111 protein-coding genes (2 of these 111 running past the window's edge) are annotated in these 113193 nt (G+C 66.3%); 55 read left to right on the top strand and 56 right to left on the bottom strand.

Features of this window, described 5'->3' with window-relative positions:
- Window positions 1–210, bottom strand: the 5' portion of a protein-coding gene (locus K6L26_RS29230) for a TetR/AcrR family transcriptional regulator (protein WP_019347316.1). The gene continues 453 nt to the left of window position 1, outside the view; 210 of the gene's 663 nt are visible here — the first part of the coding sequence; its start codon is at window positions 208–210; its stop codon lies off the left edge, out of view.
- Window positions 211–275: 65 nt separating this feature from the next.
- Here K6L26_RS29230 and K6L26_RS29225 point away from each other — a divergent pair, with 65 nt between their 5' ends.
- From K6L26_RS29225 to K6L26_RS29215, 3 genes are read left to right on the top strand one after another with little or no spacing between them, the layout of a single operon-like run.
- Complete coding sequence (locus tag K6L26_RS29225) at window positions 276–1376, top strand: DUF1214 domain-containing protein (protein WP_245008658.1); 1101 nt, start codon at window positions 276–278, stop codon at window positions 1374–1376.
- Window positions 1373–2614: a sulfotransferase family protein gene (locus K6L26_RS29220; RefSeq protein ID WP_019346141.1), complete on the top strand. Its 1242-nt coding sequence runs from the start codon at window positions 1373–1375 to the stop codon at window positions 2612–2614. The genes K6L26_RS29225 and K6L26_RS29220 overlap by 4 nt, the downstream gene beginning before the upstream one ends.
- A 40-nt stretch (window positions 2615–2654) precedes the next feature.
- On the top strand, window positions 2655–3632 hold the full coding sequence (locus K6L26_RS29215; RefSeq protein WP_036389665.1) for a glycoside hydrolase family 6 protein: 978 nt from the start codon (window positions 2655–2657) through the stop codon (window positions 3630–3632).
- Here K6L26_RS29215 and K6L26_RS29210 read toward each other — a convergent pair whose 3' ends face one another.
- Window positions 3633–4265 (bottom strand): hypothetical protein, encoded by a 633-nt coding sequence (locus tag K6L26_RS29210; protein WP_064895491.1) that lies wholly within the window; start codon window positions 4263–4265, stop codon window positions 3633–3635. It lies immediately after the preceding gene.
- An 83-nt stretch (window positions 4266–4348) separates the two neighbouring features.
- Window positions 4349–5128, bottom strand: a complete 780-nt coding sequence (locus K6L26_RS29205) for an SDR family NAD(P)-dependent oxidoreductase (RefSeq protein ID WP_043369049.1) — start codon at window positions 5126–5128, stop codon at window positions 4349–4351.
- A gap of 119 nt (window positions 5129–5247) precedes the next feature.
- Here K6L26_RS29205 and K6L26_RS29200 point away from each other — a divergent pair, with 119 nt between their 5' ends.
- The 3 genes from K6L26_RS29200 (at window position 5248) to K6L26_RS29190 (ending at window position 8620) form a co-directional block, all read left to right on the top strand.
- Window positions 5248–5619, top strand: a complete 372-nt coding sequence (locus K6L26_RS29200) for a hypothetical protein (protein WP_019346137.1) — start codon at window positions 5248–5250, stop codon at window positions 5617–5619.
- A gap of 116 nt (window positions 5620–5735) precedes the next feature.
- A complete protein-coding gene (locus tag K6L26_RS29195) occupies window positions 5736–7655 on the top strand; it encodes a DNA/RNA non-specific endonuclease (RefSeq protein WP_019346136.1) in 1920 nt (639 codons plus the stop codon).
- A 56-nt stretch (window positions 7656–7711) separates the two neighbouring features.
- A complete protein-coding gene (locus tag K6L26_RS29190; protein WP_324607865.1) occupies window positions 7712–8620 on the top strand; it encodes an LLM class F420-dependent oxidoreductase in 909 nt (302 codons plus the stop codon).
- 6 nt (window positions 8621–8626) lie between these two features.
- Here K6L26_RS29190 and thiD read toward each other — a convergent pair whose 3' ends face one another.
- Window positions 8627–9424, bottom strand: a complete 798-nt coding sequence (gene thiD / locus K6L26_RS29185) for a bifunctional hydroxymethylpyrimidine kinase/phosphomethylpyrimidine kinase (RefSeq protein WP_047038544.1) — start codon at window positions 9422–9424, stop codon at window positions 8627–8629.
- Window positions 9425–9496: 72 nt separating this feature from the next.
- Between thiD and K6L26_RS29180 the strand changes: the two genes are divergently transcribed.
- Window positions 9497–10339, top strand: a complete 843-nt coding sequence (locus tag K6L26_RS29180; protein ID WP_221852295.1) for a PhzF family phenazine biosynthesis protein — start codon at window positions 9497–9499, stop codon at window positions 10337–10339.
- Here K6L26_RS29180 and K6L26_RS29175 read toward each other — a convergent pair.
- Window positions 10336–10935 carry a TetR/AcrR family transcriptional regulator gene (locus tag K6L26_RS29175; RefSeq protein WP_019346750.1) on the bottom strand — a complete coding sequence of 200 codons (600 nt, stop codon included), beginning with the start codon at window positions 10933–10935 and terminating at the stop codon, window positions 10336–10338. The two genes, K6L26_RS29180 and K6L26_RS29175, sit on opposite strands and share 4 nt — an antisense overlap.
- Before the next feature lie 69 nt (window positions 10936–11004).
- Here K6L26_RS29175 and K6L26_RS29170 point away from each other — a divergent pair, with 69 nt between their 5' ends.
- The 3 genes from K6L26_RS29170 to K6L26_RS29160 all read left to right on the top strand — a co-directional run bounded on the left by K6L26_RS29170 (window position 11005) and on the right by K6L26_RS29160 (window position 13730).
- Window positions 11005–12168: an aromatic ring-hydroxylating oxygenase subunit alpha gene (locus K6L26_RS29170; protein ID WP_043369536.1), complete on the top strand. Its 1164-nt coding sequence runs from the start codon at window positions 11005–11007 to the stop codon at window positions 12166–12168.
- A gap of 213 nt (window positions 12169–12381) precedes the next feature.
- Window positions 12382–12549, top strand: coding sequence for a hypothetical protein (locus K6L26_RS29165; RefSeq protein WP_019346748.1), 168 nt, complete (start codon window positions 12382–12384; stop codon window positions 12547–12549).
- 83 nt (window positions 12550–12632) lie between these two features.
- Window positions 12633–13730 (top strand): tartrate dehydrogenase, encoded by a 1098-nt coding sequence (locus K6L26_RS29160; protein WP_019346747.1) that lies wholly within the window; start codon window positions 12633–12635, stop codon window positions 13728–13730.
- 12 nt (window positions 13731–13742) lie between these two features.
- Here the strand turns inward: K6L26_RS29160 and K6L26_RS29155 are convergent, their stop codons facing one another.
- Window positions 13743–14411: an SDR family oxidoreductase gene (locus K6L26_RS29155; protein WP_019346746.1), complete on the bottom strand. Its 669-nt coding sequence runs from the start codon at window positions 14409–14411 to the stop codon at window positions 13743–13745.
- A gap of 152 nt (window positions 14412–14563) precedes the next feature.
- Here K6L26_RS29155 and K6L26_RS29150 point away from each other — a divergent pair, with 152 nt between their 5' ends.
- Entirely contained in the window at window positions 14564–14830 is a 267-nt protein-coding gene (locus K6L26_RS29150; RefSeq protein WP_019346745.1) for a YdeI/OmpD-associated family protein, read from the top strand.
- Window positions 14831–14840: 10 nt separating this feature from the next.
- On the opposite strand, the gene K6L26_RS29145 is transcribed toward K6L26_RS29150, so the two are convergent.
- Both K6L26_RS29145 and K6L26_RS29140 read right to left on the bottom strand, forming a co-directional pair.
- On the bottom strand, window positions 14841–16052 hold the full coding sequence (locus tag K6L26_RS29145; protein WP_036389654.1) for an acyl-CoA dehydrogenase family protein: 1212 nt from the start codon (window positions 16050–16052) through the stop codon (window positions 14841–14843).
- 26 nt (window positions 16053–16078) lie between these two features.
- Window positions 16079–16684, bottom strand: a complete 606-nt coding sequence (locus K6L26_RS29140) for a TetR/AcrR family transcriptional regulator (RefSeq protein ID WP_019346687.1) — start codon at window positions 16682–16684, stop codon at window positions 16079–16081.
- A 107-nt stretch (window positions 16685–16791) separates the two neighbouring features.
- On the opposite strand from K6L26_RS29140, the gene K6L26_RS29135 reads away from it, so the two are divergent.
- A complete protein-coding gene (locus tag K6L26_RS29135) occupies window positions 16792–17184 on the top strand; it encodes a DUF2834 domain-containing protein (RefSeq protein ID WP_174682978.1) in 393 nt (130 codons plus the stop codon).
- Here the strand turns inward: K6L26_RS29135 and K6L26_RS29130 are convergent.
- On the bottom strand, window positions 17162–18190 hold the full coding sequence (locus K6L26_RS29130) for a coiled-coil domain-containing protein (RefSeq protein ID WP_036389653.1): 1029 nt from the start codon (window positions 18188–18190) through the stop codon (window positions 17162–17164). The genes K6L26_RS29135 and K6L26_RS29130 overlap by 23 nt on opposite strands.
- Window positions 18191–18291: 101 nt before the next feature.
- On the bottom strand, window positions 18292–19782 hold the full coding sequence (locus K6L26_RS29125) for a serine hydrolase domain-containing protein (RefSeq protein WP_221852293.1): 1491 nt from the start codon (window positions 19780–19782) through the stop codon (window positions 18292–18294).
- 85 nt (window positions 19783–19867) lie between these two features.
- On the opposite strand from K6L26_RS29125, the gene K6L26_RS29120 reads away from it, so the two are divergent.
- Complete coding sequence (locus K6L26_RS29120; protein WP_221852291.1) at window positions 19868–20656, top strand: emopamil-binding protein; 789 nt, start codon at window positions 19868–19870, stop codon at window positions 20654–20656.
- Here the strand turns inward: K6L26_RS29120 and K6L26_RS29115 are convergent.
- The 9 genes from K6L26_RS29115 to K6L26_RS29075 all read right to left on the bottom strand — a co-directional run bounded on the left by K6L26_RS29115 (window position 20599) and on the right by K6L26_RS29075 (window position 28205).
- A complete protein-coding gene (locus K6L26_RS29115; protein WP_245008657.1) occupies window positions 20599–21909 on the bottom strand; it encodes an MFS transporter in 1311 nt (436 codons plus the stop codon). The genes K6L26_RS29120 and K6L26_RS29115 overlap by 58 nt on opposite strands.
- A complete protein-coding gene (locus tag K6L26_RS29110) occupies window positions 21906–22553 on the bottom strand; it encodes a GntR family transcriptional regulator (protein WP_043369452.1) in 648 nt (215 codons plus the stop codon). The genes K6L26_RS29115 and K6L26_RS29110 overlap by 4 nt, the downstream gene beginning before the upstream one ends.
- A gap of 62 nt (window positions 22554–22615) precedes the next feature.
- Complete coding sequence (locus K6L26_RS29105) at window positions 22616–23044, bottom strand: DUF5313 domain-containing protein (RefSeq protein ID WP_019346629.1); 429 nt, start codon at window positions 23042–23044, stop codon at window positions 22616–22618.
- A gap of 15 nt (window positions 23045–23059) precedes the next feature.
- On the bottom strand, window positions 23060–23560 hold the full coding sequence (locus tag K6L26_RS29100; protein WP_019346628.1) for a MarR family winged helix-turn-helix transcriptional regulator: 501 nt from the start codon (window positions 23558–23560) through the stop codon (window positions 23060–23062).
- A gap of 54 nt (window positions 23561–23614) precedes the next feature.
- Window positions 23615–24289 carry a cAMP-activated global transcriptional regulator CRP gene (locus K6L26_RS29095; protein ID WP_019346627.1) on the bottom strand — a complete coding sequence of 225 codons (675 nt, stop codon included), beginning with the start codon at window positions 24287–24289 and terminating at the stop codon, window positions 23615–23617.
- 170 nt (window positions 24290–24459) lie between these two features.
- Window positions 24460–25959 carry a bifunctional aminoglycoside phosphotransferase/ATP-binding protein gene (locus K6L26_RS29090; protein ID WP_221852289.1) on the bottom strand — a complete coding sequence of 500 codons (1500 nt, stop codon included), beginning with the start codon at window positions 25957–25959 and terminating at the stop codon, window positions 24460–24462.
- A gap of 60 nt (window positions 25960–26019) precedes the next feature.
- On the bottom strand, window positions 26020–26682 hold the full coding sequence (locus K6L26_RS29085; protein ID WP_019346625.1) for a response regulator transcription factor: 663 nt from the start codon (window positions 26680–26682) through the stop codon (window positions 26020–26022).
- A complete protein-coding gene (locus K6L26_RS29080; protein WP_019346624.1) occupies window positions 26679–27896 on the bottom strand; it encodes a sensor histidine kinase in 1218 nt (405 codons plus the stop codon). The genes K6L26_RS29085 and K6L26_RS29080 overlap by 4 nt, the downstream gene beginning before the upstream one ends.
- A gap of 75 nt (window positions 27897–27971) precedes the next feature.
- A complete protein-coding gene (locus K6L26_RS29075; protein WP_019346623.1) occupies window positions 27972–28205 on the bottom strand; it encodes a hypothetical protein in 234 nt (77 codons plus the stop codon).
- Between the two features lie 171 nt (window positions 28206–28376).
- On the opposite strand from K6L26_RS29075, the gene K6L26_RS29070 reads away from it, so the two are divergent.
- On the top strand, window positions 28377–29042 hold the full coding sequence (locus K6L26_RS29070; protein ID WP_131721885.1) for a TetR/AcrR family transcriptional regulator: 666 nt from the start codon (window positions 28377–28379) through the stop codon (window positions 29040–29042).
- Between the two features lie 9 nt (window positions 29043–29051).
- Window positions 29052–29921: a LysR family transcriptional regulator ArgP gene (locus tag K6L26_RS29065; protein ID WP_085140008.1), complete on the top strand. Its 870-nt coding sequence runs from the start codon at window positions 29052–29054 to the stop codon at window positions 29919–29921.
- A 3-nt stretch (window positions 29922–29924) separates the two neighbouring features.
- On the opposite strand, the gene K6L26_RS29060 is transcribed toward K6L26_RS29065, so the two are convergent.
- Both K6L26_RS29060 and K6L26_RS29055 read right to left on the bottom strand, forming a co-directional pair.
- Window positions 29925–30506, bottom strand: a complete 582-nt coding sequence (locus K6L26_RS29060; RefSeq protein WP_019344914.1) for a TetR/AcrR family transcriptional regulator — start codon at window positions 30504–30506, stop codon at window positions 29925–29927.
- Between the two features lie 13 nt (window positions 30507–30519).
- On the bottom strand, window positions 30520–31464 hold the full coding sequence (locus K6L26_RS29055) for an oxygenase MpaB family protein (protein WP_043368284.1): 945 nt from the start codon (window positions 31462–31464) through the stop codon (window positions 30520–30522).
- An 80-nt stretch (window positions 31465–31544) separates the two neighbouring features.
- Between K6L26_RS29055 and K6L26_RS29050 the strand changes: the two genes are divergently transcribed.
- Window positions 31545–32030 (top strand): OsmC family protein, encoded by a 486-nt coding sequence (locus K6L26_RS29050; RefSeq protein WP_019344916.1) that lies wholly within the window; start codon window positions 31545–31547, stop codon window positions 32028–32030.
- On the opposite strand, the gene K6L26_RS29045 is transcribed toward K6L26_RS29050, so the two are convergent.
- The 4 genes from K6L26_RS29045 to K6L26_RS29030 all read right to left on the bottom strand — a co-directional run bounded on the left by K6L26_RS29045 (window position 32002) and on the right by K6L26_RS29030 (window position 38952).
- Window positions 32002–33615 carry a hypothetical protein gene (locus tag K6L26_RS29045; RefSeq protein ID WP_221852287.1) on the bottom strand — a complete coding sequence of 538 codons (1614 nt, stop codon included), beginning with the start codon at window positions 33613–33615 and terminating at the stop codon, window positions 32002–32004. The two genes, K6L26_RS29050 and K6L26_RS29045, sit on opposite strands and share 29 nt — an antisense overlap.
- 86 nt (window positions 33616–33701) lie before the next feature.
- Complete coding sequence (locus K6L26_RS29040) at window positions 33702–36977, bottom strand: NAD-glutamate dehydrogenase domain-containing protein (RefSeq protein WP_435405376.1); 3276 nt, start codon at window positions 36975–36977, stop codon at window positions 33702–33704.
- Between the two features lie 201 nt (window positions 36978–37178).
- Window positions 37179–37877, bottom strand: a complete 699-nt coding sequence (locus K6L26_RS29035; RefSeq protein WP_221852285.1) for an alpha/beta hydrolase family protein — start codon at window positions 37875–37877, stop codon at window positions 37179–37181.
- 10 nt (window positions 37878–37887) lie between these two features.
- Entirely contained in the window at window positions 37888–38952 is a 1065-nt protein-coding gene (locus K6L26_RS29030; protein WP_221852283.1) for an NAD(P)H-dependent amine dehydrogenase family protein, read from the bottom strand.
- A 99-nt stretch (window positions 38953–39051) separates the two neighbouring features.
- Here K6L26_RS29030 and K6L26_RS29025 point away from each other — a divergent pair, with 99 nt between their 5' ends.
- The 6 genes from K6L26_RS29025 (at window position 39052) to K6L26_RS29000 (ending at window position 45515) form a co-directional block, all read left to right on the top strand.
- On the top strand, window positions 39052–39717 hold the full coding sequence (locus K6L26_RS29025; protein ID WP_221852281.1) for a TetR/AcrR family transcriptional regulator C-terminal domain-containing protein: 666 nt from the start codon (window positions 39052–39054) through the stop codon (window positions 39715–39717).
- Window positions 39718–39840: 123 nt separating this feature from the next.
- Window positions 39841–40260: an MmpS family transport accessory protein gene (locus K6L26_RS29020; RefSeq protein WP_275083250.1), complete on the top strand. Its 420-nt coding sequence runs from the start codon at window positions 39841–39843 to the stop codon at window positions 40258–40260.
- Window positions 40257–43145 carry an MMPL/RND family transporter gene (locus K6L26_RS29015; RefSeq protein ID WP_221852280.1) on the top strand — a complete coding sequence of 963 codons (2889 nt, stop codon included), beginning with the start codon at window positions 40257–40259 and terminating at the stop codon, window positions 43143–43145. Before K6L26_RS29020 ends, K6L26_RS29015 begins: the two co-directional genes overlap by 4 nt.
- A gap of 2 nt (window positions 43146–43147) precedes the next feature.
- Window positions 43148–43783, top strand: coding sequence for a TetR/AcrR family transcriptional regulator (locus K6L26_RS29010; RefSeq protein WP_043368290.1), 636 nt, complete (start codon window positions 43148–43150; stop codon window positions 43781–43783).
- Between the two features lie 99 nt (window positions 43784–43882).
- Window positions 43883–44737 (top strand): oxygenase MpaB family protein, encoded by an 855-nt coding sequence (locus K6L26_RS29005; protein ID WP_221852278.1) that lies wholly within the window; start codon window positions 43883–43885, stop codon window positions 44735–44737.
- 277 nt (window positions 44738–45014) lie between these two features.
- Entirely contained in the window at window positions 45015–45515 is a 501-nt protein-coding gene (locus K6L26_RS29000) for a DUF5994 family protein (RefSeq protein WP_019344927.1), read from the top strand.
- 58 nt (window positions 45516–45573) lie between these two features.
- Here K6L26_RS29000 and K6L26_RS28995 read toward each other — a convergent pair whose 3' ends face one another.
- The 3 genes from K6L26_RS28995 to K6L26_RS28985 all read right to left on the bottom strand — a co-directional run bounded on the left by K6L26_RS28995 (window position 45574) and on the right by K6L26_RS28985 (window position 48330).
- Complete coding sequence (locus K6L26_RS28995) at window positions 45574–45777, bottom strand: cold-shock protein (RefSeq protein ID WP_019344928.1); 204 nt, start codon at window positions 45775–45777, stop codon at window positions 45574–45576.
- Between the two features lie 137 nt (window positions 45778–45914).
- On the bottom strand, window positions 45915–46883 hold the full coding sequence (locus K6L26_RS28990; protein WP_019344929.1) for a DUF808 domain-containing protein: 969 nt from the start codon (window positions 46881–46883) through the stop codon (window positions 45915–45917).
- Between the two features lie 34 nt (window positions 46884–46917).
- Window positions 46918–48330: an NCS2 family permease gene (locus tag K6L26_RS28985; RefSeq protein ID WP_064895438.1), complete on the bottom strand. Its 1413-nt coding sequence runs from the start codon at window positions 48328–48330 to the stop codon at window positions 46918–46920.
- 293 nt (window positions 48331–48623) lie between these two features.
- On the opposite strand from K6L26_RS28985, the gene K6L26_RS28980 reads away from it, so the two are divergent.
- The gene (locus tag K6L26_RS28980; RefSeq protein WP_036389617.1) at window positions 48624–49238 is read left to right on the top strand and encodes a sigma-70 family RNA polymerase sigma factor; all 615 of its coding nucleotides are present in this window, start codon (window positions 48624–48626) and stop codon (window positions 49236–49238) included.
- On the opposite strand, the gene K6L26_RS28975 is transcribed toward K6L26_RS28980, so the two are convergent.
- A complete protein-coding gene (locus tag K6L26_RS28975; protein ID WP_019344932.1) occupies window positions 49239–49865 on the bottom strand; it encodes a sigma-70 family RNA polymerase sigma factor in 627 nt (208 codons plus the stop codon).
- 321 nt (window positions 49866–50186) lie between these two features.
- On the opposite strand from K6L26_RS28975, the gene K6L26_RS28970 reads away from it, so the two are divergent.
- Together K6L26_RS28970 and K6L26_RS28965 are read left to right on the top strand one after the other, a co-directional pair.
- Window positions 50187–50615, top strand: a complete 429-nt coding sequence (locus K6L26_RS28970; protein ID WP_036389614.1) for an MmpS family transport accessory protein — start codon at window positions 50187–50189, stop codon at window positions 50613–50615.
- Window positions 50612–53521: an MMPL/RND family transporter gene (locus K6L26_RS28965; RefSeq protein WP_019344933.1), complete on the top strand. Its 2910-nt coding sequence runs from the start codon at window positions 50612–50614 to the stop codon at window positions 53519–53521. The genes K6L26_RS28970 and K6L26_RS28965 overlap by 4 nt, the downstream gene beginning before the upstream one ends.
- A 130-nt stretch (window positions 53522–53651) precedes the next feature.
- On the opposite strand, the gene K6L26_RS28960 is transcribed toward K6L26_RS28965, so the two are convergent.
- From K6L26_RS28960 to K6L26_RS28945, 4 genes are read right to left on the bottom strand one after another with little or no spacing between them, the layout of a single operon-like run.
- Complete coding sequence (locus tag K6L26_RS28960; protein ID WP_085140225.1) at window positions 53652–53906, bottom strand: Ada metal-binding domain-containing protein; 255 nt, start codon at window positions 53904–53906, stop codon at window positions 53652–53654.
- The gene (locus tag K6L26_RS28955; RefSeq protein ID WP_019348387.1) at window positions 53903–54622 is read right to left on the bottom strand and encodes a 2OG-Fe(II) oxygenase; all 720 of its coding nucleotides are present in this window, start codon (window positions 54620–54622) and stop codon (window positions 53903–53905) included. The genes K6L26_RS28960 and K6L26_RS28955 overlap by 4 nt, the downstream gene beginning before the upstream one ends.
- The gene (locus K6L26_RS28950) at window positions 54619–55230 is read right to left on the bottom strand and encodes a methylated-DNA--[protein]-cysteine S-methyltransferase (protein ID WP_019348386.1); all 612 of its coding nucleotides are present in this window, start codon (window positions 55228–55230) and stop codon (window positions 54619–54621) included. The genes K6L26_RS28955 and K6L26_RS28950 overlap by 4 nt, the downstream gene beginning before the upstream one ends.
- Window positions 55223–55771, bottom strand: coding sequence for an RNA polymerase sigma factor (locus tag K6L26_RS28945; protein WP_221852276.1), 549 nt, complete (start codon window positions 55769–55771; stop codon window positions 55223–55225). The genes K6L26_RS28950 and K6L26_RS28945 overlap by 8 nt, the downstream gene beginning before the upstream one ends.
- A gap of 101 nt (window positions 55772–55872) precedes the next feature.
- Here K6L26_RS28945 and K6L26_RS28940 point away from each other — a divergent pair, with 101 nt between their 5' ends.
- Both K6L26_RS28940 and K6L26_RS28935 read left to right on the top strand, forming a co-directional pair.
- Window positions 55873–57024: an acyl-CoA dehydrogenase family protein gene (locus tag K6L26_RS28940; RefSeq protein WP_221852275.1), complete on the top strand. Its 1152-nt coding sequence runs from the start codon at window positions 55873–55875 to the stop codon at window positions 57022–57024.
- A 27-nt stretch (window positions 57025–57051) separates the two neighbouring features.
- Window positions 57052–57849 (top strand): acyl-CoA thioesterase, encoded by a 798-nt coding sequence (locus K6L26_RS28935; RefSeq protein WP_019348383.1) that lies wholly within the window; start codon window positions 57052–57054, stop codon window positions 57847–57849.
- Here the strand turns inward: K6L26_RS28935 and K6L26_RS28930 are convergent.
- Window positions 57834–59318: a PucR family transcriptional regulator gene (locus K6L26_RS28930; RefSeq protein ID WP_019348382.1), complete on the bottom strand. Its 1485-nt coding sequence runs from the start codon at window positions 59316–59318 to the stop codon at window positions 57834–57836. The genes K6L26_RS28935 and K6L26_RS28930 overlap by 16 nt on opposite strands.
- 112 nt (window positions 59319–59430) lie before the next feature.
- Between K6L26_RS28930 and gabT the strand changes: the two genes are divergently transcribed.
- Window positions 59431–60777: a 4-aminobutyrate--2-oxoglutarate transaminase gene (gene gabT, locus K6L26_RS28925; protein WP_047038519.1), complete on the top strand. Its 1347-nt coding sequence runs from the start codon at window positions 59431–59433 to the stop codon at window positions 60775–60777.
- 24 nt (window positions 60778–60801) lie between these two features.
- Window positions 60802–62256, top strand: coding sequence for an NAD-dependent succinate-semialdehyde dehydrogenase (locus K6L26_RS28920; protein WP_064897900.1), 1455 nt, complete (start codon window positions 60802–60804; stop codon window positions 62254–62256).
- Window positions 62257–62265: 9 nt separating this feature from the next.
- Here K6L26_RS28920 and K6L26_RS28915 read toward each other — a convergent pair whose 3' ends face one another.
- The 3 genes from K6L26_RS28915 to K6L26_RS28905 all read right to left on the bottom strand — a co-directional run bounded on the left by K6L26_RS28915 (window position 62266) and on the right by K6L26_RS28905 (window position 65183).
- Window positions 62266–62643: a hypothetical protein gene (locus tag K6L26_RS28915; RefSeq protein WP_043368039.1), complete on the bottom strand. Its 378-nt coding sequence runs from the start codon at window positions 62641–62643 to the stop codon at window positions 62266–62268.
- Between the two features lie 68 nt (window positions 62644–62711).
- Window positions 62712–64619: an acyl-CoA dehydrogenase family protein gene (locus tag K6L26_RS28910; RefSeq protein WP_221852273.1), complete on the bottom strand. Its 1908-nt coding sequence runs from the start codon at window positions 64617–64619 to the stop codon at window positions 62712–62714.
- Window positions 64620–64703: 84 nt separating this feature from the next.
- The gene (locus K6L26_RS28905; RefSeq protein WP_019344123.1) at window positions 64704–65183 is read right to left on the bottom strand and encodes a nitroreductase family deazaflavin-dependent oxidoreductase; all 480 of its coding nucleotides are present in this window, start codon (window positions 65181–65183) and stop codon (window positions 64704–64706) included.
- An 87-nt stretch (window positions 65184–65270) separates the two neighbouring features.
- On the opposite strand from K6L26_RS28905, the gene K6L26_RS28900 reads away from it, so the two are divergent.
- The 4 genes from K6L26_RS28900 (at window position 65271) to K6L26_RS28885 (ending at window position 68256) form a co-directional block, all read left to right on the top strand.
- Window positions 65271–65780: a MarR family winged helix-turn-helix transcriptional regulator gene (locus K6L26_RS28900; RefSeq protein ID WP_372514829.1), complete on the top strand. Its 510-nt coding sequence runs from the start codon at window positions 65271–65273 to the stop codon at window positions 65778–65780.
- 38 nt (window positions 65781–65818) lie between these two features.
- Window positions 65819–66181 (top strand): nuclear transport factor 2 family protein, encoded by a 363-nt coding sequence (locus K6L26_RS28895; protein ID WP_019344125.1) that lies wholly within the window; start codon window positions 65819–65821, stop codon window positions 66179–66181.
- A gap of 63 nt (window positions 66182–66244) precedes the next feature.
- Window positions 66245–66985, top strand: a complete 741-nt coding sequence (locus K6L26_RS28890) for an SDR family NAD(P)-dependent oxidoreductase (RefSeq protein ID WP_019344126.1) — start codon at window positions 66245–66247, stop codon at window positions 66983–66985.
- Window positions 66986–67044: 59 nt separating this feature from the next.
- A complete protein-coding gene (locus K6L26_RS28885; RefSeq protein WP_019344127.1) occupies window positions 67045–68256 on the top strand; it encodes a CaiB/BaiF CoA transferase family protein in 1212 nt (403 codons plus the stop codon).
- 89 nt (window positions 68257–68345) lie between these two features.
- Here K6L26_RS28885 and K6L26_RS28880 read toward each other — a convergent pair whose 3' ends face one another.
- From K6L26_RS28880 to K6L26_RS28870, 3 genes are all read right to left on the bottom strand, one after another.
- The gene (locus K6L26_RS28880; RefSeq protein WP_047038514.1) at window positions 68346–68660 is read right to left on the bottom strand and encodes a hypothetical protein; all 315 of its coding nucleotides are present in this window, start codon (window positions 68658–68660) and stop codon (window positions 68346–68348) included.
- Window positions 68657–69049, bottom strand: coding sequence for a heme-binding protein (locus K6L26_RS28875; protein ID WP_036389598.1), 393 nt, complete (start codon window positions 69047–69049; stop codon window positions 68657–68659). The genes K6L26_RS28880 and K6L26_RS28875 overlap by 4 nt, the downstream gene beginning before the upstream one ends.
- Before the next feature lie 133 nt (window positions 69050–69182).
- Window positions 69183–70199, bottom strand: coding sequence for an AraC family transcriptional regulator (locus K6L26_RS28870; protein WP_019343495.1), 1017 nt, complete (start codon window positions 70197–70199; stop codon window positions 69183–69185).
- A gap of 177 nt (window positions 70200–70376) precedes the next feature.
- Between K6L26_RS28870 and K6L26_RS28865 the strand changes: the two genes are divergently transcribed.
- Complete coding sequence (locus K6L26_RS28865; protein WP_064898013.1) at window positions 70377–72692, top strand: arylsulfatase; 2316 nt, start codon at window positions 70377–70379, stop codon at window positions 72690–72692.
- A gap of 37 nt (window positions 72693–72729) precedes the next feature.
- Window positions 72730–74166, top strand: coding sequence for a DUF1254 domain-containing protein (locus K6L26_RS28860; protein ID WP_435405353.1), 1437 nt, complete (start codon window positions 72730–72732; stop codon window positions 74164–74166).
- A gap of 172 nt (window positions 74167–74338) precedes the next feature.
- Here K6L26_RS28860 and K6L26_RS28855 read toward each other — a convergent pair whose 3' ends face one another.
- The 5 genes from K6L26_RS28855 to ligD form a co-directional block, all read right to left on the bottom strand.
- Window positions 74339–74788: an STAS domain-containing protein gene (locus K6L26_RS28855; protein WP_019343492.1), complete on the bottom strand. Its 450-nt coding sequence runs from the start codon at window positions 74786–74788 to the stop codon at window positions 74339–74341.
- Window positions 74789–74935: 147 nt separating this feature from the next.
- Window positions 74936–75556: a LutC/YkgG family protein gene (locus tag K6L26_RS28850; RefSeq protein WP_221852271.1), complete on the bottom strand. Its 621-nt coding sequence runs from the start codon at window positions 75554–75556 to the stop codon at window positions 74936–74938.
- Complete coding sequence (locus K6L26_RS28845; protein WP_064897910.1) at window positions 75553–77016, bottom strand: LutB/LldF family L-lactate oxidation iron-sulfur protein; 1464 nt, start codon at window positions 77014–77016, stop codon at window positions 75553–75555. The genes K6L26_RS28850 and K6L26_RS28845 overlap by 4 nt, the downstream gene beginning before the upstream one ends.
- Window positions 77013–77747, bottom strand: a complete 735-nt coding sequence (locus tag K6L26_RS28840) for a (Fe-S)-binding protein (protein ID WP_221852270.1) — start codon at window positions 77745–77747, stop codon at window positions 77013–77015. The genes K6L26_RS28845 and K6L26_RS28840 overlap by 4 nt, the downstream gene beginning before the upstream one ends.
- An 8-nt stretch (window positions 77748–77755) precedes the next feature.
- Window positions 77756–78991, bottom strand: coding sequence for a non-homologous end-joining DNA ligase (ligD, locus tag K6L26_RS28835; RefSeq protein ID WP_221852268.1), 1236 nt, complete (start codon window positions 78989–78991; stop codon window positions 77756–77758).
- A gap of 54 nt (window positions 78992–79045) precedes the next feature.
- Between ligD and fadD2 the strand changes: the two genes are divergently transcribed.
- Window positions 79046–80719 carry a long-chain-fatty-acid--CoA ligase FadD2 gene (gene fadD2 / locus K6L26_RS28830; protein WP_019343487.1) on the top strand — a complete coding sequence of 558 codons (1674 nt, stop codon included), beginning with the start codon at window positions 79046–79048 and terminating at the stop codon, window positions 80717–80719.
- A gap of 29 nt (window positions 80720–80748) precedes the next feature.
- A complete protein-coding gene (locus K6L26_RS28825) occupies window positions 80749–81531 on the top strand; it encodes an SDR family NAD(P)-dependent oxidoreductase (protein ID WP_019343486.1) in 783 nt (260 codons plus the stop codon).
- Window positions 81532–81550: 19 nt separating this feature from the next.
- On the opposite strand, the gene K6L26_RS28820 is transcribed toward K6L26_RS28825, so the two are convergent.
- The 5 genes from K6L26_RS28820 to K6L26_RS28800 form a co-directional block, all read right to left on the bottom strand.
- Window positions 81551–81862 (bottom strand): hypothetical protein, encoded by a 312-nt coding sequence (locus tag K6L26_RS28820; protein ID WP_065063213.1) that lies wholly within the window; start codon window positions 81860–81862, stop codon window positions 81551–81553.
- Between the two features lie 378 nt (window positions 81863–82240).
- Window positions 82241–84436 (bottom strand): acyl-CoA dehydrogenase family protein, encoded by a 2196-nt coding sequence (locus K6L26_RS28815; protein WP_064897921.1) that lies wholly within the window; start codon window positions 84434–84436, stop codon window positions 82241–82243.
- Between the two features lie 85 nt (window positions 84437–84521).
- The gene (locus K6L26_RS28810; protein ID WP_221852267.1) at window positions 84522–85511 is read right to left on the bottom strand and encodes a 2-hydroxyacid dehydrogenase; all 990 of its coding nucleotides are present in this window, start codon (window positions 85509–85511) and stop codon (window positions 84522–84524) included.
- Entirely contained in the window at window positions 85487–86608 is a 1122-nt protein-coding gene (locus K6L26_RS28805; RefSeq protein ID WP_221852265.1) for an alpha/beta hydrolase, read from the bottom strand. The genes K6L26_RS28810 and K6L26_RS28805 overlap by 25 nt, the downstream gene beginning before the upstream one ends.
- Entirely contained in the window at window positions 86605–87234 is a 630-nt protein-coding gene (locus K6L26_RS28800; protein ID WP_221852263.1) for a TetR/AcrR family transcriptional regulator, read from the bottom strand. The genes K6L26_RS28805 and K6L26_RS28800 overlap by 4 nt, the downstream gene beginning before the upstream one ends.
- Before the next feature lie 118 nt (window positions 87235–87352).
- On the opposite strand from K6L26_RS28800, the gene K6L26_RS28795 reads away from it, so the two are divergent.
- Entirely contained in the window at window positions 87353–87931 is a 579-nt protein-coding gene (locus tag K6L26_RS28795; RefSeq protein WP_221852261.1) for a VOC family protein, read from the top strand.
- A 118-nt stretch (window positions 87932–88049) separates the two neighbouring features.
- On the opposite strand, the gene K6L26_RS28790 is transcribed toward K6L26_RS28795, so the two are convergent.
- A complete protein-coding gene (locus K6L26_RS28790) occupies window positions 88050–88880 on the bottom strand; it encodes an SAM-dependent methyltransferase (RefSeq protein WP_221852259.1) in 831 nt (276 codons plus the stop codon).
- Window positions 88881–88887: 7 nt separating this feature from the next.
- The gene (locus tag K6L26_RS28785) at window positions 88888–89769 is read right to left on the bottom strand and encodes a helix-turn-helix domain-containing protein (RefSeq protein WP_221852257.1); all 882 of its coding nucleotides are present in this window, start codon (window positions 89767–89769) and stop codon (window positions 88888–88890) included.
- A 101-nt stretch (window positions 89770–89870) separates the two neighbouring features.
- Between K6L26_RS28785 and K6L26_RS28780 the strand changes: the two genes are divergently transcribed.
- Window positions 89871–90779: an MBL fold metallo-hydrolase gene (locus K6L26_RS28780; RefSeq protein ID WP_221852255.1), complete on the top strand. Its 909-nt coding sequence runs from the start codon at window positions 89871–89873 to the stop codon at window positions 90777–90779.
- A 2-nt stretch (window positions 90780–90781) separates the two neighbouring features.
- A complete protein-coding gene (locus K6L26_RS28775) occupies window positions 90782–92248 on the top strand; it encodes a carboxylesterase/lipase family protein (RefSeq protein ID WP_221852253.1) in 1467 nt (488 codons plus the stop codon).
- Here the strand turns inward: K6L26_RS28775 and K6L26_RS28770 are convergent.
- A complete protein-coding gene (locus K6L26_RS28770; RefSeq protein ID WP_019344492.1) occupies window positions 92190–92804 on the bottom strand; it encodes a TetR/AcrR family transcriptional regulator in 615 nt (204 codons plus the stop codon). The genes K6L26_RS28775 and K6L26_RS28770 overlap by 59 nt on opposite strands.
- A gap of 76 nt (window positions 92805–92880) precedes the next feature.
- Here K6L26_RS28770 and K6L26_RS28765 point away from each other — a divergent pair, with 76 nt between their 5' ends.
- The 13 genes from K6L26_RS28765 (at window position 92881) to eccE (ending at window position 109399) form a co-directional block, all read left to right on the top strand.
- Window positions 92881–93783, top strand: a complete 903-nt coding sequence (locus K6L26_RS28765; RefSeq protein WP_065063279.1) for an oxygenase MpaB family protein — start codon at window positions 92881–92883, stop codon at window positions 93781–93783.
- A gap of 30 nt (window positions 93784–93813) precedes the next feature.
- Window positions 93814–94716: a class I SAM-dependent methyltransferase gene (locus K6L26_RS28760; RefSeq protein ID WP_036389578.1), complete on the top strand. Its 903-nt coding sequence runs from the start codon at window positions 93814–93816 to the stop codon at window positions 94714–94716.
- Window positions 94717–94902: 186 nt separating this feature from the next.
- Complete coding sequence (gene eccA, locus K6L26_RS28755; RefSeq protein ID WP_019344495.1) at window positions 94903–96672, top strand: type VII secretion AAA-ATPase EccA; 1770 nt, start codon at window positions 94903–94905, stop codon at window positions 96670–96672.
- Entirely contained in the window at window positions 96669–98228 is a 1560-nt protein-coding gene (gene eccB / locus K6L26_RS28750; RefSeq protein ID WP_019344496.1) for a type VII secretion protein EccB, read from the top strand. Before eccA ends, eccB begins: the two co-directional genes overlap by 4 nt.
- Entirely contained in the window at window positions 98225–102193 is a 3969-nt protein-coding gene (gene eccCa, locus K6L26_RS28745; protein WP_115150706.1) for a type VII secretion protein EccCa, read from the top strand. Before eccB ends, eccCa begins: the two co-directional genes overlap by 4 nt.
- The gene (locus K6L26_RS28740) at window positions 102193–102504 is read left to right on the top strand and encodes a PE family protein (RefSeq protein WP_019348744.1); all 312 of its coding nucleotides are present in this window, start codon (window positions 102193–102195) and stop codon (window positions 102502–102504) included. Before eccCa ends, K6L26_RS28740 begins: the two co-directional genes overlap by 1 nt.
- 1 nt (window position 102505) lies before the next feature.
- On the top strand, window positions 102506–104092 hold the full coding sequence (locus K6L26_RS28735; protein WP_047038504.1) for a PPE family protein: 1587 nt from the start codon (window positions 102506–102508) through the stop codon (window positions 104090–104092).
- A gap of 49 nt (window positions 104093–104141) precedes the next feature.
- Entirely contained in the window at window positions 104142–104435 is a 294-nt protein-coding gene (gene esxG, locus K6L26_RS28730; protein WP_019342949.1) for a type VII secretion system protein EsxG, read from the top strand.
- Window positions 104436–104464: 29 nt separating this feature from the next.
- A complete protein-coding gene (locus tag K6L26_RS28725) occupies window positions 104465–104752 on the top strand; it encodes a WXG100 family type VII secretion target (RefSeq protein ID WP_019342950.1) in 288 nt (95 codons plus the stop codon).
- Window positions 104753–104768: 16 nt separating this feature from the next.
- Window positions 104769–105686, top strand: a complete 918-nt coding sequence (locus tag K6L26_RS28720) for an ESX secretion-associated protein EspG (protein ID WP_019342951.1) — start codon at window positions 104769–104771, stop codon at window positions 105684–105686.
- Window positions 105687–105688: 2 nt separating this feature from the next.
- A complete protein-coding gene (gene eccD / locus K6L26_RS28715) occupies window positions 105689–107101 on the top strand; it encodes a type VII secretion integral membrane protein EccD (RefSeq protein WP_076210815.1) in 1413 nt (470 codons plus the stop codon).
- Between the two features lie 7 nt (window positions 107102–107108).
- The gene (gene mycP, locus K6L26_RS28710; RefSeq protein WP_019342953.1) at window positions 107109–108482 is read left to right on the top strand and encodes a type VII secretion-associated serine protease mycosin; all 1374 of its coding nucleotides are present in this window, start codon (window positions 107109–107111) and stop codon (window positions 108480–108482) included.
- Window positions 108479–109399, top strand: a complete 921-nt coding sequence (gene eccE, locus K6L26_RS28705; protein ID WP_221852251.1) for a type VII secretion protein EccE — start codon at window positions 108479–108481, stop codon at window positions 109397–109399. Before mycP ends, eccE begins: the two co-directional genes overlap by 4 nt.
- Here the strand turns inward: eccE and K6L26_RS28700 are convergent.
- Both K6L26_RS28700 and K6L26_RS28695 read right to left on the bottom strand, forming a co-directional pair.
- Window positions 109355–110554 (bottom strand): alpha/beta hydrolase family protein, encoded by a 1200-nt coding sequence (locus K6L26_RS28700; protein ID WP_043367567.1) that lies wholly within the window; start codon window positions 110552–110554, stop codon window positions 109355–109357. The two genes, eccE and K6L26_RS28700, sit on opposite strands and share 45 nt — an antisense overlap.
- A gap of 13 nt (window positions 110555–110567) precedes the next feature.
- The gene (locus tag K6L26_RS28695) at window positions 110568–111446 is read right to left on the bottom strand and encodes an amidohydrolase family protein (RefSeq protein ID WP_064897942.1); all 879 of its coding nucleotides are present in this window, start codon (window positions 111444–111446) and stop codon (window positions 110568–110570) included.
- A gap of 43 nt (window positions 111447–111489) precedes the next feature.
- On the opposite strand from K6L26_RS28695, the gene K6L26_RS28690 reads away from it, so the two are divergent.
- Entirely contained in the window at window positions 111490–112254 is a 765-nt protein-coding gene (locus K6L26_RS28690; RefSeq protein ID WP_221852249.1) for a trans-aconitate 2-methyltransferase, read from the top strand.
- Window positions 112255–112307: 53 nt separating this feature from the next.
- Complete coding sequence (locus K6L26_RS28685) at window positions 112308–113153, top strand: alpha/beta fold hydrolase (protein ID WP_221852247.1); 846 nt, start codon at window positions 112308–112310, stop codon at window positions 113151–113153.
- Here the strand turns inward: K6L26_RS28685 and stf0 are convergent.
- A protein-coding gene (gene stf0 / locus K6L26_RS28680; protein WP_221852246.1) for a trehalose 2-sulfotransferase crosses the window boundary here: on the bottom strand, window positions 113106–113193 show its end. 752 nt of this gene lie beyond the right edge of the window; 88 of the gene's 840 nt are visible here — the last part of the coding sequence; its start codon lies beyond the right edge, outside the window — the gene reads right to left on this strand; its stop codon occupies window positions 113106–113108. The two genes, K6L26_RS28685 and stf0, sit on opposite strands and share 48 nt — an antisense overlap.

The raw sequence follows: 113193 nt of genomic DNA, 5'->3' as shown, positions 1-113193 counted from the left end.
GCTGCGATAGACCGCGCGCAGCAAATCGTCGGTGTCGGTGAAGCTTTCGTAGAAGAACTTCTGGCTGAGTCCGGCCTCCCGGCAGACAGCGCGCATCGTCAAGGCGGACACCCCCTGAGTGCCGACCAGGTCAACGGCTGCCCCCAGCAGACGAGCGCGGCGATCCGCCGATCGCGCGTCGGCGTCCTGGCCGCGGTAGGGCCTTGACATGCCGCGAGCTTAGCGGGCACCATCCGATTCTGGAAGCACATGCTTCCGGAATTGGGAGGGAAGTCGTGGCCACGCCCGATGCAGATGAGCCCCGGGCCGAGGTCCAGGCCTGGAATGCGTTCGTCGACGGATTGCGCACGGCCGGCGAGCAACTCGCATCCGACACCGCGAACCTGCCGGAATCTGAACGTGTCGACGGCTTCCGGGCGTTGCTGCGGGGCCTGTCGAACCAATTGGGGCGTTTGGAAGTCGACCGCGACAAACCGGAACTCACCGCGTTCAACGGTTGGCGGCAGAAGTTCCTGATGGACAATCCCGACTTCCGGTACTGGGTCGCCGATATTCGCCCCGGCGGCCGCTACCGGATCCGTGGCAACCGCGGCGACGCGTCGTATGTGTCGATCACCGCCTACGGTGCTGGCGAGAACGGCGCCCAGGCGACCGCCCGGATCGACAGCGACACCATGACTTTCGACGTCGACGGCGGCTACCGACTGGTGGTCGGCGGTGCTCGTCCGGCGGCCGGTGATTGGCTCGATCTGCCGGAACTGGCCACGGTGGTGTGGGTGCGGCATTTTCACGACGCGTCGCACACCGAACAGCCGGGTTGGTCTGCCATCGAACCGGTCGTGCCGCCCCCGACTCCGGCGCCCGTCGAGTCGTCGAGGTTCGGCAAGCAACTGTCGAAGGCGTCGGCGGCGGTGACGCACCTGCCCCGCATCTGGAAAGCCGCCGTAGCCGCCGACGCGGAGTCGCCGAACCAGCTGCGTCACTGGACCGAGATGACCGGCGGCGCGGTGTTCACCGAACCGGCCATCCAGTACGTGCGCGGCGGCTGGCAGTTGGAACCCGACCAGGCTCTGCTCATCGAAGGCGACCTGGTGGGTTGCCGGTACTGGAACATCTTGGCGTACAGCAGGTTTCTCAACTCGCTCGACTATCGTCATCGGCGAGTCTCCTACACCGGTGCCACCGCCCACCTCGACGACGGGCGCTACCGGTTCGTCGTCTCGGCCACCGATCCCGGCCCGGCCGCCGGCGACTGGATCGACAGCGAGGGACGCGCATTCGGCATCGTCGTCATGCGGTTCCTGCAAGCCGAGCAGCAGCCGGCGCTGCCGTCAACCCGCGTCGTACACGTTGCCGATCTGGCGGAGCGCGCATGACCGGTTGGTCCGCGCCCGTCCGGACCCCGGAGGCCCTGAAGGCATACGCGGCGGCCGAGCAGGACCGGGCCGCGCGTCCTGACCGCTACCGGCTCGGGACGGACGCTGTCGACATCGTCATCGATCGCGGCACCCGCGGGGCGGGCGCCGGCGTGCTCGGCGAGCCCGGCCAGTGGCGTCCGGGCGTGCAGCAATATCTCGCGTCGGCGGAGGAGGACGGCCGGCTCAACGCGCTCGGTGCGTTGACCGCCCAGCGGACAGCGGCCGGCCGGCTGGCTGCCCGGGTGGCCATTGCGCGGTATCTGCATGAGCACCCCGCGACCGAGCACCGGAGCATGCCGGCTCCGATCATCATCACCGGCGGGTGGCGCACGGGCACCACGTTCCTGTTTCGCCTGCTCGGTCGCGACCCGCGGTTGCGCGCGCCGTTGCCCGCGGAGCTCGGGGCTCCCTGGCGTCTACCCGGGGACCTCGACCGCGACGAACGCACCCGGCGCCTCGAGGCAGCTGCCGGCGGCCAGTACCTGCTGCATGTCCTCAACCCGACCATGGCGATCGTGCACGACTCCGGGCCGCACCTGCCCGAGGAATGCGTGCTCGGCATGGGCACCACCCTGCGAAACTGGGGTTTTGCCGCCACGACCCGGCTGGACAGCTACGCGACCTGGCTGGCCGGCCAGGATTTCGCCGACGAATACGCCCAGCATCGACGGATGCTGCAGATTCTGGACGCCGGCGACGGCCGCCGTTGGATCCTCAAGGCACCGGCCCACACCGCCGAACTCCGGCACGTGGCCGCGACCTATCCGGGCGCCTGCATCGTGCAGTTGCACCGCGACATCGTGGAGACGGTCACTTCCGGCGCGAGCCTGTTCGCGACGTACCGATCCACCTACAGCGACCACGTCGACGGGGCGGACGTAGGCCGGTTCCAAACCGCGCAGACCGAACTGTGGCTGCGCCGCGCCGTCGCCGCCCGTGCCGCCGAGACCGACGTCACCTGGCTCGACGTTCAGTACACCGATCTGGTGGCCGATCCTGAGCCGACGGTACGGCGCATCTACGCTGCGGTGCAGATGGAGCCGCCTGACATCGCCGGGATGCTCGCCGAGCACCACCGCGCCCAGCCCCGGGACGGCAAAGGCAAACACCGATATCAGCCCGAAGAATTCGGCATCGTCCCGGGCGAGGTGCGGGAGCGGATGCGCTTCTACACCGAGACGCTCGCGCAGGAGTGACTGGCGCATCTTGCGTCGTCCCATTACTTTCCCTGAGGTGATGTCCTCAGCTGCTGGCGCAGTCGCGCGGTTGATCGTCCCTTTTCTGACAGTTGCCTCCGTGGTCGGCGCGGGTCTCGTCGCCGAGTCGGCGCCGCAGGTGCGCCTGGCCAGTGACGGCAACCCGCTCGAAGGGCACTCGTTCTACGTCAACCCCTCGTCGAAGGCAGCGCGTGCCGCGCAGGGCGACCCGAGCCCCGAACTGCAGATGATCGCCAACACGCCCACGGCGTACTGGATGGACAACGTTTCGAGCCCCGCGGTGGACGCCAAGTACATCGCCACGGCGCAGGCGGCCGGCACCATGCCGATCCTCGCGCTGTACGGCATTCCGCACCGCGACTGCGGGAGCTACGCCGCGGGCGGCTTCGGATCGGCTGCGGCCTACAAGGGCTGGATCGACGGCGTCGCCGCGGCCATCGGGGGCGGGCCGGCCGCGGTCATTCTCGAACCCGATGCGCTCGCCATGGCCGACTGCCTGTCCGGTGATCAGCGCGAGGAACGCTACAACCTGATGAGCTACGCCGTGGACACGCTGACCCGCAATCCCGGCACCGCGGTGTACGTCGATGCGGGGCACTCCCGGTGGGTGGCCGCCGACGAGATGGCCAACCGGCTCAACCGGGTCGGCGTGGCCAAGGCCCGCGGTTTCAGTCTCAACACCGCGAACTTCTTCACCACCGAAGAGGAGATCGGCTACGGCGACGCCATTTCGGGCCAGACCGGTGGCAAGCCCTACGTCATCGACACGTCGCGTAACGGCGCCGGGCCGGCCGAAGGCGAGATGTACTGGTGCAATCCGAGCGGTCGCGCCCTCGGCGTTGCGCCGACCACCGCGACCGGGAACGGAAACGTCGACGCGTTCCTATGGGTGAAGCGGCCCGGCGAGTCCGACGGCGCGTGTGGCACGGGTGAGGCGTCCGCGGGCACCTTCGTCAACCAGTACGCCATCGACCTGGTTCGCAAGGCGCACGGCTAGTTATTGCGGTGGCGGTGGTGGCGCCGCCTCGCACTCGGCGAGCATCGGTGTGGAGAAGCTGACCGAACCGACGCCGCCGAGCGTCATCCCGTTGTCGCGGAGCGTCATCGTCGTCGTGTACCGGCACGTCTGATTGACCGTGAGGCCTGTGAGGAACTCGACGTCGTAGGTGTAGAGGAACGACCGCACGAGCTGGTTTGCGTCCCATGGCACATCGAGTGCGAACCCGAGGGACGACGCGGACAACGCGTTGAGCAGCCGGGGGCCGACCTCACCGATTCCCGGCGTCAGATAGAACGGGGTGCCGTCGAGCTTGTTGCCGGAGATGCTGACGCTTCTGATCCGGTAGCCGGTGGTGCCGCCAGGGATGAGCGGTCCGCGTCTGATGTTCGTGCTGAACAGGATTGAATAATTCGTGCCGCCGACGATGGCCGTGGTGCTGAAACTCGTCGAGGTGAACTCCTGCGGCAGTTGGGCCGCGCAATTGCCGACCTTGCCGGCCGGATCACCGCATTCCTGCGGTGCTGCCAAGGCGGCTGGTGCCAGGGCTGCAGCGCCGACGACGGGCACCGTCAAGGCGGCACCGCGGATGAACGTGCGGCGGGAGAACGAGCTCCCGAAATGTTTCGTCATTGGTCTTCCTCCTTATTGGCTCGTGATTTCGATCGGCAAACTCGAACCTAACAAGGGTGACCAGGGATTTGGCGGCGAATGCGCTACCGGAACGAGCCCGCCCCGCCGTCGACGAGCAGCGTCTGCCCGGTGAGATAGGCCGCGTCGTCGCCGATCAGGAAGGCGACGACCGCCCCGATATCGGTGGCGGGATCACCGATTCGCTTGAGCGAGGTGCTTCTGACCACCGCCTCGTACTGTTTGGGCGCCATGTCGCGCAGCACTTTCAGGCCGTCGGTTTCGGCGAGCGGGCACACCACGTTCACGCGGATCCCGTCGACGCCCCATTCGAGTGCGGCCACCTTGGACATGCCGCGAATGGCCTCCTTGGCGCCCGCGTAGGCACCGAACGAGTGCGTGCCGACCGTTCCGGCGGCCGAGCCGAGATTGACGATCGCTCCGCCGCCGGCTTTCACCATCGCCGGGTGAACCGCCTGCATGAGCCGGAAAGTTGCCCGCGGGCCGGTGTCGTGGACCCGCTCGTACTCCTCGGCCGGGATGTCGACGAACGGGATCGGTCCGGCGCTGGCCACGGCGTTGTTGACCAGACCGTTCACTGTGCCGAAGGCGTCGAGCGCGGCGTCGACGATGCGTTGTGCGCTGTCGGGGTCACGAAGGTCCGCCACTGTCGACGCGACGTTGAACCCGGCCTCGGCGAATTCCGCTGTGGTATCGGCCAATACGTCGTCGAGGATGTCGGTCACCAGCACGCGGGCGCCGCGGGAGAGCAGGGCGGTGGCGATGCCCTTGCCGACACCACGGGCCGCGCCGGTCACGATCACGGCGTGGCCGTCCAAAGAGTGCGGATGGCAGTAAGTGGACATGGGGTTGCCTTTCTGGAGTGGACCAGATTTGGCACGCTAGCCGATACGCTCAAGCGCTGACAGACTGCGCCAAGCATTTCGCGGACATCGCCAGTGCACTGTTCCGGTAGAGCTCACACATGCGTCGCCGCCAGTGTGAACAGCTCCTTACCGAACAGATACGGCTGGGAAACTGGTTCGGCGAGCACCGCTGCGACCGTGTGACGATGACCGCAGACCCTGTTGATCCACTCTGGCTTCGGCCGGTGGCCGCGCCTGCGCCGGTGATGAACATGACTGACCGGGCCGGCGCCGACGTGCGTCAGGCGCAGGCGTTCATCGCCATCCTCGAAGCGGAAATGGCCGACCTCCAGTCGCAGTTGGCACGGATCGATGACCGTGTCAGAGCTGGGCGCCCGGGAGCACACCATCACCAGAGTGCGGTGCGCCTGCGGGTTACCGAGGTGCGGCGTCTCCTTGACGCCCTGATCTTCCGGTTTCCTTCCGCCTGAGCTTCGGGGCCGGGCACCTGTACCCAGCGGAAACGAGTAGTCGCATACGCGTGTGCACGAACAGTTCCAGGAAAAGACTCGATGTAGCGATATCCCGACTCACGCGAGGTGACCGCATGTCGAACGTATTCATGGAACCTGACCAGCACCGGTTGGTTCGCCGCGTTGCTGCGATCACCGCTGGTGACCTGACCTCGACGCAGATCAGCAAGGTCGTCGACGGCGACCTCGGACTGCTCAAGAACCTTCCGCAGTCCGGCAAGGACAAGGTCGCCGCTCTGGTCAAGCCGCAGCTACGGGATGAGTTGAGGAAGATCATCGGTCCGACGACCGACTTCGTGCCCGTCTATTACTTGGAGATGGCCCGGGCGTCCGCTCAGGCGGTGGCACGGGTCATCGATGGAAAGCGCCGCCCACTCGGCACCGGTGTGATGGTGTCGCCGCGGTTGTTCATGACCAACAATCATGTCGTCGCGAATGCGCGGAGCGCCGCGTCGACGTCGATCCAGTTCAACTACCAACTCGACATCGATGACGTCCCTGCAGCAGTGACGGAGTTTCAGCTCGATCCGGCAACGTTCTTCTGGACCAGTGATGAAACCGAACTGGACGTGTCGCTGATCGCCGTCGGCCCCCGTACGGCAGGCGATGGAAAACTGTCCGACTTCGGTTGGAGCGCACTGTCATCGGCGCAGGACAAACACGCCGAAGGGGACCACGTCACGATCATCGAACACCCGGACGCCGACTACAAACAGATCGCATTGCGCGAGAACCGGGTCATCGGCCGTGGCAGGAAGGGCGTCACGCTCTACTACGCCGCCGACACCCTGCATGGCTCCAGCGGCAGCCCGGTCTTCAACGATCAATTCGATTTGGTGGCGCTGCACCATGCCGGTGGTGGTCACAACGACACCGAGCTCGAAGACGGTAAGCCCGTGCCGGAGGATTGCAACGAGGGCATCAGGATCAGCACCATCGTTGATGCGCTGCGCGCCTGCCACGACCAGTTGCCCTTCGGGCCAAGGGATTTGCTGGCCGAAGCGCTCAATCCGCCGGCCGCCGCCACTCCGCTACCGGCAACGGGCACCGTCGCCGGCTCGGCAAACGGCACCTCGGTCGGCCAGCTTGCGGTCCTCGAACGGAATGACGCGCCCAACCCCGACTACAGCAACCGCGTTGGCTACGACCCTGACTTCTTGTCCAAAGCTGTTGCTGTTCCGTCTATCCCGGCGAAGCTGCTGACGCATTGCGCGGTGCCGGAGGGGCTGAAAAGGTCGTCGGCCAACGCGGTTCTGCGCTACCACCACTTCAGCCTCGTCATCCGCGCCGATCGGCGGATGCCGCTGTTCACCGTCGTCAACATCGACGGCCGCCGGCTGCGGAAGATCAACCGAACGACAGGAGAGGTCGAGGCTGTCGAGACCTGGTACACCGACCCGCGGCTGCGGCCGGACCAGCAGCTCGACCAGGACGTGTTCGAACGGCAGAAGCCGCGCCTGTTCGATCGCGGACACATGGTGCGTCGCCTCGATCCGGCGTGGGGCAGTCCCGTCGCGGCCAAGCAGGCCGCCGACGACACCTTCCACTTCGCCAACTGCTGCCCGCAGATCTCGGCGTTCAATCAACACCTGTGGGCCAAGATCGAGAACTACGCCCTCGACAACGCCGACGCCGAGAAGCGTCGGATCACCGTGATCACCGGGCCGGTATTCGGTGACCGCGACCCGCTGTACCGGGGTATCCATGTGCCACGTCAGTTCTGGAAGATCGTGGTGCGGGTCAGTGCCCGGGACGGCGATCTGCGCGCCACGGCATTCTTGGCCGATCAGAACGCGGCGCTGGATGCGGCCTTCGGGTCTGATACTGAATCCTTCACCGACATAGGAAAAGTCGTGATGTTCCAGAAATCGGTTGGCGATATCGAACGGCTCAGCGGGTTGTCGTTCGGTGGGCTGCACCAGCACGACACGATGACGGTGGGGCTGGAAGCGGCTTCACCGCTGCTGGGTTCGCTGGACGACGCCGCCTGGTAATCGACGACCACCAGTTTGGACTTGAAGGTCCATTTTTCTCGAGTCACGCTCGTGAAGTGATTGCGCGTGACTGGAGGTGTGCAGTGAATCTCGGTGAGTTCGGTGTTTGGCAGCCTGGCTATGCCACGACCCCCCAGATGGCCAAGCGGATCGAGGATCTGGGGTATGCCACGTTGTGGCTGGGTGGCCCCGAACCTGACCTGTCGGGTATCGACGACCTGTTGGCCGCCACGGACCAATTGGTGGTGGCCAGCAGCATCTACAACATCTACCGCGGCGATCCGGAGACGCTGGCGGCAGCGTACCGGCGTATTCAGCGGTCGTATCCGGACCGTCTGCTGCTGGGTCTCGGTGTGGGACATCCGGAACAGGTCGGCGACTACCGAACTCCGATGGCGGCATTGAACGGGTTCCTCGATGTGCTCGACGAGCACGGGCTGCCCCGCGAGAAGCGGGCGTTGGCCGCGCTCGGCCCGAAAATGCTCGCCCTTGCCGCCGAGCGTTCTGCCGGTTCGGTGCCCTACCTCGTCACACCCGAGCACACCCGTCGCGCCCGGGCGGCGCTGGGGTCGCAGGGTCTATTGGCTCCCGAACAGAAGGTGGTCCTCGACTCCGACCCGGAACGGGCCCGATCACTGGCCCGCCCGCGGATCAAGCATCCGTATCTCGGATTGGTGAACTACACCAACAACTTACGGCGGCTCGGCTTCACCGATGAGGATCTGGCCGGCGACGGCAGCGATCGGTTGATCGACCAGCTCACCGTCCACGGTGATGCGGCGACGGTCGCGCGCGGACTGCGCGAGCATCTGGTTGCCGGGGCGAATCACGTGCAGATCCAGGTGGTGGGTGAGCGCTCGGCGCCACACCCGCAGATGTCGGACGTCGTGCTGCAGGTCTACGACGAGGATGCGTTCAGAATCTACGAATCACTGGCCGAGGCCTTGGGTATTGCGCCCCGGTGACCTGGCTCAGCGCGACGCGCCCTGCCACACGGTGTCGAACGGTGCGTTACCGCTGATCCGCTCGACGATGCCGGCGGTGGTGAAGTCCTTGGCTCGGCGCACCGCCTCGGGAACGCCGGCCCCCTTTGCCACCGCGGCGGTGACCGCCGCTGCCAGCGTGCACCCCGCCCCGGCCACGCGAGCCTGACCGACCTTCGGCGCGCGCAGAACCTCGGCGTCCTTGCCGTCGAAGAGGACATCGACCGCGTCGTCACCGGGGAACTCGACGCCGCCCTTCACCAGGACGTAGCCGGGTCCCAGGTCACCAATTCGTCGGGCTGCTTCGACCAGGTCATCGATCGTGGAGATGGTGTCCATTCCGGCCAGCGTGCGGGCCTCGAACAGGTTCGGAGTGACCACGGTGGCCAGCGGCAGGATCTGGCGGCGCAGCGCGGTGTCGGTGTCGAGTGCGGCGCCGGGTTCCTGGCCTTTGCAGATCAGGACCGGGTCGACGACGATGTGCCGCCAGGGCCGGCGGGCGAGGGATTCGGCGACGACGTCGATGGTCGCCGGGGTGCCGAGCATGCCGATCTTGACGACGTCGAGGTCATAGGCCGAGGTCGCCGCCTCGATCTGGTCGGCGATGACTTGCGGGTCGACGGGTACGAACCGGTGGCCCCAGTTCGCCTTGGGGTCGAACGACACGATGCATGTCACCGTGCCCACGCCGTAGGTCCCGAAGGCCTGGAAAGTGCGCAAGTCAGCTTGTATACCGGCGCCGCCGGTGGCTTCGGATCCGGCGATCACGTAGGAGAGGTCGACCACGTGGGTGAGCGTACGCCTGCGCCGGCGGATACTGGCATACGTTGCCGCGCTCGCCAGAGAGGGAGGGGGACCATGCCCCGTAATCGTGCATTCGCCCAGGTCGACGTGTTCTCGCCAACCCCGTATCTGGGCAACCCCGTCGCGGTCGTACTCGATGGGGAAGGCCTCGATGACGTTGCCATGCAACGGCTTGCCCGGTGGACCAACTTGTCCGAGACGACGTTCGTGCTGCCTCCGGCCCACCCTGAGGCGGACTACCGGCTGCGCATCTTCACCCCGAGCAGCGAACTTCTGTTCGCCGGGCACCCGACTCTCGGCTCCGCGCACGCCTGGCTCGGGCACGGCGGTCGACCGCGGCGCGAGGGATGCGTCGTGCAGGAATGTGGTGCCGGCCTCGTCGAGATCAGGCAGCGCGACAGCCAGTTGTACTTCCAGGCACCGCCCACGCTGCGTTCCGGATTGCTCGACGACGAGTATCTGGACCAGATCGTCGACGCCTTCGGTCTGGTTCGCGCCGATGTACTCGCCCACCAGTGGGTGGACAACGGTCCCGGGTGGGCCGTGCTGGTGCTGGACAGCGCACGACGGGTGCTCGAACTGGAACCGGACCTGGCGCGGATTCCCACGGCGATGGTCGGTTTTGTCGGGGCGTATCCGCCCGGCTCGGCACATGAGTACGAGATGCGTACCTTCGCGCCCGGTGTCGACGTTCCCGAGGATCCGGTGTGCGGCAGCATGAATGCCTCGGTGGGGCAGTGGTTGACGAGTACCGGCGCGGCTCCGAAGCGGTATCGGGTCTCTCAGGGGGCACGGCTCGGCCGCGCCGGCGAGATCAGTGTGGTGGCTGAACCCGACGGGTCGGTGTGGGTCGGCGGTGCTACCACCACCTGCTTCCAAGGTGTCGCGACGCTCTAATGCGTGTGGGCGGCGACGGCCGGGGCCACCCAATCCCTCAGATAGGCGCGTAAACCGGTGTCGTGGCGAGACGGGCCGCCCGGGTCGACGATGAACGACTGCAGGGTCCGCAGCATGAACTCGACGAGCTGATCGAATACTTCATCATCGAATCCGACTGCCGCCCAATCGATGTCGAAGCGCCTCAGGATCGACTTGCCGAACTCGATGGCGAGATCCGAGGTCACCCCCGCGGTGAACGCGCTGGCTTTGCCGGGTTGCAGCACCAGGCTGAGGTAGCGGTCGTGGGGGATCTGCTCTGCGGTGTAGGCGATGCCCTCGACGACGGCGTCGCTGGGGTCTGTGATCGCCCCGAGTTCCGCGGCCAGCCGGTCGAGAAAGCCGTCGACTGAGGAGACGGCGGTGGCGACCATGAGACTCTCGACCGTCGGGAAGTAGCGGTAGACCGTCTGCCGCGTCACCCCCAGGGATTGGGCCACCTCGGACACGCTGACCGTGCCGCGCGCGTCGATCGCCTGGCGGGCCGTGCTGATGATGCGGCGGACGGCTTCGTCGTCGTCGGCGGGAATGTCGCCCGCCCAGCCGTGCCTGCGCATCCGTTGATCGTCGCACGAAAGGCGATCGAATCTTGACAATACAGTCAAACGTCATTGTATGGTCAGGCTATGACTGTCAGCCCAGTGAGCAGCACCGATGAGGAACTGACCCGCCGCGCCCTTCGACATGCCGTCGACGGGACGACGGATATGGCCGAGACGGTGCTGAAGGTGCCGCTGCACTACTACCGCGATCCGAAGATCACCGAGATCGAGGAATCCCAGATCCTGCGTCGGGTCCCGCTGGCAATCGTGCCGTCGGCCCAGATCGCGGAAAAGAACGACTTCGTCGTGCGCTCGGTACTCGGGGACTCGCTGCTGGTCACCCGCGACCGCACCGGCGTCAGCCACGTGTTCCTGAACTACTGCCGTCACCGCGGCGCGATGCCGGCCTGCGGGTCCGGCAACGCCTCACGCTTCGTCTGCCCCTATCACGCCTGGACCTACCGCAACACCGGTGAGCTGTTCATGGTCCCGGGCAAGGCCGGCTTCGACACGATGGACACGGCGGACTACGGCCTGGTGGAACTGCCATCGGAGGAGCGTTACGGGTTCGTCTGGGCCGTGCTCACCGCGGATGCCGCGATCGACCTTGACGGCCACCTCGGTGCGCTCGGTCCCGAACTGGCGCAATGGAATTACGAAACCTACGGTTATCACACCGATCGCGAGTTCTCCTCAGAGGTGTCGTGGAAGGGTGCGCTCGAAGCGTTTGCAGAGGGTTACCACTTTCCGTTTGTCCACGGTGAGAGCCTGATCGGGCAGAACACCCTGCCTAACACCGCGATCTACGACGAATTCGGCAAGCATCACCGCATCGGCTTCCCGTTCAACTGGATCAAGAACCTCACCGATGATCCGAGCGCCTCGTTCGACCCATCGGCCAACATGGGTGTCATCTACTGGGTCTACCCCAACCTGATCCTGGCGAACAGCCCGGTGGGAGTTGAGATCATCGACATGCTGCCCGAGGGCGAGCCCACCCGCTGCACGGTGCGGCACAGCTGGATGGGTCGCGTCCCGGCGACGAATGACGAGATGCGGGCCGCCTACGACGCCGTCTATGAGGGTGTTCACGCCGCGGTGCGCGACGAGGACTTCGCGATGCTCCCGCAGTGCGGCGAAGGAGTCCGGCACGGTCAGCATGACCATATGATCATCGGCCGCAACGAGATTGCGGTGCAGCACATGATCAAGGTCTTCGCCGAGGAGTTGGGGGTCGCGTTGGCCTAGGCCAGGCTGTCAGGGGCTGCACGCGCCGTCGCCCAGCCCGCCTTGGGGGCCATTGCTGCCAACTGCCGCTCAATTTCAGCCAGTGGAATTAACCGCGTTGACCAGCGTGTTGTGAGAGTCAGACCGGGTAGGAATCCCCCGAACCGGTGGACGAGACGTCCGAACCGCGACTCACACGCCACGGCTCGAACGCCCAAAGCGAAGGGCTTCGACATGAAGAAGTTTGGATTTGCCGGCATCATCGCCACCGGTTTCGCCGCCGCGATCGTCGGCCTGGCCGCGCCGGCGCAAGCTGACGTCACCCACCACCAGTGGGTGCACGACATCCAGCAGCACGCCAGCACCAGCGCCGTCACCTCGACATTCGGCAACGGCCGCTGAGGCGACACACGAGCGAGGGGCACCCAAACCGGGTGCCCCTCGCTCGTCGTCGGCGGCGGATCGCCGGAACGTAGGGTGGCGCAATGACCACCACCACGCATCGGCTGGCAGTGATCCCGGGCGACGGTATCGGCAAGGAAGTCATGCCCGAGGGCCTCAAGGTGCTGCAGGCGGCAGCGGACGCCTTCGGCTTCACGATCGACTATGAGCAGTTCGGTTACGCATGCGCCGATTACTACACCGACACCGGAGCCATGCTGCCCGACGGCTGGTTCGACGAGTTGAGCCGGTTCGATGCGCTGTTCTTCGGTGCCGTCGGCTGGCCCGACGTTGTGCCCGACCATATTTCGCTATGGGGCAGCCTGCTGCAGTTCCGCCGGCATTTCGACCAGTACGTCAACCTGCGCCCGGTCAAGCTGATGCCCGGGGTGAGAAGTCCGCTTGCCGGCCGCGGCCCCGGCGACGTCGATTTCGTTGTCGTCCGGGAGAACACCGAAGGCGAGTATTCGAGTATCGGCGGCAAGATGTTCGAGGGCACCGACCGTGAGACGGTGATGCAGCAGACGGTGATGACCCGCGTGGGTGTGGACCGAATCCTGAAGTACGCGTTCGAGCTTGCTCGACGCCGGCCCGACAAGCACTTGACCTCGGCGACGAAGAGCAACGGTATTTCCATCACGATGCCGTACTGGGACGAACGTGTCGAGCAGATGAGTGAGGACTTCCCCGACATCGCGGTGGACAAGTTTCACATCGATATTCTGGCGGCGAATTTCGTTCTGCATCCCGACTGGTTCGACGTCGTCGTCGCGAGCAACCTCTTCGGTGACATCTTGTCCGACCTGGGGCCTGCGTGTACCGGCACCATCGGTATTGCCCCGAGTGGAAACATCAACCCGGAACGACGATTTCCGAGCTTGTTCGAGCCGGTGCACGGCTCTGCCCCCGACATCGCCGGGCGTGGAATCGCCAATCCCATCGGGCAGATATGGAGCGCGTCGTTGATGCTCGACCACCTGGGGGAACGCGACGCGGCCGCCGCGATCCTGACAGCCGTCGAGGATGTACTGGCCCGCGGAGGAGACGCTCTCACTCCAGACATGGGCGGCACCGCGACGACGAGCGCACTCGGCACCGCCGTCCGCGACCAGCTGAAGGCGAATCTCTCTGGGGTGCAGTAGTTTTACTGCAGGTCAGGCCGACATCTGGCAGAGAAAGTCAGGCCCCCCGACGTAGACGATGCCCGACGGGTACGGAGCCGACGCGGCTCGGGCGATCGTGGTCGCCAGCTCGCGGTCGGACATCACTTCACCAGAGACCACGGTGAAATCGATTCCTCGCCGGTCGAATTCAGAGCGCATCGCGTAGAGCGCGGTCTCGCCGGCCCGCTTGCTCGCGGCGATGGTCGCATAGCCCTTCGGCACGGCCTTGTTGGGGAAGAAGTGTGCCTGATGGCTGGTGACGAAAACGATCTGACCGCCCACCGGCATCAGCGGCAGGGCGAGCTTGGCCAGCCGGCGCTGGGCGTCGCGGTTCAGCCGCATCGCGTAGCCCGGATCGGCGCCGAGCTGAAGCCCGGTCGATGCGTTGAGCACCAGCACGTCCAAACGGCCGAACTCGAGGCCCACCCGTTCGATCATCGCGGCGGCGGCCGCTTCGTCAGAAATGTCGGCGCCGAGCGTGGAGGCGCGACCGCCCGCGCGGCGGATGGCGTCGACGACCGTGTTGGCGCGTTGCGCGTTCTCGCGGTAGTTGACGACGACGTGGGTGTCCGGACCGGCGAGCTGCTGTGCGACGTCGGCGCCGATACCCCGCGATGCGCCGGTGACGAGTGCGATCCGGGTGGCTGCTGCAGGCTGCATGTCGGGTTCCTTCCGTCACTGCCGAGGCGGATGACCGCCCTGAGCACCCACCGTACCCCAACTCTAAGAAAAATAAGACCCCTTTAAGGTCACGGTAAGGGCAATGTCGTGTCGCAAGTGTGTTGCTGAGCTGCGGTGCTTAACCTGGCTTTATGACTGGCCAACGGGTACCCGGCGGCGTGGTGCACAAGTTGCCCGCGGACCTGCGTGAGGCCCTGATCGGAAATTCCACGGCATTGGAAGCCTGGAAGGACATCACGCCACTCGCGCGCAACGAGTTCATCTGCTGGGTGGAGGACGCCAAACAGCAAGCCACGCGCGAGCGGCGGATCCGGCGCACGCAGGAGGAGTTGGAGGACGGGCAGCGTCGGCCATGCTGCTGGCCCGGGTGCAAGCACCGCGAGCGCACCGGAAAGTAGCCGCGAGGCCCTACCGAATCGACAGGCCGGTGAGGGCACGGGAGATCACCAGGCGCTGGATCTCGCTGGTGCCCTCGAAGATCGTGAAGATCTTGGCGTCGCGGTGCATCCGCTCGACCGGGTAGTCGCGGGTGTAACCGTTTCCGCCGAGGATCTGGATGGCTTCATCGGTCACGTAGACGGCGGTCTCGCTGGCGACCAGCTTGGCCATCGATCCCTCGGCGTTGTCGAAGGGCTGGTTGTTGCGCGCCATCCAGCCGGCCCGCCAGACCAGCAGCCGGGCGGCGTCGATACGGCTCTTCATGTCGGCGAGCTTGAACGCGACGGCCTGGAATTCGCCGATCTTGCGGCCGAACTGCTCACGCTGGCAGGCATAGTCGAGGGCGTACTCGTAGGCCGCGCGGGCCACGCCGACGGCCATGGCGCCGACGGAGGGCCGAGTGCGTTCGAAGGTTTTCATGGCGGCCTGGCCGCCGGCCGAGGCTCCGGACTTCACCCGCGCGATGCGGGCTTCGAACTTCTCCCGCCCGCCCAGGATCAGATCCTCCGACAACCGCACGTTGTCGAGCACCACCTCTGCGGTGTGCGATGCGCGGATGCCGTGCTTCTTGAACTTCTGTCCCTGGCTCATGCCGTGGGTACCCGGCGGGATGATGAACGTGGCCTGGCCGCGGGAGCCGAGCTCGGGATACACCGAGGCCACCACGATGTGGACGTTGGCGATACCGCCGTTGGTGGCCCAGGTCTTGGTGCCGTTGAGCACCCATTCGCGGGTCGCCTCGTCGAAGCGGGCGCGGGTGCGGATGGCGCCGACGTCAGAGCCGGCGTCGGGCTCTGATGAGCAGAACGCGCCCAGCTGAGGTTCTCCCGGGGTGCCGAACATCGGAGGCAGCCAGGTGCCGATCTGCTCGGGAGTTCCGTTGCCCGCCAAGGCTGCTGCCGCCAGACCTGTGCCGAGGATCGACAGCGCGATACCCGCGTCGCCCCAGAACAGTTCCTCGAACACGGTCAGCATGCCGAGCCCGGTGGGCTCGGCGGTCTGCTGGGCGAACAACTCGGGGGAGTACAGCCCGACCTTGGCGGCCTCCTGGATGACCGGCCAGGGCGTTTCTTCTCGCTCGTCCCATTCGGCGGCAGCGGGACGCACCACGTCGGCGGCGAACTGGTGCACCCAGTCGCGAACCTCGATCACGTCATCGCTGAGTTGCATGGAGAACGTCACGTTTGGCTCCTGAAATGGTTTGGGGGTCAGTTGGTTTGAGAGCGGTGTTGCTTGATCATGCTGACGGTCTGGGCGACCCAGGCCTCGAAGAAGCGTTCGTGGTCGACGTTGCCCGGCAAGCGGCCGGTCAACGCCTGCAGGGTTGCCGCATAGGACAACCCGGAGATGGCGACCGCCGCAGCGGCCTCGGGATCCGGGATCTGGAAGCGGCCCGACCGATTGGATGCCGCGAGCTCATCGGCGAACCGCTGATAGGCGTTGTCAGTGATGACCTGCCAGGTCTTCTCGTCGAGCTCGCCGAGTTCGTCCGGTTCACGCAACATGACCCGCAGCAGCTCCTCGCTCTGGGTCAGGTTGGTCCAGATCAACTGCCCCGCGCTGCGCACCGCCTCTTCGACGGTCTTGGGATTGCCGGCGTCGTACTGCTCACGGGCGCTGACGATGGCGTCGATACGGTGTGAGACCGCGGCCTCGAGCAGCTCGCGTTTGGAGCCGAAGTGCTTGTAGAGCGCTCCCGAGCCGGGCGCCAAGCCGGCGGCCTGCTGGATGTGGGCCACAGACGTCGCGGCATACCCCTTGGCGGCGAACAGCTTCAACGCTGTCGCCAGGAGCCGGTCACGTCCCGTTGGCATGGTGAGAGAGTACTCACTCACCAAATCGAGGTTCAAAGGGGTCCCTAGCGCTGGCCGGATCGATAGGTTGACCTGGACTGTGTCGGTCTTACGGGGGAGGCGTGACGATGGCAATGCTGACACGAAACGACAAGATTTTGTGCGCTATCTATGCCGTGATCGCACTGGTCGCGCTGGTTGCGACCTGGTGGAACAACATTCGCTACGTCACCACGGAAAGCACCAGCCTGATCGACTTCGTTCAGAGCGGCTACGCCAACTACGCGTCGTCCTCGCTCACCAACGACCTGCTGCTGTTCGGGCTGGCGGCGTTCGTGTTCATGGTCGTCGAGGCCCGCCGGACCGGCATTCCGAAGGTGTGGATCTACCTGGTGCTCAGTGCGCTCATCGCGGTGAGCGTGGCGTTTCCGTTGTTTCTGATCCGACGACAGCTGGTGCTCGCGGACAGGCGGGGGTTCGGCTCCCCGGAAGGAGCACTCAGTGACGGGGCGTCGTGGTGATGTGCACGTGGTCGAAGTGACCGTAGCCGGATGCCTGCGGTCCAGACGGTGTGTAGTAGGTGCCCCGCCAGATCACGTCCTGTAGCCCGAATCGGGCCGCGTTGCTCAGCGCGAACGCCATGATTTCGTTGCCCAGCGCAATGCCCTCGGCGCTTTCGGGATTGGGAATCATGATGTCGATCGCGAGGCCGCTGGGGTGCCAAGGCTTCGAGTCCGGCCGGACGCCGTCGATCTGGGATATCTGCGGAAACTGTGCGCTGACCGCTCGTGCGGCCAGGATGGTGTTGGGCTGTAGCCCCACCTCGGAGGCGACGCCGACAGGCAACGAATCCGGTATATCTGCTGCGCCGGCGCCGGGCATCACCGCCGCCGCGTTGTTGACCACGGCCTGCTGTTGCGGGGTCAATGCCCCGTACTGTGCCTCCGCTGCGGCGATCTGGCGCAACAGCTCGCGCAGCTTGGTCTGCAGATCTTCGCGCACTGCGGAAGCCCGCTCCGCCGCGGCGCGAGCGTCAGCGGCCGATCTTTCCGAGGCTCCGGCAGCTTCGGCCGCGCGGTCACGCGCTGATCGATAGGCCTCCATCTTGTCGGCCGCCCCGTCGACCACCGCCCGCTGCACAGTGAGCTGATCGATCAGCTGTTGCGGGGAGCCGGCGGTGAGCACCGCCGCCACCTGGCCGGTGCCTCTACTCATGTAGGTCATCGCGGCCACCCGGTCGACTGCCGCCTGAAAGGGCTGCAATTGTGTGTTCGCGACTTCGAGGGCGTCCAGGTCGGCGCGGTGGCGGTCCGCGGCTGCTGTCTCTTCGGCCTGTCTGGCGTCGACATCGCGTTGAGCGGCGGTGACGGCCTTGCGACTCTCGATGGCCTGGCGGGACAACTCGTCGAGCTTGGTCAGACCATCGGCAGCAGGATCGGCCTTCGCGTCGCCGAGCGGTGTCAGCACCAGGACTGCGGCCGCCGCGCCACACACCGTTCGCCGAACCAGATGGCGCACCCCGGTCATTCGGATAGTCACGATCCTTCGTTGCAAGGACCGATCCTGGCCCGGCTGTATATCTCCCGGACAGGCTACGAACTGGTCTAGACGATGTCCACCCGTGCCGACTAGGTCCCGTACAGATGCAGCGCCCGGGCGGTCTCGGTGGCCACCTCACCGCTCAACTTCGTGATCGGCGGTCCGCCGCGCTGATGGATCACGTTCGCCAGGACCACCACGTAGGTGTCGGAGCCGGGATCCATCCACAGGGTCACCCCGGTGAATCCGGTGTGGCCGAAGCTGCCCACGGGAAACAAGGCCCCGCGCGGCCTGGAATGCGGGGTGTCGATGTCCCAGCCGAAGCCGCGCAGGTCCTGCCCGTCGATGGCCGGATAGTGCGGGCCGAGCTGAGCATCGGCGTCGTTGGCCGCCTCGACTTGTTCGGCGGTGTGGCCGGGCTGCTGCGGAGTCGTCATCAACTCCACGGTCGACTGCTTCAGCGGGAACGTGCTCGGCCGGCCGGCACGACGATCGAGTAAGGCTTGCGCGAACCGGCCGACGTCGTTCACCGTCGAGAACACCCCGGCGCTCCCGGCCACCCCACCCATGCGGCGTGCCGTCGGATCGTGCACTGTGCCGCGCAGCGGTCGACCGTAGTCGGGGTTGAGGTCGGGGGTGTCTTCGTCGAGCGCCGTCGGTGCGATGCGAGGTAAGAGGTCGGTGCTCCACCTACCCTCTGGACAGTCGGTCACCGTGGGCGCGTTCGGGTCGAAGGCCAAGGCGTTTCCTCGGACCTGGTGCGGGCCACATGCTTTGGTTGCGGGCAGGTAGTGGGTCTCGGACAACCCAAGTGGGGCAAAGACATTGTCCTGCACGTAGCGATCCAACGGCTGGCCCGTGATCCGCTCGATGATCGTGCCCACCAGGATGAAGTTGATGTCGGAGTAATGAAACAGCCGGCCGGGCTCGTACACCACCCAGGCGCCGAGCGCGCGATGAATCCCCTCGGCCTTGTCGGCCTTGTCCAGCCCCCACGGCCCGTCCAGGCTCAGGTCGCCCGCAATGCCCGAGGTATGGGTGAGCAACATGCGAACGGTCACCTGCGCGCGCCGTGGATCGTTGGCCGGGTTGAAGTCCGGCAGGTAGGTCTGTACCGGGTCGTCGACCTTCACCTGGCCCCGCTCGTAGAGCTGCATGAAGGCCGTCGTCGTCGCGATGCTCTTCGACAACGACGCGAGGTCGAAGATCGTGTCCTCGGTCATCGGCTCCGCAGGGGCCGGTACTCCGTCCAATCCGGGCTCGCCGCCGAGCTTGCGCGAGCCGTAGGCCTGGCGGAAGACCACGTTGCCGCCATGTCCGATCTGGACCACCGCTCCCGGCAGGCGATGAGCCGCGACCGCGTCGTTGACGAGTTTCGAAACCGGGGTGAACTCACCTGTGGGAACGACGGCGGCCAGGGTTGGGGCCGGTGCGGGGACCGCCGCGGGCGCCTTCGTGATCTGGGCGCCGGTGGCCGGCGGTGGGTGCGCTGACTGTCCACAAGAGGTGGCCGTGACGATCGCCAACGCGATGGTTCCGGCCGCGCAGAGCCGGGACAGACGAGATTGCGACACCGTCACCGGTTCGACGGTAGTCGTCGCACACCGCGGTATACGCTGCCATGCAAATCACAAGTAGTTGAGATTGCAGATGAAGGCAGACGCGATGACCACGGTGCAGCCTGTCGAGATCGATTTCGCCAGCCCGTGGGCACCGCACCGGCTGCGGATCTACACAGGCACCGGCTTGTTCGTCGGCATCATGTTTGTGCTGCTGACGATCGCGGTCAGCCTTCACGTCATCCCGCCGACATTCACCGTCGATGTCGTTGCGAACCTGGTGTTCGGCATTCCGGTGATGCTGCTGCCCTTCGTCATCCTGTGGGACGCGCCGGGGGAGCAGCGGACCCGCGTCGGAAAGGCGGCCGAACTCACGCTTTTCTACATTCCGTTCACCGCGGGCAGCCAGATCGGTTACGAGCTGATGTTCTTGATCGGACACCCGCTGGGGCTGTGGGCGCCGACCGATGACCCTGGCTGGAAGTGGCTCTGGTGGCAGTACGGTTTGGCCGATACCCGCTACGTCAGCGGTAACCCGTGGGTCTTCGCCCTGGAGATCGTGGGCGTCTGCACCGGGGCGACGGTGTTCGTGATGTGGACCAGGTTGATCCGGTCCGACCTGCCCATCGAGTCGAGGATCCGGTGTCTGTGGGTGGCCTTCGCCGGGATAGCGGTGCTGATGAGCAGTACCGCCGTGTACTTCCTGAGCGAGGTAGGGGCCGGCTTCGACGACATCGGGCAAGGCGCATTCGGATTCTGGTTCAAATTCATCGGCGAAAACGTGCCATTCATCGTTTTGCCGCCGCTTGTTCTCTACGCGATCTACCTACAGATCGACTACCTCACCCGCCGCGCCGGTGTGGGCGACGGCGGGCACCCCGGCGCCACGCTCTGATCGCGCGGCGGTGTCCGCGGCTCAAGATGCTTGGCCCAACCTGACGCACACACCACGGTGCAGGCGATCGCCAACAGCCCCACAACACTCAACATCACCGGGTAGCTGAACCAGTGTGCCAGCGCAGCCAGCACGGCAGGTAGCAGGAAGCCCAGATAGGCCAGCGAGTAGTAGACCCCGGAAATTCCGGCAAGCTCATCGGGCGGTGAAATGCGTTGGATCTCAAGTAGACCCGACACGATCGCGATCCCGTAGGCGCTACCGAGGAGCATCGCGACCAGCGGGGCGAGGAGCACCGAGCGGGTGACGGCGGTGGCCACGGCCGCGAAGATGCCCAGCGCCATCAACGCCATCGACACCACAACGGCCCGCGAGCTCGACACGTCGTCGAGCCGGCGGGCGACCGGCTGGATCAGCACGCCGCAGCCCAGCGTCAGCACGGTCAGCCCCACGGTGTACAGCAGGGCCCATGATCCGAGTTGGTCGGCGACCAGCGCCGGCACCACCGCGTAGGCGATGGCCGCCGAGCCGAAGATCCACGGCGCCATGGGCACAACGACGTGCAGGAACCGGCGATGCCCAGCTGCGGGCACCTTCAATCCGTCCAGGAACGGCCGAGAGGTTTCGCGAGACCGCGTCTCTGCGGTCCGATTCCACACCGCCCACAACACCGGCACGCAGAGCGCCGCGTGAACCAGGTACGTCAACACCAGCGGCAGCGGTGCGTACACCGTGAGCAGCCCGGCGCACAGCGGTCCGACACCGAAGCCCAGGGACAAGCAGATCGAGGCGCGGCGCGCACCGGCCCCGGCTGAGGCGTCGTCGAACGGCGGCCGAGACAATTCGGCGATCCAGGCCGAGCCCACCGCCATCGCGATACCGACGGCCGCTCCGCTGAACAACCGGCCGACGAACAGTGCCGGGAAACCCCAGTAGTCGCCGATCGCGAGGATGAGGCTGCCCAGCGCCGCACTGATGACGCCTGCGGCCATCACGTTGCGTCGCCCGTGGCGGTCCGACAGTGTCGAGGCGATCAGCAGGCCGGGAATCAGGCCGAGCACGTAGGCGCCCAGCAGGATGTCGACGTCCACGCGGGTGTAGCCGGCATGCTGGGCGTAGGCGATCAGCAGCGGGGTGAACTGGTTTCCGCCCCAGCCGATGCAGAACACCGCGATGGCCACCGCGAGCCACGGCTGCAGGCGGTGGCGAACCCGATCCGGCGCCTCAGCGGCGTCGAAAGCGACAGCGGTCATGCCAGCACCACCCGATAGGTCGCTTCCAGATGCGCCAGCAACGCTCCTTCGAAACCGGACACGTCGCGCCGGCCGATCGCGTCGGCCAATGCCGCGTGCTCGCCGATCAACTCGGTCAACCGTGCGGAGTCGGAACGCGCGGCATCGGCCATCATGCGGCGTTGCCGGTCGCTGAGCGATCCGTAGAACCGCCCGGCGATCGTGTTGCCGGCGACCTCCACGATGCGCCGGTGAAAGGCGTCATCGGCGGCCGCGAACTGATCGGCGTCGCCGATCGCGGCACCGTGACGCTGGCGCTCGACCAACTCGGTCAGCTCGCCGAACAGGGTGTCGATGGATTCCGCGGACCGGCACAGCCGGCGCACCGCCGCGGTCTCCAGGGCCAGCCGCATCTCCAGCAGGTCGGTGGCTTCCTGAGCGGAGACGGGGACGACGACGGCGCCGCGCCGCGGCACCAAATCCAGGAAATCCTCGGCTGCCAGACGCAGAAACGCCTCGTGCACGGGGGTGCGGCTGACGCCGAGTTGCGTCGCCACCTCTACCTCGCTGAGCAGTTGCCCGCCTCGAAACTCGCCGGAGAGGATCTGATCCTTGGTCATCCGGTAGACGCGTTGGCTGTTGCTCGACTTCTCGTCCGTGTCCACGAGAAACCAGCGTACCCCTTGCATGCAAGCTTGCATGCAAGGGGGTTATGCAGGCGAAACTGTCAGAAGGGGCTGCTGTTGGCCTGGTACTTGGAGGATTCCGGACGCGGGCCGAACCGGCGGATGTAGTCCTCGTGCTTTTGCTGGTCTTTCTTGTACCGGATCTCGTCGACCAGGTTGGGGTCGAGCCCGTGCTGAGCCAGGCGATGCCGGCGCCAGATCTTGTTGAGCGCCAGCGCCATCAGAATTGCCCAGATGTAGATCGGCACCGTCATCTCGATGTGCACGTAGAGCGAGGCGGGCAGCAGCCAGAACGGCGCCAGCACGAACAGCGGCGGGATGGCCATGCGAATCAGGTGCCGGCGCACGGCCCCATGGTCGGCCAGGTCATGCGCCACCCACTCGCGCATCGAATCGGGCAACCGCTTGCCGTAGCAGTAGGCGATGTACTGGAAGAGGTTGGGACGGTCTTTGGTTTTCTGGCCGGCCATGTTGGGCTCCTGGTGTCAATCGGTGAGTGAATTGGCCGCCAGCGCAGCCACGTTGATGCGGGTCAGCACCCGGTGAAGCTCTTCGAGTTCGGCGATGTCGACGCCCAGGCGTTCCACCACCGCCGGCGGAATGGCAAGTGCCTGCTCGCGCAGGGCCACCCCGGCCTCGGTGAGCTCGACATCGGTCGCCCGTTCATCGCCGGCCCGGCGGCTGCGGGTCAACAAGCCGAGCGCTTCCAGCCGTTTGAGCATCGGCGAGAGTGTCGCCGAGTCGAGCTGCAACGCGGCGGCGATCTGCTTGACCGACAGCGGGGGTACACCGCCGGAGTCGGACCGTTGGTGATCCCACAGCGCGAGCATCACGAGATATTGCGGGTGGGTCAGGCCCAGGGGTTCGAGCAGTGGGCGATAAACCGCGAGCACCGCGCGGTTGCTGACGGCCAGCGCGAAACAAACCTGCCGTTCGAGGGCCAACGGATCAGAGCTGAGCTCCGGCGCTTCGGATACTGCGGACACAAACTAAAAGTACCCTAATAGTTAGGGCACTAACAATGTCTCGGCAGTCACACGTCAGTGCGCGCGTTTGGCCAATCGCTCGGCGTTGTCGATCAGGATGCTCCGGCCCTGTACCCGGATCCAGCCGCGCTGCGCGAAATCGGACAGCGCCTTGTTGACCGTTTCTCGCGAGGATCCGACCAGTTGGGCGATCTCTTCCTGGGTCAGCTCGTGGTCGACGCGTAGCGCGGTGCCGTCCCGGCTGCCGAACCGCTGCGCCAGGTAGAGCAGTTGTTTGGCCACGCGGCCTGGCACGTCGGTGAAGATCAGATCGGACAGGTTGTCGTTGGTGCGACGCAGCCGGCGGGCCAGCACTCGCAGAAGTTGTTCGGCGATCTCGGGTCGATCGGCGATCCAGCTCCGCAGTACGGTACGGCTCATCACGACGGCTTTCACCTCGGTCAGCGCGGTCACCGTCGATGTCCGCGGCCCGGGGTCGAAGATGGCGAGCTCGCCGAACATGTCCGACGGACCCATCAGCGTGATCAGGCTGTCGCGACCGTCCACGGACTTGCGGCCGATCTTCACCTTGCCGGCGGTGATGATGTACAGCGTGTCGCCGGGCTCGCCTTCGGTGAACACCACCTCGGTCCGGCGGAAGGTCACCGGTTCGAGCTGGCGAACCAGTGCGGCGACGGCGTCTGGCGACACACCCTGGAAGATGCCGGCGCGGGCCAGCACTTCATTCATGTTTCCCCCTCGGTGGATGTGCCGAACCTGGCTGCCCGGAGTGTTTGCACTGGTAGCAGCCGGAAGTGCGACCGCCTTTCTACTTTACAAGGGCCCGCGGACACCGTCAGCCGCAGGGTTTACAGCTGTGATCGGTTTTGTAATGCAATCTGCCTCGAGTGCGACGGGGTTCAGATCGTTGAACAGCAGATTCGCTGAGCTTCGGCGACGGAATCCGCCAGCGGACGACGCGTATTGATCAGGTGGGCGTCGGACCAGTCGGCGCCGCCCGCCGCCAGTCCCTCGGCGATCTGCGGGGTGGCGTCCGAGTTGGTGATCCGCCGTTGCGTGATGCGTTCCTTGGCCTCGTCCAGGGGCACTGTGCAGGCCAATTCTGTTGTCGGGCAATGGCGTTGCGCGGCCAGTTCACGCGCGCGCTGCCGGAGGGCGGGGTCACGCCACGTGCCGTCCAGGATCACCGATCGGCCCCCGGCCAAGGCGGCGTCGGCTCTGCCCAGGACCGCGTCGTATACGGCGGCCACGTTCTCGCTGCTGTACAGACCCTCGTTGAGGATTCCCGCATCGCCGGTGAGGAGGCCTCGTTCCTGCAACTCGCGGCGCACGTCGTCAGTGGAGATGACGTGTGCTGACAACTGCTCAGCCAGTGCGTGCGCCAGTGTGGTCTTGCCGGTGCCAGGGCCACCGCCGACGACGACCAGCCGGATCGCGCCTCGGCGGAGGTGGGCGAGGGCGAGGTCGAGGTGACGTCGGGCGTCGGCCGCGGCATCTTGATTGCCCTGTTGGACCCTGATGCAGTCCGTCTTGGCGCGGACCCCGGCACGGTAGGCGATGTAGAAGTCCACCAGCGCAGTCGGGGCGGTATCGCCAGAGAACCGGCGGTACTCGGCGAGGAAGTGGTCAGCCAGATCTTTCCGGCCGAGAAATTCCAGGTCCATCGCCAGGAACGCGGCATCGTCGATGCAGTCGACGTGACGCAAGTTGTCATCGAACTCGAGGCAATCCAGGATCGCCGGCCCCTGAGGCATACAGAAGATGTCACCGGTCAGCAGGTCGCCGTGACCGTCGACGATGCGGTGGTTCGCGATCCGGTCGGCGAACAACGCGGCCCGCCCGTCGACGAACTGGTCGACCAGCCGGCCGATCTCTGTCACCGATTCGGCGGAGACCACGGTTCCGGCGTGCCGGCGCAGTTCCCTGAGGTTGTCGTGCCAGCGGCCGGATACAGCCGCAACCCGTGCCGCCGTGTCGATGTCGTCTGAACGCTGCGCGTCGGCGTGGAAGTGCGACAGTGCTTCCGCGATCGCCGACAGGTGCTCGACGGCGGGCTCACCATTGACGACGATTGATGTCAGCCGGAGGGCGTCGGGGTACCGGCGCATCACGATCACCGGCTCGGGCGGACCGCCTTGCGGATCCGAGAGGTGGGCGACCCCCAGGTAGCTGTCCGGTGCCAGTCGCTGGTTCAACCGGACCTCACGCTCGCATACCTGTTCGCGACGCTCGACCGAGCTGAAGTCGAGAAAATCGGTGACGACGGGCTTTTTGACCTTGTAGGCCCGGTCTCCGACCAGGGCGACGATCCCGGTGTGCGTCTCGTGGATCTCGGCCACCGCACTCGTGGTCTCGGATTCAGCGGTCGGCACCGGCGCAGGCCAAGCTGAACTACCCATGACCCCATGATGGCCGCGTGGGATCCCGTAGCGGTAGGGCCATAGGTCCTCGAGGTCGGTTCACCGGGGGCTGACGAGCCCGGTGTCGTAGGCATGGATGATCGCCGCGGCGCGGTCACGCAGGTCGAGCTTGATGAAGATGTGGCCGATGTGGCTCTTGACGGTGAGCCCGGAGATGCTGAGCTTTTCGGCGATCTCGGCGTTCGAATGCCCCTTGGCGATCAGGGTCAGCACATCGAGTTCGCGGGCCGTCAGGTCGCCGACGGCGGTACTGCGACGCGGTTCGGCTGACTTGCGGTATGTGGTGAGGACCCGTGAGGTCACCGCCGGGTCCAGATAGCTGTCACCTTGGGCGACCGCGCGCACCGCGCGGATCAGCTCTTCGGCCGAGGAATCCTTCAGTACGAATCCGCTGGCTCCGGCGCGCAGCGCCCCGGAGAGCAATTCGTCATCGTTGAACGTGGTCAGTGCCAGCACCGGTGGACCGTCGGCCGCGGTCACCTGCCGGGTGGCCTCGATCCCGTCGACGCGCTTCATCCGCAGGTCCATCACCACCACGTCGGGGCGGTACTGGGTGATGGCATCTGGCACCTCGTCGCCGTCGGCGCACTCGCCGACGATCACGAAGCCGTCCTTGCGTCGCAGTATGCGCCGCAGCCCCGAGCGCACCAGGTCCTGGTCGTCGACCAGGAGGACCGCGACGTCGGTCACGGGATCGGTCATGACACCACAGGGCACCACCGCGGCGCCCGGTCGGTGTCGTCGAGCGGAATGTTCGTGCGCACCGCCCATCCGTCGTCGGCCGGGCCGACGCTGATGATCCCCCCGAGTTGCTCGACGCGCTGGCGCATACCGTGCACACCGCGGCCCTCGACATCGCGGCCGTTCCTGACGGCCAGCGCGGGCACCGGGAGCCTGTTGGCAACGGTGAGCGACGCCGAAGTGCGTGAGATCCTCAGTAGCACCGTGGCTTCCGCGTCGGGAGCGTGTTTGGCGATGTTTGCCAGGGACTCCTGGGCGATGCGGTACAACGCCAAGCCCACCGCAGCCGAAACCACATCGGTGCGGCCGGTGGCGTCCAACCGCACGGTCAGCCCGGCGCGCACAAAATCCTCGACCAGGCAAGGAATATCGTCGACGCCCGGTTCTGGAGCCATGCTCATCGGGGCGCCGTCGAGCAGTCCGACCGTGCGGCGAATGTCCGCCATGGCCTGCCGGCCGAGGCGTTCGGCTTGTTCTAATGCTTCGACGGCATCGTCGACATCACGATCCTGCTGCAACCCGCGGCGGGCACCGGTCACATGCAGGAGCGTCACACTCAGCGAATGGGCGATTACGTCGTGGACCTCGCGGGCGATACGGCGGCGCTCATCGGCCGCGGCGTGCCGGGCTTGGGCGGCCTGAGCCTCCTGCTGCTGGCGCATGAGCTGCTGCTGGGTGTGCACGAGATAACCGACCAGCCAACCCATTCCGAGGATGCCGAGATAGAGCGGCAGGGCGTCGAGGCGGTGCTGTGCGGCGGCCGTCATCAACAGCGTGGCCGCGGTCAGCGAGGCCAGGAAGCCACCCCACACGCCGACGAGCGAAGCGACTTCGCCGACCATCAGTACCGCGATCAGCGGAGCGAAATCGTTGGACACCGGTGTTGCCGTCGCGAACAGCAACACCGCGGTCGCGGTGGTCCAGGTCGCCCAGACGATCGGCGCCTTGAAATCGACGCCGGACAGGTAGAACAGCGCGAACGGGGCAGTGCAGACCACGAGCGCGAGCAGGCTCGCCGGAAAGTCGGCGGTGGGGCGCTGCAGCATGGCCACCGCGCCGGCGCCGACCACCGTGGCGTCGAACGCCAACACGATGGCCCAGTTGTAGCCCACCGGCAGGGCATAGCCGCGCCGGCGGGCGTGCGCACGGAGGCGGCGCGCGATGCTCCCGAGCATGTTCTGATCGTAGAAGGTGAGCGTGCCGCCGCACCTCCTACTGCGGTGGGATTTTCTGGGGTCGGATTCAAGCACTCAGAGTCGCCACATCTCGCGCGCCATGGCGGCGTCCTCGACGAAGCCCTCCCGCAGCGGCGGATAGTAGGGCCGTTTCAGGTCTGGTCGGGGAAGGCCGGCCAGTGCGGCCCGCACCGCGGTCAGGGTGCGCCGCCACAGGCCGCCTTCGCCGTGGCGAGGGGTAGCCGGCGCCGTCACCGGAGGGGTGAAGACGGCATCTTTCGCCGCCCATCCACGGGCGACGCCTGTCACTGAATTCGCTATGGAGATAGCTGGGGAACGCTGTGCTCGTGTCATGCCTTGACGCTATGAAGAACGCAGGTCAGCCCACATCGCGCTGCCGTCCGATCTTGTCCTACGACCGTGGTAGGAGATCTGCACCGACCGCAGGACGATCAGCACGCCAATGATTACGCTCGTGCTGTGGTCCAGAGCTCGACGCGCAGACGTGGTCCCCGGCGCGATGTCGATACCCGGACATTGATCGTCGACACAGCGGAACGAATGTTCGCCGAGATGTCGATCGGTGCGGTGGCCGCGCGTGCGGTGGCCCGAGAGGCCGGGGTGGCCAGCCGAGCGGTGGCCTATCATTTTCCGGCCAAGAGAGACCTGGTGCTGGAGGTGGCCCGGCGGCGGGCCCCGACCGTCTTCGCGGCTGTAGTCCAGGAACTGGTGCGGGTGGCGCAGTCGGGCAACGAGATTGGTGTCTTCGACGTGGTCGAGGCGCTGATCGCACCGTATGTTCGTCTGCTCGACGACGATCCGGTGGGCGGCTTGCGCTGGCTCAAGGTGATGAATCAGCTGGCCTTGGACGAAGACCAGATCTGGCTGGATCAGCTGGCCGGCACGCCGAGTCTGCCGGAGTTGTTCTTCGCCGCTGCCGGTCGTGCGGTGCCCGACATCAAGAGCAGAGAAGGGCAGCAGCGCAGCACAATTGCGGTTCTTTCGATGATCGGTGCGCTCGCCAGTTCGGATCTCGCCCTCTATGGGCGCCCGCTGGGGCCCGAGGGCTTGGACCGCGGTTGGGTTGACCAGCTCGTCCGGTTCACCGGCAGCGGTTTACTCGGTGACGAGATCCAGCCCGATTAGGATCGTGGCGTGCAGATCGACGGCCAGCAGCTTGCTGCCTTCGCCGCGGTGGTCGAGCTGGGAAGCTTCGACGCGGCCGCGCAGCGTCTGCATGTGACTCCGTCGGCGATCAGCCAGCGCATCAAGGCCCTCGAACAGCGTGTGGGTCAAGTCCTTGTGGTTCGCGAAAAGCCGTGCACTGCAACGTCAGCAGGTGTTCCGTTACTGCGGCTGGCGGCACAGACGGCGCTGCTGGAATCCGAGACGCTGGCCGAGATGGGTGGTGGCTCAGCGCACCGCGCCAGGATCGCGCTGGCGGTCAACGCCGACTCGATGGCGACCTGGTTCACCGGTGTGTTCGCCCAGGCGGCCGAGTTCTTGTTCGACATCAGAATCGAGGATCAGGACCTCTCTGCGCGCCTGCTTCGGGAGGGCGTCGTGATGGGCGCGGTGACCACCGAGCGGCGGGCCGTTCCGGGGTGTCGGGTGCACCCGTTGGGAGCGATGCGCTACGTGCCGGTGGCCAGTGCGGACTACATGCAGCGTCACCTGCCCGACGGATTCACGCGCGATGCTGCGCAGGCGGCGCCCTCGCTGGCCTGGAACCGCGACGACGCGCTGCAGGACCAATTGGTGCGCAAGGTATTCCGCAAAGACATCGTGAGGCCGATTCACTACATCCCGACCGCGGAGGGGTTCGGGGCCGCCGTACGGGCGGGGTTGGCCTGGGGGATGTATCCCGAGGAACTGGTCGACGACGACTTCGTTCGGATCACCGACAACTACCTGGACGTACCGCTGTACTGGCAATGCTGGAAGCTCGACAGCCGCACCGTGCAGGCCGTCACGGCGGCGGTGCGCAACGCGGCGGGCAGCCTGCGCGGGTCGACGCTGGCTTGATTTCTAGCGCACCAGTGGCGCCAAGTGTTTGCGTGCGTAGTCACGGACCGCGGCATCGTCGTTGACGTCCAGTATCGGGCTGGGCATCTGGGCCAGCGACACCGCCAGTCGGATGTGCAATTCGGAGACGGCCAGCAGATCGGCGTCGGGCATGGTGGCACCCGCCGCGCGAAGCGCCTTGGCCATCGCCGACGAGGCATGGTGCAGGAAGGCCGGGGCTTGGTCGTAGGCGCCGGCGACTGCGGTGAAGTCGGTTTCCAGTCGCAAGAACCGGCGCATCACGGGTTCGGTGGTCAGCAGCCGCAGGCCTTCGCTGAACGCTGCCACCGCGGCGTCGCTGGGGCCCGAATCTATTGCCACGGTGCGCAACCGGTGCATGGCCGAGTCGAAGGTGCGGCGGCCGAGTTCGGTGATCAACGCGTCACGGGTGGGGAAGCGACGGTACAGCGTCCGGCGGCTGACACCGGCCTGCTTGGCGATCACGTCCAGGCTGGCCCGACCCAGCCCGACGAGCGCCACCTCCTCGGCGGCTGCCTTGAGGATGGCGTCTTCCTGCTCGGATTGGCTGGCGTTGCTGCGCGGCATCGATACCAGTGTGTCAGCCCGCCGCGGGGCATCCCACCGGGGCGAAGGAATCCAGCGCCACCGACCGGTGCAGACGCACCAGCTTCTCGTACTGCAGCCGGTTGTAGGCCAGGGGAACGAGCAGCAGCCGATCGGGCAGTACCCGCCAGGCCACTTGGAGCAACCTGGTGTACACCGCGAACTCCCGGTCGTGCCGGGATTGCCAGCGGAACCCGGTCAGCTCGCGTACCCCCGGGTGCATGATGCCGAAGGAGCACACCTTGATCACTCGGCCGGCGATGGGCCGAACCGCCAACCACGACGGAGTCAGCGCCAGGCGCACCGGTGCGGGCAGCAACAGGGTGGGCAACGGCAACCGGGTCAGCCCGGCCGTCACGCGGGTCAGGAATTCATTGCCCTGCAACTGGTTTTCGACCATGTCGTCGTAGTACTGAGTGGCCTCGGCGTAGGTTTGCGGCAGTTTCGCCGATGCGCCCGGCAGTTCGATAGCCCCGAAGGCCTTGAGCAACTGGGCGTAGGCCGCTTCTTGTTCGGCGGCGGTCAGGGTGATCCCGGTCGCCGGGGTGAACGAGTGCAGGACGACGAAGATCCCGCTGATGGCGATCCAGTTCCACAGCTGCGGGTTCAGTGCGCTGTAGCGGACGTCGGAGAAGTCGTCCTTTCCGTGCCCGCGGACGTCCCGGTGCATCGTCTGCAGACGGCGCCCTTCGGCGTCACGGTCTTCGGCGTCACCCCAGATCGCCAGGAATGCGGAGAATCCGCTGCGCACCCCGCGATCGAGGAAGTTGCGCTCGAACCGGCCACTGCGGTCGACGGCCGCGGCGACCGGCACCAGGGCCACCTCATCGAAAGCCGCGGCCCCGAAGGCGCCTCCCAGGATGCTGCCCGAGTGCCTGCGGAAATCCGCCAGTACTTCCGGTCGTACGACGTCCTGTTCGGCCACGCTGCCAATAGACATGGCACAAAGTCTAGTTATCTGTGCCAACGTGTCAATGGTGGTTCGCCGGGAACGTCTTGCCTGGTTGGTATGTTCGCGGCATGGCCAACCGGACGCATCGATACGAGGTCGAGGTCACCTGGACCGGCAACACGGGTTCGGGCACCAGCGGCTACCGCGACTACGCCCGCGACCATGACGTGACCGGTGTCGAGACGCCCGGCAAGCCGACGATTCCAGGCAGCGCCGATCCGGCCTTCCGCGGGGATCCGCAGCGGTGGAATCCCGAGGAACTGCTTGTGGCCAGCCTGTCGCAATGCCACATGCTCTGGTATCTGGCGCTGTGCGCCAAAGCGGGCATCGTCGTCACGGCCTACAGTGACCGTCCGCACGGCACGATGAGCGAAAATGCCGAGGGCAGCGGCGTTTTCACCGATGTCACGTTAAGGCCGCAGGTGACCATTACCGACGGCGAACGCGTCGGTGAGGCTACCGAGCTCCATCACGAAGCCCACCGGATGTGTTTCATCGCCAACTCGGTCAGTTTCCCGGTGAGCGCTACACCCACCGTGACAGCACTGAGCTAGGGACCGACGAGGCCTGGACCGGGATGAAATGAACCGCATTCCAGAGGTTTTCGTCGGGTAAGGGACCGGAGTCGATCACCACTGCGGTGGCATCGCCCCGGTCGCCGTCGATGTCGATCGCCTCACCGCTGTCGCCGTAGGTGCCATGGCAGTCACTCAGGCAGCGGCCCGTGGCGGGATCGATGTTGCCATCGAACATGTCGTTGATCCAACCGGCCATCAACCACTGCACGGCCGGGGGATTCTGCGGCTGGGGAACCCCGGCAACCAGATAGGCTGCGGCCTGGATCAGCGGGTTGCCGCCGAGCATGGAATCCATATGGACGCCACCGTCGACGACGACCCCGTTGAACTTTCCGGGCCGGGCCGCCGAGAGATCATCGTTCACCGTGCTCGTCGAGTTGAAAGCGTTCGACGGTGCGCCGAGCTCATATACCGGAACATAGTCGTCCGGGTCGTTACCGTTGCTTGCCTCCAGTTGCGCGAGTCGGTGCATCGCGTTCGGCAGCGTGCCCGAGGGCGGAACCCCGTCCAGCAACACCACCCCGGCCAGATCGTTCGGTGCGTCCTGGCCGTCGGCGCGGCGGGCCACCAACCCCTCGGCGTAGTAGCCGGCGACCCCGGGCGCGAAGCCCCCGCCCAGCGAATGGCCGACGAGTACGAACTGTTGCGGTACCGCGTAGGGCTCCTGCCCGGCTTTCAGCGAGGCGGTTGTCATGCTGGCGTTCAACGCGTCCCGATCTGGATCGAGGAAGAGATCGGCGACGGCCTTGTGCATGCTGTCCCCACCGAGCCACATGCCACCCTCGGTGTACGGGTTGGAGGTCACGGTGGTAACCACAACCACACTGTTGGTGCGCTCAGCCAGATACGAGGCCGTGTAGCTGTACATCGGGCCGGTGGCGATGAATCCGTGCTGTAGGTAGATCAGCCGTTCGGGGTTGCCCTGTGTCGGGAAGTACCAGTCCGCCGGGACCTCGTTACCCGGGGAGACGACCAACGTCGAACTGCTCACCTGAACCGAATCGCGGAGTCCTGTAGGTACCACCGGCGGTCCGTCGAATGTCTGGATGACGGCGCCGATCGCGTTGAAGACGGCCGAGCCCACCGCCTCGGAAACGCGAGAAGCCACTTGCGATATCGCACCCAGCGGGTCGGGCGCGTCAACCGTAGGTGAATCGACAGTCGATGCAACGGTGGACGCGCTGCGCTCGGCCACGCCCTCGGTCGGTGGCGTCACACGCTCGGTGACGTGTGCTCGGACCTCCTTGCGCAACACGGAGAGCGGATCTCGCGACGTCGGGACGCCCTTTGCTTTCTCCATCCGCTTCGCATGCCGGACCCGGGAAGCAGCAGTGGTTGCCGTGGTGACCGGACGATCACTGTGCTTGAGTCGTGAGTTGACGCGGTTGCGCGCGGAGGTTGCGGTGCCGCGTGCCTTTTCGGCACCGGCCGACGACGTCTTCGCCGGACCGGGGTCCGAACCCCCGTCGGGTTCGGCACCGGCGGGCGCGGCGCCGGCGAGCAATGCCGCCGACACCCCGGCCGTCAGCACACCGGCGCCCAACCATCCAGATCCGTGCATGAGAAATCCCCCGCCCGTGGGCCGATCATGAATGGCAGGATGCTAACTCGCCGAATCGGCTGCCGGGCGCGATTCTCAACTTCGGTTCACCGATGCAGCCGGCGCAGCTGGGCTGATGCCACCGACAGCACCGCCAGGTCGGGCTCGGCTGCATCAAGGAACTCATCCAGCGTGCGCTTGGCCCGATCCAGCCGTGGCCGGTTGTAGGCCTCGAAGTCGCGGATGGTGCATGCGGCCTGCGCGCCCTCGATTCCGTGCTTGGTGACGTCGATGGTCAAGTCACGCAATGATCGGTACAGGTCTTCCCGAAGGGCGAGCCGGGCCTGAGCATGCCAGCGGCCACCCCGGGGCAGCGACGACACCGCCAGCAACAGCCGGTCCACTCCGAGCCGGTCGGACAGTTCGAAGTAGATCCTGGCCAGCGCGGTCGGGTCTTCGCCGTGGACATGGGCGACCTCGATGACGTCCAGAAGGCTGAACGCATAGAGGGATTCGCTGATCCGCGCAGCGATATCGGCCGGTACACCGCGAGCCACCAGGTCGTCGTGTGCCGCCAAGACCGTGTCGCGCTCCTGGCCCCGCAGCATCGATCCGAGCTGACCGCGCAGCATCGCCACCTGGTTGCTGAATCGGGTGATCTCGGCGTCGATTTCGAGCGGTTGCGGCCGGTTGAGCACGAACCATCTCGCGGCCCGGTCGAGCAGGCGACGCCCTTCGATGATCATGGCATTCGTCAGTGCGGGCGGAAGGTCGGCGGCATAGATGTCAGACCAGAGCGTGTCGAGATCGAAAACCTCGGATACCACGGCATGAGCGCGCACGATATCGGCTGGGGTAGCGCCGGTTTCCTCTGAAAGCCGGAACGCGAAGGTGAGCCCGGAGGTGGCCAGCACGCGGTTGACGATCGAGGTGGTGATGATCTCCCGGCGCAGCGGATGCTCTGGGAGCGGCTCGCCGAGCCTGCGCCGCAACGTCGGCGGGAAATACCGAGTCAGCAGCGCGACGAAATACGGGTCCTCGAACATTTCGCCGCTGAGCAGCTCGGCCTTCAGGTCGAGTTTGACATGCGCCATCAACGTGGCCAGTTGCGGAGCGGTGAGGCCGCGTCCGCCCTTGGCCAGGTCCGCGAATTCCGTTTGGCTGGGCATGTTCTCGCGGGAGCGGTGCAACCCGCGCCTGGCCTCGAGGTCGGCCGTCATCCGGGCATGCACGTCGACCATCTGGGCGGCGTTGGAGCGGGCGTCGCTGAGCAGCCGATTGTGCGCCTGGTTGTTGGACAGGACGAGCTGCGCGACTTCGTCGGTCATATCGGCCAGCAACCGATTGCGTGCGTTGCCGCTGAGCAGGCCGGACCGCGCTGCGGAGTCCAGCAGGATCTTGATGTTGACCTCGTGGTCGGAGCAGTCCACTCCGGCCGCGTTGTCGATGGCATCGGTGCTCACCAGGCCGCCGCGCCGGGCGTATTCGATGCGGGCGCGTTGGGACAGACCGAGATTGCCGCCTTCGACGATCACCCGTGCCCGGACCGCGTCGGCGTCCACCCGCACCGGATCGTTGACCTTGTCGGCGATGTCGGAGTGCTGTTCGTCGGCGGCCTTGATGTATGTGCCGATCCCGCCGTTGAACAACAGGTCGACCGGGGCGCGCAGGATGTGGCTGATCAGCTGGGTGGGAGTGAGCCGGACTTCGCCGTCGTCGATGCCGAGTGCGGCTCGCATCTCCGGTGTGGTGACAATGGTTTTCGCGGTCCGCGGCCATACCCCACCGCCGATGCTGATCACCGAGCGGTCGTAGTCGTCCCACGAAGATTGAGGCAGTTCGAAAAGCCGCTGCCGTTCCTTGCGGGCCGACACGGTGTCGGGCTGCGGGTCGACGAAGATGTGCCGGTGATCGAACGCGGCCACCAGTCGCAGTCCGGGGCGCAGCAGCATGCCGTTGCCGAAGACATCCCCGCTCATATCGCCGACGCCGACGGCGGTGAATTCGTCCGCCGCCGAATCGATGCCGAGTTCGGCGAGGTGGGTGTCGCCGCTGACCCAGGCGCCGCGGGCGGTGATGCCCATCGCTTTGTGGTCGTAACCGGCAGAACCGCCGGAGGCGAAGGCGTCGCCCATCCAGTAACCGCGGTCCAGGGCGACTGCGTTGGCCGAATCGGAGAAGGTGGCGGTGCCCTTGTCCGCGGCCACCACCAGGTAGGGGTCGGGCCCGTCGTGGCACACGACGCCACCGAAGCGGGGTCGGTCGTCGGAATCGGACGGTGCGGTCTTGTCGACCACGTCGAGCAGTGCGGCGATGAACTGGCGGTAGCTCCGTAGCCCCTGGACGCGGGGAGATTCACCGGCTGCGGGTCGGGCCTTGACGACGAAGACGCCTTTGGCGCCGACCGGCACGATCATCGCGTTCTTGACGGCCTGCGCCTTGACCAGTCCCAGGACCTCGGTGCGGTAGTCGTCGTGGCGGTCCGACCAGCGCAGCCCGCCGCGGGCCACCAGCCCGAAGCGAAGGTGCAGACCTTCGAATTGCGCGGAGTACACGAAGATTTCGGAAAGTGGACGCGGCTGTGGCAGCTCGTCGATGGACTGCGCGTCGAGCTTGTGGACCAGATAGGGAGCCCAGACCGTGAGGGCGTCGGGTGCGAACGCGTTGGTGCGTACGGTGGCGTTGATCAGATTGTGATAGCTGCGCAGGATCCGGTCGGCGTCGATATGCAGCACCTGATCGATCTCGGTGGCCACCCGCTGTTCGGCTTCGGTGATGCGGGCGATGCGGTGGGGGCTGTCGGCGGGTTGCTCGGTGCGGTCGAACCGCGCCTCGAACAGGTCGAGCAGGGCCCGCGTGGCCGCCGGGTTGTCCAGCAGGACCCGCTGGATGCGGGTCTGGCCGTAGGGCAACGGCAGCTGCCGAAGGTATCGACTGTAGCTGCGCAGCACGGTGACCTGGCGCCAGCTCAGGGCAGCCCGCAGCAGCAGCGCGTTGAACCCGTCCGATTCGACCCGGCCCGCCCACATCGCCTGGAAGGTTTCGCGGATGCGGTCGACGGTATCGGCCTGCGGTCGGGCGACCGCTTCGGCAACGTCAGGACCGGGCTGTAACAGCAGGTGATAGACATGGCAGATCCGCCCGTCCGGCCGGGTCCAGGTGCCGGCCTGCTCCTCGAGGACCTCAAGGTCCATGCTCTGCAGCGCGGGCAGCATCCGGCGCAACGGGACCGGGTCGAGCGCGGCGAGGGCGAAGTTCAGCCGGCCGTCCGCGCCGGCAGCCCAGTCGAGATTCACCGCGACGGCATCACCCATCAGATCGTTGAGCGCCGTGGCCTCAAGGAGCCGGCTGGGTACCACGACCCCGGCGCGCTGATCTTGCATGTCGGGCCCAATGGCATTGGCGCGCAACGAGTCCACGGTTCGGTTCTCCTCAATCGTCGTTGATCGATGCCGTCGGTCGCGGTCGACGGTGTAGACAATCCTGGGGTGTGGAGCGCGACTGCGGAGCCGACAAAGTGTCAGCAACATGGGCCTGGTGTTTACACTGTGTCGGCCAAAGTCATGTGACGATGAGAGTGTCGATCAAATAGGTTGTTCGGCAAGCCATTCAGCCGCGTGAGCCCAGTGCTCGGAGGTCGGGTTGATCTGGTCGCCGTGAGGTAACCGGGCGTACTCACGCAGCTCGATGTTGTCGCCATGGCGGATCGCGGCGTCGCGGTAGTCGCGCGAATGCGCTACCGGCACGCGGGCGTCATCGAGCCCGTGGGTGATGAGTACGGGGCGGCCGACCGGGAGCTGGTAGCGCGGGGAAGCCGTGGCGTAGGCGTCGGGGTTCTGCTCGGGTGTGTCGCCGATGAACTCGATCGCGGCTTGCTCACCGAGGTCCTCATCGAAGGTGCGTCGCACATCTGTCACCGGCGCGAGGGCCAAGACGAGATGGGCCAGGCGGGCGTTGAGCAAAGCCAGTTCACCGCCAACGGAATGCCCGATCAGCACGATGCGGTGCTCACTGGGTGCCGCGCCTATCGCGACGGTGACAGCGGCTGTGGCGTCTTGGAGCGTTGTCGGGTAGCCGCCGGCCCGGCCGACCCGGCGGTACTCGATGTTGGCGACGCTCCAGCCGCGCGCCGTCAGGTCCGCGGCCAACGGTTCCATGAGGTCGGCGCCGAAGCTCCCGCGCCAGTAGCCGCCGTGGATCAGCACCGCCAGACCGATGGGCGCCGACCCCGGCGCCCACCGATCGACGTATTGCTCAGGATGGGAACCGTATGTATGTCTCATACAGTCGGTTCTAGCTCGCGGGCACGACTCCGCGGGGCAGGATCAGCGGCAGATCGTTGTAGGTGACGATGCCGGGTGCGGCGTTGACCACTGCGGGGATCGCGTTGATCGGGGGAGTGGCGGTCATGATGTGCCCGAGCACCATGAATTCCTCGAGCGTGGTTGCCTCGAAGTCCGGGGGCGGTAGGAAGCCGACTTTCATCGTCACCGTCGGCCGGCCGGCAACCTCGATTACCCAGCCGTCTTGGTCGATCTGCCAATCGGGTTGCAGTGTCTGGCCTTTGCGCCACCGCAGAGTGAGTTCGACGCGGGTGGTGTCTCCGACGATTCCCTTCCAGCTGACGAAGACGCCCGCCACACCGCCCGCCGGGATGGTCCATGATCCGAGATTGAGATCCTCTGTGGTCTGGGCATATTCGGCGTCGCAGCGGACTTCGTCGAATTCGATGCCGAGCGCATCGCCGATCATCCGCACGGCCTCACCGAACACTCCGGTGCCGTGTGCGGTCATCGCCTGCAGGTCGGGGTGATCGATGGGCTGACCGAACCCGACCGGCTTCTCGGTTTCGGGTGAGTCGTAGAACGTGGTGTCGGCGGCTTCGTTGACGGTGATCTTGTCCACGCGATCGCAGATACCCGCGGCAACGACTGCCAACTGGTTGACATAGCCCGGGCTGATGCCCGATCCGAACATGGTGGAACCGCCCATGCGGCACGCCTCGGCGATTCGGTCGCGGCCCTCGCCCTGGTTATGTCCGGTGATGAAGGAGGCCGTCGCCACGACATTGACGCCGGCCGACAGGATTTCGACGAGTTCGTCGACGTCGATCCACATCGGGTTGTAGACCACGACATCGGGTTTGAGGGCGAGCAGCGCCTGAACGTCGTTTGTGGCGGTCACCCCGAGCGGCTCGATCCCGACGAGCTCACCGACGTCCTTGCCGGCCTTGTCGGTTGACCACGCATAGCAGCCGACCAGCTCCAGGGTTGGGTTGCGGGCGATGGCCGCCACCGAACTCTTTCCGACGTTGCCGGTTGTCCACTGGACGACCCGATATGGCGAAGTTTGTGACATGCGGCGGCTCCCTTGCTCGGTTTCGGGCAGTTTTCCACGACCGTGAGAAAAAGGAAGAGTGGTGCGTCGGCATGGTCGCGAACAACTAGGATTGCCGGTGTGACCACCGGAAACGCACCACGCAGGGGGCGGCCACCGCGCATCGATCAGAAGCAGATCGTCGCGGCGGCGCGGGCGTTGGCGCCGGGTGCGTTGACCATGCAGGCGGTGGCCGACGCACTCGGGGTGGACCGCACGACGCTGCACTACTACGTCGGCGACCGCGACGGTCTACTCGAGCTCGTGGTGGCCGATCTGTTCGAGACCGAACTGCGCTCGATCGAGTTACCTACCGGGGCCGGCTGGCAGGAAGTCCTGCGGGCCTACGGCAACGCCATCCGGCAGGGCGTACTCAAACTCGGTGTGACGGCTACGAGTTTCCGGCTGCGCGGAACCAGCGGGGCGGCCAGCCTCGCCTTGGCGGAACAGGTGCTGCAGGCCCTGACCGACGGCGGATTCACTACCGACGATGCCGGGCGGGCGCTCACCCTGGTGTCCGGGCTCGCGATGTCAGCAGCGCATGACGTGCTGGGGTCGGCGGAGTCCCGACTGCACCACCAAACACCCGAGGTGGTGCGTGCCCTGAAGGACCTGCCGTCCAGTGACTTCCCACTGCTCAGTGGCGTGGTGGCCGACCGCAGCACCGATGCCGGCGCAGCTGCTCGGGATTTCGACTTCAACCTCGACATCGTGATCGCCGGCTTAGAGCGCTTCCTCGCTGCGTAGAGGCCGAGTCGCTGGGGAGGACCGGCTCGAGTACAGTGCTCAGCATCCTCTTAGGCGGAACTTGAGTTCCGTCTGGGTCAATTTTTGCATAGGGTCAGGTCGGGAGGCGCAACTGTGTTCGGGTTGCTCAAGAAAGCGTGGATACCACTCACCTTGGTGGTGGTCGTCGCTTTGGGCGCGTACGCGATCTTGCGGATCCGTGAGTCCAACCATCAGGTTCCGAGGGCGGCCGATGGCTCGGGTATCACCGCGAATTTCAATCCGAAGCACATCACCTATGAGGTCACCGGCTCCGGTGGAACGGCCAACCTCAATTACCTCGATGAGAACGGTCAGCCTCATCTCATCGAAAACACTCCGCTGCCTTGGTCGTTCACGATCGTGACGACGCTGCCCTCGATGTCGGCCAACATCATGGCCCAGGGCGATCGTGACGTGAGCGATCTGCGCTGTCGGGTAACGGTCGACGGCGAGGTCCGCGACGACCGGGCGAGCACAGACACCGTCAAACCGTTCATCTACTGCTTGGTGAAATCCGTATGAGCAACGCGCACTCGAAGCCGCACCGTCCGTTCCTGGGCCACATGGTCCGGATCTTCTCGCTGCCGATCATCATCTTCTGGGTGCTCGTGGTGGTCGCGCTGGGTGCGCTGGTGCCCTCACTCGACGCGGTCGCCGAAATGCGGCAGGTGCCGTTGAGCCCGACGAATTCGCCGTCGTATCAGGGCATGTTGAACATCGGCAAGGTGTTCCAACAGTACGATTCCGACTCCTCGGCAATGGTCGTGCTCGAAGGTGAGGACAAACTCGGCGACGAGGCGCACAAGTACTACGACCAGATCATCGACAAGCTCGAGACTGATCGCGAACATGTCCAGAACATTCAGGACTTCTGGAGCGATCCGCTGACCGCCGCCGGTTCGCAGAGTGTCGACGGCAAGTCGGCCTACGTGCAGATCTTTCTCAACGGTTCCCAAGGCACCAGCGCCAGCCACGAATCGGTGGCCGCGGTGCGCGACATCGTCGCTTCAGTGCCTGCCCCGCCGGGCATCAAAGCCCACGTCGCCGGCAACACCGTGCTCAACGCCGATACCCAGGTCGCCGGGCACCAGAGCATGGCGACCATGGAGTTGGTGTCGGTTGCCGTCATCATCGTGATGCTGCTGTTCATCTACCGGTCCATCGTGACGATGCTGGTGTCGATGGTCATCATCGGCCTCGAACTCTTTGCCGCGCAGGGAGTTACCGCTGCAGCCGGGTATGTGAACATCATCGGCCTGACCCCGTACGCGGTCAGCATGGTCACCATGCTGTCGCTGGCGGCGGGTACCGACTACGTGATCTTCCTACTCGGTCGATACCACGAGGAGAGATCGAAGGGCCTGGTGAAGGACGAGGCGTTCTACGTCGCGTATCACGGTGTCTCCCACGTCATCCTGGGCTCGGGTTTGACCATCGCGGGCGCCTGTATGTGTCTGACGATGACCACGTTGCCCTATTTCCAGACCATGGGTCTGCCATGCGCCATCGCGATCCTGGTGATCATCGCCGCCGCCCTGACGCTGGCCCCTGCTGTGCTGACGGTTGCCTCGAAGTTCGGTCTGCTGGATCCGAAGCGGGAGCTCTCCACCAGGGGCTGGCGCAAGGTCGGCACGTCCGTGGTGCGCTGGCCGATCCCGATCATCTTCGTCACCAGCCTGATTGCCGTCATCGGCTTCGTGAGCCTGCTGACCTATGTGCCGCAGTACAACGATCAGAAGTTCACTCCCGAAGACATGCCGGCCAACTTGGCCATGGGTGTGGCCGACCGGCACTTCTCCCAGGCCCGCATGAACCCCGAACTGTTGATGCTGGAAGCCGACCACGACCTGCGCAACCCGGCGGACATGCTGGTGATCGACCGGGTCGCCAAGGGGGTGGTCCACATGCGCGGTATCGAGCGGGTCCAGACGATTACCCGCCCGTTGGGTTCGCCCATCGAGCACAGCTCCATCCCGTTCCTGCTCGGCGCGCAGAACGCCGGAACATTGCAGGGCGCGAAGTTCAACAACGACAACTCCGCTCAGATGCTGGAGCAGGCCGACGAGATGGGCCGGACTGTGGCCAGCATGGAACGCATGTACACGCTCATGACCGAGCTGACCGCGACCACGCACAGCATGGTCGGCAACACGCACGAAATGGTGGAAGCTACCAAGGAGATGCGCGACAACCTGGCCAATTTCGACGATTTCTTCCGGCCGTTGCGCAACTACCTGTACTGGGAACCGCACTGCTACGACATTCCGGTGTGCCAGTCGATGCGGTCGATCTTCGACACCCTCGACGGCATCGACACGCTGACCGACAAGATGCAGACGCTGACCACCGACATGGACCGGATGGACCAGCTGATGCCGCAGATGCTGCCGGAGTTGCGTTCGACCATCGACTCGATGACCCGGATGCGCGATTTCATGATCGCCACTCACAGCACCATGGCCGGCACCCAGGCTCAGCAACAGGAACTGGCCAAGGGCGCCACCGAGATCGGTCTGTACTTCGATCAGGCCAAGAACGACGACTTCTTCTACCTGCCGCCGGATGTGTTCGACAACCCGGACTTCGAGCGCGGGCTGAAGATGTTCGTCTCGCCGGACGGTCATGCGGTGCGCTACATCATCACCCATCAGGGTGACCCGGCCTCGGTGGAGGGCATCGAGCACGTCCGCGACCTCAAAGGCGTTGTGGCCGATGCGGTCAAGGGCACCCCGCTGGCCAACGCGAAGGTGTCGCTGGCGGGCACCGCGTCGATGTATGCCGACATGCAGGACGGCGTCAAGACGGATCTGATGATCGCGATCATCGCCTCGATGATCCTGATCTTCTCGATCATGTTGATCATCACCCGAAGTGTGGTGGCCGCCTTGGTGATCGTCGGCACGGTGGCCGCATCCCTGGGCACCGCATGCGGCTTGTCGGTGCTGCTGTGGCAAGACATTCTCGGGCTCGGCGTGCAGTGGATCGTGATCCCGCTGTCGATGGTGATCCTGCTGGCTGTCGGTTCGGACTACAACCTGCTGGTGGTCTCCCGCTTGCGCGAGGAGATCCACGCCGGGCTCAATACGGGCATCATCCGTGCTGTCGGTGCCACCGGGCGAGTCGTCACGGCGGCCGGGCTGGTGTTCGCCTTCACCATGGCGTCGATGATCGTCAGCGACCTGCGGGTGATCGGGCAGCTCGGTACCACCATCGGCATCGGCCTGATCGTCGACACGTTGATCGTGCGCTCCTTCATGACCCCGTCGATCGCCGCGGCGCTGGGCCGCTGGTTCTGGTGGCCGCTCAACACCTTTGAGATCACCAGGCAGGGCCGCCTCGAACGCGAACGGAAGAAGTCCGACCAGATCGATGACAACACGGCACCCATTCCGACGACTTCGGCGTGACCATGACAGCCGGCCGTGACAATCTGCCGGACGCAGACTCAAAACTGCGTCGGCGTACCGATGGCCGTCTGGACCGGTCGCGTGACGCGGCCATCCTCGACGCGGCGCTGGCGGCCCTGGCGGAGAACGGCTACGTCAACACCAACATGAACGACATCGCCGCGCGAGCCGGTGTCGGGAAGGCAGCGATCTACCGCCGCTGGTCGTCGAAGGCCGCACTGATCACCGATGCCCTGGTGTACTGGCGGCCCGACCTACTCGATGACGATGCGCCCGACACCGGCAGCCTGGAAGGCGATTTCGACGAACTCGTCCGCCGAGCGGTGCGCAACGACGAAGAGCACTTCTCGTACGACTTGGTGTTGCGGGCCGCGGTCGAGGCCACCCACGATCCGCATCTGGCCTCAGCCCTCGACGATCTGATGCTGCTCAAAGGCAGGCGTGTGGTGACGGCCATCCTGCGGCAGGCCGCGGCTCGGGGTGAGGTGTCGCGAGACCAAGACTGGTCGCTGGTTGCCGATGTGATGACCGGGATGTGTCTCATGCGCGTGATCAGCGGGCAGAGTATCGACGCGAAGTTCATCCGGGATGTCATCGATACGTTGATCCTGCCTGCGGTGCGGGCGTCGAACCGCTGAGGTCCGCGGACGGATCGGGATGCCACAGGGTGGCAATTTCGGTCGCGGTGCGCCACTCTTATCTGAGAACGATGGATTCCAGAAAGTTGGGGTGCGACCATGGGGCCGAGTGCTCAGCGACTGTCTCGTAGAGAGCTGGACGAGCTCGACTGCCGTTTCTTCGGCAGGTCGCTGTTGTCGATGGGGCACACCATGAGCACGGCCAACGTGATCATGCAGTTGGCCAATCCGGCCGTCGGCTATGGCGTCGCCCGCAGCAAGGTGGAGGACGGGCGCCTGGACCGCCATCCGATCAAACGGGCGCGCACCACGGCTTCTTACCTGGCCGTCGCGGTGCTGGGAAACGCCGAGGATCGTCGCCGGTATCGGCAAGCGGTCAATCGCCAACACGCTCAGGTTCGTTCCGACGGGGACAGTCCGGTGGAGTACAACGCCATGGATCCGGAACTGCAGCTCTGGGTTGCGGCCTGCCTTTACTTCGGCTGGGAAGACATTTATCAACGGGTGCACGGGCCGCTCGCCGGTGCCGAGCGGGAAAAGTTCTACCAGCAGGGGAAGGTCTGTGGCACGACGCTGCAGATGCCGGCCGAGATGTGGCCGCCGGACCGTGACGCCTTCACGCGGTACTGGGATACGCAAGTCGGAAAGATCCAGATCAGCGACGAGGTCCGGGAGTTTCTGCTCGACATCGCCAACTTCGGGTATGCGCACCCGGTGATCCAGAAGCGGTTCGGGCCGGTCAAGTACCGCCGCACCATCGGCTACCTGCCGCCGGCGTTCCGTGAAGCGATGCGGGTGCCGTGGACGGCCGAGGATCAACAGTGGTTCGACGAATATGTGGCGCGGTGTGTCGCAGGGGAGCGGAAGAAGCCACTGTGGCTGTCGCAGTTAGGATTCCGCGTCTTGCTCTGGGATGTCCGTGCCCGGTGCCGACTCCGGCGGCGCTTGGTTTGACGGCGCAGTGGGACGTCGTCCGCCCAGCGGGTGTAGATTCGAGGGTGGGCCGGATACATCACAGGTCAGCCGGTGATCAACCGTCGCTTGCTTTCCACTACGGTGCGGTAGTCGCACCACTCAAGGACAGTCTTATGGAATCGTCCGAACTGTTTTCACACACCGAGCGACAAGACCCGGTACGGGTGGCGGCGAACTTGACCGAACCGGCGGCGCCGCTGGTCTTTTCGGATCGGGCGTCGGGCGAGCTCACGCCTCGATCAGGTCCGCAGTCGTCGTGAACGGCCTCAACGGGACCCGGCGGCTGGCCAGCCCGGTTCGGCTCACCCTCGCCACGCGATTGGGCGCTGACATCGATGGGGCGTGGTGGCCTCACACCGGGTCGGTGGCCAACGAATTGCCTGAACTGGTCGGAGTCCTGCATCGATCGCTCGGGGAAGTTGTTGATATTCGGGTCAATTGGTCGGCTTCCGAGGGGCAACTCGATCTTGACTCGATCGTTGGTGGTACTCGAAGCCCGACCGGGATGAAGCTGAGCCGGCCTCGTTTGATGATGGTGGCCGGCCGGGACGCGAGCGTGAAACTCCTTGTCGTGCCTTGCAAGACGTCCGTCGCTCTCGGCGCGTTGGTGATGCGCTGTGCCGCGGCGATGCCTGTTGAGGAAACGGTGCGGCGCTCTCCCGCTTTCGACACTGCAGACCGAGTGTTGCGTATCGCTCAGCTCGAATCAGCCAAGTGGTTACGGCGCGAGCAGGACGTGCCGGAAACGCTTGGCTGAAACCAAATGGGCCGGGCGGAATTCATCCGCTCCGGCCCACCATCAGGTCTTGCAAAGACTAGATCGCAGTGACTCCCACTGCCTGGGGGCCCTTGGCTCCCTGGGTGATCTCGAACTCGACACGCTGATTCTCGTCCAGCGACCGGAATCCACTTCCGGTGATCTCGGAGTAGTGGACGAAGACGTCCGGGGCGCCGCCGTCAGGGGCGATGAAGCCGAAGCCCTTTTCGCCGTTGAACCATTTCACAGTTCCCTGTGTCATATTTTTACTTCTCTCATTGGTGAAACAGGACGTACCAAAAACGTCCGCATCGAGTATCGCACGTGAAGCCGAGATAGTTGGCCTCGCGGCCCCGGCGAGAAGCCTGGCCACGGTATCGTGTGCAGCCGAAATCAGCGTCACGCAGGCGCGTCGTGCTTCTCCTTCTTGCCGAACGGCAGCACATGCATGATCCCGACCACCACGGTGCCGACCACAAGGCCGATGACAGCCGAGGCGGCGGTGTTGGTCAGCCAGGCCAGCAGACCGCCGAACGGCTCGCCGACGGCGTGGTGCACGGCCTCCTCTGCGTGGTGCACCACGTCGTAGATGGTGTGCCAGCCCAGGGTGTTGGTACCGGCCAGCAGGATGTGTCCGCCGACCCAGAGCATCGCGACCGTGCCGATGGTCGACAGGGCCGCCAGCAGCTTGGGCATGCCGGCAACCAGGCCGCGGCCGATCTTCTGCGCGAACTTTGATGAGCGCTGGGCCAACAGCAGGCCGATGTCGTCCATCTTCACGATGCCGGCCACCACGCCGTAGACGGCGGCGGTGATCACGAGCGCGACGATCACCAGAATGATCAGTCGTGGCCAGAAAGTCTGATTGGCCACTTCGTTCAGCGCGATCACCATGATCTCGGCGGACAAGATGAAGTCGGTGCGGATCGCCCCGGTGACCATGTATTTCTCGGCGTCCCCGCCGACGGCCGCGGTCAGCTCGCCGTGCTCGCCGCCGCCGTGTCCGCCGTGGCCGGTGAACCGTGCCCAGACCTTCTCGGCGCCCTCGAAGCAGAGGTAAGTGGCGCCCAGCATCAAGATGGGCGTCAGCAACCATGGCGCGAACTGGCTGAGCAATAGTGCGGCGGGCAGGATGAACAGGATCTTGTTGCGCAGCGAGCCGATCGCGATGCGCTTGATCACCGGCAGCTCACGTTCGGCGGTGATGCCGTGCACGTACTGCGGGGTGACCGCGGTGTCGTCGATCACCACGCCGGCGGCCTTGGCGGTGGCTTTGCCGGTGGCTGCACCGATGTCATCGATCGACGCCGCGGCCAGCCGGGCCAGCGCCGCAATGTCGTCGAGCAAACCGAACAGGCCGGCGCTCATGCCTTCATCCCCATGCGGGGAAGGCTACCGGCACTCACATGCCGATGAGTGACTCGATCCAGCCGCGGGCGAAGTACAGGATGAAGCCGGCGGCCACGATCCACAGCAGCGGGCTGACCTCACGCGCCTTACCGGCGGCCGACCGCAGCACAGCCCAGGCCACGAACCCGACGCCGATGCCGTTGGCGATCGAGTAGCTGAAGGCCATGGTGGCCACGGTGAGCACCACCGGCAGGGCCACGGAGAACTCGGACAGATCGATGTGTCGCAGCTGGGACACCATCATGGCGCCCACGATGACGAGGGCTGCGGCGGCGACCTCGGTGGGCACGATCGAGGCCAGCGGGGCGACGAACATGGCCGCCAGGAACAGCACACCGGTGATGAGGTTGGCGAAGCCGGTGCGGGAGCCTTCCTCGATACCCGCGCCGGATTCGATGAAGACGGTGTTCGACGACGCCGACGAGGAGCCGCCGACGACGGCGCCGGCGCCTTCGACGATCAGGGCCGATTTCAGCCGCGGGAAGTTGCCCTGGGAGTCGGACAGCCCGGCTTCCCGGGACAACCCGGTCATGGTTCCCATGGCGTCGAAGAAATTGGCGAACACCAACGTGAACACCAGCATGATGGCCGCCAAGTACCCGATCCGGCTGAAGGCGCCGAGGCTGACGTCGCCGACCAGTGACAGGTCGGGCAATGCGAACGGTGAGCCGGACAGGGCCGGCACCGACAGGCCCCAACCGCCGTGCTTTTCCTGCGCCGAACCCAGGTGCCAGATCGCTTCGACGATCACAGCCACCACGGTGCCTGTCACCAGACCGATCAGGATGCCGCCGCGGACTTTGCGGGCTACCAGGATGCCGGTGACCAACAACGTGAACACGAACACCACGGTGGGCACGGTGTTGATCGAGCCGACGCCACCGGTGCCGAGCCCGACCGGGGGTGAGGGCAGGCCGGTCGAGCCGACGAAACCCGCGTCGACCAGTCCGATGAAGAGGATGAACAGCCCGATGCCCGCCGTGATCGCCAGTTTGAGTTGCATCGGGACGGCGTCGAACACCAGACGGCGGAACCCGCTGGCCGCCAGCGCCACGATGATGAGACCGTCGATGACCACCAGGCCCATGGCCTCGGGCCAGGTGACCGTGCCCACCACGGTGGTGGCCAGAAACGAGTTGATGCCCAGACCGGCGGCGAACGCGAACGGCAACCGGGCGATGATCCCGAACAAGATGGTCATCACGCCTGCCGCCAGACATGTCGTGGCCGAGACCTGGGCGAACTGCAGCTTGTTGCCGTCGACGTCGGCGGAGGCGGAGAGGACGACGGGGTTCAGCACGATGATGTAGGCCATCGCGATGAAGGTGACCACGCCGCCCCGGATCTCGGAGAGGACTGTTGAACCACGGGTCGAGATCTCGAAGAAGCGATCGAGTCGATTCATAAGCGATGAGCCTAAGGCGCAAGCGGCCCAGTTTCCCGGCGTATCGGTCAACGTGGTCGGGGGCCATCCAACCCTGTGGTCAGTTACAGATGTTGAACGGCAACAGCCGCAAAGAGATTGGCGGCGAAAAATGGTTTGACCTCAACTTGGGTTGAGGTGTCATGCTGCGTGCATGACAGTTCGGCGCGACGGGTTCGGCCTGCAAGCCACCTGGAAAACCACCTCGAACCCGGGGGTTATCCCCCTGGGGAATCCGATGCGTCGCTGGATAGCTTCGAGTGGCGAGATAGCCGATGCCGAGGAACGCGGGTGGGCACGTGGATACTGATGATTGTCTCTCGGAACGGTTCGAGCGGGATGCGCTGCCGTTGGTGGACCAGCTGTATGCCGCCGCGCGGCGCTACACCCGCAATGTGGCCGACGCCGAAGACCTGGTTCAGGAGACAATGGTCAAGGCGTACAGCAGCTTTCACACGTACCGAGACGGTACGAACATCCGGGCCTGGTTGTTCCGGATCCTGACCAACACGTGGATCAACTCTTACCGCACGGCGCAGCGGCGACCGCAGGAGGTCTTCGCCGACGAGTTGACGGACGCGCAACTGGCCGAGGTGGCGGAGCGGTTCCCGCTCGGTGTGGTCTCGGCGGAACTGGCGGCGCTGGAATCGATGGGCGATGACGACGTGCGGCAGGCCATGCGGGCATTGCCCGAATCGCAGGGCATCGTCGTGTACTACGCCGACGTTGCGGGGTTCCGGTACAAGGAGATTGCCGAGATCCTGCAAATTCCTGTGGGAACGGTGATGTCGCGTTTGCACCGGGGCAGGCGAAATCTTCGTACCCTGCTCGTCGGCGCCGAGGTGGCCGGCGGGTATGTCGGCAATCGAATGCCCTGCGCGGCAGCGTGATTAGTGCTCAGCGAGCTCCAACGGTCCTTGGCCGTCTGCTGGACTGCGGATGATTCCCCGGTCTTTCGCGACGTCGTTCAGCAGCTCGCGTAGTCGGCGTCGGCCACGTGCGAGCCTCGACATCACCGTTCCGACGGGGGTGCCCATCAGGGCGGCGATCTCACGGTAGGCATAGCCTTCCACGTCGGCGAGGTACACCGTTACCCGGTTGACCGCCGGTATGGCGCGAAGCGCGTCGGCAACCTCGTCGTCGCGGATCGCTTCGAGGGCTTCCACTTCGGCTGACCGCAGCCCCGTTGAGGTGTGGCAAGCTTCCGCGGACAATTGCCAATCGGTGAAATCCTCACATAGCTGCTCGGCCACACTCCGCTGCCGCGCGCGGTATGTGTTGACCCAGTTGTTGTACATGATCCGGAACAACCAGGCTCGGGCGTTCGAGTCCGGCTGGAAAGTGTGAAATCCGCTGAACGCCTTGAGCATTGTGTCCTGCAGCAGATCTTCGGCGTCATACGGGTTGGTGGTCAACCTTCGTGCGCGGCCGCGGATCTGCTCGATGCAGGGCGATACCGTGTCGACGAAGCGGGTGGCGTCCGGGCGGTCGGGTGGCGGTGCCCCGTGGTTGTTCAACCTCAGGCACCTCCTCTCGACCTATATATAGAATATCTATGGATTAATAATAGCCGATCTAGGTAGCTCGCGGCAAATGATCTGGTGGGTCCCGCGCATCGAAAGGCCGGTCCGCTTGGTCAAAGTCGATGCCCCAAGGGGCCTTTCAGCGAGTTCACAGGAATAGGCCGCCGATGCGGTGGGTTGGGGACCGGTGTAACGTTTGTCGCCGCTGTACATAGTTAATCGAACTAATTCGCCGATCGCCAGGGCTTCTCGCCGTTGGCTGGTTCGGGTCATCGTCGGGAGGTGCCGGTGAGTCCTGGTCGGGGTGCTCGTCGTGTGTTGAAACACGTGTGGATTCCAGTGGTCCTCATTGTCGTACTGGCCATATCGGGCCTGGTGGTCTCGCGGCTGCACAGGATGTTCGGCTCGGAAGATCTCAACGCGAACGCCGGTGCCGGTATCGAGATCGTCCAGTTCAATCCCAAGGTGGTTTTGTACGAGGTGTACGGACCGCCCGGAACTTCGGCCGATATCAGCTATTTCGATCCGGATGCCAATGTGCACTCGGTCAACGCCCCGCTGCCCTGGTCCGTCACCTTGTCCACCACGTTGCCGACCGTCAGCGCGAACCTGATGGCGCGCAGCGACAGTGAAAGCAGCGGCGACCACATCGGGTGCCGTGTCACCGTCAACGGCACCGTCCGCGAGGAGCAATCCGCCAATGGCGTCAACGCCCAGACCTACTGCCTGGTGAAGTCCGCATGACCACATCCGCCAACCCGCCCGAGTCCACCGGCAGGCCGAAGCGGCCGGTCTTCCCGCACCTGCTCCGCATCCTGGCGTGGCCGATCATCCTGATCTGGATAGCGATCGCGGTCGTGGTGAATGTGATCGCGCCGCAGCTGGAGGTCGTCGGCGAATTGCACGCCGCGCCGATGGCGCCCGAGGATGCCCCGTCGATGCAGGCGATGAAGTTGATGGGCGCCAACTTCAAGGAGTTCAACTCCAACAGCACGATCATGGTCGTCGTCGAGGGCCAAGAGCCGCTGGGCCCGGACGCGCATCAGTACTACGACGAGATCATCCACAAACTGCAGCAGGATCCCGAGCACATCCAGCACATCCAGGACTTCTGGGGTGACACGCTGACCGCGGCCGGTGCGCAGAGCGCCGACGGCAAGGCGTCGTACGTGATGATCAACCTCGCCGGCGAGCAAGGCATGACGCTCGCCAACGAGGGCGTCGAAGCCGTCCGCAAGGTCATCGAGGAGACGAAGGCTCCCCCGGGAGTACAGGCGCACGTCGCCGGGCCCGCCGCCCTGACCAACGATATGCACGTCATCGGCAACGCGAGCCTGGCCGAGATCACGCTGATCACCCTGGTCGCCATCGCGGTCATGCTGCTGGTGGTCTATCGCTCGATCAGGACCACGCTGGTCCAGTTGTTCTTGACGTTCCTGGCGCTGCTGACGGCCCGCGGCGTGGTGTCCGTGCTGGCGATGCACGACGTGTTCGGGTTGACCACCTTCGCGGGCAACATCCTGACCATGCTGGCGATCGCTGCCGCCACCGACTACGGCATCTTCATCTTCGGTCGGTATCGAGAAGACCGCGGCATGGGATTGGACCGGGATGACTCCTACTACGCGACCTTCAAGTCGGTCGCACCCGTCATCGTGGGTTCCGGTCTGACCATCGCCGGAGCGACCTACTGCCTCAGCTTCGCGCGACTGCCGTACTTCTCCACCATGGGTGCCCCCGTCGCGATCGGCATGGTCGTGGTCGTGGTCATCTCTGTCACGCTCGGCCCGGCGGTGCTCTACCTCGGCAGTCGGGTGGGGCTTTACGAGTCCAAGCGCCCCCCGCAGAGCAAGTTCTGGCGCAAAGTCGGGACCGCGGTGGTGCGTTGGCCCGCACCGATTTTCGTGGTCAGCCTATTCATCGTGCTGATCGGGGTAGTGGCCATCCCGGGGTACAAGCCGGCCTACAACGACCGGTACTACCTGCCCGAGGATGCCCCGGTGAACGTCGGGTTCGCCGCTGCCGACCGGCACTTCTCCCAGGCCCGGATGAACCCCGACATCCTCATGGTCGAGTCCACTCATGACATGCGAAATCCTGCCGACATGCTTGTGCTGAACAAGATTTCGAGCAATGTGATGCACTCCGAAGGTATCGCGATGGTGCAGAGCATCACCCGGCCACTGGGAATCCCCATCCAGCACAGCTCGATTCCGTTCCAGACCAGCATTTCGGGGCAGACCAGCAATATGAATCTGCCGTTCCAGCGCAAGCAACTGGAAGACCAGCTTCGGATGATCGACGCGACCAACACGTCGATCGACATCATGAAGAGGCAATACCAGCTCTCGCTCGAACAGACCCGCCTCACCCAGGACTCCGCGGCCAAGTCGCAGGAGCTGCTGGAGGTCACCAAGAAGATGCGGGACAACATCGCGAACTTCGACGACCAGTTCCGGCCGATGCGCAACTACTTCTACTGGGAACCGCATTGCTTCGACATCCCGATGTGCTCCGCGGCGCGGTCGGTCTTCGACGCGCTCGACGGGATCGATGAGCTGACCGACAAGACCTCGTCGGTACAGGTCAATACCGACCAACTGGCGGACTTGGCGCCCAAATTGACTGCGCTGCTTCCCCAGACGATCGCGTCCATGGAAACCAGCCGGGACCTCTCGCTGGCGTCGTACAACTCGCAGAAGGCATTGATCGATCAGATGCAGGCGATGAACGACACCGCGCTGTCAATGGGTGCGGCGTTCGACGACGCCAAGAACGACGACCTGTTCTATCTGCCGCCGGAAGCCTTCACCAACCCCGATTTCGAACGTGGCCTCAAGATGTTCCTGTCGCCGGACGGTAAGTCGGCCCGCATGTTCATCACCCACCAGACCGACCCGGCGACGGTGGACGGGATCGCACGAGTCGAGTCCGAGCGCAAGGCCGCACAAGAGGCCCTGAAGATGTCGTCGCTGTCGGACGCCAAGATCTATCTCGGCGGTGTGGCAGCCACATACAAGGACATGTCCGACGGCGCCCGCTATGACCTGATGATCGCGGTGGTGTCGGCGCTGACGCTGATTTTCGTCATCATGCTCATCCTGACGCGCAGTGCGGTGGCCGCGTTGACCATCGTGCTCACGGCCGGCAGTTCGATCGCCGCGTCCTTCGGTATCTCGGTGCTGCTCTGGCAGGACCTGTTCGGGATGCCGGTGCATTGGTTGGTCATGCTGATGTCGGTGATCATCCTGCTGGCGGTCGGTTCTGACTACAACCTGCTGCTGGTGTCGCGGTTCCAGGACGAGATCCATGCGGGTCTCAAGACCGGCATCATCCGGTCCATGGCCGGCACCGGTGGCGTGGTCACCTCGGCCGGGCTGGTGTTCGCGGCCACGATGGCCGGCATGCTGGCGAGTGACCTGATCGTGCTGGCCCAGATGGGCTCGACCATCGCGATCGGCCTGCTGATCGACACCTTCATCGTGCGGTCCCTGCTGATGCCGTCGATCGCGACTCTGCTGGGTCGGTGGTTCTGGTGGCCGCAGGTGGTTTATCCCCGCGGCGACAACCACTTCCGTAAACCGGCACCGCGACGGGTGCCTCGTGAGGATGACGACGACACCGCGGCCATTCCCGTGCCGACGAGTTAGATTCGGCAGGTCTCGAACCCTGGAGCCACTTACGCCGAGGATTACTGCCAGTATGTGGCTGGAATCCTAGATATAGAGCATGGCTGGTCAATGGGAAGATGTTGTGGCAGTCCGCAATAGCGGACATGCGCTACCGGCGCGCCTTCCACTGCCGGTAAGCGCCGGGCAGACAGGCGGCGCAAGGGCGGTAGCCCACTGCTATGGCGGTCGGCACGTCGGGGAAGAAGACCCGGTGGCGGACGTAACCGCCGGCGGCGATGGCGCGCAGCGCCGATGGGCAGTCGAGGCGACCGTAGATCTTGCTCACCCGATGTCCCCCAACGGTTCCCGGGGTGCTGCTGGGGTAGGGGCGACCGTCGGTACCGATCAGGAGGTAGCGCTTCATGCCGCGTCGTGGAACACCAGGCCCAGGGTGAATCTGGTTCCGGAGCGGACGGTGGAGACCCCGTGCCGGATGGGCGCCGCCGACCAGCCCCGCACCGACTTGGTCGGCCGGTCGCGGGTGGTGAACACCAAACCGTGCCCGTGGGGGATGACGACGGCGGTACCGCGCGATTGCGCGCGGGGCCGTTGTTCATAGAGCAGGAACTCGCCGCCGGTGTAGTCGACGTCGGGCCCGGTCAGGTTCACCACCACCTGCAGCGGGAAGATCAGCTCACCGTAGAGGTCGCGGTGCAGCGCATTCCAGTCTCCGGCAACGTATTTCAGCAGGATCGCGGTCGTCTTGGTCTGACCCGCCGCATGGCACATCTGCAGCCAGTCGTCGAACTCGTCCGGCCAGGGCGCGTCGCGGCCCAGCCGGGTCCACCACGTGCGGGCGATCGGCAGCAGGTGCGGATAGAGCGCCTTTTTCAACGCCGTCACGGCCGGTGGATAGGGCTGCCGGAAGTACCGGTACTGACCTTCGCCGAACCGGTAGCGGCTCATGTCGATCGTCGAACGGAACCGGGACACGTCGGGATACAACGCGGTGATGTCGCGGGCCTCCGCCGGCGTCAGCAGTGGTCCCGTCAGCGCGCATCCCGTGTTGTCCAGTTCATCGCCGACAGCACTCCAGTCGGTGGAGTCGACGCGCCGCTGCCAGGAGTTCGTGCCGCTCACGCCGCGGCCTCCAGATCGAGCAGCAGGCGTTTGGCCTCTGGCCCGCCGAGATAGCCGCCCATGGCGCCGTCGCTGCGGACCACGCGGTGGCAGGGAATGACCACGGGGAGAGGGTTTTTCGCACATGCGGTGCCCACGGCGCGTACCGCCTTGGGGCTGCCGGCCAGGGCCGCGACGGTTGCGTAGCTGGCGGTCTGCCCGTAGTCGATCTCCGGCAGGTGATGCAGCACCGTGCTGCGGAACCCGGCAGCGAGCCGCCAGTCCAACGGCACGTCGAACGTGCGTCGGGTGCGGGCGAAGTACTCGTCGAGTTCCCGGGCCGCGGCGTCGAGGCGGACGGGGGCATGCAGGATGCGCGGGCTCACCACATCGGCGAGGTGCTGCAGCACGGTGGCGTGGTCTTCCCGGGCGTAGGCGACGCGAACCAAGCCCTGCTCGGTGGCCGCCAGCAGCAGCGGACCGACGGGGCTGTCGACGATGCGGTAGGCGATGTCGAGTACTCCGTCATGCTGGGCTGCGGCTGCGAGCCGGTCGTGTAGTTCGGCCAGCTTGCCGGGGTCGGGTCGGGTGATTCGGGCCAGTTCTTCGACGATGCCGTCGTTAGTCATGAGTCTCTCCGTTCTTGGCCGCGTCGCTGCGTTGATCGAGGTAGGTGCGTCGCAGGGTGGCGATGCCGTCACTGGAAGCGCGCCGGGCAGCTGCGGCGCTGCCGCCGAGGATTTCGGCGATCTCGTCGTAGGGCAGGCCGGCCAGGTAGTGGTAGGCGACGGCGTGTTTCTGTTTGGGCGGAAGCTGGTCCTCCGCGGCGGTCAGGTCAGCCAAGGTCTCGGTGCGGCTGACGCCCGCTGGTTCGGGGACGGTGTCGGTGGGAATGGGGTGGCGCGTCCGGCTCCGGATGAGGTCGACGGCTTTACGGTGCGCGACCGTGACCAGCCAGGCCTCGAAATTGGTGTCGGCCGGGAGGGTGGGGTAGGCCTTCAGCGCTGCCAGGAACGTCTCCGACCAGGCGTCGTCGGCGTCGTGCGCGCCCACGACGGCGCGACAGACCCGAAAGACGGTGGGTCCGTGGTCGCGAACCACGTTCTCGAACGGCGGTTTGGCTTTCACACTCTGAAGACGCTCCGGGGCCGGCTTTTGTGAGGTGTCCATCGTGGGCGATTTCCGCCATCGCGTCGAGGGACGCTGCCGTCGCTGCTGCGCGGACGTCAGATCACCTTTACAAATGGCTTCGAAAGTGTCACGGTGTGCTGATGGACTTCTCCTATGTCGAGCTCTCCGAGGAGGACGTGGCTTTCCGTGGCGAGCTGCGGACGTTCCTGGCCCTGGTCGTCACCGATGAGGTGATCGAGCGTGATCGCGCGACCGGCGAGAACTTCGACGAGGCAGTGCATCTGGCCCTGGGTAAGGCAGGATACCTGGCCGGCGACTACCTGGACGAGGCGGATGGAGGATTCAGTGCGATCCGGCGCCGCATCTGGGAACTGGAGATCGGCCGGGCCCATACTCCGTGGTTCCACTGGGGAACAACCGCGATGGTTGCGCACACGATGGAGAAGTTCGCCTCACCCGAGCTGCTCGACGAGGTGCTGCCGGGCGTGTTGGACGGCGGCCTGCGACTGTGCCTGGGCTACACGGAACCTGAGGGCGGATCCGATGTGGCCACCTGCAAGACGCGGGCCGTACGCGACGGTGACAGCTGGGTTATCAATGGCTCCAAGATGTTCACGTCGAATGCGCACAACGCTCAGTACGTGTTCCTGCTGACCAACACCGAGCCGGCCGCGCCCAAACACAAGAGCCTGACGATGTTTCTGGTGCCGCTCGATTCGGCGGGCGTCGAGATCCAGCCGATCCGCACCGTGGACGGCGACCGCACCAACATCACCTACTACAGCGATGTCCGGGTCAGTGACCGGTATCGCGTCGGTGAGGTGAACGGCGGCTGGACGGTGCTGCGCGGTGCGCTCGAGCTCGAACACGGCACCTTTGAACGAGAGACGCGCGGTCTGCAGAAGCTGGCCACCATGACCGAGCACATCACCTTGATGGCCGAGGCAGTGGACCGCGTCGCGGCCGTCGCTCCCGACGACGCCGCGGCGCGCTACCGGCTGGGCCGGGGCATCGCCCGGTTGGAAGCCGCGCTGAGCAGCCCCGACATGTACGGCCGCGTCGCGATCGCCCAAACGATGCGCGAGGTGTCGCCCGACCTCATGGATATCGTCGGATCCGCCGGTGCGTTGCCGGTCGGGACGGCCGGGGCAGCCGACGACGGGGGAGCCGAGTACATCTTCCGTCTGGCCGGTCCGACCGGCATCTACGGTGGCACTCTTGAGGTGTTCCGCAACATGATCGCTCAGCAGGCGCTGGGCCTGGGCCGGCCGAGCTACGCGCCGGCAAAGTGAGCGCAGCCGCGTCGGTACTGTGGCCCGGTGCATCCATTCGACAAGGCCCTGGAGCTAGAACCCTCAGGTGACGGACGGTGGCGCGGGCGGACCGTGCCCGAGTGGGCCAACATGGTCGGCCCGTTCGGCGGCATCACGGCCGCCACCTTGGTGCGGGCGGTCGAGCTGCACCCACAACGGCACGGCCATCCCATCGCCCTGACCGTGAACTATGTGGCGCCGATCGCCGACGGCGAGTTCGACATCGTGACGCGCGTCGTCAAGACCAACCGGTCCAATCAGCACTGGATCGTCGAACTCGGCCAGGATGGTGAGGTCAAGACCACTGCGACGGCCATCTTCGGGTTGCGTCGCGACACGTGGGATGACACTGAGGTGGCACCCCCGCCGGCTCCGGCTCCCGAAGACGCCGTGGCGTCGGCGCCGCCTTTCGGCGTGGTCTGGTTCGACAACTACGACATGCGTTTCGTCGACGGTGCCATGCCTGACGACGGCGTGGAATCCGGCTCGTCGACCACCACGCTATGGGTTCGCAACAACCCTCCCCGGCCGACGGATTTCGCGGCGCTGGCCTCGATCAGTGACATCTTCTATCCGCGGGTGTTCCTGCGGCGCGGTCAGTTCGTGCCCGCCGGGACGGTTTCGATCACCACGTACTTCCATGCCGACGACGAGCGACTTGCCGCCCAGGGCGATGACTTTGTGCTCGCCACCGCACGCGCGCAACGGTTTTCGCGTGGCTACTTCGATCAGACCGCGCACCTGTGGGGCCGTGACGCCACCTTGCTCGCCACCAGTCACCAGATCGTCTATTTCAAGGGCTGAGGGTTCTCCGGGGCCGATTGCAGGGCGATCCACGCGCTCACCCGGGTCTGCGGATCATCGAGCTTGCCGGGTAGCACCGCCTCGATGGCCGCGAGTCGATTGCGCACGGTGTTGCGGTGCAGGCCGAGCTCCTCGGCGACCTTGAGTCGTGAGCCATGGTGGCGCAGGAAGCAGCGCAGAATGTCCAGCTGCTCCGAATCGAGCCCGCCCAGCCACGATTCGGCGAAAGCGCTGGCTTTCTGGGGATCGATGAGGCCGAGGGGGCCGTTGTCGATCACCTGGTCCCACACCACCACCCCGGACACCTCGGTGGCCTGGGCGAGCGCCATCCCGGCCGTGCGGTATCCGGTCGCGCCGTCACCCGGGGTGACTGCATTTCCGACGCCCACGTGCAGCCCGCCCTCGGCCAGCCGTGAACCGGTCGGCTCGGCCAGCGCGGGTTCGATGACGGCGCACAACTCGCCGGCGTACTGCCCGGCAAGGATGCCGCGCCGGTCCAGCGAGCTTTCCGCGTCGTCGATGGCCGATTCGTCACCCGTGGCCCGCAGGAAGCGGAGGTGTTGCGGCAACTCGATCGGCGGCTGATCCACCTCCAGCACCAATTGTGCGGTGCGGAGATCGTTTTCGGCGAGCAGCTCCAGGGCCCGGCTACGCAGGTGCCTGCGGGTGGAGGTGCGGCTGCGGTCCTGCTCGTCGATGAGTCCCAGGAGGGCGACTGCGGTGGTCACGGCCTGGCGCTGGCCCTCCGATGCCCTGGCCGGCACCAACGCCGCCAGGTAGGTCGACGCCCTGCCGCGCAGTCCGATCGGGTGGACGGACACCGAGTGCATCGGACCGGAATGGGCTGCAGCCGAACGTAATCCGTACGCATGCAACCGTTTGACGTCCTCGGCGACCTCGTCGATCGGAAACTCGCTGCGGCGGGCACCGACTGGGCCCGTCACCACTCGTCCGTCGGGATTCATCAAGCAGGTCGCCCCGTCGAGTGCGGTGGCCAGTGCCCTGATGACGGAGACGGCGGGGTCCGGTTTGGCCGCGGCCGAGATGAGCTTGCGCTGCGTCTGCAGCGATTCGCGCGTCGCGGTGGATTCCTGTTCCTCCAGCTGATGTGCGACGTGTCGGCTGATCGCGACGAAGGTGGTGCGACGCGGTACCTCGAAGAGGTTCACCTGGTGGGCTCGGCAGGCGTCGGCCAGCTCGGCCGGGGTGACGGCATGGGTCAGCCCGACGGCGAAGCCCACCGCCGCCACCCCGGCGTCGGCCAGCCGGCGAACGTAACCATCCCACTCGTCGTGCCAGTTGGCGGTTTCCAGCCCGGTGGTCAACAGGATCTCGCCGCCCTCGAGGAAAGGGCCGGGATCGGCGAGCTCGCTGGTGGCCACCCAACGGACCGGTGCGTCGCCGCGACAGACCTCGACGGCGCGCAGCCCGAGAGCAGTCACGTTCAGCACATCGGCCACCAGAACCATAACTGCCAGTTTTGCACAATGCGTCATATCTAGTTGTGCACATCTGCCCTGCCCTGGTGGCCGGTGGTTCCCTAGCGTGAGGTCAAACAACCGCCAGCAGCAGGAGGAACACGTGAGCATCGCCGAGATCACCGGTGCGGCCGTCACTCAGGAACGCCGGCTCGTCACCTCCATTCCGGGACCGATCTCGCAGCAGATGCAGGCGCGGAAGACCGCCGCGGTGGCCGGCGGCGTCGGCACCACCTTGCCCGTCTACGTGGTGGCCGCAGGCGGCGGCATCCTGGTCGACGCCGACGGCAACCAGCTCATCGACTTCGGCTCCGGTATCGCGGTGACCACCGTCGGCAACAGTGCACCCGCGGTCGTCGAGGCCGTCACCGAGCAGGTCGCCGCGTTCACCCACACCTGCTTCATGGTGACGCCGTACGAGGGTTATGTACGGGTGGCCGAGGAGCTCAACCGGCTCACCCCCGGTGACCATGAGAAGCGCAGTGTGCTGTTCAACTCGGGCGCCGAGGCCGTCGAGAACGCCGTCAAGATCGCCCGCGCGCACACCCGCCGGCAGGCCGTCGTGGTGTTCGACCACGCTTACCACGGGCGGACCAACCTGACCATGGCGATGACCGCCAAGAACCAGCCGTACAAGAACGGGTTCGGGCCGTTCGCCGGTGAGGTGTACCGCGTGCCCACCTCATTCCCGTTCCGGGACGGAGAGACCGACGGCGCCGCTGCGGCCGCCCGTGCCCTCGACCTGATCGACAAGCAGGTCGGCGCCGAGAACGTCGCCGCCGTGGTGATCGAACCCATCCAGGGCGAGGGCGGATTCATCGTCCCGGCACCGGGATTCCTGCAGGCACTGCAGGATTGGTGCACCGAGGCCGGTGCGGTGTTCGTCGCCGACGAGGTGCAGTCGGGCTTCGCTCGCACCGGCGCGATGTTCGCCGTCGAACACGACGGCGTCGTGCCCGATCTGATCGTCACCGCCAAGGGCATCGCGGGAGGCCTGCCGTTGTCGGCGGTCACCGGCCGTGCCGAGATCATGGATGCGCCGCATGCCGGCGGCCTCGGCGGCACCTACGGCGGCAATCCGCTGGCCTGTGCCGCCGCCCTCGCGGTCATCGACACCATCGAGCGTGAGGGCCTGCTGGCCCGCGCCGTGGAGATCGAGAAGAGCATGACCGGTCGGCTCAAGGCGATCGCCGCGGAGGATTCCCGGATCGGCGAGGTCCGTGGTCGTGGCGCCATGATCGCCGTCGAGTTGGTCAAGGCGGGCACCACCGAGCCCGACGCCGAGCTGGCCAAGCAGGTTTCAGCTGCCGCCCATGCCCAGGGTCTGGTCGTGCTGACCTGCGGCACCTACGGCAATGTGCTGCGGTTCCTGCCGCCGCTGTCGATCCCGGACCACCTGCTCGAGGAGGGGCTGGACATCCTGGCCGCCATCTTCGCCGAGACCCGCTGACCTCCGCGACCCGTGGGAGACACTGTGAACACGCAGAACGTGATCGCCGCGCTCGACGCCAAGCACGGCATCCTGATCGACGGGCAAGCCCGCGGCGGCGCCTCCACCTTCGAGGTGCACGACCCGGCCACCGGTCAGGCGATCGCCGAGGTTGCCGACGGCAGCGTGGCCGACGCCCGTTCGGCCGTGGACGCCGCGCACGGGGCGTTCGGCGAGTGGGCCAAGACGAGCCCGCGGCATCGCAGCGAGATCCTGCGCCGGGTGTTCGACCTGATGGTGGCCGACACCGACCGGCTGGCTGCCCTCATCTGCGCGGAGAACGGCAAATCGCAGGCCGATGCCCGTGCCGAGGTGGGTTACGCCGCCGAGTTCTTCCGCTGGTTCTCCGAAGAGGCAGTGCGGACCGACGGCGCCTACGGCATCAGCCCGGCCGGCGGCACCCGCACCCTGGTCACCCACAAGCCGGTCGGGGTGGCGGCGCTGGTGACGCCGTGGAACTTCCCGGCGGCGATGGCGACCCGCAAGATCGCCCCGGCACTGGCTGCCGGCTGCACCGTGGTGCTCAAACCGGCGGCGGAGACACCGCTGACGGCCCTGGCGATCGCCGGAATCCTCTCGGCCGCAGGGGTTCCCGATGGTGTGGTCAACATGGTGCCCACCACCGATGCCGCCGCGGTGGTCGAGCAGTGGCTGAGCGATGCCCGGGTTCGCAAGGTCTCGTTCACGGGTTCCACCGGCGTCGGCCGCATCCTGCTCAAGCAGGCCGCCGACCGCATCGTCAACGCGAGCATGGAACTCGGCGGCAACGCCCCGTTCGTCGTGACCGCCGACGCCGACGTCCAAGCGGCCGTCGCGGGCGCGATGGTGGCCAAATTCCGCGGTGGCGGCCAGGCCTGCACCGCGGCCAACCGGTTCTACGTACATGCCGCGATCGCCGACCAGTTCGTCGCGGGCTTGGCCGCAGAGGTGGCGGCACTGCGGGTGGGCCCGGCGTCGGACCCGGCGTCACAGATCGGCCCGCTGGTCAGTGAGCGCGCGGCCCAGCGCGTGGCTGCCGCGATCGATGCCGCGGTGGCCGACGGGGCCGTGATCGCCGCGCGTGCGCAGGCACCGGCCGAAGGCTGGTTCGTCGCCCCGACGCTGCTGACCGGGGTCGCCCCGGACGCCGCGATCCTTGCCGACGAAATCTTCGGGCCCGTCGCACCGGTCGTGGTCTGGGAAGACGAGGACGATCTCCTGAGGTGGGCCAACGACACCGAATATGGCCTGGCCGCATACGTTTACGCTGGTCGTCTGCAAGACGCGGTGCGGATCGCGGAGTCCTTGGATGCCGGCATGGTCGGCATCAACCGGGGCATCGTGTCCGACCCGTCGACCCCGTTCGGCGGGATGAAGCAGAGCGGCCTCGGTCGCGAAGGCGCACGAGTCGGTCTGGAGGAGTTCCAGGAAACGCAATATTTCAGCGTGGCGTTCGACTGAGCGATGCGCTCAGAACGGCGCTGAATGCTGCATCAAGCTCAACATCAGCACGACCATGCACAACAGCGAACTGAACATGATCACGCTCATGACCACGATCACGAGCCACATCGTGCAGCGCTGCTTGCCGCGGGCTAGTTTCGCGAGTCGCTCGTCGTGCATGAGTTCGTCTGCGACGAAGGCGAACTCGACCCGGGCCAGTTCGGCGTCGCCTGCCGGTGCGCCGGAGGATATCTCCCGAAGCCGGGACGCGGCGATGCCGACGCCGACCCCGGCGAACCGCCGGCTCATCTGACGCGCCTGTCTGCGGGTGAGACGGTGGTCGAGCGCATCCATCGAATGCGGCCACTGTCCCCATCCGCTATGAGCGTTCGACGGGGTCGTCATAACCCACTCAGTTTAGATCTGCGTGGCTGTGCGGCGGTAGCGTATTCGCCGGATTCGGCGTGGGTCCGTCACTGCGAGTGGGCCGTTCGGCGGATGGTCCGGTGCACGTCGTCCAACACGTCGCCGCCTTCCTGTGCGATCCACGGTCCTTCGATCGACGGATCGATGATCCCGTCCTCCATCCACGTGTAACGACCGGCGAGCACCTCACGGGCCAGGGCACGGTCCGAATCGTCGCTGTTGTCCCAGAGTTCGGTGAACAGCCGCTCGGCCCGGACCCGCGACTGACGACAGAACGCGTCGGCGAGGTCCCCCGCGGAATCCGTGGTGTCGCCGCGGGCCCGGACACAGGCCGCCGTCATCGCGAACAACTCCGCCCCGATGTCGACGATCCGGCCCAGGAAACGTTGCTTGTATTCCAGCTTGCCCTGCCAGCGCGACATCGCGTAGAACGTGCTGCGGGCAAGCTTTCGGCTGGCCCGCTCGACGTAACGCAGGTGCCCGGCCAACGGGCCGAATTCGGTGAATGACGTTGGCAGCTGGCCTTTCCCGGTGACGAGCGTGGGTAGCCAGCGCGCATAGAACTTGCCGGCCTGCGCCGCTGCTTTCGCCTTTTCTTTGAGGTCGGTGTCGGGGTCGATGATGTCGCCGGCCACTGACAGATGGGCGTCCACCGCCTCACGGGCCAGCATCAGATGCATGATCTCGGTGGAGCCTTCGAAGATCCGGTTGATCCGCATATCGCGCAGGATCTGCTCGACGGGCACGCCGCGCTCGCCGCGCGCGGCGAGTGACTCGGCGGTCTCGAAACCGCGTCCGCCACGAATCTGCACCAACTCGTCGGCGATCAGCCAGGTCATCTCCGAGCCGTAGAGCTTGGCCAGGGCGGCCTCGATCCGGATGTCGGTGCGGCCGGCGTCGGCGAGCTCGCCGGCCAGCTCCACCATCGACTCGATGCCATAGGCGGTGGCCGCGATGAACGCCACCTTGCCGGCCACCGCGTCATGTTCACCGACCGGGCGGCCCCATTGCACCCGTTCCCTGGACCATTCCCGGGCGATCTTCAGACACCACTTCGAAGTTCCGGTACACACCGCGGGTAGCGAGAGGCGCCCCACGTTGAGTGTGGTCAGCGCGATCTTCAGGCCTTCGCCCTCGCGGCCGATCCGGTTCGCGGCGGGCACCCGCACGTCGGTCAGCTTGGTCAGGCCGTTCTCGATACCGCGTAACCCCATGAACGCGTTGCGGTTGGTGACGACGATGCCGGGCGTATCCGCTTCTACGACGAATGCGGTGATACCGCCCTTGTGTCCTTCACTCGGCGGCACCTGGGCCATCACCACCAGTAGGTCCGCGATGACACCGTTCGTCGTCCACAGTTTGACCCCGTTGAGCAGGTAGTCGTCGCCGTCAGGCGTGGCGGTGGCGTTCAGGCGCGCGGGATCGCTGCCGACATCCGGTTCGGTGAGCAGAAATGCACTGATCTCTCGCGTGCACCGGGGTAGCCAGGTGCGCTTCTGCTCGGCGGTGCCGAACATCGACACCGGCTGCGGTACGCCGATCGACTGGTGGGCGGACAGGAGTGCCCCGAGCGCGGGGTGGACTGAGCCGACCAACGCGAGCGCCTTGTTGTAGTAAACCTGCGACAGGCCGAGGCCGTCGTACTCGGCGGAGATCTTCATGCCGAACGCGCCGAGGTCCTTCAAGCCCTGGATGACCTGGTCCGGGATCTGCGCGCCGCGTTCGATCACCGCGGCGTCGATCTGCGTCTCGCAGAACTCGCGCAGCTTGGCCAGAAACTCCTCGCCCCGCTCCGCCGTCTCGGCCGGACCCCGTGGGTGGGGATGGACCAGATCCAACCGCAACCTGCCGAGGAACAGTTCTTTGCCGAAGCTGGGCTGGTGCCACTGTGCTTCCCGGGCTTGTTCGGCGACCTGCCTGGCCTGTCGTTCGTTGACTTCTCCGGTAGCGGTCATCGTCGGCCTCCAAACGTCCGTTCGCCGGTGGCATACCCGCAAACGGCGGCAGCCACGCTGCCCGGGCCGCGGGGATGCGGCTGCTCAGGCGCCGGCAGTCGGCCGCAGCGCAAATATCTGGAACCGGCGGCTGCCGGCACGCTTCTGGGCCAACGCGTAGTTGGGCCAGAAGTCGAGAATGGTGCGCCACGCGCGCTGACGTTCCGCCCCGGTAAGCAACTCGACGGTGACGGTTTCACGGTGACCGTTGCGATCGATGCGGGCGTGGTCGGTGGCCGCCAGATTGCGCGCCCACTCCGGATGTTTCGCGAGGCCCCAGTTGGATCCCACCACCAAGAGGGAGGGGTCATCCGCGACGTATTGAACGGTGACGGTTCGCGGCATGCCTGACTTGCGCCCGGGAACGGTCAGGTTCAGTGACGGCAGGCCGGCCAGCTCGAGCACGCCGAGGCGGCCGCGGCTGGCCCGGCGCAGCAGCCGCTCGATGGGCGGAATCAGCCGGTGCCATTTGAGCATCAGCCGGTAGGAAGACGGACTGCCGGCCACCGCACCGAGGAGTCCCATGCGGTAAGCATAAGGACCCGTCACGGTTTCGCGGGATGTCTTGGTGCGGCTTGGTTCAACTGACGCGGGGACCGTCATACTGACGACGTGGCGCCGAGAAAAATGCGGGACACATCACCGAAGCGGGGGTGGCTGACTCCCAAGCAGCAGCGCGCCTGGGTCGCTTACATGCGCGTGCAGCTGCGGATGAATTACGAAATGAACCGCCAACTGCAGGCCGATTCAGGGTTGTCGCTCGCCGACTACGACGTGCTGGTGGCGTTGAGCAACGTGCGGGACGAGGGCATGCGCGTCAGCGACCTTGCCGCGCAGATCGGCTGGGAACGCAGTCGGTTGTCGCATCAATTGCGTCGTATGGAGGAACGCGGCCTGACCGAACGCCGCGCCAGCACCGAGGACGGGCGCACCACCAACGTCGTGCTCACCGAGAATGGCCACCAGGCCATCGAGGAGGCCGCGCCCGCTCATGTCGATCTGGTGCGCGGCCTGTTCTTCGATCCCCTGCCCGAGAACCTGCTGGCACCGTTCACCGCGGCGCTGGAGCACATCCACGTAAACCTCGATCACAACAGCTCGCTGCCTCCCGCGCCGAGCTAGCATTTAGGTGAACTATCACCTAAATGTCAGGAGTTGAGATGAGTGAAGTGATCACCCGTCTGATGGAAACCAATCTTCTGGACGTGTTCGACCAGCGCGACCCGCAACTTCGCGCTGCAGCCATCGCGGCCACCTACGCGGATGATGTGCAATGGATTGACGACGAAGGTGTCGCCACCGGCCACGACGAACTTGACGCCAAGGCATCTGAACTGCAGGAAAAGCTGTCGGGATTGCATTTCGCCAAGGTCGGCCCGGTCCGGCAGACGCGCGGACTGGGATTTCTGGCCTGGGAGGTACGCACCGCTGACGATGTCACCGTGGCGTCGGGCTTTGACGTGGCCGAGATATCGGGCGAGCGAATCGTTCGGATGTGGACGGTGCTGAACTCGCCGGAATAGGTGATACATCACCTATGTTGTAGCGGGCGGAACGCACGAACCGCATACGAACGGAGTTCGATCATGGGACAGCTCGACGGCAAGACGGCACTCGTCACCGGAGGAACCTCGGGGATCGGCCTGGCCACGGCCCGGCGGCTCGCCGCCGAAGGCGCTTATGTGTTCATCACCGGCCGAGACCGCGCGCGCCTGGACAAGGCGGCCGCCTCGATCGGCGCCCACGGCATTCAGAGCGACATCAGCAAGATCGAGGATCTCGACACCCTCGCCGAGGAGATCGGCAAGCATGGCAAGGGGCTCGACGTCGTCTTCGCGAACGCAGGTGGCGGTGACTTCGCCACCCTCGCCGAGGTCACCCCAGAGCACTACCGGGACAACTTCGATCGCAACGTCGCCGGCACGGTGTTCACCGTGCAGAAGGTGCTGCCATTGCTGAACGAGGGCGCCTCGATCGTCCTCGCCGGTTCCACCGCCGCCTCGGAGGGCGTGGCCGCGTTTGGCCTCTACGCGGCATCGAAGGCCGCGATTCGCTCGCTCGGCCGCACCTGGGCCGCAGAACTGGCCGACCGCAAGATCCGCGTCAACACTGTCGTGCCCGGACCGATCGAAACACCAGGATTGACGGGTCTCGCGCCGGCTGGACAGAAGCAAGATCTGCTCGACGGGATGGCCTCGCAGGTGCCGATGAAGCGGCTGGGCCGTCCGGAGGAGATCGCCTCTGCGGTGCTGTTCCTGGCGTCAGATCAGAGCAGCTTCATGACCGGGGCGGAGCTCGCGGTCGACGGCGGGCAGATTCAGCTGTGACGCAGGTCTCGCTACACTTACCGTAAGTCCAACGGTTAGGAGCCGCGTTGATCAAGGTCATGCAGGGCGTGCGAGTGCTCGAGGTCGCGCAATTCACGTTCGTACCGGCGGCCGGGGCCATCCTCGCTGACTGGGGCGCCGACGTCATCAAGGTAGAACACCCGGTGCGCGGCGACACGCAGCGCGGCTTCATCAACATGGGCGGGTTCCAACTCGACCCCAACCGCCATCCGCTGATCGAACATCCCAATCGCGGCAAGCGCAGCGTCGGTATCGATGTCTCGACCCCCGGTGGTCAGGAGGTCCTCTACGAGATCGCCAAAACCGCCGACGTCTTCCTGACCAATTACCTTCCTGCGCAACGGCAGAAGAACAAGTTCGACGTCGAGCACATCCGGGCGGTGAACCCGGACATCATCTACGCCCGCGGCAGCGCCTACGGGGACAAAGGGCCCGAGCGCGATACCGGCGGCTTCGACGGCACCGCCTTCTGGACCCGCAGCGGCGTCGGGCACGCGCTGACCCCGGAGGCGATCAACGGCGCTCTGTCCCAAGGCATTCCGGCCTTCGGTGATTCGATCGGCGGGATGAACATCGCCGGCGGCATCTCCGCGGCGCTGTTCCACCGCGAGCGGACCGGGGAAGCCGCCGAGATCGACGTGTCGCTACTCAGCACGGCGTGGTGGGCGGCCGGCGCCAGCGTCACACAGGGTATGGAGACCGGTGAGACCATGCGCTCGCTGATGCCCGACGACGCCACTTCGGTGAACCCGTTCATGGCCAACTACCGGACCTCCGACGGCGGCACCATCAATCTGTGCATCGTCAGCCCGACGGGCTACATCCGCGATGCCTTCGAACATCTCGGGCTGCCTGAGCTGGCCGATGACCCGCGGTTCTCCGATGTACTGCCGCTGATCGAGAACGCCACCGAGGGTGTCGAGCTGATCGCGAAGGCCATCGGCAGCAAGCCGTTCGAGTACTGGCGTCAACACCTCAAGACGATGAAGGGCCAGTGGGCGCCGTTCCAGAGCCTGGTCGATCTCGCTTCGGACGACCAGGCGGTGGCCAATGACATGGTCGTCGAGGTGGAAGCCGCCGATGGGGGCAAGCCGTTCAAGGTGGTGCGCGGGCCCGTGCAGTTCAACCACGAGCCCCTCGAGACCACCAGGGCGCCCCAGGCCTCCGAGCACACCGAGATCGTGCTGATGGAGCTCGGCATGGATTGGGATCGAATCGAAGAACTCAAGGAATCCGGCGCGATCGCGTGAACCCGCGCCGCTTTACTTCGCCGTTTCTACCCAGGGGTCGTTGGATCGCAAGGATCGCGACCCCTGGGTAGAAAGCGACGTCGCCTGAACTAGTTACAGCCGCTCGCGTGGACCCAGCGGCCGTTGTAGCCGATGCAGCCGCTGACGTTCGAGCCCGGCGGAGGCGGTGGCGGCGGGGGCGCGTCCTCCGGAAGCGGTGCGTAGTAGGCCGGCGGCGGCACATACGGGGCGACCGCGTCGGCGACGTTGACGCAGCCACCCACCGAGATCCGACGTCCGGCGCTCGCACACACATCGGCGGCGGCAGTGCCTGCGGGAGCGAGAACGATGGCACCGGGCAGTGCGGTGAAGGCGAGCGCGACGGTGGCCGCGCGCAGCCATGATGATCGAGGCGTGTGCGTCATTGTCCTGGTCCTAATGGCTGGTCAGGCGGCTTGATACCGCAACGGCTGCGGAAATCGGTGAGCGGTTGACGGATACCGACCAGGTCAGCGTGGGCCTGGGGGTTGGCATCGAAGAAGGCCCGGGTGGCGTCCGGCACTTCTTCATGCGGGCGTCCGTGCAGATTTGTGTAGAAATCGTTCACGTCCGGATGGGTCCACAAGTATGTGGAGGTCGCGGCGGCGACGCCGGAGGCGATGCCGGCGAGATCGGCTGCCGTGCAATTGGGTGGGCGTGGCGGCGGTTCGGCTGCCGCAGTCGCGGGACTGAACAGACCGACAACGACTCCGACGGCACCGGCGGCCAATGCCGGGACCAATCCGGGGTGCGCGGTGAACGGTGTGCGGGACACAGCGGGACTCCTTCCCGAGGCGGGCAGGTGCCGAATGCATCGCCCGGCGGGCCGAACTGTAGCAGGCGCAACGGGGCGGGCGCGACGAATCGTTCGCTCGGCAAGTACGTGGCTTGGCTTGGCCCGCCGGGGTTTAGGGCAAGGGTGCTGACCCGGTCCGGGCTTTGCGGTAGGCCGTGGGAGTCGAGCCGAACCAGCGTTTGCAGGAACGGGTGAGCACGCTCTGCTCGGAGTAACCGAGTTGGCGACAGACCTGGTCAAGGCCGAGATCGGTATCGAGCAGCAGACGTTGAGCGACGTCGCGGCGGGTTTGATCGACCAGATCGGCGAACGTCGCGTTCTCCGCGAGCAGACGACGTTGCAGGGCCTTGGGGTGCAGGCCGATGTGGCGGGCCACGTCGTTGAGCCCGACAGGTCCAGTGGGCAGGATTTGGCGGACCAGGCTGCGCACCAGTTGGCTGGTCGCCGGGTTGGATTCGCCGATGACCTGGGCGAGGTAATCGACCGCGGTCTGATGGGCGAGTCGATCGGTGGGTAGCGGCCGTTGCAGGTCGGCGGTGCGCAGCGTGAAGCCTGCGACCGGTTCGAAAAAGCTGGGCGGACAACCGAAGTAGGCCTGATAGTCGTCGGCCGGTGTCAGTGCGGGATGTGGCAGGTGCACGGCTACGGGCCGGTAGTCGGTACCGAGGAACAGTCGCAATACCTGCAGCGTGACTCCCAGGGAGAGCTCGACGGCCTGGGCCTGCGGTGGTGACGGGTCCAGGAGGTACTCGAATTCGAAGCGGCTCAGTTCGGGATCGAGGTGGGCGGTCACCCGCGCGGTGATCGACGGGCTGTAGGCCGCCATGAACTTGTCGAAGATCACGAAGGCTTCGGCGACGGTACCGGCGTTGCGGCCTGCCAGCCCGACCGGACCGAGGATGTCGATGCCCTGCTGCAGCGCCAAACGCCGCCCGAAATCCGGTGTTCCGAGTGCGGCGGCAGTGTGTTCGAGCATCTTCGCCCCATTGGGCAGGGAGATAAAGCGATCGTGACGACCGACGTCGTCGTAGGGAATGTGGGCGGCATCGACCAATGCGCGACTATCCCCACCGAGTTCGGTGACCAGTTGGTGAAAATTGGTGAGTGCCGTCCCCCGAATCACGGCCATGTCCCACAATGTCAAAGATTTGTCTCGGAATGTCAAGACAGCGGCTGTCGGTTTGCTGCACAGTAGATGCCCAGGTCGGGGTAAATCGGCTGCGCGGCTTGCCCCACCAGTGGTCGGCTGCACAGCCCGAGTCCTGTTGAGGAGAGGGGCGCGGTGTCTGACGTGCAGGGTGACCACATGGTGGCGGCGGCTCTACCAGACGGAGGGGTTTTGCCCTTCCCACCGGTTCCGTCGGGCAGTATCGCGGGCCGCACGTTGCAGGAGTCGACGTATCAGCCGCGCGCCGTTCCGAAACGGCTGCACGATGACTCGCCGAACATCGTCATCGTCCTCATCGACGACGCGGGGCCCGGCCTGCCCTCGACGTTCGGTGGCGAGGTCACCACATCCACGCTCGATCGGATCTGCGCTGAAGGCGTGTCCTACAACCGCTTTCACACCACCGCGATGTGCTCGCCGACCCGCGCTTCGCTGCTGACGGGCCGCAACCACCACGAGATCGGCAATGGTCAGATCGCCGAGCTGGCCAACGACTGGGACGGCTACGCAGGCAAGATCCCGCGGTCGAGTGCCACTGTGGCCGAGGTGCTCAAGCAGTACGGCTACGCCACATCGGCCTTCGGAAAGTGGCACAACACCCCCGCCGAAGAGACCACCGCGGCCGGACCGTTCGAGAACTGGCCCACCGGTTTGGGTTTCGAGTACTTCTACGGCTTCCTGGCCGGTGAGGCCTCGCAGTACGAACCGAACCTGGTGCGCAACACCACCGTCGTCGCGCCGCCGAAAACCGCCGAAGAGGGCTACCACCTCTCCGAGGACCTGGCCGACGACGCGATTTCATGGCTGCGCCGGCACAAGGCGTTCAACGCCGACAAGCCGTTCTTCATGTACTGGGCCAGCGGCGCCATCCACGGCCCGCACCACATCATGAAGGAATGGGCGGACAAATATGCCGGCAAGTTCGACGACGGCTGGGATGCCTACCGGGAACGCGTCTTCGGGCGCGCCAAGGACAAGGGCTGGATCCCGCAGGACTGTGCCCTGACCGAACGCGATCCGCAGCTCGCGGCGTGGGACGACATCCCCGAGGACGAGAAGCCCTTCCAGCGCCGGCTGATGGAGGTCGCGGCCGGCTACGGCGAGCACGTCGACGTCCAGGTGGGCCGCATCGCCGACGAGCTCGAATCGCTCGGCTACGCCGAGAACACGCTGTTCCTCTACATCTGGGGCGACAACGGTTCATCAGGTGAAGGCCAGAACGGCACCATCGCTGAACTGTTGGCGCAGAACGGTATTCCCACCACGGTGCGCCAGCACATCGATGCCCTCGACGAGCTGGGTGGCCTCGACGTGCTGGGCTCCCCGCTGGTCGACAACCAGTACCACGCGGCCTGGGCATGGGCCGGTAGCACTCCGTACAAGGGGATGAAGCTGCTCGCCTCCCATCTGGGTGGCACGCGCAACCCCATGGCCGTGCGCTGGCCGGCACGGATCACCCCGGACGCCGCTCCCCGTGACGTGTTCCTGCACTGCAACGACATCGTGCCGACGATCTACGACATCGTCGGCATCGTGCCCCCGCAGATGGTCAACGGTGAACCTCAGATGCCGATCGCCGGAGCGAGTTTCGCCCGCACACTGGCAGATCGGGACGCACCCGGCGGCAAGAAGACCCAGTACTTCGAGATCATGGGCAGCCGCGGTATCTACCACGACGGCTGGTGGGCCTCGGCCCGCGGGCCCCGGCTCCCCTGGGTGCCGGGCCAGCCGCCGGGCATCGCCACCTGGACACCCGACAACGACGTATGGGAGTTGTACCACCTCGACGAAGACTGGTCGCAGTCCCACGATCTCGCTGCCGAACAGCCCGAGAAGCTGGCTCAGATGCGCGAGATGTTCATGGTCGAAGCCGCACGCAATGCCGTGCTGCCCGTCGGCGGTGGCCTGTGGGTTCCGGTCTATCACCCCGAGCTGCGCATCGCCCCGCCCTACAAGGAGTGGGAGTTCTCCGGCGACACCATCCGGATGCCGGAGTTCTGTGCGCCTGCCCTGGGCAACAAGAACAACGTCGTCACCATCGACGTCGACATCCCCGCCAGCGCCAACGGGGTGCTGTACGCCCTCGGGGCAGCGGCCGGAGGACTGACCCTCTACCTGGACGAGGGCTACCTCTGCTACGAGTACAACCTCTTCATCCTGCAGCGCACCAAGATTCGGTCCGAATCCAAGGTGCCGCCAGGACGAGCGACGCTCACGGTGACCACCCAGTACGCGGATCCGCGCCCGGCCGGCCCGCTCGACATCACCGTGGCCCGCAACGGCGAGACGATCGCAGGCGGGCAGGTTCCGATCAGTGCGCCGCTGTTGTTCACCGCCAACGACTGCCTCGACATCGGTACATGCCTCGGCTCGCCGGTATCACTCGACTATCGCGAACGCGCGCCCTTCCCCTTCGAGGGACGGATCCACCGCGTCCACGTGGCATACACCTGATCGGCAAAACCTCATAGACGAAAGGCTTTTCGTGAAAATGGATCGACGCACGACCAGATGGCTGGTCGCGCTCGGCACCACGATGCTGATGATGGTCACCTCGGCATGCTCGCCGTCGACCCCCGAACAACCAGCCGAAACCGGGCAGCTGACACCGGCTGAGGCCAAGGCCATCGCGCTGGACGCGTACGTCTACGGCTACTCCCTGGCGACTGTCGAGATGACGCGACGGGTGATGACGAATGTCGACAAGGTCGAGGCGCCGCGGGCGCCGATGGGACAGCTGATGCGGATGCGCGAGTATCCGAACGCCCAGTTCCGCGACGTCACCGCGCCCAACGCGGACACGCTGTACACAAACGGATTCATCGACGTCAAGAACGAGCCGTGGGTGTTGAGCCTGCCCGACGCTCACGACCGTTACTACCTGTTCCCGATGCTCGATGCCTACACCAACGTGTTCGAGGTTCCTGGGAAGCGCACTACGGGCACCGGTCCGCAGACCTACGCCATCACCGGGCCCGGTTGGAAGGGCACGCTGCCGCCGGGCGTGACGGAATACAAGTCGCCTACCTCGACGGTGTGGCTGCTGGGACGCATCTACTGCGATGGCACACCCGAGGACTACGCCGCTGTGCACAAACTGCAGGACGAGATCTCGCTGGTGCCGCTCAGCTCGTACGGCAAGCCCTACACGCCACCGGCCGGCAAGGTCGATCCGGCAATCGACATGAAGACCCCGGTCCGCGATCAGGTCAACAACCTCAGCACCGAGGACTACTTCAACCTGGTGGCCACCTTGATGAAGGACAACCCGCCCACCGAGGCGGACAAACCCATCGTGGACAACATGGCCAAACTCGGCATCGTCGCGGGGGAGAAGTTCGAGCTGAACAAGCTCGGTTCCGATGTCGCCGCGGCTCTGCAGTCGGTCCCCAAGGACGGCGCCGCGAAGATCATGTCCCGCTTCAACGAGTTGGAGGACGTCAACGGCTGGCGGTTCACCACACAGACCGGTGAGTACGGCACCGACTACCTGCAGCGCGCACTCATCACCTATGTCGGTCTTGGCGCCAACCGGCCACAGGATGCGGTCTACCCGACCTCGGAGACCGACGCCGATGGGCAGGCCTACGACGGCGCCGACAAGTACACCGTGCACTTCGACAAGGGCCAGTTCCCGCCTGTCGATGGGTTCTGGTCACTGACCATGTACGACGAGGGTTTCTTCTTCGTCGACAACCCGCTCGACCGCTACACGTTGAGCCAACGGAACGCATTCGTCACCAACCCGGACGGGTCGGTCGATCTCTACCTGCAGCACGACAACCCCGGCCCAGAAAAGGAAGCAAACTGGCTGCCCGCGCCGGCCGGCAAGTTCAACCTCATGCTGCGCCTGTACTGGCCGAGGGAAACCGCGCCGTCGATCATCGACGGGACGTGGAAGCCACCGGCCATCAAGAAGGTCCCCTGACAGGGCTTGCCGGAAATTTGCCAAATTAAAAACGAGATGGCTGCCACACCAGGTGTGGCAGCCATCTCGTTTATTCGGGTGTAGCAAGGGCTACATGTGCACCGCCCGGTGGCGATGGCGAAGCAGGCGGGTCAACCAGCGGACATCGATCAACATTGCATCGGCCTTTCTGTCAGGCGCTCTTGATAAGCAGGGGGAGCAACCGGCGGCGTGCCGTGTTGCCTTCGGCGAAGTGATGCAGGGCTTCTGGCACCGACGAGCTGAGCGGGACGCCCACCTGCTGGCGACGAATCTCGGTGACGACCGGCTGGCTGGCGACCACCGACCAGTCCACGCCGAGCGTGCCGCACCTTTCATCGATGTCGTAGAACAGTGAGATCGCCTGCGGGGCAAAGCTGTTCACGCCACTCAGGTCGAGTGCCAACGGCTTCTCCGCGAGGATGAACCGATTTGCATACGACGCGATCTGGTCGATGTTGTTGCTGTCGATATCTCCCTTGACGGTCACCACTGTCGCCAGCTGGCGGCATACCGCGCGCATCGATGCGCCCTCGCAGATGACTGCCGAGTTTCCGTACCGAAAGTGTCGATCCATTGCCGGGGTGTTGTTCGTGAATGTCATGATCAGCCTCCCGCCTTCTTTCCTGAGCTCTGGCTGAGCTCCGTCGCGTCAACCTGTCCCCAAAGTTATGCGGGCAATCTAAGGCGGCTGGGTGGGCAGCGTTAATACTTTGCTAAGAACCCTTCCGGGCTTACTCGTCGGTAAGGTTCACACGATCAGGACGTCGAGGGTTCGAGGTCCGTGGACGCCTTCTACCCGCTGCAGTTCGATGTCGCTGGTGGCGCTGGGGCCGGAGATGAAGGTCAGGGGCCGCGTCGGCGTCAGCCCGGCGAACGCCTGCGGCACGGTGTCCACGATCTGATCGGCCCGCACCACACAGAGGTGGTGGTCTGGCACCAGGGTCAGCGCCCGCCGTCCTTGGGTGGGGCCGGCGTCGAGCACGATCGTGCCGGTCGCGGCGATGCCGAGCGCACATCCGGTCAGCACTGCATCGGCGCGGTCGAGTTCGGCGACGCCCAGTGTCGGCTCGTCGACGACGGTCGTCAGCCCCGCCACCCACTCGGGTGGCAGATCGGCGGGGATGACCACGGTGGCCTCCGGGCCGACCAGTGCGCGGACCGTCGACGCGATCGCCTCCGGCTCGATGCGGTGTACCCGGGCCCGATACTCGGCGACTGCTTCAGCGAACCGTTCGATGTTGCCCGGGCCGGTCAGCGGCTCGCGGTGGTAGTCACGTGGAACCAGCACCGGCTGCGGTGGCGCGGACGCCAGGGCGGCCCGGATCCGTCCCAGCACCGCAGCCTTGGCTTCAGGCGTCGCGCCGGTCATCCTTGCCCCTCATGCGTGCGGCTCCACCATTGTCGGAATGTCTCCGCAGGCGGTTGGGGAATGTCGCGGCTGGCGGTCCATTTGGAGGCAGGCCAGGGCAGCGCGGTGATGCGGTGGTCGCGCCCGGCGATCAGCCGCCCGGCACTCAGGGCCTTTTCGGCCAGTGAAAACCGGCCCGCACCGGCCATCGCCCACCCTGCGGCCTTCATGGCCAGGTCTTGCCCGCCGGGTAAACCTCCTCTGTCTTGGTCCACCTGCTCGGCTCGCAGATGGACAAGGATCGACGGGATGTCGATGCGGACCGGGCAGGCTTCGAAGCACGCCCCGCACAGCGAAGAGGCATACGGCAGGCTGGCGTTGGGATCATCGTGACCGGTGGTGCCGGTGAGCTGAGGACTCAGGATCGCCCCGATCGGTCCCGGGTACACCGACCCGTAGGCGTGGCCGCCGGTGCGTTCATAGACCGGGCACACGTTCAGGCACGCACTGCAGCGGATGCAGTGCAGGGCGGCGCGGCCCACCTCGTCGGCAAGCACCCGGGTCCGGCCGTTGTCCAGCAGGACCAGGTGGAACTGCTGCGGCCCGTCGCCGGGATGCACGCCCGTCCACATCGAGGTGTACGGATTCATCCGTTCGGCCGTCGAGGAGCGCGGCAGCAACTGCATGAAGACCTCGAGATCGGTGAACGTCGGCACGATCTTTTCGATGCCCATCACGGTGATCAGGGTCTGCGGCAGCGTCAGGCACATCCTGCCGTTGCCTTCGGACTCCACGACCGCCAGCGTCCCGGTCTCGGCGATGCCGAAGTTGGCGCCGCTCACCGCGACCTCGGCGGTGAGAAACTTGCGGCGTAGATGGGCCCGGGCCGCCATCGCCAATACGCGGGGGTCGTCGGTGAGCTCACCGGCATCGGGCATTTCGCGCGTGAAAATCTCACGGATCTCGGCGCGGTTGCGGTGGATCGCCGGCACCAGGATGTGACTCGGTTTGTCGTGACCGAGCTGCACGATGAGCTCGGCCAGATCGGTTTCGAACGCGGCGATGCCCTGGGCTTCCAGGTACTCGTTGAGGCCGATCTCCTGGGTGGCCATCGACTTGACCTTGACCACCTCGTCGGAGCCGGTGGCGCGGATCAGGTCGGCGACGATGCGGTTGGCCTCGTCGGCGTCGCGGGCCCAGTGCACCACACCGCCACGCTGGGTGACGTTGTCCTCCAGCTGGACGAGCAACTCGGGAAGCCGCGCCATGACGTCCTGCTTGAGCGCGCTGCCCGCGGCGCGCAACTGCTCCCAGTCGTCGCATTCACGTATGGCGTTGAGCCGCTTGGTGCGAATGGTGTGGGTGGCATGGCCGATGTTGCGGCGCAACTGAGAATCGGCCAGCGCGGTGCGGGCGGCTTGCGGAAAAGGGACGTCGCCTCGCAGGTTGCCGACGCCCGGAGTTCCCAGGAAGGTGGTCATCCTCGGGCCGCCAGGATCTCGGCCAGGTGCACGGTGCGCACCCCGGAACGCAGCCGGCTCAGTCCGCCGCCGATGTGCATCAGGCACGACGAGTCCCCGGCGCTGCACACCTCGGCCTCGGTCTCCAGGATGTGGCCCATCTTGTCGGCCAGCATCGCCGTGGAGGTGTCGGCGTTCTTGATCGCGAACGTTCCCCCGAAACCGCAACAGGATTCGGCCTCGGGCAACTCCACCAACGTCAGGCCCCGCACGTTGCGCAGCAGCCGCAGTGGCTTGTCGCCCACGCCGAGCATGCGCAACGAATGACAGGTCGGGTGATAGGTGACGCGGTGCGGATAGTAGGCGCCGACATCATCGACCCCGAGCACGTCGACCAGCAGCTCGGACAACTCATAGGTCTTGGTGGCCAGCGCCTCGGCACGGGTGGCCAGCGCTTCGTCACCGGCGCGGCGGGCCACCATCGCGTGCTGGTGACGTGCCGAACCCACACACGAGCCTGACGGGGCGACCACCGCATAGCAGTTCGCGGATTCGAATGCCGCGACGTGATTGCGCACCAGCGCGGTGGCTTCTTGCAGGTAGCCGGTATTGACATGCATTTGGCCACAACAGGTTTGACCCTCCGGGAACACCACCCGATGGCCCAGGCGCTCGAGCAACTGCACCGTGGCGATCGCCGCGGGCGGAAACATGGCATCCGCCAGACAGGTCGCGAACAAGGCGATTCGCATGCGCACTCCTAGGATTCCCGGTGCCACTGTGCGCCGCGGTAGTGCTCCCATGGGTTGTAGTCGGCAAGCAACTCTTCCTGCGGCGGGCGCTCGGCCTCGGGTACGTGCTGCAGGTTGATCCGCACCCGGTACCAGATCGAACTCGGCCCGCGCATGCCGTCGAGCAGGACGTCGACGGGTTCGAGCCGCTCGGCCACCGCGGGATGACGCTCGCGCCACACCTCCAGCGCGGCCATGGCCTCATCCTTGGTTTTGGTCTTGGCGATCTCGATCAGCGGCATGCTCGACTGTCGACGCCCATCGTGAGAAGCGCCCTTGGGTGCCTTCTCGGCCGGGCCGAGTTCCTTGGCCAGCGCGAGCAACGCTTCCAACCCGCCGACTGTAATGTCCATGCCCTCCCAGGGGTCGCCGATCTCGGCGAACCGCTCGGGCACCGTGGCCACCGTGAACGCCTCCGGGCGGCAGCCGTCGACCTCGTCCCAGCGCAACGGGGTGGACACCCGGGCATCGGGGGTGGCCCGCACCGAATAGGCCGAGGCCACCGTGCGGTCCTTGGCGTTCTGGTTGAAGTCGACGAACACCCGGGCGCCCCGCTCTTCCTTCCACCACCGCGCCGTCGCGAGCTCGGGTACACGTCGCTCTACCTCGCGGGCCACTGTCTCGGCCGCCAGCCGCACCTTGGTGAACGGCCACCTCGGGTGGATGCGCGCATAGATGTGGAAGCCCCGGGAGCCCGACGTCTTGGGCCACGCTGTCAGGCCGTGTTCCTCCAGCACCGCGCGGGCCACGTGGGCGACGTCGACGATCTGGGACCAGTCGACCCCGGGCATCGGGTCCAGGTCGACCCGTAGTTCGTCGGGATGGTCGAGGTCATCGGCCCGCACCGGGTGCGGGTTCAAGTCGACACACCCGAGGTTCACCGCCCACGCCAGACCCGCCGTGTCGCGCAGCACCGCTTCCTTGGCCGACGTGCCCGATCGGTATTTGAGCTCGGCGACGTCCACATAGTCCGGCCGCTTCTCCGGTGCCCGTTTCTGGAAGATGGCCTCGGTGCCGATGCCTTTGACGAACCGTTTGAGGATCATCGGGCGCCCGTACACACCGCGCAACGCCCCGTCGGCCACTGACCGGTAGTAGTTGATGAGGTCCAGCTTGGTCACGTGCGCGTCAGGGAAAACCACCTTGTCGGGGTTGCTGACGGCCACCGCGAGGCCGTCGATCTCCAGCGACACTGCACCGGCCATGACCACATGGTAGTTACCGCCCGCCGTGCGATAGACGTCACTTATTGTGGCGACATGCCAAGTCTGTCTGATCTGCCGGCGAACGTGACCGCGAAGGCCAAGCAGTACGCCGAGCGCGGCGCAGCCGAATTGCACTACGCGCGCAAGATGTTCGAGGCCGGCGCGCTGCGGCTGGAACCGCCACAGAACGTCCTGGCCATGCTGAGCGACATCCGCACCTGGGGCGAGATCGGGATGATCCCGGCGCTCAACGCGCGTCGGCATCCCGACCGGGTCGCGGTCATCGACGACGAGGGTGAATTCACCTTCGGTGAGCTCGACTCGGCAGCGCACGCGCTGGCCCACGAACTGCTCACCATGGGCGTCAGGGGTGGTGACGGGGTAGGGATCCTGGCGCGCAACCACCGCTGGTTCCTGGTTTCGCTGTACGGCGCGGCCCGGGTCGGCGCCCGGATCATCATGCTGAACTCCGAGTTCTCAGGGCCGCAGATCAAGGAGGTCTCCGAGCGCGAAGGCGCCAAGGTGATCATCTACGACGACGAATACACCGCGGCGGTGGCCCACGCAGAACCGGAACTGGGCAAGCTGCGGGCATTGGGCGTCAATCCGGACTCCGACCGGCCCTCCGGAAGCACCGACGAGACGCTGGCCGAGGTGATTGCGCGCGCCAACGGACGACCGGCGCCGAAGGCCAGCCAGCACCCGTCGATCATCATCCTGACCAGCGGCACCACCGGCACCCCCAAGGGCGCCAACCGGGCCGCTCCGCCGTCGCTCGCCCCGATCGGCGGAGTCCTCTCGCACGTCCCGTTCAAGGCCGGCGAGGTGACCGCGCTTCCCGCGCCGATGTTCCACGCGCTGGGTTTCCTGCACGCCACCATCGCGATGATGCTGGGCACCACCCTGGTGCTGCGCCGACGGTTCAAACCGGCGACTCTGTTGGAGGACGTTGAGAAGCACCAGGTGACCGCCATGGTGGTGGTGCCCGTGATGCTGTCGCGGATGCTCGACCATCTCGAACAGATGACGCCTAAGCCCAACCTGTCCTCCCTGCGGATCGTGTTCGTCTCCGGCTCCCAGCTGGGCGCCGAGTTGGCCTCACGGGCGCTCAAGGAGCTCGGACCCGTCGTCTACAACCTCTACGGCTCGACCGAGATCGCCTTCGCCAGCATTGCCCGGCCCAAGGATCTGTCGATCAACCCCGCGACGGTCGGGCCGGTGGTCAAGGGCATCACCGTCAAGATCATCGACGACAACGGCAAGGAGCTGCCGCAAGGGCAGGTCGGCCGCATCTTCGTGCGAAACACGTTCCCGTTCAAGGGCTATACCGGTGGCGGCGGCAAGCAGATCATCGACGGCATGCTGTCGTCGGGCGATGTCGGGTACTTCGACGAGCACGGTCTGCTCTACGTCAGCGGCCGCGACGACGAGATGATCGTCTCCGGCGGGGAGAACGTGTTCCCGGCCGAGGTCGAGGATCTGATCAGCGGCCATCCCGAGGTCATCGAGGCCACCGCGCTGGGAGTCGAGGACAAGGAGTGGGGCCACCGGCTGAAGGCGTTCGTGGTGAAGGCCGAAGGCGCCAGCATCGACGAGGACGCGATCAAGACCTACGTCAAAGAACATCTGGCCCGCTACAAAGTGCCGCGTGAGGTGGTCTTCCTCGACGAGTTGCCGCGCAACCCGACCGGCAAGATCCTCAAGCGGGAGCTGCGCAACCTGGAATAGTTCGCTGCGATCGGTGGTAGTACAGCCTTGTGAACATCGATCTGACCGGAAAGACCGCACTCGTCACGGGTTCGACGCAGGGCATCGGCCTGGCCATCGCCGAGCAACTGGCCCGCAGCGGTGCCCGGGTCGCCGTCAACGGCCGCACATCGGCCCGCGTCGATGAGGCGGTTGCCAAGCTGGGCGAGTTCGATGTCCTGGGTGTTGCCGCCGACGTCTCGACCGAGGCGGGGACGGGCGACCTGCTGCGTCAGCTGCCCGAGGTCGACATCCTGGTGAACAACCTCGGCATCTTCGGGGCCGTGCCGCCTCTGGAGATCACCGATGACCAGTGGCGCAGCTACTTCGACGTGAATGTCCTTGCCTCGGTGCGGCTTATCCGCAGTTACCTGCCCGGGATGACCGAGCGCGGGTGGGGCCGGGCGATTCAGATCGCCAGTGACTCGGCGATCGTCACGCCGGCTGAGATGATCCATTACGGCGTGTCGAAGACGGCGCTGCTCGCGGTGTCGCGTGGTTTCGCCAAGGAAGCCGCGGGCACGGGCGTGACCGTGAACTCGGTGATCGCCGGGCCGACCCACACCGCAGGTGTCGAGGACTTCGTCTACCAGCTCGTCGACAAATCCCTGCCATGGGACGAGGCGCAGCGCGAGTTCATGGTCAAGCACCGCCCGCAGTCGCTCATCCAGCGGCTGATCGAGCCGGAGGAGATCGCCAACATGGTGACCTACCTGGCCTCTCCGCTGGCCTCGGCCACCACGGGGGGAGCCCTGCGGGTCGACGGCGGTTACGTCGACTCGATCTTGCCCTGAGGGCCCCTCGCGCAGGAGTTCAGTCGAGCATCGCGGTGCCGGGCACGGCCAGGCATATCAGTGACAACGCCAGCAGAAACCACCCCGCGCCCTGCCAGATGGGCCAGGTGCCCTCGGCCTTCCACACCTGATAGGTGCGGAAGAACGCGCCGAGACCGCCGATGAACAGGATCGTCGGGACGAGCGCCGCCGAGAGAGTGGAGTGGTCAAAGGCGTAGAACGTCATCGCCACGGCGGCCACTGCCACTACCGCCACCACGTACCAGACGGCGGAGCGAAACATCTCCGGGTTGTGCCAACGCTTTTCGACGTCGTTGCGGTCGCTGCTCATAAAAGTCAACTCACATCGTCACGGCGGCCCGTTGACGTACCAGCCCAGGCAGCCTGGCCTGTCCCGGCACGCGATGATCGCTCCGGCGTCGGGGGCCGAGCCACGTACCCGGGGCGGTCTGGGCTGCAGATTGCAGTTCACAACGTAGGGGTTCCACGGAATGACGCCGTTCACACATGGCTCGGCCTGAAGTTTTGTGGGCCCAGGCTCAGCCTGACCCCACACGACCGTGGGCGCGATGACCATCGACGCCGCCGCCACACCCAGTACCACCGGGCGTGCAATGCGTTGTAGTGACGTTCTCATCGTGCATTGCCAACCGTTTCTGGTCGCCGCCTATTTCGACGGTACGCCTAACCCCGGCTCGTGCAGAGAAAGTTACGGATCGCGGGGCAGGCCGAGGAGCCGTTCGGCGATGATGTTGAGCTGGACCTCGGTGGTGCCGCCGTAGATTGTGGTGGCACGGCTGGCCAACAGGTACTCGGCCCAGCGGCCGAAGTCCTGCTCAGGATCACCGATGGCGCCGTCGGTCCCGAAGGAGGCCACCGCGAACTCCGCGTAGCCCTGGCCGGTCTTCATCGACAACAGCTTGGAGATCGCCGCGGCCGGCATGGCGTCGCCCCCGGCCAGCGTCAGCAGGGTTGACCGCAGGTTGAGCACCTTGGCGGCATGGCCTTCGGCGATCAGCTGTCCGGCGTGGTTCTGCTCGATCTGGTCGAACTGCCCGTCGCGCAGGAACGCCACGAACTGGTCGAGGTTGGCCAAAAACGGCGGCTCGCTGCTGCCGATCGACACCCGCTCGTTGGTCAGCGTGTTGCGGCTGACCTCCCAGCCGCGGTTGACCTCACCGAGCACCATGTCGTCGGGCACGAACACGTCGTCGATGAACACCGTGTTGAACATCGCGTTGCCGGTCAGCTCGCGCAGCGGCTTCACCTCGACGCCCTGGGCCTTCATATCCAGCAGGAAGTACGTGATGCCGTTGTGTTTCGGAGCGTTGGGGTCCGTCCGCGCCAGCAGGGCACCCCACTCCGAGAACTGTGCACCCGTCGTCCAGATCTTCTGCCCGGTGATGCGCCAGCCTCCGTCGACCTTGGTGGCCTTGGTGGTCAGGCTGGCCAGGTCCGAACCCGCGCCCGGCTCGGAAAACAGCTGGCACCAGATCATCTCGCCGCGGAACGTCGGCGGCAGGAAGCGTTGCTTCTGCTCTTCGGTGCCGAACGCCACGATCGACGGGATGATCCAGGAGGCGATGCCCATCTGCGGGCGCCGCACGCGGCCGGTGCTGAATTCCTGGGCGATGATGATCTGCTCGATCGGCTCCGACGCGCGGCCCCAGGGCTTGGGCAGGTGCGGCTGCACCCAACCGCCCTCGGCGATCGCGGTGTTGCGCTCGGCTCCGCTCGGAAGGGCTTTCAGCGCAGCGACTTCCGCGCGGATCTCGTCGCGCAGCTTCGCGGTGTCGGGATCCAGGTCGATGTCGACCGGACGCATCCCGGTGGTGGTCGCGGTGTCGACCACGGACTGCGGGTAGTCCGAGGCCCGGCCGAAGCAGGCGGCCAGCACGAGTGCGCGCCGGTAGTAGACGTTGGTGTCGTGCTCCCAGGTGAAGCCGATACCGCCGTGCACCTGGATGCAGTCCTGGGTGGTGTGCTGGGCGGCCGCAGGGGCCAAGGTGGCGGCCACCGCTGCAGCGAACTCGAAATGGGTTTCGGCCGAGGGCTCTTCGGCAGCTTCATCCAGTGCGCGGGCGGCGTCCCAGACCGCGGCGGTGGCCCGTTCGGTCTCGGCGATCATTCCGGCGCACTTGTGCTTGATCGCCTGGAACTGACCGATCGGCCTGCCGAACTGTTCGCGGATCTTGGCATATGCGGTCGCGGTGTCGGTGGCCCAGCGGGCGACGCCGATCGCCTCGGCCGACAGCAGGGTCGTGATGAGGGCGCGGGCACGGGCACTGTTGAGGTTGGACAGCACACGATCGCCGGCCACCTCGGTGGCGTTGGCTCGGACATGGGCCAGTGGGCGCAGCGGATCGACGCTTTGTACCGGCTCGATCTCCAACTGGGCGGCGTCCAGCACCACCCACTGGACACCGGATTCGATGGCGACCGGTAGCACCAGAACGGAGGCCTGCGCCGCTGCAGGCACCGCACGCGCCTCGCCGCGAATCACGAGACCGTCGCCGTGGCGGGTCGCGGTCAGGCCGGAGTCGATGGCGTAGGCGGCGATGGTCTCGCCCGAGGCCAGGCCGCTCAGGACCTTGGCTTCGGGGTTGTCGGCCGAGATCAGTGCGCCGGCGATCGCCGATGGGACGAAGGGGCCGGGCACCGCGCCGTAGCCGAACTCGGCCAAGGTGATGGCCAGCTCGAGGATGCCGAAGCCTTGCCCGCCAACAGATTCCGCGAGATGGACGCCTTGCAGGCCCTGCTCGGCCGCGGCTTTCCAGTACGGCGGGGGATTCGGGATCGGGGTCTCGAGCGCGTCGTGCAACACCTCCGACGGCGCCACCCGCGCTACCAAAGACCGAACAGAATCGGCCAGATCGCTGTGCTCAGACGTGATCGCAATGGGCATGCGGTTCCTCCATCCGGGGCATAAACCTAATAACCGGTCGGTTGGGCCGAGGGTACCCCGGCGTGACCGGCGCCACTCCAGCGGCCTATTTAACCCCGTTTACTACGTGGGCCAAGCCCTCCCCGTCGCGGATGCGCCGGCAGTTGTCGACCGCCATGGTCAGGTAGCGGCGCATGGTGTCGACGGTGTACCAGGTGACGTGCGGGGTGAGCACCACATTGGGCAGTTCGAGCAGGGGATTGCCGGCTGGTATCGGTTCCTCGGCGAACACATCGAGCCCGGCTGCCGCCAGCTGTCCGGTGCGCAGTGCATCGACCAGAGCCGGCTCGTCGATGATCGGGCCGCGCGCGGTGTTGACGACGATGGCGCCGGGTTTCATCGACGCCAGCGCCTTGCTGTCGAGCAGTCCGTGAGTGGCCTCGGTCAACGGCAGGTGCAGCGAGACGATGTCGCTGGCGCTCAATAGATCTGGCAGGCTGCGCCACCGAGGGTGGCCGGTGTCCCGGGTGCTGGTGTGCAGCACCTGGGACGGCTCGGCGCCCATCGCGACGACGATCTTCTCGACCCGCTTGGCGACGTTGCCGTAGCCGAGTAGGCCGACGGTGCACCCGCCGATGTCGCGCACCGTCTCGCCCAGGCTGTGATCCGACGGCCAGCCCCTACCGTCGCGGGTGGCCTGGTCGAGTTCGGGTAACCGGCGCAACGCAGCCAGCATCAGCAGGACGGTGCCCTCGGCGACCGACGGGGCGTTGGCTCCGGGCATGTTGGCCACCAGGATGCCCAGCTGGTTGGCGGTTTCGACGTCGATCGTGTTCACCCCGGCTCCCAGCTTGTGCACCAGCCGCAGCCGGAGACCGCGCCGCAGGTCGTCGCCAGAGACCGGCCGCAGCACATGCCAGAGCACCTCGGCGGTGGGCAGTTCCCGGTAGAAGGTGTCGTCGTCATCTTCGGCGCAGAACCGTACATCGAGCCAGTCCTGATGCGGTGCAAGGAAATCCAGCACCTTGTCGCCGGGGGTGAAGTGGGCGAGGACCCGGATCCGTCCGGGATTCACCGCCACCGCTTCGCGATCCATTCGGCGATGGTATCGGCCTGCTCGTCGCGGGCACCGGCGGTGGTGAAGTAGTGATCGGTGTCGATCGACGTGTGCGACTTGTCGGTCCCGGCCAGCGCGTCGTAGATGCGTTTGGCGTCGGATGGATACACGCCGGTGTCCTGGTCGGCGTTGATCACCAGGGCGGGGCAGGTGATCCGGGCCAGATGCGGCTCGGCCCGGGTCTGGGCGTGGCGCAGGCTCCACATGCCGATCCAGTTGCGCACGGTGGTGGCTGCGGCGATGCCACGGGCGGACCGGTTGGCCTTGATGGGTGTGCCGGCGTAACAGAGGTTGACCTGCCGGTGGGTCGGCTCGATGGTGGGATCGACCATCCTGGGGTCGGCCCAGGTGCGCATGACCGTGAACGGCCGATCCGAATATCCCGCTGCCTGGATCTTTTTGAGCTCTTTCTCGGCCCAGTCGGTGATCTTCTCGTTGCGCGCGACCTGGGCCGCGCGGTATCGCGCCACGAAGTCGGCGGAGTATGGCGCGGGGTTGCGCTCGTCGAACAGGTCCAACTCGGGGTCGCTGGCGACGGCGTCGTTCTCGTCGACGACGGATGCGTCCATCCAGGCGGTGAGCACGTCGGGGCGGCCGGGATGGGCCGCGCTGGCCACATACCCGTCGGCGGGCAGCAGTTCGGTCAGGCCCGCTGCCGGCCGCATCCCGTCCAGGGGTCGCACGTTCGGGTCGACGGCTTGGGACTGGTAGGCGGCCATCAGCGATCCGCCGCCGGAATTTCCCAGCAGCACAACCGTTTCGATCCCCTTCGCCTCCCTCAGCCACCGAACCCCCACTCCGATGTCGACCAGAGCATGGTCGAGCAGGAAGCTGCTCTCGAATCCGCGGAATCGGGTGTTCCAGCCGAGGAAGCCGATGCCCCGGGCGGCCAGGTAGTCGGCGATGTAGTGCTCGGAGTAGTCGATCTGGTAGTGCGTGGCGATCACTGCGACTGTCGGGTGGTGTCCCGCGGCGTGGTGGTAGAGGCCCTGGCACGGGTAGCCGCCGGCGCCGGCGCGCTGGGCGGTCGGTGATTCCATCCCGATGAACTCGCGGACCACTTCCGGCTGCTTCATGTGCGGGGCGTCTCCTCGTGGTAGATGGTCCGGTAGAACACGTTGGCCAGGGTGGTGATGCAGGCGGTGTCGTCGGCTGTGGCGTCGCGACCGCCGGACAGCTGGGCGTAGCAGTACTGGTTGAGCATCGACACCAGTGCCACCGCGGTCAGGTGAGCGTCGTCGTCGGGGCAGAACCCTTGCTGCTGAGCATGTTTGATCATTTCGGTGATCATCGATATCGGCAGCTGGCAGATCTCGTCCCAGTATTCGGCGAAGTCGTCATCGATCATCGCCATCTGGGACACGCTGATGATCTCGGCCAGGCGGTGCCGGTAGGTCATCCAGTGTGCGGAGGCCGCTTGATGGCAGCGTTGCCAGTTGGTCAGGTTCGGCCCGGTCGCGGGCAGCGCGCGTTCGCGGGCCTCGTTTCGGAAGCGCAGGGCCCATTCGCGGACCATGGCTTCTTTCGAGGCGTAGTAGTTGTAGAACGACGCGGCCGAGCGGCCGGCCTCGGAGGCGATGTCAGAGATGGTCGTGGCCAGGATGCCCTTGCGGGCGACCACCGTACGGGCTGCGCTGTCGATCGCAGCCTGGGTCTGGCGGCCGCGCGCGGTCGGCAACGGTGTGCGGGGGCTGACGGTCACGGATTTCCTCACTCCCGGTGGCCGGGAAACTCGCCGTTGATGACATCTGAATCTGATGTTAGATTCAGATTCGCAGCTGCGCCAGTCCTTGGCGTATTCGCCCCGGAGGTTCATCGACGTGATCAAACCCGACAATCCCAACTCGGAGTTCGAGTTCGGCGGAATCAACCATGTGGCCCTGGTGTGCGCGGACATGGCGCGCACGGTCGACTTCTACACCAACGTGCTCGGCATGCCCCTGATCAAGTCGTTGGATCTGCCCGGCGACATGGGGCAGCACTTCTTCTTCGACGCGGGCAACGGGGATTGCATCGCGTTCTTCTGGTTCCGTGACGCCCCCGACGGTGTGCCCGGGATTTCGGCGCCGGCTGCCATCCCCGGCATCGGTGAATTCGTCAGCGCCACCGGCTCGCTCAACCACATCGCCTTGCATGTCCCGGCCGAGAAGTTCGACGAGTACCGGCAGAAGCTCAAGGCCAAGGGTGTTCGCGTCGGCCCGGTGCTCAACCACGACGACAGCCCGATGCAGGCGTCGGCCACCGTGCATCCAGGGGTCTACGTGCGGTCGTTCTACTTCCTCGATCCCGACGGCATCACGCTAGAATTCGCCTGCTGGACCAAGGAATTCACTGACAACGATGCGCAGACACCGCCCAAGACCGTGGCTGACCGTCGCCCGCCGGTGGCAGCGGGATAGGGCCGGGGTCGGCCTCGTCGGCCTCGCGTAGACCCCGCCGTAAACCCCGCCATTGTCACGCCAGCGTGGCCGTCGGGCCCGGCAGCCACTCCAGCGTGACAATCGAGCGGAGCCCGGCCTACTTGGTGGCGACGACGAAATAGCCGCGCGGCACGCCGGGGACATCGAGCGGCACCGAGGGGGCGAACCACCGGTTCCAGTTGTTGCCCGGTTCGGCCACGTCTGTGACCACTGCCGACCAACCGAGCGGTTCGCACAATTGCTCGGGGGAGTCGGTTCCGAACAGCCAGGGCGCCCCGTTGCGCGACATCTGCTCGCGAACCGGGGCGAGCATCACGCTGTCGAGCAGTGCCTTGCCGACAATGTCGTAGAGCAGGACCGACCCGGGTGCCGAGAGCGCGTCGACGCGCTCGAACAGGGCGCGTACGGCGCTCTCGTCGAGATACTGCAGCAGCCCTTCCATCAACCAGACGCTGGGCTGCCTGTCGTCAAAACCGTTGGACCGCAAGCTATCAGTCCAGTCCTTGGTGAGGTCGACTCCGATGGCCACCCGTCGGCAGCGGGGTGCGTCGCCGGCCAACGCCTCAGCCTTGGCTGCGATCACCGCGGGCTGGTCGAGCTCGAAGACCGTGGTGCCGTCGGGCCAGGGCAATCGGTAGGCCCGGGCATCCAGACCGGCCGCGAGGATCACCACCTGCTTCACCGGAGGTACGGCATGCAACAGTGCCTCGTCCCAGAACCGCGTGCGCACCACGATCTGCAGCGTGGACTTGTCGCCGCTGACGGCCACGGCCTCGGCCAGCATCTGCCGACCGTGTTCACCCGCCAGCTTCTGTGCGAACGGATCGGTGAAAAGCCGGTCGGGACGGCGGTTTTCCTCGGCGCGGATGGCGGCTACCAGGACGCCGGTATCAGCGACGGCCTGACCTGGAGTCTGTCCGGAAGTCATACCGCCATCATGCGCGTCGGGCAGGACTGAGGTCTTGGATATTTTTGTCACGCGATTCCCGCGCGAGCAGTTGCAGCGCATCCGCCGAACTCGAGCCTTCAGCCGTGGTCACCACGCACAGTGATTGCTCGACGTCACGGGCGAGCTTCAGATTCTGCATCGTGACTGTCAGCGGGCCGGCGAGCGGATGGCGCAGCTCATATGAGTCTGCCTCGCAGGGCTTGACCCGGTGATCAGCCCACAGTGACACGAATTCTGGGCTCTTGACCGACAATTCACCGATCAGGGCCGACAGCAGCGCGTCATCGGGGTGTCGGCCGGCAGCCAGGCGCAGGCTGCCGACCACGGTCCGGACCTTGCGGGGCCAATCCACATAGAGATCACGGGTGTGAGGATCGAGGAACAGCAGCCGGGCCAGGTTCGGCCGGGTCGAGGGATTGTCCACTGCGGTGAAATCCACGTGGCCCGCCAGCAGCGCATGGCCCAACTCGTTCCAGGCCAGAACGTCGGTGCGGCGACCGATCACCATCACCGGTAGGTGGTCCATCGAGTGCAACAGCTCGCGCGTCAATGCGCTGACGCGCTCGATCGGGGGCCGTCGTGGCGGTTGTGTCCGCTGGGACGCCAGCTCGCGCAGATGCGTCTGTTCGTGAATATCCAGCTGCAGAGCCCGCGCCAGCGCCTCGAGAATCGCGTCCGAAGCATTGGCCGACTGTCCCTGTTCCAACCGCGTGTAATACGACACGCTCACCCCGGCGAGCTGGGCGACTTCCTCCCGTCGCAGCCCCGCCACCCGGCGCCGCTCGCCGTATCGCGTCAGGCCCACATCCTCCGGACGCAGCCGCGCACGCCGGGCCCGCAGGAATTCGCCGAGTTGTCCGGTGGTCACCACCCCACTATGCCTCCGGTCTGATGGGCCGTGCCTATCCCTGCCAGTGGTAGGCACCGCCGGGGCTGGTTGACCGGTGCCGGCGTGGCCAGGCTGAGGACATGAACGACATCGTGTTGGGTGACGTCACGGTCACCCGGGTCATGGAGTACTACGGCTCGGTCCGGCTTTCGCCGCAGGAGTTCTTCCCGGAGAGCATCGACGAGGCGTGGCGGTGCAACGAGGATTGGCTGGCACCGGATTTCTACGATCCGGCCGACGATGTCTGCGTATCGGCCATCCAGACCTGGCTGTTGCGCAGCGAGGGCAGGACCATCCTGGTCGACACCGGGGTGGGCAACCACAAGGACCGGCCGCACGCCCCGGTGTGGGATCACCTGGACACCGACTTTCTGGGAAACCTGGCGCGGGCCGGTGTCGCTGCCACCGATGTCGACATGGTGATCAACACCCATCTCCATGTCGACCACGTCGGCTGGAACACGTATCTCGAGGACGGAGACTGGATCCCGACCTTCCCGAACGCCACCTACCTGATGCCGCGGGTCGACTTCGATTTCTGGAATCCGGCCAATCGCGGCGGCCCGGGCGCAGGGCGGGACAACGTCTTCCTCGACAGCGTGGCGCCGGTCCACCGGGCCGGGCAAACCACGTTGTGGGAGAGCGAATTCCAGATCGATGCCAACCTCACACTGGAAGCGGCGCCGGGCCACACCCCTGGCTCCGCCATTGTCAGGCTGCGGTCGGGCGGCGACCGTGCCGTGTTCGTCGGCGACATGATGCACACGCCGTTGCAGATCGTCGAACCCGACACCAACAGCTGCTACTGCGAGGATGCCGAACAGGCGCGCGCCACGCGCAGGCGGGTGCTGAGCCAGGCCGCCGACACCAACACCCTGGTGATCCCGGCCCACTTCGGCGGACATGGAGGCGTCGAGGTGATCCGCGACGGCGACGGCTATGCCATCAAGGCGTGGGCTCCGTTCGACCGGGTGACGAAGGGTTCGTGAGGATGACCGATCCGATCGTCGACACGACAACCGGTGCCGTGCGCGGGTTCCAGACCGCGGACACCCGGACGTTCCTCGGAATTCCCTACGCCGCACCGCCTGTCGTCGGCGGCCGCTTCGCGGCTCCGCGAGTTCACGAACCGTGGCGCGACGTGCGCGATGCCACCAGACCCGGACCGACCGCACCGCAGTCACCTCGTGGCGGCTTCGGCCGGTTGGACATGTCACCGTTCTTCGGGCCGGGATGGGTCCGCCACCCTGACTACCTCACCGTCAATGTCTGGGCTCCGCCTGGTGCGCACCGCCGACCCGTCATGGTGTTCGTCCACGGGGGTGGCTTCGTGGCAGGCTCGACCCGCTCACCGTTGTACGACGGCACCGCGTTCGCCCGCGACGGCGTCGTTCTGGTGACCGTCACCTACCGGCTCGGCGTCATCGGATTTCTCGATCTGCCCGGAGCGGTGCCCAACCGGGGCCTGCTCGACGTGTTGGCCGCGCTGGCCTGGGTACAGGCCAACATCGAGGCATTCGGTGGCGATCCCGGCAACGTCACCCTGTTCGGTCAGTCCGCCGGCGCGACGGTTACCGCGGGAGTGCTCGCTACACCCGGTGTGCAGCGCTTGATTCGCCGGGCAATCATGCAGAGTGGCAACGGGTTCGGTGCGTTCAGCCCGGAACAGGCGGGGCGGGTGACCAGGGCGGCCGCCGAGGCCCTGGGTGTCGAGCCGACGCGGGCCGCTTTCGACCGGCTCTCCGACGAACAGCTCGTCGAGGTGGTACCCGAGCTGTCCGGGCTCGATCTGCGCACCGAAGGACGGCTCGACCCGCTGCTGGGATTGAGTCCCTTCAGCCTGGTGCTGGCCGACCAGCCGGCCCAGCGGCTCCATCCCGAGGTGGCGCTGCTCGTCGGGACGAACACCGAGGAGGGGAACTTGTACCTGGTGCCGCAAGGCCACCTCGACTCATCGCACCGCGACGACGTCGAGCGGCTGGCGGCGCGGGTGGACCCAGACCCATCCGCCCTGATCCAGCGGTACCGCAACGTTTTTCCGCGGGCGAGCTGGGGCGAGTTGCGTTCGGCGATCCTCGGCGACGCGCTGTTCCGGACCGGCAGTGACCGGACCGCGGCGGCCCATGCCCGATTGGGCGGGGCTGCGACGCACCGCTACGAATTCTCCTGGCGTTCCCAAGCCGTCGACGGCGCGCTGGGTGCGGCCCACGCAGTCGAGTTGCCGTTCGTGTTCGATCGCATCGGGGTGGAGTCGCTGCGCGGCCCCGGTGCACTACTAGGCCCTGGCGAACCGTCGCCCGCATTGGCGGCCGAGATGCACAGTGCCTGGGTCCGTTACGCCGGTACCGGCGATCCCGGCTGGGCTCCATCGGTGACGCGGCAGTTCACGGGTCGCCACGTCAACTCCCCGGTTGCTGCATGCCCGCCACTGCGTCGAGCATTGCGCGCAATTGATTGATGAGCTGTTCGGGGGATAGCGCGACCTCACCGGACAGCCAGGCGCTGATCGTCTGGGTCACCCCGCCGACCGCGAAATACGACGTGGCTTTGAGATAGTCGTTCGCCGGCAGTCGCAGCGCGTCGCCGGCGTGCTGGCCGAGCAGCGTGGCGAACAAGGCCACGGATTCGACGCGTTTGCGGGTCAGCACCTCATTGGACAGTTTGACGCTGAACAGCAGTCGGCCGATCCGCGGATCCTCGGCGATCAGATGCACGATGTTCGCCATGCCGGCCATGGTCTGGTCGGCCAGGGGGACGGCGTCGACGGCCGCCTGGGTCGAGGTGGCGATATCGGCGATCACCCAGTCGTAGACCGCGCCGATGAAGTCGTCTTTGTCCGCGAAGCTCTCGTAGAAGTACCGTGCGGCCAGCCCCGCGGTGCGGCACACGGCGCGCACGGTCACCTCGGCGTCTTCCGCGCCCAACAGGTCCAGCCCCGCCTCCAGCAGCTGGCTGCGCCGCTGTGCGAGGCGGTCGGCGGCCTCGATGCCGCGGTAGGGGCGGACCTGCTTCACTCCCACATCTTGACACCCGTCAGCCTGGCGGGCCAATATCGGGAATCAGGCGTTCTCAGTTTTAGAAGGGGTGACCATGACGGTCAGCGAACCGATCCCGCACGTCGAACGGGCAATGAACGATCCGTCCCGTCCCGGCGCCGCGCCCAAGCGTCGCAGGCGGGGTGCCAGCTTCGACGACGGCTTGATGGGCGTCGCACTGCTGGCCGGTCCGGCCAACGTCATCATGCAGCTGGCCAATCCGGGCGTCGGGTACGGCGTGGTCGAGAGCCGGGTCGAGAGCGGCCGCACGGATCTGCACCCGATCAAGCGGGCCAGGACCACCTTCACCTATCTCGCCGTCGCCACTCGGGGGAGTGACGCGCAGAAGGCGGCCTACCGTCGTGCGGTCAACAAGGCGCACGCGCAGGTGTACTCCACCGAGGACAGCCCGGTGAAGTACAACGCGTTCGACAAGAACCTGCAGCTGTGGGTAGCCGCCTGCCTCTACAAGGGCGGCGTCGACGTGTTCCGCATGTTCATCGGTGAGCTGGACGACGAGATCGCCGATCAGCACTACCGCGACAGCGTCACGATGGGCACCACGCTGCAGGTGCCCGAGGAGATGTGGCCGGCGGACCGCGCTGCGTTCGACCGCTATTGGGAAGAGTCGCTGGAGAAGCTGCACATCGACGACACCGTGCGCAGCTACCTGTACCCGATCGCTGCAGGCCGGCCCAAGAACCCGAAGCTGCCCCGCTTCGTGCAGCGTCGCCTCGACGCGGTTGCCCTGCTGATCACCACGGGGTTCCTGCCGCAGCGTTTCCGGGACGAGATGCGCCTGCCGTGGGATGCCAAGAGTCAGAAGCGGTTCGATCAGCTGATCGCGGTGCTCCGCACCATCAACGACCTGCTGCCGTCGTTCCTGCGGCAGTTCCCTTTCAACCTCCTGCTCAAAGATCTCGACTGGCGTATCCGCACCGGTCGTCCCTTGGTGTAGCCGTCAGCATCGCGGCGTACCCTCGCGCGGGTGAGCACCGGACGCACAGACGCAGACAACTGGGACATCACCACGAGCGTGGGGCAGACAGCGCTATTTGTCGCTGCCTCAAGGGCATTGGAGGCGAAGAAAACCGATCCACTCGCCGTCGACAAGTACGCCGAGGTGTTCTGCCGCAGGGTCGGGGGCGAATGGGCGACAGCGGTCGAGGGCACCGACCCTGAGCATCCCCTGCAGACCGAATTCGGCGAGCACTTCGTCAATTTCCAGGGGGCCCGCACGAAGTACTTCGACGAGTACTTCGCGCAGGCCATCGAAGCCGGGGTGCAGCAGGTGGTGCTGTTGGCGGCCGGTCTGGACTCACGGGCCTACCGGCTACCGTGGGCCGACGGCACCGTCGTGTACGAGTTGGACCAGCCTCGGGTGCTCGAGTTCAAGCGCGAGGCCATTGAGGAGCTCGACGACGCCCCCAAGGCCCAGCGGCGCGAGGTTCCGGTGGATCTGCGGGAGGACTGGCCGCGGGCCCTGCAGGAGGCGGGCTTCGACCCGTCGCGGCCCTCGGCCTGGATCGCCGAGGGATTGTTGATCTACCTGCCCGCCACAGCACAGGAACAATTGTTTGCTGGAATCGACGCGTTGGCGGCGCCGGGCAGTTTTGTCGGTATCGAGGAAGCCGTTCCGATGCCCGACGAGGCGTTCGAGGCCAAACGTGCTGAGGCCCTGGCCTCCGACGAGGAGAATGCGTTCTTCACCCTGGTCTACAACCAGCAGCACGCCCCCGCCGAGAGATGGTTCGGCGAGCACGGCTGGGATGCCGTGGCGACGCCTCTACATCAGCTCCTGGCCGGGCTGGGACGTCCTGTGCCCGATCCAGGCTCTGAAGCAGGCCTGATGACGGGAACTATCACCTTGGTCTCCGCGACAAAAAGGTGAGGCAGTTCACGACCTAGCTCGAGTACGTGCCTCTCGACACTTAAGTTATGCAATGCTAACTTCAGCAAAAGTTAGCTTAGCCATACATAAGGGAGAGATTCGGGGGCTTAGTCGCTCCCGTGCACGCATATGGGTAGTGACACGCTTGCGGCTCCAACACAGGGAGCGCCCCGGCTTGATCGCGATGTGATCAGCCGCTTCGCCACATGCTGTCGTGCGCTGGGCTTGACGGTGAACGACCGGCAACGGCCGGCCGATGCCGACGCGGCCCGGACCGGCTTTGCTGGTCTGACACGTATTGCGCATGACCATTGTGACGCCTGGACGGGCCTGGCCGCCGCGGGCGATGTGTCCGGACCGGTCATCGACGCGGTATGGCGCACGCGGGGCAGCGCCGGACTGTTGCAGCGGGAGATCGAGCTCGCTGCCGGTGACCTCGGCTTCACCTACGACAGCGGCCTGTACCTGCGGTTCCGTGCCAGCGAGGTGGACGACTTCCAGCTGGCCTACGCCGCGCGCCTCGCCGGCGAGGGCCGGCTCGCCGAGGCCGACGCGCTGGTGGGCGAGCTGCTCGCCCGTCGTCCCGGATGGCTCAACGCCACCTGGCTGCGAGTGGCGTTCAATCACCACGCCCAGCGGTGGAATGACGTGGTGCGGCTGCTCACCCCGGTCGTCACCAACCCGTCGCTCGACGAGGTCACCGCCCACGCCGTGCGCACCACCCTCGGCATCGCGCTGGCGCGGCTCGGCATGTTGGCCCCCGCGCTGTCCTACCTGGAGGATCCTTCCGGTCCGGTCGCGGTGGCCGCGCTCGACGGTGCACTCGCCAAGGCGCTGACCTTGCGCGCCCAGGGTGAGGACGAGGACGCAGCAGAAGTTCTGCAGGACCTGTTCGCCGCGCACCCGGAGAACAAGCAGGTCGAAGAGGCGCTGCTGGATTCGACGTTCGGGCTGCTGATCACCAACGCCGCACGTATCGACGCCCGCACCGATCCGTGGGATCCCGAGACCGAACCGTCGGAGTCCGACTTCGTCGACCCGGGCGCCAAGGAGCGCAAGGCGCACCTGCTGGTCGAGGCAGAAGCCGAGCTGGCGGAGTTCATCGGCCTGGAAGAAGTGAAGTTCCAGGTGGCCCGGCTCAAGAGCTCGGTGGCCATGTCGATCCGTCGTCAGGAACGCGGGCTGACCGTCGCGCAGCGCACCAACCACCTGGTGTTCGCCGGTCCGCCCGGAACGGGTAAGACCACCATCGCGCGCGTCGTCGCCAAGATCTACTGCGGCCTGGGGCTTCTCAAGAAGGAGACCGTCCGCGAGGTGCACCGTGCCGACCTCATCGGTCAGCACATCGGTGAGACCGAGGCCAAGACCAACGCGATCATCGACAGCGCACTGGACGGCGTGCTGTTCCTCGACGAGGCGTACGCGCTGGTGTCCACCGGCGCCAAGAACGACTTCGGTCTGGTCGCCATCGACACCCTGCTGGCCCGCATGGAGAACGACCGCGACCGGCTCGTGGTGATCGTCGCGGGTTACCGCAAGGACCTCGACATGTTCCTGGACACCAACGAGGGTCTGCGCTCACGCTTCACGCGCAGCATCGACTTCCCGTCCTACTCGTCGTCCGAACTCGTCGAGATCGCCGAGCGGATGGCCGAGAAGCGAGACAGCACCTTCGAGAAGGCCGCCCACGACGAGATGGAGAAGCTGTTCGGCCACCTGGCCGAGGCCACCACGCCCGACGCTGCCGGTGTGCCGCGGCGCAGCTTGGACATCGCCGGTAACGGCCGATTCGTCCGAAACCTGGTGGAGCGTTCCGAGGAGGAACGCGAGTACCGCCTTGATCATTCCGACCAGGACGACTTCACCGACGAGGAGATGATGACGATCACCGCCGGTGACGTGACGAATTCGGCGGCCCCGCTGCTGCGCGGCCTGGGATTGACGGTGCCCGAATGACCGCGCCGAACTCTTCCGACGAGCGGCGCTCTTTCAGCTCGCGTACGCCCAACAATGAGAACCCCGACGGTGTGCAGTACCGTCGCGGCTTCGTCACCCGTCATCAGGTCACCGGCTGGCGATTCGTCATGCGCCGCATCGCTTCCGGCGTCGCACTGCACGACACCCGCATGCTGGTCGACCCGCTGCGCACGCAGAGTCGTGCGGTGATGACGGGGGCGCTGATCCTGGTCACCGGTCTGATCGGTTGCTTCATCTTCTCGTTGGTCCGCCCCGGCGGAGCCGCCGGAAACGACGCGGTGCTCGCCGATCGGTCGACGTCAGCCTTGTATGTGCGGGTCGGGGAGCAGCTGCATCCGGTGCTCAACCTGACCTCGGCGCGGTTGGTCGCGGGCAAGGCCGACAACCCGACCACCGTCAAGACCAGCGAGATCGACAAGTTCCCGCGCGGCAACCTGCTGGGTATCCCCGGGGCGCCGGAGCGGATGGTGCAGAGCACCAGCACGAGCGCGGATTGGACTGTGTGCGACAGCAACTCGGGTTCATCCGCCGGCGTGACCGTGATCGCGGGAACGCTCGGATCCGGTGAGGAGCGGGCGCTGCCCCTCACTGCGGGACAGGCGGTGCTGGTGCACCACAGCGGCGGCCCCACCCCGGGTGACTGGCTGTTGTGGGACGGCAAGCGCAGCCCGATCGACCTGAACAACCGCGCGGTCACCGATGCGCTCGGTTTCGGCTCCGACATCCCGGCTCCGCGGCCGATTGCCGCGGGCCTGTTCAACGCGATCCCCGAGGCGCCCGCACTGGCTGCTCCGGCGGTCGCCGGAGCAGGAGCGCCGGCGCCGTTCGAGTTGTCGACGCCGGCGCCGGTGGGCGCGGTGGTCTCGGCGGCCGAGGCAGACAACACCGTCCGCTACTACGCCGTGCTGCCGGAGGGCCTGCAGCCGATCTCGCCGGTGCTCGCCGCGATCATGCGCAACACCGATTCCTTTGGGCTGCAACAGCCGCCGCGGCTGGGGGCCGATGAGGTAGCCCGCACCCCGGTGGCCCACGGCATCGACACCGCCGCCTACCCGACGAACACCTTCGAGCTGGTGTCCGACTCGGCGGCCCCGGTGACCTGTGCGCAGTGGAGCAAGCCGGCCGGTGCGACGGAGAGCCGGCTGAGCCTGTTGTCCGGCGCGGCCCTGCCGATCCCCGACGGACAGCGCAGTGTCGACCTGGTCGGTGCGGGGGCCAACGGCGCGGCCACTCGGGTTGCGCTGGCACCGGGTACCGGATACCTGGTCCAGACCGTGGGCGCCGAACCGGGATCGCCGACCGCGGGCTCGCAGTTCTGGGTGAGCGATACCGGTGTGCGCTATGGCATCGAGACCAACGGTGACACCAAAACCCTTGCCGCGCTTGGTCTCACCTCGCCTGCCCTACCTATCCCGTGGTCGATCCTGACGCAGTTCGCTGCCGGTCCGACCCTGTCCCGTGGCGACGCCCTGACCGCACACGATGCGCTGTCGCCCAATGCAAATGCTGCACGCCTGGAGGCGACGACCCGATGAGCCGGCTGATCTTCGAGCACCAGCGGAGGCTGGCCCCGCCCACCACCCGCAAGGGCACCATCACCATCGAGCCGCCGCCGCAGTTGCCGCGGGTGGTTCCACCGTCGCTACTGCGCCGGGTGCTGCCGTTCCTGATCGTCATCCTGATCGTGGGAATGATCGTGGCGTTGGTGGCCACCGGGATGCGGATGATCTCGCCCACGACGCTGTTCTTCCCGTTCGTGTTGCTGTTGGCGGCCACCGCGCTCTACCGCGGCTCCGACAACAAGATGCGCACCGAAGAGGTCGACGCCGAGCGGGCCGACTATCTGCGCTACCTGTCGGTGGTCCGCGACAACGTGCGTGCCCACGCCGCCGAGCAGCGGGCGGCCCTGGAGTGGTCGCACCCGGAACCCGAGGCGCTGGCGGTCATCCCCGGCACGCGCCGGCAGTGGGAGCGCGACCCGCGCGACCGTGACTTCCTGGTGCTGCGTGCCGGGCTGCACGACGTGCCGCTGGATGCCGCGCTGAAGGTCAAGGACACCGCGGACGAGATCGACCTGGAACCGGTGTCGCACAGCACCCTTCGTGGATTGCTCGATGTGCAGCGCACCGTGCGCGACGCCCCGACGGGCATCGACGTCACCAAGCTGGCCCGGATCACCGTGATCGGTGAGGCCGAGGAAGTTCGCGACGCGCTGCGGGCCTGGATCGCCCAGGCCGTCACCTGGCACGACCCGACCATGCTGGGGGTGGCACTGGCCTCACCCGATGTCGATGCCGACACCTGGTCATGGCTCAAATGGCTGCCGCACGTCGATATTCCGTCTCAGGCCGACGGTGTCGGCCCGGCGCGGTACCTGACCACCGGTGTCAGCGAGCTTCGCGGCCAACTCGATTCGGCCCTGGCCGGACGGCCGGCCTTCCCGGCGGTCGCCGACCAGGCACTCAAGCACCTGCTGGTCGTGCTCGACGATCCCGAAGCCGATCCCGACGACATCGCGCGCAAGCCCGGTCTCACCGGCGTGACCGTGATCCATCGCAGCGACAAGCTGCCCAACCGCGAGCAGTACCCCGACCCCGAGCGGCCGATCCTTCGGGTCGTCGAGGGCCGGATCGAGCGGTGGCAGAGCAGCGGATGGCAGCCCTATGTCGACAAGGCCGACGCGATGTCGGCCGCCGCGGCTGCCCACATCGCGCGGCGGTTGTCGCGCTGGGATTCCAACCCCGGCTATGTGCGGTCGACCGCTACCGGCGGCGCCACCTTCACGACGCTGCTCGACATCCCGGACGCCTCGTCGCTCGACGTGGCCAGCCTGTGGGCTCCGCGGAACCGCGACGACGAACTGCGGGTGCCGATCGGTGTGACCGCCACCGGTGAGCCGCTGTACTTCGACCTCAAGGACGAGGCCGAGGGCGGGATGGGGCCGCACGGCCTGATGATCGGTATGACCGGTTCGGGCAAGTCCCAGACCCTGATGTCGATCCTGTTGTCGCTGTTGACCACTCACTCCGCTGAGCGGCTCATCGTGATCTACGCCGACTTCAAGGGTGAGGCCGGCGCCGACATCTTCCGCAACTTCCCGCAGGTGGTCGCGGTCATCTCGAACATGGCCGAGAAGCGGTCGCTGGCCGACCGGTTCGCCGACACCCTGCGCGGTGAGGTGGCCCGTCGTGAGCAGATGCTCAAGGAGGCCGGCCGCCGCGTGCAGGGCAGTGCCTTCAACTCGGTCACCGAGTACGAGGCCGCCATCGCAGCTGGGCACGATCTGCCCCCGATGCCGACGCTGTTCGTGGTCGCCGACGAGTTCACCCTGATGCTCGCCGAGCACCCCGAGTACGCGGACCTGTTCGATTACGTTGCCCGCAAGGGCCGCTCGTTCCGGATCCACATCCTGTTCGCGTCGCAGACCCTGGACGTGGGCCGGATCAAGGACATCGACAAGAACACGTCGTACCGGATCGGCCTGAAGGTGGCCAGCCCCAGCATCTCCCGTCAGATCATCGGGGTGGAGGACGCCTATCACATCGAATCGGGGCGTGAGCACAAGGGCGAGGGCTTCCTGGTGCCGGCGCCGGGCGCGGTGCCGATCAAGTTCCGCAGCACCTATGTCGACGGCATCTACGACCCGCCGCGGGCCGAGAAGTCGATCGTGGTGCGGGCCCTGCCGCAGCCGCAGCTGTTCACGGCCTCGCGCGTCGAGCCCGAACCCGACACGATCATCGTCAGCAACGAGCCCGAGGTCGACGTCGCGCCGCCGCGCAAGCTCATCGCCACCATCGGCGATCAGCTCGCCACCTACGGTCCGCAGGCACCCAAGCTGTGGCTGCCGCCGCTGGACGAAGCGATCGCGCTGGACGACGTGCTGGCCGGCACCGACATCGAACCCGGCCAATTGCGTTGGCCGCTGGGTGAAATCGACAAGCCGTTCGAGATGCGCCGCGACGCTTTGGTGTACGACGCGAACTCGTCGGCCGCCAACGTGCTGATCCACGGCGGTCCGCGCTCGGGCAAGTCGACCGCGCTGCAGACGTTCGTGCTGTCGGCGGCCGCCCTGCACTCGCCGAGCGAGGTGAGCTTCTACTGCCTGGATTACGGCGGTGGACAGCTGGCCGGCCTGGCAGATCTGGCCCACGTCGGCAGCGTGGCCACGCCGCTGGAGCCCGAGCGCATCCGCCGCACCTTCGGCGAGCTCGAGCAGCTGCTGCAGGCCCGTCAGCGCCAAGGTGCCGTCAGCCGGGTGGGCAGCTATTCCGACGGCTACGGCGAAGTGTTCCTGGTCATCGACAACCTCTACGCGTTCAGCCGGGACAACACCGACACGTTCAACACCCGTAACCCGTTGCTGGCCAAGGTGACCGAGCTGGCCAACAGCGGGCTGGCCTACGGCATCCACGTCGTCATCACCACGCCGAACTGGCTGGAGGTGCCGCTGGCCATGCGTGACGGCCTGGGCCTGCGGCTGGAACTCAAGCTGCACGACAGCCACGACAGCATCGTCCGGGTGGTGGGTGCGCTGCGCCGTCCAGCCGAGTCGGTGCCCGCCGATCAGCCTGGCCGCGGCCTGACCATGGCTGCCGAGCACTTCCTGTTCGCCGAGCCGCAGTTGAGCGACATCGCCGTGATCAACGCGCGCTACCCGGGGCAGAGCGCACCGCCGGTGCGCCTGCTGCCCACCGCGCTGGCTCCGGCCGCGCTGGCACCGCTGTACCCGGCTCCCGAGCACGTGGTCATCGGCCAGCGGGAAGAGGACCTGGCGCCGGTCGTGCTCGACTTCAAGACCAATCCGCTGCTGGCGGTGTTCGGCGACACGCGGTCGGGCAAGACGACGCTGTTGCGACACATCATCCGGACCATCCGCGAGAACTCGCGGCCGGACGAGGTGGCCTTCACCGTCATCGATCGGCGGCTGCACCTGGTCGAGGAGCCGTTGTTCCCGGACAACGAGTACACCGCCAACATCGACCGCGTCCTGCCGGCGATGCTGGGTCTATCGGCGCTGATCGAGAAGCGCCGTCCGCCGGCCGGTTTGAGCCCGCAAGAGCTCAGCGCCTGGAACCAGCGGACCGGGACCGATGGTCACATCCACTATCTGATCATCGACGACGTCGACCAGATCCCCGACGGGCCCGCGGTCAGCGGACCGTTCGCCGGGCAGCGGCCCTGGACCAACATCGTGAACTTGTTGGCCGAGGCCACCGATCTGGGCCTGCGCGTGATCGTGACGGCCCGGGCCACCGGATCGGCGCACGCGGTGATGACCGCACCGCTGCTGCGTCGTCTCAACGATCTGCAGGCGACCACATTGATGCTGTCGGGCAATCCCGCCGACAGCGGCAAGCTCCGCGGGCACCGGTTCGCCCGGTTCCCGGCGGGACGCGGCATGTTGCTCGGCGACGGCGATGCGCCCGAGTTCGTCCAGCTCGTCAACCCACTCATCGATGACACGGCACTGTCCGTGAACAACGGGAGAAAGGAATTCTGATGACATTGCGGGTAGTTCCGGAAGGATTGACCGCCGCGAGCGCGGCCGTCGAAGCGCTCACCGCTCGTCTGGCCGCCGCTCATGCGGCCGCGGCCCCCGTCGTCTCGGCGGTGATCCCGCCGGCCGCGGACGCGGTGTCGCTGCAGACCGCGACCGGGTTCAGCGCGCACGGCGCCCAGCACTCGGCGTTGGCTGCCCAGGGCGTCGAGGAACTCGGCCGCTCGGGTGTCGGTGTCGGCGAGTCCGGTGCCAGCTACGTCACCGGTGACGCGATGGCGGCTGCGTCGTACATGACTGCGCGCGGCCTCTGACATGACCGCCCCCATCTGGATGGCCCTACCACCTGAGGTGCACTCGACGCTGCTCTCCAGCGGCCCGGGCGCCGGGTCGTTGCTGGCCGCGGCGGGGGCCTGGCAGGCGCTGAGCACCGAATACGCTTCGGCGGCAGCAGAACTCACCAGTGTGCTGGGCGGAGTGCAGGCCGGGTCGTGGGAGGGTCCGAGCTCAGAGCAGTACGTCGCGGCCCACGGGCCGTACCTGATGTGGCTGGCGCAGCAGAGTGCCAACAGCGCGGCGGTGGCGGTGCAGCACGAGACGGCGGCCGCGGCCTACACCACCGCGGTGGCCACCATGCCGACCCTGCCCGAGTTGGCTCTCAACCACGTGGTCCACGGCGTCCTGATCGCTACGAACTTCTTCGGTATCAACACGATTCCGATCGCGGTCAACGAGGCCGACTACGTCCGGATGTGGATCCAAGCGGCCACCACGATGGCGACCTACCAGGCCGTGGCGGGAGCTGCGGTGATGGCGGCCCCGGCCGGCGCGCCGTCGCCGATGTTGCTCAAACCCGGCGTGGGCGAGGCGGGCACCGCTTCGGCCAACGCGCAGCAGATGATGGCGCAGGGCACCGCCACGGATTCCGGGGCGGCGCTGACCAACGCCGATGCGACCGCTGACAACGAGTACCCGAATCTGCCGCAGTGGTTGGTGGACTACCTGGGCAACGACTCGATGATCGGCGGCAAGGATCTGCTGAGGTTCCTCAATGATCCGCTGGGAACCATTCAGCAGATGCTGACGGACCTGATGACCAATCCGGCAGGATTCCTGACCACCTGGGGTCCGTTCTTGTTCGGCGTGATCTACCAGATGATCTTCCAGCCCGTCGGTTGGGGCACCTGGATCAGTGTTGCGTTGTCGCCGTTCCTGATCCCGCTCCTCGGCATCGGCCTGGCCGCGTTGGGATTCCTCGACCTGCTCCCCACCGACGAGGTACCGGAAGAGGCACCGGCCGACGCCGATGCTCCGCCGGTTCCGGTTCGCGCGGACCAGAGCCTGCCTGTGGCCGGCCTGGGCCCGGCGGGCATCGGCGCCGGTGCGCCGGCCGCCCCCGCGGGTGCACCCGCCGCCGGCGCGGGAGGTGCCGCGGCGCCGGCTCCGGTCGCGGCGGCGGCTTTCGCTCCTTACGCCGTGATGGGCAACGACCCCGATGAGGGATTCAGCCCGACGGTGGGCGGCAAGTCCAGTGCCTCGGCACCGGCCTCCGGTATCCCCGCGGCCGCGTCCGGTGTGGCAGCGTCGCTGGCGGCGCGGCGCAAGCGTCGGCGCAAGCGGGGTGCGGCACTGGAAGACCACGCCTATGCGGATGCCTACATGGACTACGAGGCACCTGATCCGGAACCGGCGCCGAAGCCGGAACCACGTGTGCGTGCCTCCGAAAGCGGCGCCGGAACCATGGGATTCACCGGCACCGAAACGAAATCCGAGGCGACCGCGGCAGGTTTGACCACCTTGTCCGGCGAGAGATTCGACGAGAGCCCCGTCTCGCCGATGCTGCCCGGTTCCTGGGAGCCCGACGAGGGTCCGGTTGATCCGGAAGGGGGTTCGCGCAGCTGACCAGACCGCCCGTGCACGACCAACCACCAACGATCCGAAAGGAAAAACCATGAGCCTGTTGGATGCTCACATCCCCCAGCTGATCGCTTCCGAGGCCGCCTTCGGCGCCAAGGCCGCGCTGATGCGCAGCACCATCGCCCAGGCCGAGCAGGCCGCCATGTCGTCGCAGGCCTACCACATGGGTGAGGCTTCTGCCGCGTTCCAGGCCGCCCACGCCCGGTTCGTCGAGGTGTCGGCCAAGGTCAACGCGCTGCTCGACATCGCGCAGCTCAACCTCGGCGACGCCGCGAGCACCTACGTCGCACAGGATGCCGCCGCCGCCAGCACCTACACCTCGGTCTAGCCGAACAAGCAACGGATACAGGAGTTTTCATGTCTCAGATCATGTACAACTACCCGGCCATGCTGGCGCACGCCGGGGAAATGAACACCTACTCGGGCGCTCTGCACGCCGTCGGCGCCGACATCGCCGCCGAGCAGGCCGCGCTGAGCAGCGCCTGGCAGGGTGACACCGGTATGACCTACCAGGCCTGGCAGGCACAGTGGAACCAGGCCATGGAAGAGCTCACCCGCGCCTACCGTGCGATGGCATCGACCCACGAGATGAACACCATGTCGATGAGTGCGCGTGACGCGGCCGAAGGGGCCAAGTGGGGCTGATGCCGGAGGCTCCGCGTTGAGCACCGGAGCCAACGCGGTCGAGCTGACCACCGATCAGGCCTGGTACCTCGCCGAGGTGCTCGGCGCCGGAGCGTACCCGTGGGTGCTGGCCATCACGCCGCCTTACAGCGAGCCGGCGCAGCGGTTCGGCTTTGCCGCCGAGCAGACCGCTGAACTGACCAGGATGGGTGTGCTCGACGCCAGTGGGGCGGTGAATCCGCAGGTGGCGCAGTGGGTTCGGCTGGTGTGCCGAGCAACCCAGTGGCTCGATCTGCGGTTTGTCTCCGGCCCGGGGGATCTGCTGCGCGGGATCTTGGCGCGCCGTGAGGGGCGCACGGTTGTCGTGCTGCGCAACGCGCAGTTGGTGACGTTCACCGAGATGGACATCAACCATCCCCACGCGTTGGTGCCGGTGCTCACTGCCGGACTCTCGCAGCGCAGGCCGGCACGGTTCGAGGAGTTCGCATTGCCGGCAGAGGCCGGTGCCCGAGCGGACGAGCAGATCCGCAACGGCACACCGCTGATCGAAGTGCTGGGATTCCTCGGTGTCCCGGCCTCGGCCCGGCCGATCGTGGAATCGGTGTTCGACGGACGGCGTACGTACGTCGAGATCGTCGCCGGCGAGCACCGCGACGGTCACCGGGTCACCACCCAAGTGGGGGTCAGCATCATCGACACCCCCGAGGGGCGGATCCTGGTCTCCCCGTCAAAAGCTTTTGACGGGGAGTGGATCTCGACCTTCACGGCGGGCACGGCCGAAGCGATCGCGATGGCGATCGAGCGGCTCACTGCCTCGCTGCCGAGCGGCTCCTGGTTCCCGGACCAGCCGCTCATCCGCGACTTCGACGAAGTGGCGGCGCCCGACCGCGTAGTAACCAACAGCGCTGCATCCCACAGCGATTCACGCTCCATGAGAAGAACCCAGAAAGCATAGGAATGTCCGACAACACTGTGATGCCGATCGTTCGGGTGGCCGTGCTGGCCGCTGGAGACGACGGCGGCCGGCTGACCGAGATGGCGCTGCCGTCCGAGCTGCCGTTGCGCGAGATCCTGCCCGCGGTCCAGCGCATCGTGCTCCCCGCCGGGGGTGACGACGCGACCGCCCCGGACCCGGTACGGCTCAGCCTCGCTCCGGTCGGTGGTGCGCCCTACAGCCTGGATGCCACGCTCGACACGGTCGGTGTGGTGGACGGGGATCTGCTTGCGCTGCAGGCGGTTCCCGCCGGGCCCGCTGCCCCGCGCATTGTCGAGGACATCGCCGACGCCGCTGTGATCTTCTCGGCTTCGCGTCAGCGTCCGTGGGGTGCCGCGAACATCGCGCGCTATGCGTCACTGGCTCTGATCGGACTGATCCTGGTCGGCACCGGGCTGGGCGTCGCCCACCGCGTGGCGACCGGTGAGCTGCTCGGCCTCTTCGTCGTCGGCGGTATCGCCATCGCCTCGGTGCTCGCATCGCTGTCGCTCAAGGGGCGCTCCCCGGCGCTGGCCACCGCGCTGGCCGTCACCGCGCTCGTCCCCGTCGCCGCGGTGTTCGCTCTCGGTGTGCCCGGTGAATTCGGCGCGCCCAGCATCCTTCTGGCCGCAGCTGCGGTGGCCGCATGGTCCCTGATCAGCATGGCCAGTTCACCCGACGACCGGGGCATCGCAGTGTTCACCGCGACCACGGTCACCGGAGTCGGCGTGCTGCTGGTCGCGGGTGCGGCCTCGCTGTGGGAGATCAACTCGACGGTGATCGGTTGCGCACTGATCCTGATCGCGCTGGTGGTCACCGTTCAGGCCGCCCAGTTGTCGGCCATGTGGGCCCGCTTCCCGCTGCCTGTCATCCCGGCTCCGGGCGATCCGTCGCCGTCGGCACAACCTCTTTCGGTGTTGGCAGACCTGCCCCGCCGGGTCCGGGTGAGCCAGTCGCATCAGACCGGAGTCATCGCCGCAGGAGTACTGCTCGGGGTGGCCGGGTCACTGGCGCTGGTCGGTTCGCCGACCGCATCGCCGTGGGCCTGGTACGTCGTGGTGGCCGCAGCTCTCGGCGCAGCTCTGCGTGCCCGGGTCTGGGACTCCGCCTCGTGCAAGGCATGGCTGCTCGGACATCCCTACCTGCTGACCGTTGTCCTGTTGGTGGCCTTCGCAATCGACGGCCGCTACCAGGCCGCATGGTGGGCGCTGGCGGTACTGGCCGGCCTGGTCGTGGTGTGGGCCGTGGCCGCGCTCAACCCGCGGGCCGCGTCGCCGGACACCTACTCGCTGCCGATGCGTCGCCTGGTCGGCTTCTTGGCCACCGGTCTCGACGCCTCGCTGATCCCGGTGATGGCCTTCCTCGTCGGGCTGTTCAGCCTCGTCCTCGACAGGTGATGAATCGGTGATCCACAAGAGCCTGGGTGTTCTGGCCACAACCGGTCTGGTGTTGTTGGTCGGCTCCCCGTCGGCGGGTGCCATCAGCCCGCCCGAGGTCGATCCACAGGTCGCCCCACCGGCCGGCAGCGCCGGCCCGGTGGGGGCAATGGCACAGCGTTCGGCGTGTGCCACCACCGGTGTTCTGCCGGGCACCGACCCGGGGGCGGTCAATCCGAATCAGTTGGCGCTCAACCTGTCCGGTGCATGGAAACAGAGCCGCGGACAGGGCCAGACGGTCGCTGTCATCGACACCGGTGTGCAGCCTGGCCCCCGGCTGCCGCACGTCGAGGGCGGCGGTGACTTCATCGAGTCCACCGACGGCCTGACTGACTGTGACGGCCACGGCACCTCGGTGGCCGGCCTGATCGCCGGGCAGCCGGGACCCGACGGCTTTTCCGGCGTGGCGCCGGAAGCCCGGCTGATCTCGATCCGGCAGAACTCACCGCGGTTCGCCCCGCGCGCGGCCGGTGGTGACATGGCTGAGGCGCGCGTCGCGGCCGACGTGGCCAGCCTGGCCCGAGCCGTGGTGCGCGCGGCCGACATGGGTGCCCGCGTCATCAACATCTCCGTGGTGACCTGCATGCCGGCGGACAAGCACATCGATCAGAACGAACTCGGTGCGGCGCTGCGTTATGCGGCGGTCGAGAAGGACGCGGTGATCGTCGCGGCCGCGGGTAACACTCAAGGTGGCGTCACCACCGGATCGGCGTGTGGGTCCAATCCGTTGTCTGGTGCGCCTGCTGACCCGCGGAACTGGGGCGGCGTCTCCTCGGTGTCCATCCCGTCGTGGTGGCAGCCCTACGTGCTCTCGGTCGGGGCACTCAACGCGACCGGCCAGCCGTCCGCATTCACCATGGCCGGACCGTGGGTGGGAATCGCGGCGCCCGGGGAGAACATCTCCTCGGTGAGCAACGCGCCCGGCGGCGGACTCTCCAACGCCATGCCCACCGATCAGGACAAGCTTGTTCCGCTCAGCGGCACCAGTTACGCCGCGGCATACGTGTCCGGCGTGGCGGCCCTGGTGCGCAGCAAGTTTCCCGATTTGAACGCCCGTCAGGTGGTGCACCGGCTGACCACGACGGCTCAGGGCGCGCCCCGTTCGCCGTCGAACGTGATCGGCGCCGGTGGCGTCGATCCGGTGGCCGCACTCACCTGGGACGTCGCCGATGTGCCGCTCGACGGCCCGGAGGCTCCCGCAGGCAAACCCATTGCCGCACCGGCAGAGCCGGCCCCGCGTGACAACACCGGGCGGATCGTCGCGTTCGCCGGGACCGGAGTACTTGCGCTGGCGGCGATCGCCGTTGCGTTCAGCGCATACCGACGGAAGGACCACACATGACCGCCCGACTTGCGTTGGCGTCCCTGTTCATCGTCGCGGCGGTACTGGCCCGGCCGTGGCAGACCAACACCGAACGCTGGGTGCTCGGCGTCTCCGTCGCCGCTGCGGTGCTGCTCCTGGCCTGGTGGGGCGGGATGTTCCTGACCACCCGGGTAGCCCGGCACCTCGGGGTGATCCGGCGCAACCTGGCCAAGAAGCAGCCTGAGGCGGCAGTCGACTCGGAGACCGTGGTGCTGCGGGTCGACCCCGCAGAACCGGCACAGCTTCCGGTCGTGATCAGCTACCTGGACCGCTACGGCATCCGCTGCGACAAGGTCCGCGTGACCCACCGCGATGCCGGTGGCACCCGTCGCAGCTGGATCAGCCTCACCGTGGCCGCCACGGACAACCTCGACGCGTTGCGTGCCCGGTCATCGCGAATCCCGTTGCGGGACACCACTGAAATCGTCGGCCGCCGGCTCCGTGACCATCTGCAGGAGCAGGGCTGGACGGTCACGCTGGTCGACGGGGTGGATTCCCCGCTGCCCGATCCGGGCAAGGAAACCTGGCGCGGTGTCAAGGACGACTCCGGATACGTCGCGGCATACCGCGTCAACGTCACTGACAAGCTGGAAGCCGTGCTGGCCGGCATCGGCGCGCTGCCGGCTCAGGAGACCTGGACCGCACTGGAATTCACCGGGCCACCGGCACAACCGCAGTTGACGGTGGGCGCCGCCCTGCGTACGGCGGACCGGCCCGCACGGCGGGCTCCGCTGGCCGGGCTGAAGCCGGCCGGCGGTCGGCACCGTCCGGCGTTGGCCGCGCTCAACCCGTTGTCTTCGCAGCGTCTGGAAGGCATCCCGGCTGCGGTGCCGGACGGCCTGGTGAAGAAGTCAGTCGAACATGAAATCCCGCAGGAAGCGGGTCATCCGGCGTAGGTAGTCCGGCTGGCTCACATGGAGCAGGTGGTTGCCGGGGAACCAGTGGAACGCGCAGCGATCCCAGTGTTCCCACAGCATTTCGGCCTGTTGCGGGGGAGCCAGCCGGTCACCGAGGCCGGTGATGATCAGGCGTCGTTCCTTGGGCACCAGCGGGCGGTAGTTGAGTGGTGAGGCGTACCGCGCCGCCGCTTCGGTCAACGCGGGATCGGTTCGGGCCACCAGCCGTTGCAGGGCCACCAGCTTGTTGGCCGGGAACCACTCGTCGACCGTGCGATCCGGCGTCACCACAGGGACATTGGGAACTACGGCCTGGATCCGGTCGTCCACACTGGCCAGCAGTGCCGAGGTGAAGCCGCCCAGCGAGATACCCGTCAAGGCAACCCGGTTGACACCGGTGGACTCCAGATAGTCGATCACCGAGCGGAAATCATGGACGGCCTGGGCCATCGCCTCTGAGAAGCCGGCGAAGCCGTGGGAGAAGAACCCGTAACCGCTGAACGGTGAGAAGCGTTCGGCCCGGGCGCCGTGAAACGGCAACGTGTACAACAACACGTCGTACCCGGAGCGGTAGAACCACGGCAGGGACAAGAACAGGCCGTTCGCCAGGTACGGCGACCCCATGAAGCCATGGATGACGCACAGCGTGGGATGCGGTCCGTCATCGTGGCGCCAATGCTGTGCCCGGACAACATTGTTGCGGGTGAACCCGCCGCACAGGTCGCGCAGGGCGGGATTGACCGCGGTGAAGCTGCTGTCGAACTGGAGGTTCTCCACCCGGCCGTGCGCGATCATCTCGGCCAGGGGATTGGCCCGGCGAGTGGAGACCCTGGGCGGCCGCGTCGGCACCGGAAATGCCACGGCGGGATCTTGTGCGGTGGCCAGTTCGGCGTAGAACCGCATGTGGTCGTTCTCGGCGCGCGACGCCGACGGATGCAACATCGACGCGAGCGTGGCCGGCACCATCGATGTCGCCACGATCGAGGCGACCCCGGTGCGCAGCGCGATGTCGGCGATTGCGGAGGCATCGACGATGGCGCGCTGCCTGATGGTCAGATCGGCGCGACGCGGCAGCCCCCGGGCACCGGCGTCGCCGCCGGGGACGTCAGGGACTGGGATCGGAGGTTCGACCGGGTCCGCGTCCACGGTCCCGATGCTAACCAACTGCTCAGCTCAGCCCGAACAACTTCGCGGCGTTGTCGTGCAGAACGTTGCGCCGCCACGCGTCGTCGACACCCGGCAGGTCGATCAGGTGCCGCACGGCCTCGGCATATCCGTACGGGATGTTCGGGAAGTCGCTGCCCCAGAGGATGTGCTCACCCAGGTCTTTCAGCCGGCTCTGTTCGATGGTGGGGAACGGCATCGTCTCTTCGACGAACGGGGTGAATGCCATGGTGGTGTCCAGTCGCACGTTGTCGTAGCGTTCGGCCAGGTCCAGGAATGCCGAGTACTCGGGCATACCCATGTGCGCGATGATCAGCGGCAGTCTCGGGTAGCGGCTCAGCAGCCGGACGATGGGGTCGGGGCCGGTGAAGTCGCCCGGCGTCGGGCCGGAACCGCAATGGATGACGACCGGGACGCCGGCATCTTCGATCTGGCCCCAGACCTCGTCGAGCAGCGGATCGTTCGGCTCGTAGTTGCCGACCTGGATGTGGGCCTTGAATACCTGGGCGCCTGCGGCGATGGCGTCGCCGACGTAGCCGGCGGCCTCGGGCTCTGGGTAGAACGTGGCGGTGCCCAGGCAGTCCGGGGTGTCCTGCGCGAATCCTCTGGCCCATTGGTTGAGCCAGGCCGCCATGTCCGGCTTGTGCGCGTAGATCAGCGAGGTGAACCGGCGGACGCCGAACTCGCGCAATGTGGCCATCCGCTGCGCCTCGTCCGCGCGGTAGGTGATGGGCCATTCCCGGCCGATCAGCGGGCCCTGGCTGTCGAAGTATCGCCACACCTTGTCCATGACGTTCTTGGGCATGAAGTGGGTGTGCACGTCGATGATGCCGGGCAGCCCGAGTCCCGACCAGATTTCCCGCACCTTTTCCGATTCGTCCATCGGGTCCGACGATATCCACCCGGGTGCCGGGCATGATCGGGGCATGTGGAATCCGGATACCTACCTCGCGTTTGCCGACCATCGGGGCCGGCCGTTCTATGACCTGCTCTCGCGGGTCGCGGCCGAGGCGCCGCGCCGGGTGGTGGACCTGGGATGCGGGCCGGGGAACCTGACCACGACGTTGGCGCAGCGCTGGCCGGCCGCCGCACTGGAGGCCTGGGACAGCTCACCGGAGATGGTGGCGGCGGCGCAGGCCCGTGGGCTCGAGGCACATGCCGGCGCGATCGAGGACTGGGAACCCGGGCCGGACACCGACGTAGTGGTCTCCAACGCGGCGTTGCAGTGGGTGCCCTCGCATCGCGAACTCGTGGTGCGCTGGGCCCGGCAGCTGCCTGCCGGGGCCTGGATTGCGTTTCAGGTGCCCGGCAATTTCGACGCGCCTTCGCATCACGCGGTGCGCACGCTGGCGCGGCGCGAGCCGTTCGTCGAGCCGCTGCGTGACATGCCGTGGCGTGACGTAGGCCAGGTGGACACGCCCGTCCAGTACGCCGGGCTGCTGACCGACGCGGGCTGTGCGGTGGATGCTTGGGAGACCACCTATGTGCACCAATTATCCGGCGAGACACCGGTTCTGGATTGGATCACCGGAACGGCTCTGACGCAGGTGAAAGGCCGGCTGACCGATGAGCTGTGGCAGCAGTACCGCCAGGCGATCATCCCGATGCTGGCCGCGGCCTACCCGCGACGCGCTGACGGCACGACGTTCTTCCCGTTCCGTCGGGTGTTCGTGGTCGCCAAAGTGCTGTAGTCATTACCTGGCACGTAATCGACATGCGTACCTTCACGTTCCACGATTGGCATATGCCGACATTCACGACCGCAGACGACACGGACATCCATTTCACCGCCACCGGGTCCGGGCCGACCTTGGTCTTCACCCACTCGTGGGGACTCAATTCAGGTCAGTGGGATCAGGTGATCGAGCGCCTGGCGGACAGCGGTTTTCGCTGTGTGAGCTACGACCGGCGAGGACACGGACGCTCCGGCGCCCACGACGGTGAGTGGACGCTGGATCTGCTGGCCGACGACCTGGCCGCGCTGCTCGAACACCTGGATATCGACGGCGTGACATTGGTGGGGCATTCCCTGGGCTGCGGTGAGATCGTGCGCTATCTGAGCCGGCACGGGACCGCGCGGGTGAATCGTGCGGTGCTCGTAGCGCCCCAGCTCCCACTGCTGGTCGAGACCCCGGACAACCCAGACGGTGTTCCTGAGGCGATGCTCGACGGACTGCTCGCCGAGCTGGAACGCGATGTGCGGCAATGGTGCATCGACAACGCAGCGCCCTTCTTCGGCGACCACCCGGTGTCACCTGAGGACTTCGAGTGGACCGTGGACCAGATCGCCGCGCTGCCGCTTGCGACCGTGCTTGCCACCCAGCGGATGGGCGCCCACACCGACTATCGTGCCGAACTCACCGAACTCGACCTGCCCGTTCTGGTGATCCACGGTGACGCCGACGTATCCGCACCCATCGAACTCACCGGGCGGCGTACGGCGGCGCTGCTGCCGCACGCGGAGCTCGTCGAGATCCCCGGCGCGGCCCACGGGCTGTACCTGACCCATGCCGACCGCATCGTCGACGCGATTTCGGTGCAATCACCGGCGCTGACCGCCGCTAGACGCACCGAAATCACTGGTGGGTAGGCCGAGTTCCTCGGCATCGCGGCGGTAGCGGTCCACCCAT

The sequence above is a fragment of the Mycobacterium farcinogenes genome, assembly GCF_019739075.1.
Classification (GTDB): domain Bacteria; phylum Actinomycetota; class Actinomycetes; order Mycobacteriales; family Mycobacteriaceae; genus Mycobacterium; species Mycobacterium senegalense.
The sequence above is the reverse complement of the archived record's forward strand: the minus strand, read 5'-3'. Positions and strand labels throughout refer to the sequence as shown.

What these genes read in the sequence shown, in the direction of transcription:
- K6L26_RS28775 (WP_221852253.1), top strand. Translation starts at nt 90,782, where the DNA reads ATGACCGATCCGATCGTCGACACGACAACCGGTGCCGTGCGCGGGTTC.
- K6L26_RS29040 (WP_435405376.1), bottom strand. Translation starts at nt 36,977, where the DNA reads ATGCAAGATCAGCGCGCCGGGGTCGTGGTACCCAGCCGGCTCCTTGAG.
- K6L26_RS28860 (WP_435405353.1), top strand. Translation starts at nt 72,730, where the DNA reads ATGGATCGACGCACGACCAGATGGCTGGTCGCGCTCGGCACCACGATG.
- K6L26_RS29135 (WP_174682978.1), top strand. Translation starts at nt 16,792, where the DNA reads ATGGCAATGCTGACACGAAACGACAAGATTTTGTGCGCTATCTATGCC.
- K6L26_RS29045 (WP_221852287.1), bottom strand. Translation starts at nt 33,615, where the DNA reads ATGCACGGATCTGGATGGTTGGGCGCCGGTGTGCTGACGGCCGGGGTG.
- K6L26_RS28910 (WP_221852273.1), bottom strand. Translation starts at nt 64,619, where the DNA reads ATGACCGCTACCGGAGAAGTCAACGAACGACAGGCCAGGCAGGTCGCC.
- K6L26_RS28695 (WP_064897942.1), bottom strand. Translation starts at nt 111,446, where the DNA reads ATGGACGAATCGGAAAAGGTGCGGGAAATCTGGTCGGGACTCGGGCTG.
- K6L26_RS29195 (WP_019346136.1), top strand. Translation starts at nt 5,736, where the DNA reads ATGTCGAACGTATTCATGGAACCTGACCAGCACCGGTTGGTTCGCCGC.
- K6L26_RS29170 (WP_043369536.1), top strand. Translation starts at nt 11,005, where the DNA reads ATGACTGTCAGCCCAGTGAGCAGCACCGATGAGGAACTGACCCGCCGC.
- K6L26_RS28840 (WP_221852270.1), bottom strand. Translation starts at nt 77,747, where the DNA reads ATGCGAATCGCCTTGTTCGCGACCTGTCTGGCGGATGCCATGTTTCCG.
- K6L26_RS28740 (WP_019348744.1), top strand. Translation starts at nt 102,193, where the DNA reads ATGACATTGCGGGTAGTTCCGGAAGGATTGACCGCCGCGAGCGCGGCC.
- K6L26_RS28895 (WP_019344125.1), top strand. Translation starts at nt 65,819, where the DNA reads ATGAGTGAAGTGATCACCCGTCTGATGGAAACCAATCTTCTGGACGTG.
- K6L26_RS28855 (WP_019343492.1), bottom strand. Translation starts at nt 74,788, where the DNA reads ATGACATTCACGAACAACACCCCGGCAATGGATCGACACTTTCGGTAC.
- K6L26_RS28915 (WP_043368039.1), bottom strand. Translation starts at nt 62,643, where the DNA reads ATGACGACCCCGTCGAACGCTCATAGCGGATGGGGACAGTGGCCGCAT.
- K6L26_RS29005 (WP_221852278.1), top strand. Translation starts at nt 43,883, where the DNA reads ATGGGGCCGAGTGCTCAGCGACTGTCTCGTAGAGAGCTGGACGAGCTC.
- K6L26_RS28790 (WP_221852259.1), bottom strand. Translation starts at nt 88,880, where the DNA reads ATGACTTCCGGACAGACTCCAGGTCAGGCCGTCGCTGATACCGGCGTC.
- K6L26_RS28865 (WP_064898013.1), top strand. Translation starts at nt 70,377, where the DNA reads ATGGTGGCGGCGGCTCTACCAGACGGAGGGGTTTTGCCCTTCCCACCG.
- ligD (WP_221852268.1), bottom strand. Translation starts at nt 78,991, where the DNA reads ATGGCCGGTGCAGTGTCGCTGGAGATCGACGGCCTCGCGGTGGCCGTC.
- K6L26_RS28690 (WP_221852249.1), top strand. Translation starts at nt 111,490, where the DNA reads ATGTGGAATCCGGATACCTACCTCGCGTTTGCCGACCATCGGGGCCGG.
- K6L26_RS28685 (WP_221852247.1), top strand. Translation starts at nt 112,308, where the DNA reads ATGCCGACATTCACGACCGCAGACGACACGGACATCCATTTCACCGCC.
- K6L26_RS28870 (WP_019343495.1), bottom strand. Translation starts at nt 70,199, where the DNA reads ATGGCCGTGATTCGGGGGACGGCACTCACCAATTTTCACCAACTGGTC.
- K6L26_RS29105 (WP_019346629.1), bottom strand. Translation starts at nt 23,044, where the DNA reads ATGGCCGGCCAGAAAACCAAAGACCGTCCCAACCTCTTCCAGTACATC.
- K6L26_RS29200 (WP_019346137.1), top strand. Translation starts at nt 5,248, where the DNA reads ATGCGTCGCCGCCAGTGTGAACAGCTCCTTACCGAACAGATACGGCTG.
- K6L26_RS29115 (WP_245008657.1), bottom strand. Translation starts at nt 21,909, where the DNA reads ATGACCGCTGTCGCTTTCGACGCCGCTGAGGCGCCGGATCGGGTTCGC.
- eccD (WP_076210815.1), top strand. Translation starts at nt 105,689, where the DNA reads ATGTCCGACAACACTGTGATGCCGATCGTTCGGGTGGCCGTGCTGGCC.
- K6L26_RS29010 (WP_043368290.1), top strand. Translation starts at nt 43,148, where the DNA reads ATGACAGCCGGCCGTGACAATCTGCCGGACGCAGACTCAAAACTGCGT.
- K6L26_RS29030 (WP_221852283.1), bottom strand. Translation starts at nt 38,952, where the DNA reads ATGTCACAAACTTCGCCATATCGGGTCGTCCAGTGGACAACCGGCAAC.
- K6L26_RS28945 (WP_221852276.1), bottom strand. Translation starts at nt 55,771, where the DNA reads ATGGACACCTCACAAAAGCCGGCCCCGGAGCGTCTTCAGAGTGTGAAA.
- K6L26_RS29150 (WP_019346745.1), top strand. Translation starts at nt 14,564, where the DNA reads ATGACTGGCCAACGGGTACCCGGCGGCGTGGTGCACAAGTTGCCCGCG.
- K6L26_RS29205 (WP_043369049.1), bottom strand. Translation starts at nt 5,128, where the DNA reads ATGTCCACTTACTGCCATCCGCACTCTTTGGACGGCCACGCCGTGATC.
- K6L26_RS29210 (WP_064895491.1), bottom strand. Translation starts at nt 4,265, where the DNA reads ATGACGAAACATTTCGGGAGCTCGTTCTCCCGCCGCACGTTCATCCGC.
- esxG (WP_019342949.1), top strand. Translation starts at nt 104,142, where the DNA reads ATGAGCCTGTTGGATGCTCACATCCCCCAGCTGATCGCTTCCGAGGCC.
- fadD2 (WP_019343487.1), top strand. Translation starts at nt 79,046, where the DNA reads ATGCCAAGTCTGTCTGATCTGCCGGCGAACGTGACCGCGAAGGCCAAG.
- K6L26_RS29090 (WP_221852289.1), bottom strand. Translation starts at nt 25,959, where the DNA reads ATGGGTAGTTCAGCTTGGCCTGCGCCGGTGCCGACCGCTGAATCCGAG.
- K6L26_RS28780 (WP_221852255.1), top strand. Translation starts at nt 89,871, where the DNA reads ATGAACGACATCGTGTTGGGTGACGTCACGGTCACCCGGGTCATGGAG.
- K6L26_RS29050 (WP_019344916.1), top strand. Translation starts at nt 31,545, where the DNA reads ATGGCCAACCGGACGCATCGATACGAGGTCGAGGTCACCTGGACCGGC.
- K6L26_RS28930 (WP_019348382.1), bottom strand. Translation starts at nt 59,318, where the DNA reads ATGGTTCTGGTGGCCGATGTGCTGAACGTGACTGCTCTCGGGCTGCGC.
- K6L26_RS28845 (WP_064897910.1), bottom strand. Translation starts at nt 77,016, where the DNA reads ATGACCACCTTCCTGGGAACTCCGGGCGTCGGCAACCTGCGAGGCGAC.
- K6L26_RS29220 (WP_019346141.1), top strand. Translation starts at nt 1,373, where the DNA reads ATGACCGGTTGGTCCGCGCCCGTCCGGACCCCGGAGGCCCTGAAGGCA.
- K6L26_RS28950 (WP_019348386.1), bottom strand. Translation starts at nt 55,230, where the DNA reads ATGACTAACGACGGCATCGTCGAAGAACTGGCCCGAATCACCCGACCC.
- K6L26_RS29015 (WP_221852280.1), top strand. Translation starts at nt 40,257, where the DNA reads ATGAGCAACGCGCACTCGAAGCCGCACCGTCCGTTCCTGGGCCACATG.
- K6L26_RS29085 (WP_019346625.1), bottom strand. Translation starts at nt 26,682, where the DNA reads ATGACCGATCCCGTGACCGACGTCGCGGTCCTCCTGGTCGACGACCAG.
- K6L26_RS28995 (WP_019344928.1), bottom strand. Translation starts at nt 45,777, where the DNA reads ATGACACAGGGAACTGTGAAATGGTTCAACGGCGAAAAGGGCTTCGGC.
- K6L26_RS28805 (WP_221852265.1), bottom strand. Translation starts at nt 86,608, where the DNA reads ATGAAGCAGCCGGAAGTGGTCCGCGAGTTCATCGGGATGGAATCACCG.
- K6L26_RS28725 (WP_019342950.1), top strand. Translation starts at nt 104,465, where the DNA reads ATGTCTCAGATCATGTACAACTACCCGGCCATGCTGGCGCACGCCGGG.
- K6L26_RS28985 (WP_064895438.1), bottom strand. Translation starts at nt 48,330, where the DNA reads ATGAATCGACTCGATCGCTTCTTCGAGATCTCGACCCGTGGTTCAACA.
- K6L26_RS28810 (WP_221852267.1), bottom strand. Translation starts at nt 85,511, where the DNA reads ATGGATCGCGAAGCGGTGGCGGTGAATCCCGGACGGATCCGGGTCCTC.
- K6L26_RS29165 (WP_019346748.1), top strand. Translation starts at nt 12,382, where the DNA reads ATGAAGAAGTTTGGATTTGCCGGCATCATCGCCACCGGTTTCGCCGCC.
- K6L26_RS29095 (WP_019346627.1), bottom strand. Translation starts at nt 24,289, where the DNA reads ATGAATGAAGTGCTGGCCCGCGCCGGCATCTTCCAGGGTGTGTCGCCA.
- K6L26_RS29055 (WP_043368284.1), bottom strand. Translation starts at nt 31,464, where the DNA reads ATGTCTATTGGCAGCGTGGCCGAACAGGACGTCGTACGACCGGAAGTA.
- eccCa (WP_115150706.1), top strand. Translation starts at nt 98,225, where the DNA reads ATGAGCCGGCTGATCTTCGAGCACCAGCGGAGGCTGGCCCCGCCCACC.
- K6L26_RS29080 (WP_019346624.1), bottom strand. Translation starts at nt 27,896, where the DNA reads ATGCTCGGGAGCATCGCGCGCCGCCTCCGTGCGCACGCCCGCCGGCGC.
- K6L26_RS28940 (WP_221852275.1), top strand. Translation starts at nt 55,873, where the DNA reads ATGGACTTCTCCTATGTCGAGCTCTCCGAGGAGGACGTGGCTTTCCGT.
- K6L26_RS29215 (WP_036389665.1), top strand. Translation starts at nt 2,655, where the DNA reads ATGTCCTCAGCTGCTGGCGCAGTCGCGCGGTTGATCGTCCCTTTTCTG.
- K6L26_RS28765 (WP_065063279.1), top strand. Translation starts at nt 92,881, where the DNA reads ATGACGGTCAGCGAACCGATCCCGCACGTCGAACGGGCAATGAACGAT.
- K6L26_RS29160 (WP_019346747.1), top strand. Translation starts at nt 12,633, where the DNA reads ATGACCACCACCACGCATCGGCTGGCAGTGATCCCGGGCGACGGTATC.
- K6L26_RS28815 (WP_064897921.1), bottom strand. Translation starts at nt 84,436, where the DNA reads ATGCCCATTGCGATCACGTCTGAGCACAGCGATCTGGCCGATTCTGTT.
- K6L26_RS28980 (WP_036389617.1), top strand. Translation starts at nt 48,624, where the DNA reads ATGCCGAGGAACGCGGGTGGGCACGTGGATACTGATGATTGTCTCTCG.
- K6L26_RS29180 (WP_221852295.1), top strand. Translation starts at nt 9,497, where the DNA reads ATGCCCCGTAATCGTGCATTCGCCCAGGTCGACGTGTTCTCGCCAACC.
- K6L26_RS29120 (WP_221852291.1), top strand. Translation starts at nt 19,868, where the DNA reads ATGACCACGGTGCAGCCTGTCGAGATCGATTTCGCCAGCCCGTGGGCA.
- K6L26_RS29140 (WP_019346687.1), bottom strand. Translation starts at nt 16,684, where the DNA reads ATGCCAACGGGACGTGACCGGCTCCTGGCGACAGCGTTGAAGCTGTTC.
- K6L26_RS28960 (WP_085140225.1), bottom strand. Translation starts at nt 53,906, where the DNA reads ATGAAGCGCTACCTCCTGATCGGTACCGACGGTCGCCCCTACCCCAGC.
- K6L26_RS29175 (WP_019346750.1), bottom strand. Translation starts at nt 10,935, where the DNA reads ATGCGCAGGCACGGCTGGGCGGGCGACATTCCCGCCGACGACGACGAA.
- K6L26_RS28965 (WP_019344933.1), top strand. Translation starts at nt 50,612, where the DNA reads ATGACCACATCCGCCAACCCGCCCGAGTCCACCGGCAGGCCGAAGCGG.
- eccE (WP_221852251.1), top strand. Translation starts at nt 108,479, where the DNA reads ATGACCGCCCGACTTGCGTTGGCGTCCCTGTTCATCGTCGCGGCGGTA.
- K6L26_RS28850 (WP_221852271.1), bottom strand. Translation starts at nt 75,556, where the DNA reads ATGACCGGCGCGACGCCTGAAGCCAAGGCTGCGGTGCTGGGACGGATC.
- K6L26_RS28890 (WP_019344126.1), top strand. Translation starts at nt 66,245, where the DNA reads ATGGGACAGCTCGACGGCAAGACGGCACTCGTCACCGGAGGAACCTCG.
- eccB (WP_019344496.1), top strand. Translation starts at nt 96,669, where the DNA reads ATGACCGCGCCGAACTCTTCCGACGAGCGGCGCTCTTTCAGCTCGCGT.
- K6L26_RS29035 (WP_221852285.1), bottom strand. Translation starts at nt 37,877, where the DNA reads ATGAGACATACATACGGTTCCCATCCTGAGCAATACGTCGATCGGTGG.
- K6L26_RS28885 (WP_019344127.1), top strand. Translation starts at nt 67,045, where the DNA reads ATGCAGGGCGTGCGAGTGCTCGAGGTCGCGCAATTCACGTTCGTACCG.
- K6L26_RS29130 (WP_036389653.1), bottom strand. Translation starts at nt 18,190, where the DNA reads ATGACCGGGGTGCGCCATCTGGTTCGGCGAACGGTGTGTGGCGCGGCG.
- K6L26_RS28735 (WP_047038504.1), top strand. Translation starts at nt 102,506, where the DNA reads ATGACCGCCCCCATCTGGATGGCCCTACCACCTGAGGTGCACTCGACG.
- K6L26_RS28880 (WP_047038514.1), bottom strand. Translation starts at nt 68,660, where the DNA reads ATGACGCACACGCCTCGATCATCATGGCTGCGCGCGGCCACCGTCGCG.
- K6L26_RS29060 (WP_019344914.1), bottom strand. Translation starts at nt 30,506, where the DNA reads ATGCCGCGCAGCAACGCCAGCCAATCCGAGCAGGAAGACGCCATCCTC.
- K6L26_RS28820 (WP_065063213.1), bottom strand. Translation starts at nt 81,862, where the DNA reads ATGAGCAGCGACCGCAACGACGTCGAAAAGCGTTGGCACAACCCGGAG.
- K6L26_RS29155 (WP_019346746.1), bottom strand. Translation starts at nt 14,411, where the DNA reads ATGCAGCCTGCAGCAGCCACCCGGATCGCACTCGTCACCGGCGCATCG.
- K6L26_RS28990 (WP_019344929.1), bottom strand. Translation starts at nt 46,883, where the DNA reads ATGAGCGCCGGCCTGTTCGGTTTGCTCGACGACATTGCGGCGCTGGCC.
- K6L26_RS28905 (WP_019344123.1), bottom strand. Translation starts at nt 65,183, where the DNA reads ATGGGACTCCTCGGTGCGGTGGCCGGCAGTCCGTCTTCCTACCGGCTG.